The sequence below is a fragment of the Parapedobacter flavus genome (assembly GCF_035818675.1).
GTDB classification, from domain to species: domain Bacteria; phylum Bacteroidota; class Bacteroidia; order Sphingobacteriales; family Sphingobacteriaceae; genus Parapedobacter; species Parapedobacter flavus.
This window is the reverse complement of the sequence record NZ_JAYKZZ010000006.1, coordinates 57,672-173,014: the sequence shown is the minus strand read 5'-3', so window position 1 is coordinate 173,014 and position 115,343 is coordinate 57,672. Positions and strand designations below refer to the sequence as shown.

The window sequence follows — 115,343 nt, the reverse complement described above, 5'->3', positions numbered from 1 at the left end:
GATTCTCCCGCAGCGCCTCCTGGATGGAGGCCAGCTTGGCTGCATCCATCAGTTGGTTGGCCGCTACCCCTTTGCCAATGAAATCGGTGAGGTGGCCAATGATGGTACCTCTTGTTAAGGCACGTTCTTCGGCAATTTCGTCGATGGTTTTGCCCGACTGGAAGAGGTCGAAGCTGATTAACTTCGTTGCACCTTTGGTCGGTTTACGGACAGCGGGCAATTCTTCGGGGGCGACGGCAATAGTAGTCAGTGCAGCCGTTTTGACCATGACGTCTTGCAAGGCGTCTCCGTTTACCAATGCTTCCGTAATCACGGCACATTGCCGCAACTGTTCTCTTTTTCGCTTCAAGTCGACGAACAATTCTTTGAGTTCCGTGACGTATTTCTTTGTCCGCTTTTTGACGCCCCAATTGCTGATATGCTGCCCCAATGTGTCTATTAACTGCGTGTCCATCCGCGGTAAAAACCAAGCCGTCGCTTTCGTGATACGTTCATGAATCTGGGGGTAATCGGCTTGACCGTCTTTATTGAGTAGGCTATTCAACTGGTTACGGAATTTGTTGGCTACTTCCATCAATGTTTCGCAGGCGAGGCATATGACCTCGATAAACCGCATGGCTTCCTCTTGGTCAGCGATGTTGCGGGTGGGCAAATCCGTTCGCTGCATCTTCACCGCGTCTACGATGCGGTCCCACTTAAATGCTTCTAGCAACAGCTGACCGATGTAATTACGCTGGGAGGCTTCCAGTAGGGGGCCGAGTTCATCTTCGGTGGCTGTATTGCTTGAAAAATCGGCCACCTGGTGGTCTGTGCGGATGCTGTGCGGAGGGATCCGCGAATGCAGTACCAGCCCGTCTAATGTGCGCAAACGGCTCAACGCAACGTACACTTGCCCGGCGGCAAACGAAGCACCCGCATCGATGATGGCACGGTCGAATGTAAGCCCCTGGCTCTTATGGATCGTGATGGCCCAAGCCAGCCGCAACGGGAACTGTGCAAATGTACCCAACACTTCTTCGGCTACTTTATCTTGCGATTTATCGTAGTTATATCGGATGTTTTCCCACTCCTCCCGCTTCACCTCTACGGCTTCACTATCGTCTTTAAATTCCACCATCAGGCTATCACCGGCCGAATCGATGTGTTTCACATAGCCGATTTTGCCGTTATAATATCGGCGATCATCGCCGCTGTCATTGCGGATGAACATCACCTGTGCTCCTATTTTCAACGTTAGTTCGAGCTCTGCCGGATACATGCTTTCGGGAAATTCCTTGGCCACCTTAGCCTTCAGTATAACCGACTTCCCAGCGAGGGTAGACAGTTCCTGCCGATTGATGGTGTCTGCACGGTTGTTGTGGGTGGTCAGCGTGATGTACGGTGTTGTTGCGGGCGGCACGAAATCGGGTTCATAATAATTATTGAGCACATCCAGCTGCTGCGGTGTGCAGCAATTGTTGCGTATATCGTTGAGGATATCGATAAATGTCTGCTCGCTCTGCCGGTAGATTTTCTTCAGCTCGAGGAGAACAGGGGGCTGCTCGCGCAGCACGTTGGCGTCGAAGAAAAACGGACTGGGGTAATAGGACGCCATCACCTCCCTTTCGCGTTCTTTCACCACTGGGGGCAGTTGGTACATATCGCCAATAAAAAGCAGCTGCGTGCCGCCGAATGGGCGGGCATCGCGCCTTACGCTTTTCAAAATCGTGTCGATAGCGTCGAGCGTATCGGCCCGTAACATGGATACCTCATCGATAACCAGCAGTTCGATTTCCCGCAGCAACGCGCGCCGTTGCTTTGTCAGCTTCACTTTGCCGAATAGGCGGCGGCGGTTGTAAATATGGCTGTCGTCATCGTTCCACGCCAGCTCATAATCTTCGATATAGAGCCCAAAGGGCAGCCAAAACAGGGAATGGAGGGTGGTACCACCGGCATTCATTGCAGCAACACCTGTAGGTGCCGCCACGGCCATCTTTTTATAACTATGTTGCCGGATGTATTTCAAAAACGTGGTTTTCCCGGTACCGGCTTTGCCGGTGAGGAAAATATTGCGGTTGGTATGGTTTACAAAAGATACCGCCTGCGTAAAAGCTGTGTTCTGTATGTCTAATGTTATCATTTACGGACACCGGTTTTAGTGCGACTTCCAAAGGTAGCGAAAAAGGGTGTACAAATCGACTGCAAATTGTTTAGATTTATTGTAAATTACTACATTTGGGGATTATTTATTGCTATGCATACCATTGTTCACGATAAAACCATAAGCCACTTGCGGAAGGGAGAAAAAGCGACCATCATCGGCTACGTCGAAGGCGAAATCCCGCTCAAAATCTACGAAATGGGGCTATTGCCCGGTGTTACCTTTACCATGAAACAACGTTTGCCGTTAAGCGGTCCGGTTTGCCTGCACATCAACGGCAACCCCAACGGCATCGCATTACGGCGTACTGAAGCCGCCCTCATCCTCATCGAACCCTTATCATCATGACGGAAACGAAAATTGCGTTGGTAGGGAATCCCAACGTGGGTAAGTCTACTTTATTCAATAAGCTAACCGGGTTACGTCAAAAAACAGGCAACTACCCGGGCATCACGGTAGAGAAAAAAACAGGCAGTTTCACCGACGGCACCACCAAATACCACGTCATCGATTTACCGGGCGCTTATGGCATCCATCCCTCGTCGTTAGACGAGCAGGTGGTGTATGATGTACTGGCCGACAAGACCAACCCCAACCATCCGGATTTGGCTGTCGTGATTGGCGACCCGTTCAACCTGAAACGGGCGGTATTCCTCTACCAGCAAATACGCGACATGGGTGTTCCGGCCATCTTCGTGGTCAACATGGCCGACGAAGCCGAGCGTGCAGGGCTTTCCATCGATACGCACAAACTGGAAAAGTTATTGGCCACGACGGTTATCCTTACCGATGCACGCTCAGGCAAAGGGATTGATGCATTGAAGGCGGCGCTACCAGGTAAGCCCGACGGCATGGCGCCATCGTTCAGTATCCCTGATGAATACCACGGTGCCGTCCAACAGGTCAAGGCCCAAACGGATGAAGGAAACGACTACCTCGCGTGGTTAGCCCTTTCTCAAAAGCACCACACCGCTCGCGATATCACGCAAATCCAGGCGATTGAATCCATCCGCAATGAATATGGACTCAATCCGCATCGATTGCAAATCCAGGAAACAATGGCTCGGCATGCCAAACTGGACAAGGACCTATTGGGTATCATCAAAGACCCGGCAAAAAAACGGGCGCATTTCAGCCAACGGTTAGACCGATGGCTTATGCATGCCGTATGGGGATATGTTATTTTCTTCGGGCTCCTGCTGCTTATCTTCCAAGCGATTTACACGTGGTCTGGCCCTTTCATGGACGCCATCGACAGCGGGTTTGCCTGGCTGGCCAGCACCACGGCCAACGGGCTGCCTCCCGGCCCTATCAATGGGCTGCTAACCGATGGGATCATTGCGGGTATCGGCGGCATCGTTATCTTCATTCCACAGATTGCCATCTTGTTCATTTTTATCGCATTGATGGAAGAATCGGGCTACATGAGTCGGGTGGTTTGCCTGATGGATCGGTGGCTGAAACCGTTCGGGCTAAGCGGCAAAAGCGCGGTGCCCTTGATGTCGGGCGCTGCCTGTGCCATTCCCGCCGTGATGTCTGCCCGTACCATCGAAAACGACAAGGAGCGACTGATTACGATATTGGTAACCCCTTTCATGACCTGCTCTGCACGGCTCCCTATTTATATTGTCATCATCGGGCTGGTCATCCCCCAAACGCGCGTGTTGGGGCTAGACCTACAAGGGCTCGTATTGTTTGGCATGTACGTGTTGGGGCTGTTGGCGGCCCTAGGCAGTGCTTGGTTACTCAAATGGTGGCTCAAATCGAATTACAAGAGTTTCCTCGTCTTGGAAATGCCCACTTATCGATTTCCCGTTTTGCGGAATGTCGGTTTCCATGTATGGGAAAAAACCATGGGCTTTGTGTGGGGTGCGGGTAAAATCATTCTGGCCATCAGTATCGTTTTATGGGTGTTGGGTTCTTTTGGTGTAAGCGACCGGTTTACCAATGCCGAGCAGCTGGCGCAGGTCGAGCACCCGAACATGTCTGCGGAAGAACTGGAAAACGAAGTCCAATCGCAAAAGCTCGAGTATTCCTTCCTTGGTACGTTGGGACGGGCCATCGAGCCCGCCATTGAGCCCTTGGGCTACGACTGGAAAATGGGTATCGGACTGATTGCCTCGTTTGCAGCACGCGAAGTGTTTGTGAGCACCATGGCTACCGTATACAGCTTGGGCGGCACCGATGATGAGCTGACCATCCGGGAGCGTATGGCAAGCGAAATCAACCCTCGTACGGGCAAGCCTGCCTACAATTTCGCTTCGGGCATATCGCTGCTCCTGTTCTACGCCTTTGCTATGCAGTGTATGAGTACCATTGCCATTGTGCGTAAGGAGACCAACTCGTGGAAATGGACCATAATCCAGTTGGCATTTATGACTGGATTTGCGTACCTTGCCGCGCTAGTGGCGTACCAACTATTGAAATAATATGGATCCCATCACTATTCAGCATATTGTGATCAGCGTCCTCTTTGTGGCGGCTTTGATTTTTTTAATCCGGCGTACCCGGAAATCCCTCAAAGGAAAGCAATCCTGCTCGAAAGGGTGCGGCTGCGATTTTAGTGAACACCCCGAAAAAGCAACGTATTAACTTAACTACGTAATAGATAACCAATGACATACCAAGCAAAGGAAGCGCTTTTCAACGAAATAGAAGGTGTATTGAACCAACAAGGCTTTCAAGTGGTACAACAAGACCAAACCCGGCCCTGGGGTGGCTTCTTCGTGATCGAGGAGTCGCAAGCCCAGCAATTCGCCAACACGTATTTCAATGGGCTCGATGTGCAAGAACTGAAAATTTCAGGGAAACTGAGTCCGAAGATTCTCGTGGTTGCCCCAGGCAAACGCCTCTCGTGGCAATACCACCACCGCCGTGCGGAAATCTGGCAAGTGGTACGCGGTGTGGTCGGTGTGGTAACGAGCGATAGCGATGAGGAACATGAGTTAAAGCTCCTCAACCCGGGCGACGTGATACGGCTTAACCAAGGGGAACGCCATCGCCTCGTTGGCTTGGATGAGTGGGGGGTGTTGGCAGAAATATGGCAACATACGGACGCCGGAAATCCATCGGATGAGGATGATATCGTTCGGGTGCAAGACGACTTTGGAAGGTAACTAAAAGCCGGCTACCCGCGCATATAGTTCTACCATAGCCGCTTGGTCGAGCAGCCATTTACGCGATCCTTCATCCACGCTATTCCAATTTTTACCGAACAGCCCGTCGGAATCGCGCGCATGGCTCCATGCATAGTCCAGGTTTGCCCGAAAGGCATTTAAGTAGCGTTCGTTGCCGTCTGCACGGTACAGTTCGACATACCCACGCATCATCACGGCGATAAACCAGTTGTTGCTCCGTTTCAGCAAACGGAACGATTCGCCACCGGCGGGCGTAAACGCTTCGAAAAAATACTGATAACCGCTCGCGGCAATACGTTGCGCATCGTGCAGGTAGCTGCTATCTTGTGTAAACCGGTACAGCAACACGGCACTTTGCAGCATCTGACCACTGTTATAGGGATATTTCCGTTTGTCTACCCTGCCTTTAAGGTTAACGTTATCCCAATACAAGCCATCCGCAGGATCTTGCAAGTGTCGCTTGGTCCAGTCGTACCAACGCTTGCCGGCTTCGAAGTACGTGCTGTCTCCGGTAGCCTCGAACATCCGGAAGGCAAACACCGCCGCAGGCGCGTTTGAGCAGGTGTTTTTGGATGTCTTTTTCTGCTCGCACCAATAGATACCGCCGCCAAGCACATCATCCTCACCACTTTGAACGAACGCCCAAACTACCTTTGCTCTGTCGAGGTACCGCGTTTTACCGGACGACAGGTAAAGTTCGGCCAAATCGATGCCTAACCAGATGTTATCGTCATAAAATCGGTCGGAAAGCCCCTCGCTCCGCACATACGAGGCGAAGCCCGCCGGCAATCGGCTATCGTCATAGTAATGGTCCAGGCCCGGCAATATCCGGGTGTCCACGAGCTCGAGGTAATGGTGGTTTCCCGTGGCTTCAAACAGGGCAGTCGCCGCCGAGAGCATTCCCGAATATGGCCATAAGTAGGAATAGGCGTTGGACGACCCTTCGGTTCCCTCCGCCAGGTAGTCGGCACGATAGGTACGGTCGTCCGGATAGTTTTCGCGCAGCAACGGCGACCCCTCCACCCCAAACCGATCGTAGACGAGTTCCGTCAACTCGTTTGCACGAGCCGCCGATTCATTTTCTTGACATAGGCTGTTATAAGCCGTAGCGGTTAACACAGCAATAAACACCACGCACGGAAGTATTATCTTATAAAAGATCATGCCTTATAATCAGTAATCGTTATCTTGTGGTCGCAGAAGCTATATTCCCGCTCTTGATTAGAGCAAACCAACAATAGCCGCTCGGCGCGGGTTTGCGCCACCAATTGCAGGTACCACGCTACCCCGTCTTCATCCAAGTTGGACGTTGGTTCATCCAGCAACATAATCGGCACATCGGCACAGCACGCCAAGCCCAATTTTACGCGCTGCTTCATCCCCGACGAAAAATGCCGCAGCTGCCTGTCTTTCACCTGCCCAAGCCCGAGATATTCAATCAGCGACTGCTCATTGAAACCGTTTAGAAACGCCTTATGGGTAAAATGAAACCGGATTTGTTCGGCCAGGGTAAATTCCTCGATCAATTCAAGGTAAGGCGCTGCAATCGACACGTATTGGTAAACTTGATCGATATCGATGACTTTCCCATCCCGTTGGTACGCCAGCTGGCCAGCAGACGGCGTTAAGGCCGAAGAAACGACCTGCAGCAAGGTGGATTTACCCGACCCATTGGGCCCTAATACCGCATAACTTGCCCCGGCGGTAAACCGATAATTTACGTGCTGAAAGACCCAATCGCGGTTAAACCGCCTGCCGATGTCTTCCAGAATGATTTCCATGGCTTACAGTACGCCCTTACTTTGGCCGAATCCTTTCATTACCCCGCGGTTGGAGTTCCGGATGGAATCGAGTATTTCGTCGCGAATCTCTGTTGGCTTGTATTCCGCTTCGATGATGTCCAACGCCTTGGTCAAGTTGTTGTTCTTGACAAATAGGACGCGGTAAATATCCTGAATTTCGTTGATTTGGCTAGACGAGAACCCCCGTCGCCTTAGTCCTACCGAGTTGATACCCACATAAGCAAGCGGCTCGCGCGCTGCCTTTACGAAAGGCGGCACATCTTTGCGGACCAGCGAGCCTCCAGCGATGAAGGCGTGCGAGCCCACGTGGCAGAACTGGTGTACAGCCACCATGCCAGCCAGCACCACGAAATCACCCACGGTAATGTGCCCTGCTAAGGTACTGTTATTCGAAAAAATACAATTGTCGCCCACGATGCAGTCGTGCGCAATGTGGCTATATGCTTGGATCAGGCAGTTCTTGCCAATTACGGTTTTCCATTTATCCTTGGTGCCCCGGTTTACCGTTACGCACTCGCGGATCGTGGTATTATCGCCGATTTCTGCCGTGGTTTCTTCACCATCAAACTTGAGGTCTTGCGGGATACCCGAAATAACGGCCCCCGGAAAAATCCGGCAGTTCTTACCGATGCGGGCACCGTCCATGATGGTCACGTTGGAGCCAATCCACGTACCCTCTTCGATAACCACATCCTTATGGATGGTTACAAAAGGCTCGATGACCACATTGCCCGCAATCTTGGCTTGGGGATGTATATATGCTAACGGCTGTATCATGACGCTTGCCCCTCTTTAACTTTTACAATCTGGGCCATCAGCTCGGCCTCTACCACCACTTTCTCGCCAACCATGCCTACGCCCTTCATCTGGGCAATGCCTCGGCGTATCGGTTCCAGCAGATCACAGCGGAAAATAATCGTGTCCCCCGGGTTTACCTGTGCTTTAAACCGTGCATTTTCGATTTTCAAAAAGAGCGTCAGGTAATTTTCGGGGTCAGAAACCGTACTCAACACCAACACGCCACCGGTTTGCGCCATGGCTTCGATCTGCAATACGCCCGGAAAAACGGGTGCACCGGGAAAATGACCCAGAAATAAATCCTCGTTCATGGTGACGTTTTTCAGCCCCACCACATGCGTTTTGGTCAGTTCCAATATCTTGTCGATCATCAAGAACGGCTGCCGGTGCGGCAGAATGTCCATGATCTGGACCGTGTCGTAAAGCGGGGGCATATTCGGGTCATACACCTTGGCATACTTACGGCTCTTTTCTTTCTTGATCTGCGCTTTTATTTTCTTAGCGAAAGCCACATTAGCCGCATGCCCCGGCCGTGCGGCCATGATATGGCCTTTGATGGGCCGACCTACCAAGGCGAGGTCGCCAATCATGTCCAACAGCTTATGGCGGGCAGGTTCATTCTGGTGGCGGAGCTCGATATTGTCCAATATCCCTTCCTTGGCCACATCGATATCGTCGCGGTTGAAAAGCTTGGCCAAATGGCGCAGCTCATTCTTACTCACTTCCCTATCTACCACCACAATCGCATTGTTCAAATCGCCCCCTTTTATCAGGTTGTTCGTCAGCAAGGCCTCCAGTTCGTGGAGGAAGCAGAACGTTCGTGACGAGGCAATATCCTTCGGAAATTCGTCGATATTACTGATGGAGGCGTGTTGGCTACCCAATACCGGCGAATTGAAATCAATCATGCAGGTAAACCGGTATCCATCGAGCGGCATGGCTACCATCTCCACTTTCCGGTCTGGTTCGGTATGGTGTATGTTGTGTGGTATTTCGTAGTAGTCGCGATCAGCGCCCTGGTCTACATACCCTGTGTCCTCAATCGCTTTTACAAAAGGTGCCGAACTACCATCCATAATGGGCACCTCGGGTCCATCAATATCGATGAGTACATTATCGATCTGAAGGCCTACCAGTGCCGCCATAAGGTGCTCAATGGTGCTTACACGGGCTCCGTTTTGCGATATCGTCGTGCCCCGCGAGGTATCCGACACGTTTTCAGCGTCTACAAGTACCATCGGTTGGTTTTCGAGGTCGACCCGCCTAAATTTGTACCAATGATGCTCTGGTGCAGGTTTTAAGGTCATGGTTACAGGCTTTCCCGTATGGAGCCCCACCCCTGAAATGACGATTTCTGATTTGATTGTGCGTTGCTTTACGTTCATCTCTGTCAATTGGCTTATTCGCAAAAAGGCGTACTTAAGCCTGTTTTATTTCGATATTTCTTTTGTTAATAATAGTTGTTCCAACTCTTCCAGCCGGCGCTCCAGCTCTGGCAGGCGCGAATACACCACCTGCGAACGCATCTGCGCATTGTAACGTGTTGCCGGGGTACCCGACCACCTCTTCCCTTCTTCGGCGATGGTACGGTTCACGCCCGATTGCGCCTGGATCTGACTCCCGCTGGCAATGCTGATATGGCCTACCACCCCCACTTGCCCGCCAATCACGGCATTCCGGCCAATCTTGGTACTTCCTGAGATACCCGATTGGGCCGCGATAACGGTATGCTGGCCGATCTCTACATTGTGCGCAATCTGAATCAGATTATCCAACTTTACACCTTGCCGTATAATGGTTGAGCCCATCGTGGCGCGATCGATTACTGCATTGGCACCGATTTCCACATCGTCCTCGATGATCACGTTACCAATCTGGCTAATTTTGTTGTATGTACCATCCTCCTGGGGGGCAAATCCAAACCCATCACTACCCACCACCGTCCCGGAATGGATAATGACCCGTTCGCCAATTACGCAATCGATATAAACCGATACACCCGGAAAAAGGGTGGTATCATCACCGATTTTCACGTTATCACCGATGTAAACGTTTGGATAAATTTTACACCTATCGCCTATTACGGCGCCGCGATCAATATAAGCAAACGCGCCCACATACACATCTTCGCCAATTTTGACACTTTCATCAATAAACGCGCGCTCCTCAATGCCGGTTTTATTCAGGCGCATCTTGTTATATAACTCCAACAAAGTCGAAAAAGCCGAATACGCATTTTTCACGCGCACAATCGTACCCGACACCGGCCGTTCCAATTTCAGATCGTCATTGACGATAATCACCGACGCTTTGGTGGTGTAAAGATATTGCTCGTATTTCGGATTGGACAAAAAAGAGAGTGAGCCACTTGAGGCCTCCTCTATCTTTGCCAGTTGCTCCACCATCACGTCCGGATTCCCCTCAAGGGAACCATTTAAGAGCGTTGCTATTTGATGTGCGGAAAATTGCATCTGCAAATGTATAAGTTTAAACGGTAATAATTCAAATTTTTACTGATTATCAATGTATTGATAATGGGGTGTGGACCAACTCTTTCGGAAAGGATACGGCAAATTTCTGCACTTTGCGCGAGAGGGTCTCCAAATTAGACAAGTCGGACGCTTCCGCGATGTCTTGTATGCTGCCATCTTTCATTAAAATCTTGATCGTTCCATTGTTAGGCTCATACGCACTGTTTTCTATCGACTGCACCCATACATAATAATCCACATCGGCCCCGTCAATGTCAAAATGGTTAACCGCTTCCGCTCTCAACTGCGCCAGCTGTTCTTCACCGGGAAGTACGGCATGCAGCTCGGTATGGTATAACGACCGGGCAACAAGCCCAGCGCACAACCGCTGCAATATACCATCGCTGTGATGTGCCCACGTTTTTACGGCAGACCATATATCGGTATCATCAAGCCGCAAAAAATGCACTAAATGCAGGGCATCGCCGGTAAAATTCTGCCGAGTTACCTTGTTGCGCAAAAAATGTTCCAACGATGGTGATGCAAAGAGCGAATGGCCGACGCCGTACAGCTCTTTGGCCCGTTGCAAGATTTTAAGCAGCATCTGCTCGGCGCTAAGCACGGTTTTATGGAGGTATACCTGCCAATACATCAGCCGCCGTGCGATAAGGAATTTCTCGATCGAATAGATGCCTTTCTGCTCCACAACCAGTTCGTTGTCGACGACGTTCAGCATCTTTATGATGCGATCAAAGCTAATTACCCCCTCGGCCACACCGGTAAAAAAGCTGTCGCGACTTAAGTAATCCATCCGGTCGATATCGAGCTGACCGGACACCAACTGGTATAGAAATTTCTTCGGGTAGCGATTATTGAAAACCTCGATGGCCAGATCGAGGCGGCCCGCCGTTGTCTCGTTCAATTCATTCATCATGAGTGAGGAGAGCCATTCGTGCGATACGCCTTCTACCAACGTATGCTCGAGCGAGTGCGAAAACGGCCCATGGCCAACATCATGCAAAAGGATGGCCACCAATGCAGCTTCCTCTTCCTCCTCAGATATCGCTACGCCTTTGCCGCGTAGGGTTTCCAAGGCAAGCCCCATCAAATGCATCGCACCCAAGGCGTGCTGAAAACGGGTATGAAGGGCGCCCGGGTACACAAGGTGCGTCATACTCACCTGTTTGATGTACCGCAAACGTTGAAAATAAGGATGCTGGATCAGGTCAAAAATGAAACCAGAGGGAATGGATATAAACCCATATACCGGATCGTTTATTATCTTCTTTTTATTCAATCGTTACCTTCCTTGCGGCAGCGTCCGCTGCCAGCCGCATTTACACCCCGCAAAGATACGTTACCTCGCTGTTAATTTATGTTAAAAATCTCAATAGGGGCAAACTTTTCACTAAGTTCGCCCTTATTTATGTACTCGTACTACACGAGGCGATATACATTTGACGAGCCAACATGCAAGAAACAAATATACTTTGGGCAGACGACGAAATCGATTTGTTAAAACCCCACATCATGCTCTTGAACGATAAGGGGTATGGCGTAAAGACGGTTACCAACGGCAATGACGCTGTGGATGCTTTTAAAAAGGGATTTTATGACCTGGTGTTTTTAGATGAAAACATGCCCGGACTCACGGGGCTGGAAACGCTTTCCGAATTGAAAAACATCAATCCGGCAGTGCCCATGGTGCTGGTCACCAAAAACGAAGAAGAGCACCTGATGGAGGATGCCATTGGCTCCAAGATCGATGACTACCTCATCAAGCCCGTAAATCCAAAGCAGATCCTGCTGACCATTAAGAAGCTGACGGAAAACAAGCGGTTGATTAGCGAGAAGACGTCCATGGCCTATCAACAGGATTTCCGGAATCTGGGCATGATCCTCAACGATAATCTGGACTACGAGCAGTGGGCCGACGTTTATAAGAAACTGGTATACTGGGAGCTGTCGCTCGAAAAGCTAGAAGATGCCGGCATGCACGAGGTGCTTACCTTGCAAAAGGCGGAAGCCAACATGCAGTTTTTCAAGTTTATTGAAAAAAAATACCTCCAATGGGTAAAGGATCCCGAATCGGGCCCGGTGATGTCTCACCAACTCTTCCGCAAGAAAGTATTCCCTACGCTGCAGGAAAATCGGCCAACTTTTTTCTTCCTGATCGACAACCTGCGGTATGACCAATGGCGCATCGTCAATGAAGTTATCACCAACTACTTCCGGCTCGAAGAAGAAGACACTTACTACAGCATCCTTCCCACGGCCACGCAATATGCCCGTAATGCCATCTTCAGCGGACTGATGCCGTTGGACATGGAACGCCAGCACCCGGGGCTATGGCAAAACGACGAAGATGAAGGGGGCAAGAACCTGCATGAGGATAAGTTTCTCGCCGATCAAATCAAGCGCACTTACCGCAAGGAATGCAAGCATTCATACACGAAGGTGCTAACCCTTGAACAGGGTCGCGACGTAACGGAAAACCTCAGCAACCTGATGGGCAATGACCTCAATGTGCTGGTCTATAACTTCGTTGATATGCTATCGCACGCGCGTACCGATATGGCGATGATCCGTGAGCTGGCCAATGACGAGGCGGCTTACCGGTCGCTTACCCTATCCTGGTTCGAACACTCGCCCCTGCTCGACACGTTGAAATGGCTCGCCCAGAAACCTGTCCGTCTGGTCATCACCACCGACCACGGCACCATCCGTGTAAAGCATGCGAGTAAAGTGATCGGCGACCGTAACACGAACACCAATCTGCGGTATAAACAAGGCAAAAACCTCAATTTTATCGCCAAGGATGTGTTCCATGTAAAGAATCCGCACGATGCCATGCTACCGAAGCTGCACGTTAGCTCCAGTTTCATCTTTGCCCGTGACGACTCTTATTTTGTATACCCGAATAACTACAATCACTTTGTCAATTATTTCAACGACACATTCCAACATGGTGGTATATCGCTGGAAGAAATGATCATTCCGTTCGCCACATATACCTCGAAATAGCAAAAACCGTATTTTTGTCCCATGGTTATTGATGTTCCAACCTTGGAAGGATTGCCCGAAGCGGCTGGCCGGATGCTGGCTGTGGTGGGCGACCGGCGTGTATGGTTATTCTACGGCGCCATGGGTGCCGGTAAAACCACGCTCATTAGCGAACTGTGTAGGCAACTCGGCGTTGTCGATGCCACATCCAGCCCCACATTTGCTATCGTCAATGAATACGATAGTGCTGCGGGTACGCTCTACCATTTTGACTTTTACCGTATCAAGTCGGAACGGGAAGCTTACGACCTGGGTTATGAAGATTATTTTTACTCGGGTTCCTATTGTTTTGTGGAGTGGCCCGAGAAGATAGCGGATCTGCTGCCCGATGACGCCGTGCGTATCCATGTCACGGCAACTGCTGATGGTCGCCGGCGCATCACCGTTGATGGTGTGTAAACCATAACCGCTTTCTTGTCCTAGATTAATGTGTGGGAACAATGCCCCCCGTATCTTTGTAATCAAAGAAAGGAACACGATCATGGACAACAACATCTTAGGTATCCATCACATCACGGCCATTGCTAGCGATGCCAAACGTAACTACGACTTCTACACCCGCGTACTGGGGCAACGGATGGTCAAAAAGACGGTCAACTTCGACGATCCGCAGACCTACCATTTCTATTTCGGCGACGAAGTAGGCACACCGGGCACCATCCTGACGTTCTTCCCCTGGGGCAACCGGGTGAAACCAGGCCGCCGCGGCACGCGGCAGGTTACGGAAATCGGCTATACCGTGCCGGCAGGAAGTCTTGATTTTTGGAAGAACCGGTTGGAAGCGAACAACGTGATCTATAATAACCCTGCAGAAAAGTTCGGCGAGCAGTACCTCACTTTGCTCGATCCCGACGGGCTAAAGTTCGAGCTTACGGTACCCGGCAAAGCCGATACCCGTACGCCGTGGACAACCGATGAAGTCGATGCGGCTCATGCCATACGTGGCTTCCACCACGTGACCCTCACCACGGAGAAGATAGACGCGACGGCCCGAGTGCTCACCGACGTCTTCGGGTACCGCCTGCTGCAACACGAGGTAAACCGCTACCGGTTTATTACCGATGCGGTGGACCATGCGGCCCTGGTCGATCTGGTAGAAGCACCCGGTGAAGCCGAAGGGCTCGTGGCCGGTGGCTCGGTACACCATGTGGCTTTCCGTGTGAAGAATGAAGCTACCTTGATGCACTTCCGTGAAAAAGTGATTGCCCAAGGGTTGCACATCACGGAAAAAATAGACCGTAACTATTTCTACTCGCTCTACTTCCGCGAACCGGGTGGCGTATTGTTTGAAATCGCCACCGACAACCCCGGCTTTGCCACCGATGAGACCGTGGCCGAATTGGGCAGCGGATTAAAGCTGCCCGCCCAATACGAAGCGCACCGCGAACAGTTAGAAAAAGTGCTACCCCAATTGGATTAACAACTAACAACCATGTATACACACGAAAAACAACTCATACGAGCCGGCAAATCGGCTGCACACGCCAGCAAGGCAGTGGTGCTGCTCCACGGACGGGGCAGCTCCGCCCCTGGCATACTTTCACTTGCTCGCCATCTCCAGCTCGATGACGCACTCCTGCTGGCACCACAAGCTACCAACAACTCGTGGTATCCTTATAGCTTCCTCGCGCCCGTTGCAGACAATCAACCTGCTTTGGACTCGGCATTGGCGCTGGTGGGTGAGGCGGTAGCAGCGGCGAAACAGGAGGGTATCCCAACCCAGGACCTCTATTTTGTAGGTTTCTCGCAAGGCGCGTGCCTGGCACTCGAATACGTTGCGCGCCATGCGCAACCGTATGGCGGTATCGTTGCCTTCACAGGCGGTTTGATTGGCGAATCACTGGATTTGGAAAACTACGCGGGCGACTTTGCAGGCACGCCCGTATTGATTACATCGGGCGATGATGACCCGCATGTGCCCCTGCACCGAATTGAAGAAAGCGTGGCGGTTTTGCGTAACCTTGGCGCCACCGTAACCACAGAAATTTACCCGGGCAAGCCGCACAGCATCAGTCCTGACGAGACGTTGCTGGCCAACAAAATGATATTTGGCGGCAACGACCCGGATTAACCCGCCTTAATCGGCCAATACAAACCGGCGCTCCTGTACATCGCGCGAGTTCGTGCCGACAGCTAGCACGAACTCGCCGGGCTCGGCAACATAATCCAACTGGGCATTGTAAAATTTCAGGTCGTCGACCGTCAGGCTGAAAACCACGCGTTTCGACTGGCCAGGTTCCAATCGGACCTTCTGGAAACCCTTCAGTTCTTTCACTGGCCGTGTTACCGAGCCTACCACATCGTGGATATAGAGTTGCACCACCTCTTCACCGGCAACATTGCCCGTGTTGCGCACGTCCACGCTCAGTTCGAGCGTATCCGTTGGCTGTAGGGTATCCCTGCTTAGGGCCATATCTCCATAGGCAAACGTGGTATAGCTCAAGCCATAACCAAAAGGATATAGCGGCTCGTTACTCACATCGAGGTAGTTGGAGCGGAATTTCTCGAACCACTGCCCCTCGGCAAGCGGCCGGCCGGTATTCTTATGGCTGTAGTATAAGGGTACCTGTCCCACGTGCTGGGGAAATGTGGCGGGCAACTTGCCCGATGGGTTCACGTCGCCGAACAGCACGTCGGCCACGGCCTTGCCCGTTTCGGTACCGCCAAACCATACATTAAGGATGGCGGGTACGTTTTCATGCTCCCAAGTGAGTACAAGTGGTCTACCTGTAAACAGGACCAATACGACGGGCTTACCCGTTTTCAGCAGCTCCGCCAACAACCGCTGTTGCACGGCGGGGACCCGGATATCCGTGCGGCTCGACGATTCGCCACTCATCTCCGAGCTTTCGCCCAAGGCAGCGACGATGACGTCGGCCTGTTGTGCGGTGGCCACCGCCTCGGCCAGGATGTCGGCCTCCGGACGCTCATCGCGCGGAATGGTACGGCCGAACATCGTCGCCCGCTCTTGGTAGCTGGCGTCTTCCAGCAGGTTCGACCCCTGGTGGTGGATGATGTTGACCCTGTTACCCAACGCTTCCCGCATGCCTTCCAGGAGCGAAGGTGTGTTTTCCAAGTCGGCGCTTACGCTCCACGTACCAGGCATGTTGCTACCTGTATTGGCCAAAGGACCGATCAGCGCTACGGTACCTGTTTTTTTCAACGGCAGCAGGTGCTGGTCATTTTTGAGCAGCACGAATGATTTCCCGGCCGCCTCCCGTGCCTTGGCCAGATGGCCCGGGTGGAGAATAGCCGCTTCGGCGCGTTCAGGATTGCAATAGCGGAAAGGATCATCAAACAATCCTAATTTATACTTCGCCTCTAAAACGAGTCGGCAGGCCCGATCGATGTCCGCTTCGCGTACTTTGCCTTCATCCAATGATTTCTTCAGTGTGGTGAGAAACCCCTCGCCCACCATATCCATATCGACACCCGCTTTGAGCGAACGTGCGGAAACCTCCTGCAAATCGCCCAAGCCATGAGCCACCAGCTCATTGATGGCCGTATAATCCGTTACCACCAAGCCATCGAACCCCCATTGGTCGCGAAGAACATCCGTCATCAGCCATTTGTTGGCGGTGGCCGGCACCCCATTGATGTCGTTGAACGATGTCATCACACTCCCCGCCCCGGCATCGATCGCGGCCTTATATGGTGGCAGGTACTCGTTGTACATGCGGTGCAGGCTCATATCGGTCGTGTTGTAGTCGCGCCCGGCTTCGGCGGCCCCATACAATGCAAAATGCTTCACGCAGGCCATGAGTGTATTGTCTGCGGCGAGGTCATCGCCCTGATAACCGTGCACCATTGCCTCAGCGATGCGTGCGGTCAAATACGTGTCCTCACCCGATCCCTCGGATATGCGCCCCCATCGTGGATCGCGCGAAATGTCGACCATTGGCGAAAACGTCCAGTTGAGCCCATCGGCGGATGCTTCCACGGCCGAAATCCGGGCCGTCTCCTCGATCAGGCCGAGGTCCCATGTAGCGGCGAGCCCCAAGGGAATGGGAAAGATGGTCTTATAGCCGTGGATAACATCCAGGCCAAAAATCAATGGGATCTTGAGCCGCGATTGGTTGACAGCCAGCTCCTGCGCTGCACGGATACGTTGAGGCGTCGTTATGCTGAAGATGCCGCCGATCTTTCCTTCTTTTATTTTGGCTTCCACGCCGGTGCTCACCACCGACCCGGTGGTCACTTCACCTGCCGTGACCAGGTTCAGCTGACCAATCTTTTCCTCGATGGTCATCTGTTGCATCAGGCCACCTATAAAACGGTCCATCTCTGCACTTGATTGTGCCTCTACTTGCAGCGTCGGTAAACCGACCATCATGATTGTCCCCAACAAGGGGACCTGTGTTCGCACATTCATCTTTTCCCTATTAATTTTGAACCTCCCTTACCGCCTCATGTTCGGATCCTTCCTTTTTGCAGGCCATCCTCAATACGTTCCGCGATAGCGGTGGTCAATACGTTTCTGGTAAATTTTCTTAAGCGGAATCTGCAAACCATCGGTAGATTCCAGCCAGTCCCACAGTTCCCGTTTGAGCTGTCCGGCCATTTCCTGCGACTCCGGGTCACGGATGAGGTTGTTCATCTCATACGGATCTGTCTCCAGGTCGTACAGCTCATTGGTGTCCCATAGTCCGTGATTGAAGATATATTTATAGCGGTCGGTGCGGATAGCAAAAACCGTTGGGGTCTGCGGAAAGGCCCACTCCCAATAATATTCGTAAAAGACTTTGTTTCGCCACCCGGCGATTTGGTTTCCTTGCAGCAACGGTAGGAAGGAATAGCCTTGCATCTGCGTCGGTTTTTCAATACCGGCAATATCGAGGATGGTAGGACCAATATCCACGTTCATCACCATCTGGCCGATTTCCGTTTGTGGTTTTATCAATTTGGGCGACCATGCCAGCAGCGGCACGCGCATGGAGGCTTCATACGCATTGCGCTTATCAATCAGTCCGTGCTCACCAAATAAGAAGCCATTGTCGCCCATGTAAATAACGAGTGTATTTTCGGCTAATCCCTTTTGTTCGAGCCATTTGATTACACTGCCGATGCTTTCATCGACACTGCGCAGCGTCTCGCAGTACTGCCGGTAAAAATCTTCAAAGGCAATCGTTCCATCATACATGTGATCCACGCCGTGCCAGCTGTACCGTTGCTTACGCACCCAATCGGGAATACCATCTAAGTTAACGGGACCGTCATAGGGTGTCTCCACGCCTACATGCATGCTGCTATCGGTAGCGGTGAGGTACATCGACGGGGGAACGATAATGGGCATGTCTTTGTAGCTTCCGCGATGCCGCTCGGCGGGGTTAAACTCGGCGTGCACACCCTTGTGCGACAGGTAAACGAAAAACGGCTGGTCGCGGTCGAGTGTCTCGAGCCAATCGAGCGCATAATCGGTAAGCAGGTCGGTGGTATAACTGCCTTCCGGCTGCTTGATCTCCTCACCGTTGATGTTGAAGGTCGGCGAGTAATACACCCCTTGTCCGCGAAAACTTACCCATTGGTCAAAACCGGGCTGCTTGCCGCTACCTTCGTGGCCCATGTGCCATTTACCGAAAAACCCTGTTTTGTAACCCTGTTGCTGCATGTATTGCGGGAAAAAAGTGAGCCCCTGGGGCATGGGAGCGTTATTATCCACGATGGTATGCGTGTGTGCATATTGCCCGGTAAGGATGGATGCCCGACTGGGGGAGCACAGTGCGGTGCTGACAAATGCATTTCGAAGGTGCGCGCCCTCTTTTGCCATGCGGTCCATGTTGGGCGTTTCCAGCCCCGGCACCTTATCCATGAAACCCATGAAATCATACCGATGGTCATCGCTTAAGATGAACACGACATTATAAGGTTTGCTGGATGGTGTTTGCGCCCATAAGGCAGTACCACAAACACATAACACGAAAAAAAGATAGATTTGTTTCATGACTTGCTTATTTTAATCAATCCGTTTCACCTCGCTCCTCGCGGAGATCCCATTCTCATTGATGGCCTCAATTGCAAAATAATAGGGCTTTTGCCTATCCATCGCTTTGTAGTAATACTCATTGGCGCCGTGCACCATAATGCAATTATACAGTTTATCCGGAGCAAGCCCGGTATAGATGTTATAAGCATAGGCATCATCCACTGGGCTCCACTTGATCCAGGTACTGCGCTTATCTTTCTCCGTGCGCATAATGATGAAATCATCGACGGCCGCCGGTTCGCTCCCCTGTCCCCGACCAAAAATCCGAAGGCCGCTGATGGCGAACTTACCGGTTGGCATGTGTATGTTTTCCAATTTGATATAACGGGCTTTCACCGGCTGTGGGAGCTCCACATAATCGTGGGGTACATCCGTTTGGTTTCGGCTTTTATCAACAAGCACGCTCCAGTTGCGGCCATCTTCCGAATAAGACAACACGTACTGGTGGTAAATGCCATTCATTTTCCCAAGAAATGCGCTGTCCACATCCTGGTCAGCGTAATTGACCTGCACGGCATGCACCGTACTCACCTCACCAAGGTCACTTTGCACCCATTCGCCTTTGTTGCCTGTTGCAGCACTCCAATAGGTCTTCATACTTTCGTCGACCGCGTAATTCGCAGGGTAACCAGCGCCCAGCGTGGACGACACCTGAACGGGCTTTTGGTAATTGAGCAGCATCCACCCCGTGAAACGGCTTTCCCGGTGGTCGGCAGGTCCGTCGGGCAGGTAGTGCGGATAGTCGCCAAAGGCGGTATTTGCATACATTACGCCATCTGCGTCAAAGCCTGCCGGCCAAACCCCCAAGCGCCTCTCGAAATTATTCTTGACACCCAGTACCACGGTAGCGACGTGCCAGTAGTTGCCGCCATTGTCTTTGAAAGTGGACCCGTGGCCAGCACCACGTGCAAAACCACCGGGTTTATAGCTAAGTGGATCAGACTGCGTGATAAACGGACCTAAGGGGCTGTCGCCAACAGCCACCCCATCGGCATAGCCGCTGAATTCGGTACCGGGGGCGGCATATTGGAGGTAATATCTTCCGCCATGTTTGGTCATATGTGCTCCTTCGATAAACGGATCGAGGAACGTATTATCCATGTATTCGCCAAAGCGCTGCCAGCCGTAGCGCCAGCTTTCCAGAAAATAGACCTCTTTGCGTGTGCCAATCGGTTCGAAGGTCTGCCGATTGAGTTCAATCCCATACAGCGGATAACGGTTGCTGCTACCGTTATACATATAAAAGCGCCCATCATCGTCGGTGAAAAAGTCGGGATCCCACCCCCCGATGGAAAAGGAATCCACCAGCGGTTGCCATTCATTTGCTTTGGGATTGGTGCTCATCCACAAGGTAAATTTATCGGTGTATGTAGACCCGAACACGAGCATGGTATCGCCCACGATACCCACGGCAGGTGCACACAACTCATCGTAGACATCACCGTTCCACGGCCGGAGGAATTTTTTGGACACGAAATGCCAATCGGACAGGTCACTGCTCCACCAGTAGCCCCATTGGTTGGTACTAAACAAGTAGTAGTCGCCCTGATAGTTTACGATTACCGGATCGGCCGTGGCACGGTGGCAGCCCCACTCCGAAAAATTGGGGATAGGTGTGTAGCCGTAGTCGATATTTATCGGATTGCAGTATGTGCGGGGCGCCTGCGCCGTGGCTATTCCACCCCAAAGCATCCATCCGATTACCGCAAGCAACCGGACATATTTCCAAATACCATCCATATCCTTATCCTTCCATCCTTATATCTTCGGGCTTTCAAACCCCAGTTTCCGCAACCCAACCTGAATTTCGGGTGCCCCCATAAATAAGTCCCATAATAGTCCCGTTCGATGGTTCTCGATCATGACGGGGATGGGGCCCTGGTCAATGGCCAAGTAGCGTTGTGGGTACCAGTTTTCCGTTTCGCTGTACGCATCGTAAAAACCGTACTTGCCCCATACTTTATCGCCAAGCTCTTCGTAAAGGTAGCGGATCATTTCCATACTGTGTTCCGGCGTATAGGGGAGCGATGACAAGGCCGCTGTCGGTGAAATCACTCCACGGTCGTTATCGGGGTTATGTGCTGCATATCCCTTCACCGAGTAGCTCGCGGTAAACCCCCATCCACCGGCAGGTGAACCATACCCTTTGTAGCCCTTTGGATTATCGATGGCGTAGTCGTAATGGATAAGCGCGTGGTTACGGTTCAGTTCCCAATAGTCTGCATATTGATCTTTCAGGCCACGCGGGTCGAGGCCCAGGTACGAATAATGTGACCAGAACAGCGGTCCGACCCCATTGCTATCCGGCACGTTGTGTTTGAGGATGATGGGATGGCCATAGCGCTCGGCATCCGTGGTGATGGCGCCCCCGCGTGCCCAACCCTCGTGGTACACTTCAGCAGGCACCCCGTAAGTGGGTGACGAGGCCGCCAGCACGTAGGTAATAAGACATTCGTCGTAACCCCGGATGGGGTGGTTTGCCGCCCAGTCTGCTGTGGGACTCCAGTGCCAGTACAGCACATTCTGCCCATACTGCCGATACCAGTCCCATTCGATGGCTTTCCAGAGGGCATCGGCGCGTGCAGCCAATTGCTTTTCTTGTTCATTGCCCTGCTGGAAGTATTCCCTGACGCAGATCAACGCCTGCGCCATAAAAGCGGTTTCAACGATATCGCCGCCATTATCGTTCTTGCTGAACGGCTTAGCTTTACCTGTGGGGCCATCTAACCAGTGCGGCCATGCCCCATGGAAGCGGTCGGCTTTCGCTAGGTAGTCGAGTACATTCTCAAAGCGGTCTACGCCGGCCTGGCGCGTGATGAACCCCCGTTCCATACCCACGATGATGGCCATCAGTCCGAACCCGCTACCCCCGATGGTAACGACTTCTTGATCGTTCTGCGCGTATTCGCCATCGATGTGGATACGTTCACGCGCAAGGCCCGAGACCGGCTCGGCGCCATCCCAGAAGTACTGGAATGTCTGCTGCTGCACGAGCGTGAGGAGGGAGTCGTCGGACAACGCATCACCGTTATGGTTGCTACTTTGTTGGTTGGCGCCGTTGCAGGCGGTTAATGTTACCGTAGCTATTAATATCGTATAGATGTAATGATTCATGATTTGTTTTAACATTATAATTTGGGGCTGTTAAAGCCCAGTTTACGTAATCCTGATTTTACTTCCGGCGCACTCATAAAAAGGTGCCAGAGCAAGCCTGTGCGATAGTTTTCAATCATGGCGATAATCGGACCTTGATCGATGGCGAGGTAGGAATCGGCGAACCACTGTTCGGTGACGTTAAATGCATCGTAAAAGCCATATGCTCCCCACAGCCGGTCGCCTAGGGTGTAATAGAAGAATTTCAACGCCGCCATAGACTCTTCGGGTGTGTACGGAAATGCACTGAGTGCCGCAGAAGGCGTGATTACTCCCAGATCGTTGGTGGGCGAATGAGCGGAATACCCGCCGTGGCTGTCGCTTGCCGTGAGACCCCACGCACCAGATGAGCCGTAGCCCACGAAGCTGTGGGGGTTGCGCTCGCAGTAGCGATAATTAATCAACGTATGACTGACATTCTGGACCCAGTAGTCAGCATACGCATCATTCAAACCACGCGGATCGATGCCCAAAAAAGAGTACTGGCTGAAAAACAGGGGGCCACCGGATGGCGGACCAAGCGGTAACTCCACACCTTCATACGTGCTACCATTGCGCATCGCGCCGTCGCGCGCCCACCCTTTGGTATATACGCTTTCGGGAATACCTTGCGTAGGCGATGCCGCCGCCAATACGTACGTGATGAGGGATTCGTTCCAGCCTCTTATAGGCAGATTCATTGCCCATTCCTTATCCGGCGACCAATGCCAATAGAGTACATCCTGGCCACCGCGTCGGTACCAATCCCACTCTATGGACTCCCACAGGCCGTTGATGCGGTCGATGAGTTGCTTTTCGGCTGGCGTACCGGCTGAGAGATATTGCCGCATGGTGATCAGCCCCTGCATCAATAGCGATGTCTCTACCAGGTCACCACCATTGTCATTGGCGCTGAAAGGCATCGCTTGACCCGTATTTCCGTTGATCCAATGCGACCACGCCCCATGGAAACGATCAGCAGTTTCCAAAAAAGAAAGTATCGTTGCCAGCCGCCCCAACCCTCCCTCGCGCGTAATAAACCCCCGCTCCATACCCACGATAAGCGCCATTACGCCAAAACCCGAACCACCGCTGGTGACCAGGTTGCCCGACGTATTGCGCTCACGGGCCATGCCGCTGGCGGGATGGGCAAAATCCCAGAAATATTTGAACGTTTGCCGTTGCACCAAGGTAAGCAGCTCCTCATCGGAAATGACAGGGAACTTCGGTTCAGACGCTGCGGCGGTATATAATGTCCGTTCCAGCCCCCCGAACCTTTCGCCGGCAGCCCCGGCCAGCTCATCCGAAATCTGTAATGTGAATTTCGTGAAATCTTTCAGCGACGCGTTGCTTGTTAAGCTCATTGAGCGTCCATCCGCAGCGAGTTCTATCTGAAGATTCACCGTTCCCGAAGCTCCGACCAATGTCACGGCCTGTTGTGCCGCTTCGGCATCCAGCGGACCGGAAAACCGGATCGTCATGTCCAAATCAAGTGGCACATCGACCAGTACGGTTGATTGGCCGACAGACGCTCCACCTACTTCGACGGCCGTGACCTGCAAGTCTTCCATCACGGTTTTAAACCGGATGTTATAGGCTTGGCCATGGCTACTGCCGCTGCCTTGCAATTGATCAGAAATAACCAGCGTATATAGGGTATTGCTCAACAAGGGCCCTGTGGGATGCACTACAACTGTGCTTCCATCGGCAAGAAAGCCGAAGCTAATTTCCGCTTGGCCGCCATCGTGGCTTAACGTAATAGCCGAATTGGCCGATGCGGTATTGACTGGGCCGGAAAACGCCAGCGTGATACTGCGATCGGTGGGCAGCCCCTCAACAACGTCGTCCACCACCAACTCGACGTCACCTACCATTGCCCGCTGTAACGCAAGTGTGCCGATACGATCCGTTTTGCAACCGGCCAGGAATAAGGCCAGGCACAGCAACCAACTAATTCGTATCGGCACACGCAGGTTCGTCATGTTTTTACTAGTTATCTTCAACGATGGTCTGTACTTCCTCCTGGGTCAGCGCTTTATCAAAAATCCGCAGCTCGTCGATGAGGCTCAAGTCTGACAAGTGACCCCACTCGGTAAAATTCGGCGCGCCTGAGCCGATGGTGAGCACGTCGCAATCCGCCCAACTCACTCCGGGATAGGTACCCTGGCTTACCGCTGTTCCGTTAATGTATACCGCACATTGGTCGCCAGCAATCGTAAATGCCACATGCACCCAATCGCCGCCTGCCTCTACGTCGGCCGCGGCCCCGCCATCAAACCAGTTGTCTGCGGTGCCGTTGCCCACATTGAGTTTTATCCGTTGTTTACCACCTGCATTTTCGCGGAACAACCGGAAACCGCTTGTCCGGTTATTATTCGTCGGCCCTGGGGGGCTCACCGTCAAAATGCCGCCGCGATCCGGGGTAGCGTTAACCTTATACCAGAACGACGCGCTGAATTCGTCGTTTATCAAACCGGTGGTGGGCAGCGTCAGATAACTATCCGTTGCGCCGGCGTAGGCGCGGCCCGACTTGCCTGCGGCGAAGCCGGGGCTACCCACCTTGTTAGCGCTGATGTTTTCTAGCAAGTCGAGGTAGAGATCGCCTTCAAACGGCATGTAGAATATCTCACCAGAGTACTTAGCCTGATAGACATTGCTGATTTCGAAGGCGAAGCTCTTCGTCGTATTCTTGCCGGATGCATCCGTGGCCGTCACATCGAATGTGTAGTCGCCGAGAGGCAGTGTCTCGCTGAGGTGCGTGGTGGCTACCCGGCGATAGTCCTTGAAATCGGTGTACGTTTCCAATGTAGCCCCATTGAGTGCGATGGCAATCGAGGTAATCTCGATATCGTCTTCGACTTCAAACTCGAAGTTAATGCTCGTCGATTCGTCCGTAAAGGGGATCAACACCGTTTCATTCGTGGGGTAGCTGATGGTGACCTCGGGGGCCATTTCGTCCGCCCCCGGTTGAACGGGGCTGATGTCGTCTATGTAACCATCCTTGCAGGAGGCGGCGACAAACAGCAAGACAAGTAATTTATTGATCAGTTTCATGTTCAATCCTATTTAAATTCCTAATTGGTCTTTCTAATTTTCCTCATTCAGCTGGGGGATAATACCCACCTGTGCCAGCGGATACGGGAAGAACCTGTCGTTAGCCGCATCATACGAGCGGCCGCCATACGAGAGTTCCGCCGTACGGTCGTGGCGTAGCATATCGTAGAACCGTACGCCCCATTCGGCGCCAAATTCGGCAAACTTTTCATCGAGCACCTGATCGATCGTCACGCCACTCAGCGGACCAAGCCCCACCCGGCTCCGAACTTCGTTCACCGCGGCATCGGCAGTCATGACCGAGCTGGTCGCTCCGCTCACCAACGCTTCCGCATGCATCAACAACACTTCGGCATACCGTAGGCAGATGAAGTTCTTATTCTCGCCATAGGCCGTCCGGCCGGTGGTAAGCTGGGTTGACGGTAGGTAGTGCTTACCACTTAAAAACTTATACCGCGGGTGATTATTGAACACGTCACCTTCGGGTGTCGTGTTTGATACCCAATCGGGCAGATTGGCGTATGCGGGGTCGGCTTCCAAATCGGCAATCCCAGCCGGGGTAAACAACACGGTGGTCTGCAAGCGTTCCCGATCACCGCGGTCAAGCATAAACTTAATATACTTCACACTTGGCTCCCAGAAACCCCAACCGCCACCGGATCCACTACGGACGGGCGCCCAGTTACCGGGGCCGAAGAAATCCCAATTGTACTTGTTAGACGTACCGGTAGGCGTACCATAATCGGAATACTGCAATTCAAGCAGGTTTTCGTCGTTAAGCTTACCGGGAATCTTAAACAATTGATAGTAGTCTTCCTCCAAGGTAAACAGGCCGCTACCGATGATTGCTTCGGTAGCCTGCGCCACCGCCGGATAATTTTTCAATTCGAGGTTGGCTAGCGCCTTGACGGCCAGCGCAGTATAGCGTGTAACGCCACCCGGCACGTCGGTGCGCTGATTGGGCCGTACATCGGGCAACATCGGGATGGCTTCATCCATCAATGCGCTGACATGCTGCATGACTTCTTCGAAGCTCGACAGTTCCACATTGAACAAGTCGGATGGTTGCGACGTGCGTGGGATGAGGATGCGGCCCCACAAGCGGGCCAAGTGAAGCAGCTCATAGCCCTGCATCACTTTAACCTCTGCGATGTATTGCTGAGCGGTTCCTTGGTTAGCCCCAGCTTCTTGGTACTTTTGGATTTCTTCGATGGCCCCCTGCCAATGGATGAGGTCGGAATAGAGGTTCAGCCACGCCGAGTTGAGCATCCAGAAATTCCGATCGTAGCGAAAGCTATCCACCTGCGCCAAAAGCGGCTGATCGCCTTTGCCACCTACGTCGATATCATCACCGCGTACACTCACCAATGGGAAGGTTTCCCATTGCAGTTCGTACAATTCATTATAGGCACCGTAAAGCATCAGCGTCATGTTTTCGGTGCGTGAATAATCCGTTTCTTCGGCTACTTGCTGATTTTCGAGCGGTTCATCCAGCAACTGGCTGCACGACATACTGAGTATCAATCCCATCAGTGCAGCGGCCGCGTATTTAATATTTTGTATAGGTTTCATAGTTTCTTTCTTAATTGCATTACAATCTGATCGTTAATCCGAGGGTGTAGATAGCGGGTATTGGATACACCTCACGGTCCACGCCATTGGATACCTCTGGGTTGAAGCCGTTATACTTAAACATGGTAAGCGGCCTTTCCGCGGTAAAGGTAAGTCGTGTCTCTGGCCACATGACGCCATTGATTTCCTTACCCAAAAATCCGTAAGAAACACGTACGTTCTGCACCCGGAAGTATGACGCGTCTTCGACGAAGTAGCTGCTCATCCGCTGGTTCCACGCCCGGCGTAGCCCCGAAGCCGACGGATAGTTTTTGTCCGACGGCCGGCCTTCCGCCCATAGATTCGTAGCCAAATCAGCATCGATATTGGTGTCGTTGGTAAAAATCATTTCGCCGCGTTTCCTGTTCAGGATATCGTAACCCATCTGCCCTTGCAGGAGTGCAGAAAATTCGAGCCGCTTGTATTGGAAGCCCAGATTGAAACCCCAGGTAAAGTCGGGTAAATATGACCCCAGTACCACAAGGTCTTCGTCATTGATAAGCCCGTCGCCATTCTGGTCCCTGAAAATGAGGTCACCTGGTTGAAGGTCGTTTTCTTCGATGGTGGCGGCATCGTACGTTGCTTCGACTTGGTCATCCGTGTCGAACACGCCAGTAACTTCATAACCAAAAAATGCTTGATATGGCTGCCCAATGATGGAACGCTGCCGAAATTCCGCCGACCCGGCATCCAGGTAAATGGGTCCACCGAGGCCGAGCACTTTATTTTTAAGCGTGGCGAAATTACCACCGATGTTATAAGAGAAATTTTCGGAAAGCTGGTCGCGCCAGTTCAAGTTCACCTCAAGCCCTTGGTTACGGATTTCGCCAACGCTACGCCGCTCGGTTGCCCGGAATACCGGCGGAACAATGCCTACGGCAAGATTGCGCGTATCACGGATGAAGTAATCAGCTTCCAAGGACAAGCGTCTGTTGAGAAACTGGGCATCCAGACCGAAGTTATTTTCTACGGTGGTTTCCCACTGCTCGATGAGATCAAATGTCGGGTTCAGCCGCCGGCCAACCACGCGGGTATCGCCGATAGCGCCGTTATTCTCTTCCAAAGTAGGCCGCCCTACTGAGGGGCTGATGGCGTCGTTACCCAATTGCCCCCACGAAACCCGGAACTTTAAGTAGTCGATACCAGGAACATCAAAAAATTCTTCTTCAGAAAGCACCCATCCAGCGCCTACCGTGGCGAAGTTACCCCAGGTTTTCTGAAATTTGTTGTTTCCGTCGCGGCGGATTGTGGTGTAAAGCAGATACCGGTCGTCATAATTATAGGCCGCCCTACCGAAGAAAGATAGGAATTGCAGGTTGGCATTCAGTGTGCCACCATCCGAGTCGCCAATATCATTCACGTCGAAGTCGGTAGCATTGGAGAGGTACCAATATTGCTCCGCCGCCCGCGACGGTGCCGGGCTGATGGCTGTTCCGCGCGCGAAGAGCAACTCGCTGTATTCGCTGCGGTATGATTGACCCAGTACCACGTTGAGGTTGTGCTTACCGAAATTATCATCATAGGTGAGGAAGTTGTCCCACACCTGGTCGTAATCGGAGGTATGCTGCCGGCGGAGGGCCGACGCATGGTTTGTCAGGCCGTCATTATATTCAAAGTCTACCCGTCGTTGGTTTACGAGACCCAAACTGTAATTGTATTGGGTGCGGAACTTCAGCCTGTCTTCCCAAAAGTTAATTTCCGTATGGAAATTACCCAGTACTTTGGCAACATGGTGGCGGGTATCGACGTACTCCATCGGGAAGAATGGGTTTTGCACACCACGATAGCCGAGCTGCCGCGCATTGGCATAGTTAATCGGCGTAGCATCGGTATTGTTCTCGTCATACACAGGCAGAATCGGCACCGTGAAGTACGCCCGGAACCACGCTGTATTCTCGCCCACTTGTTTACGAGCCGTGCTTACGTTGAAATTACCCCCCACGGTCAACCAGTCTTTCACCTTACTGTCTACCTTAACGCGAAAATTCAATCGTCTGTAATTATTACCCCCCCGCATATCGAGCAGGCCTTCTTGATTGAAATAACTACCTCCGATTGAATAGCGCGTGTTTTCACCACCCCCATTGAATGAAAGATTGTGATTCTGCATCGGTGCGGGGCTCATAATTTCGCGATACCAATCGGTATTGACATCCGGGATGCTCGGGTCTATCCGACTCCGGCCGTAGCGCTGCATCGCCGCGTCGATAAAAGCGATATCCGCTACGCTGTTGGTTTCGTTGATGTAACGAACGAATTGCTGGGCGTTGGCCATTTTGAGCACGTTCTGTGGATTCTGAATACCATAATAACCGTCGTATACAATTTCGCCCGGCTTATTGTAGGCACCCGATTTCGTTTCAATGAGCACCACACCATTACCGGCACGCACACCGTAAATCGCCGCCGCCGAGGCGTCTTTCAACACCGATATCGTGGCGATATCGTTGGGATTGAGGAAGTCGATGTTATCGAAAAACATTCCGTCCACTACATACAGCGGAGCAGAATTCCCTTCGAATGAGCCGATACCCCGCAGCCTTACCGTGGGTCCATCCCCCGGAGCCCCGCTGCTCACAATCTGGACACCAGCTACGCGGCCCTGCAGTGACTGCATGGCCTGGGCATTCGGCGTTTTGGCAATGTCGTCCGCCCTCACCGTCGTCACGGCTGTCGTGAGATCACGCTGTCGTTGGGTACCATACCCAATCACCACCACCTCTTCCAGCTCCGTACCCTCACCTTCTAGCACCACGTTTATCGTGGCTTGGTTGGAAATCGCTACCTCTTGCAAGGCGTAACCCAACGACCGGAAAACCAGGGTGTCTGTTGCCCCGGCTTCGATGGTGTAGTTTCCCGAAGCATCGGTCTGTACGGCTGTCTGTGTCCCTTTAATAATCACCGTGACACCCGGCACACCGCTCGATGTCAACGCATCGGTTACCCGGCCGCTTACGCTATGTTGCGCCACGGCAAAGGCAGGAACCATGCACAGCAATAAGAAGCATGTAAATAAATTCCTCATGTTGTTTTCAATTATAGTTGGTTTATCAATCATTTAATTCACGCATCGTCCATCCCATCTTATGGGATTAATTGGCCTTCTCTTACTTTACAGCTTTTTGCGCCGTATTGTTTTACAAAGTTGTGATGTATGGGCGCAGGCAACAAATAAAACGCTTGCACATCCCTACATCATCGCCGTAAAAATTTCTCATTCCAACCAATGCCTATTAATTAAACAACTGTAAATAAAAGAGATAAATCAATATTCAACTTACTCAAAATCGATTGATGTGTGTATAGTATACACTATATATGATGAGAGGTAATGATGTAGTGCTGTACAGCAGAAGAGATAAAAAAAACCACCTGCATCAAACAGGTGGTTCACAAAATTTTGAGCTTACGCCGTTATTTTGAATTATTACTTGCTTTCCAAGGCTACATAGTCAGCCATCACCGCCAAGCTCTCCTCCTGGATGAAATCCAGGCCTTCATCCACGGCGGTGGTAGCTCCGCTGCGCGGCAGGTTTATCTGCAATTGCTGTAATGCTTCCGTACGGCCCTTCCGTTTCAAGCGGCTTTCCTCACGTTCCTTTTTGAGCTGTTCTTCCAGCAGCGTCACACTGGTTTCCGTTTCCTGCTTCTTCATTGTTTCGATGTCCTCAAGCAGGAAACCATAAGCCGGAGCGTCTTTCATACGCGTTTGATGCTTGGTAGCCAATTGGCCGACTATAGGCTCCAAATCCGCAACGGGCGCAAAATCCGTAGCCGAAATCCGGTCCCACGGCAAAGCCGAGGGCTCCGAACTCTCGCCGTACTTCTCGGCGGCATATACGGATGGGAACACAATATCTGGTTCTACACCCTTATGTTGGGTACTGCTCCCCGTAATGCGGTAGAATTTGGCGAGGGTAATGTTAATCTGGCCAAACTGGGGCGCCCCAGCCGGCAGCCCCTCATCATCATTAGTATGTGCCTTGAGCAGTAAACGGTCGGTCGGGCTGATTACCTTGCCCATATCTATGGCCGATTGTACCGTCCCTTTTCCATACGATTGCGACCCCAGCACAATACCCCGGCCATAATCCTGTATAGCGGCGGCAAAGATTTCGGAGGCAGAAGCACTGAACCGGTTGATGATAACGCCCAAAGGCCCATCCCATGCCACGCCATCTTCCCGATCGCTATTCACCTCGATACGGTCGCGCGTGTCACGCACCTGTACCACTGGGCCTTTATCGATAAACAGCCCGGTTAATTCAATGGATTCTTGCAACGACCCGCCACCGTTAAATCGCAGGTCCATTACCACGGCGTCTACACTGTCGTGTTTGAGCGAATCGAGCAGCAACCGTACATCACGGGTTGTACTTTTATAATTCGGATCATTATTGCGGTAGGCATTGAAGTCTATATAGAATTTCGGCAGGCTGATGATGCCTACCCGATAGGTTTTCCCGTCATCGCCCACCACTTCCTTAATCTCACGCTTGGCAGACTCATCTTCGATGACCACCCGGTCGCGTGTGAGGGATACGATTTTAGGCTCTGCCGTGAGCTCTTGCCCTGCAGGGATTATTTTCAAGCGCACCACCGTGCCTTTCGGGCCTTTGATTTTGGTGACGGCATGATCCAGCTTCCAGCCGATGATGTCTTCAAACTCACCGTCCTCACCCTGTGCTACACCGATGATGCGGTCGTCGATCTGCAGGGCCTTCTCGCGGTATACGGGCCCACCCACAATGACATCCGCTACTTTCACCACTTCGTTTTCGATGGTCAGCCGCGCGCCGATACCTTCAAACGTGTTGGCCATTTCCTCGTTAAATCGCTGTGCGAAATACGGATTGAAATAGCTGGTATGCGGATCGATGGCATCGGTCAGTGCCGTCATGATGACTTGGAAAGCCTCATTATTATCGGTTTTCTTGGCCATCGAAATCAGGTTCTTATAGCGGTTGGTCAGCGTTTCTTGCTGTTTGGCGGCTGTCGAGTCGCTACCATCGCCGCTGATGCGCAGGTTGAGTAAATCGTATTTCACCCGCTTACGCCATTGTTCATCCGCCTCGGCCTCCGAAGCAAACCAGTCTTTATCTTCTCGATTGTAGACATACACCTCGTTTACTGAAAAGTCATGAGCGGCATCCACCTGTTCGATAGCATAGTCTAGCCGCCCGAGGTAACGCTCCAAATACACATTAAACATATAGTATGCGGCGCTAAGGTCTCCGTCGCGGAAATCCTGGGCCAGCGTACCCCGATACTGTTCAAATTCGTCGATATCCGATTGCAACAGGTAATTCTTCCCCTGATCTACGGCATTAATCAGGTTTTCGAAGATAATCGACGAAATGGAATCGTTGAACGGAACTTTCTTGTAGCTCACCGACTCAAATAACCCCACTACATCCTTCGCAATCACCGCATGCTGGGCCGTAGGCTGCAAGGCCCCCACCTCCGCATCCAGATTAACCCGTGGTTTAGATCCACAGGCCGCGATGGCCACCACAAACAAGGCAAAAAAAACTTTCTTCAACATATTCTCCATACTGATAATCCTATCCCTAAATCCGGATTGCGCTTCGTCCACAACCCGGCGTCATTTACGTCGCTAAATATAATTAAAAATCCAATGAACTTTATCACCTAATTGCCATTCCTACCGACCTCAATTGTCTACGGGCGCTACCCCTTTAAACAACATATTCTTCAACGTGTCATACTGATTGAGGGCGAGGGCAGCACCGTCATAATCGCCCGCTTCATGGTATAGGTTGCCCAGCGCATCTTGGATGGCCAGTTGCATACCGATCCGATGATCTTTTTTGGCCAGGTTGCTGGCCACCTTGTACTCTTCAATCGCTACGCTGGGGTTACCGGCGTATTTCTTCGTTTCGGCTAGGTGAAACATGATTTCGGGCAACTGCTCCGCAATCCCTTCGCGGTCGACAATCGTCTTTGCCTGCACCAAAAACCACTGTGCTTCGGGATATTTATGCTGGAGCGTATAGATGGCCGCCAACGTACTGTAGGCCGAGGCCCGGCCTGCTTCATCGCGCGCCCGCCTGAAAAGCGGCACCACCTTTCTAATGATATCGCGTTCAGCCTCACTCCATCCGCCTCTTTTAGCTTTAATCAACGCCAGCTTCATGAGTGTATTTGCTTGGTCGCGGTTGTCGCGACTTTTCACGGCACGTTCATATAACTCCTCCCGGAGTGTGTACGCCTTATCCAGCTGGCCGAGGTATTCATAAGTGACGGCAAGGTTATTCGAAATGGTTTCCCAATCGGCCATGTTGTTCACGGCTTTTTTCGTCCAAATAGCCTTTTCGAAAAACTCAATCGCATACTCCAGCGTTCCGATAGCGACGTACTCCATGGCCAATCGGTTTTGAATATCGGCCAGCGCATTGAGGTTGTTGCTGGCCAAATTGTAATCTACCGCCATCAGTAATTTGCCTTCTACACTCGCCACCTGCGATTCACGGATGGGCACATACTTCGCGGCCACATCGCCGTTACCGGTCATTTCCAGCCGATGGTAATACTGCATGCGCTTTACGTATTCTTCCACCAATGCCGAATCTACCTCTTTCTCCTCATACCGATCGTCCAGCAGCTCTGCCTCCGTTTTGGGTGGGGGTAAAAAATAAACTTCCGGGCCGATGCCCGAAAAGGTACTGTCATATTTGGTAATAACACCAGAGAAATCTACGTTTCCTTGTCCCGAAGCACCCATCAAACCACCCCACAAAAAGAAGTAAAAGTATGCCGAAAAGCGCCATAGCACTTGTTTTACATTCATATATTGTTCCAATCAGCGCGCCAAGGTACAAAAATTGTTCCTTATTTCTTCGTTGCATAACATAAATCCGCTTACTTTTGCTAAGAATCATGGCAACAAAAATTCCATTGGCAGAACGGATGCGTCCCACCACCATTGCGGACTATGTGGGGCAGCAACACATCATCGGCAAAGACGCCGTACTTTATCAGGCTATCCACCGGCAAAACATTCCCTCGATGATTTTGTGGGGGCCGCCAGGTGTGGGCAAAACCACATTGGCATCCATCATTTCCGCACAGCTAAGTCGGCCGTTCTTTAGCCTAAGTGCTATTAACTCGGGTGTGAAAGATGTACGCGAGGTCATCGATAAAGCTACCCAGCTGCGTAATTTCCAGCAGGAGCAGCCCATCCTTTTCATCGATGAGATCCATCGGTTTTCAAAGTCGCAGCAAGACTCGCTTTTGGGGGCGGTAGAGCGCGGACTGGTAACGCTAATCGGTGCCACTACAGAGAATCCTTCATTCGAAGTCATCGCCGCCCTGCTTTCGCGCTGTCAGGTGTATGTGCTTGAGCACCTTACCGAGGCGGAGCTGATCAGCATCATTGACAAAGCACTGAAAGAAGATGAATACCTCCGCGACCTGCCCGTTACCATCAAAGAACACGGCGCCCTGCTCCGCCTATCGGGCGGCGATGCCCGCAAGTTGCTCAATATCCTCGAGTTAGTCATCGACTCGGCCGCCGGCAAGCCGCTCGAAATCACCAACGATTTCGTACTCAAGCAGGTGCAACAAAACATGGCGCGCTACGATAAAACAGGCGAGCAGCATTATGACATCATATCGGCGTTCATCAAATCGATTCGCGGTAGCGACCCCAATGCTGCGGTTTACTGGCTTGCCCGGATGATCGAAGGTGGAGAAGATCCTTTATTCATCGCCCGCCGGCTGCTTATCCTCGCTTCGGAAGACATCGGCAACGCCAACCCCAATGCGCTACTGCTCGCAAACAATTGTTTCCAGGCCGTAAACGTTATCGGGTGGCCCGAATCGCGCATCATCCTCTCGCAAACCGTTACCTACTTAGCCTCATCGGCCAAAAGCAATGCATCTTACGAAGCCATCAATAAGGCGCAGGCGTTGGTACGCAGAACCGGCGATTTGCCCGTGCCGTTACCCATAAGGAATGCACCTACCAAGCTGATGAAGCAATTGGACTACGGCAAAGATTATCAGTATGCACATGCTTATGAAGGAAACTTTATCCATCAGGAATTTATGCCCGAGGGGTTGAGCGGCACGAAGCTATATGACCCGGGCAATAACTCCGCCGAAGAAAAGCTACGGGAGAAGCTACGGTTCAATTGGAAGGGCAAATACGGGTATTAGGGGTTCCAAATCCGCCCAGGTGGAAATCGGCTGCGGCAACCCCGCCATTTCGCCGACCATATGGTAGATATCCGTGCTTGAGTACCCATTGCCTCGTAAGTAATATACGGAGGTGGCCCCGGCCGATTTAGACAGTTTTTCGCCCGCACTGGTTTTCAACAATGCATGATGCACAAATGAGGCGCCATCAAACTGCGCATACCCCATCACATTGGCAAGAAATCGCTGTGCCATCGTCGAGTCCCTCAAATCGTTTCCCCGCACAATCAAGTCGACACCAAAGTGCCTATCGTCTACCACGGAGGCCAATTGGTAGGCCGGCATACCATCTTTTTTCCGCGCGATAAAGTAGTGCATGTGCTGAGGAAGGTCGATATTATCGGTATCGATTCGCCAACAATACCCTTTGCCATCCAACGGCAGGCCTCGGTACTTGCATCTCCCGGTATATACGCCAGCGGGATGGTTGCCCTGCAGCACCGATCGCGAACAATCGCACGCGAAAACCGCACCTTGTGCACGCAGTTGCGCTAATGCACGGTGATATAACTCCAAACGGTGCACCTGCGAGTAGGTCGACGCGTACGCAGCGTAGTCCGTCGGCCCCTCATCCCACGGTATACTGAGGTAGGTCAAGGTATCAAAGATATCTTTCACATACGCGGTACGCACCCGCTGCCGATCGAGGTCATCGATCCGCAGCATGATCCGGGCGCCGGATTGCCGGGCCAATGCGGCCGTAAGGGCAAACGACAGCACATTACCCAAATGCAGGTAACCACTGGGTGTGGGAGCTATACGGGTACGCACGAATTGTTGCATGGCGCTAAACGAGCACATCAATGGTCGGCTAGCCAACCGAGGAAGTGGTCGAACCACTTATCCGCCGTGGTTTTATTATTAAGGCCGAACCCGTGTCCACCTTCGGGGTAAGTAATGAGCTTCGTGGTAACGCCATGCTTCCTAAGCGCTGCGACATACGCCTCACTGTTGGCGATAGGTACAGCGGTATCATCTTCAGCATGCACCAGAAAGGCAGGGGGGGTGTCGGCGGTTACCTGCAGCTCATTTGAAAACAACGTTACATCCTTCTCGGAGGGTTCGTTACCCAACAGGTTTTTTCTCGACCCGCCATGGGTAAGCTGCGCCTGCATACTGATAACCGGGTAGACCAGCAAGGAGAAGTCGGGGCGTAGGGAGGTACGTTGCGGATTAGCGATTACCGCATCCTGATAATGGGTAGAGAGTGTGGCTGCTAAGTGCCCCCCGGCCGAAAACCCGGCAATACCGATTTGGTTTTCGGTTATCCCCCATTCGGGCGCCCTTTCGCGCACCAGTTGGATAGCGCGCTGCGCATCCTGCAGCGGACCGATGCGTTTGTCTATCATGATCTCCTCCTTCGGCAGCCGGTACTTCAACACAAATGCACTGATGCCATTCGCCGCAAGTAATTTGGCAACATCGTGCCCTTCGTGGGAAATGGCCAATATGGCGTACCCCCCACCGGGGCAAATGATGACAGCCTTACCGGTATTGGTTACCCCTTCGGGCGGGAAATAGGCTGTCAGCGTCGGGTTGGTGACCCCCGTTACGCGCGTAATGCCGTTATCATCGGTAGTTTGCACATAGTCCATTGAAAAGGCTTTGCTATTGGGCACTTCCTCATTATACAATGCCATCTCCTCTTGGCTACTGGCCGTCAACACGCCCAGGGCCAATAGCATGGCACCAATGATTCCTTTGATGTTTTGCATTCCTATTCATTTAATGGTTAGACACTACTAGTAAATCCAAATCTTTGGGTGTCAGGTTAAATTTGGTTGCCATATCCTTATTGGTGAGGTGCCCTTGGTACAGGTAGATGGCATTTCGTACACCGGGCTTCGCCCAGATGAGGTTCATGATCCCACCCATCTCGCCGATATCCAATAATATCGGCGTGAAAATATTGGTGAGCGCATAGGTCGCTGTTCGCGCTACCCGCGATGCAATGTTGGGCACGCAGTAATGGATTACATCGAACTTGCGGAACACCGGCGATTCGTGGTTGGTGATTTCTGATGTTTCGAAACACCCCCCCTGATCAATGCTGATATCGATCAGTACCGAATTGGGTTTCATCCGCGACACGGTCTCCTCGCTGATGATACATGGACTGCGGCCATGGGTAGCACGGATGGCCCCGATCACCACATCACAGCCGATGACGGCCTTTCGGAGCACAATTGGCTGGATTACGGAAGTAAAGACGCGGCTTCCCACGTTATTCTGCAACCGGCGCAATCGGTACACCGAACTATCGAACACTTTCACCTGTGCCCCCAATGCAATAGCCGTTCGGGCAGCAAACTCACCTACCGTTCCAGCACCAAGGATGACCATCTCTGTGGGGGGCACCCCGGTAACTCCACCCAGCATCAGTCCCTTGCCGTCGAATACATTACTCAGGTATTCCGCAGCGATGAGTACGGATGTGGCACCCACAATTTCGCTCATGGCGCGCACAACGGTCAGGGTATTGCCCTCATCGCGCAAATATTCGTACGAAAGTGCCGTCACCTTCTTTTTCATCAAGGCATGTAGCAGGTCAATGCTCATCAACGACGGTTGCTGCGATGAAAGCAGCACCTGCCCGTTCCGCATCAGGGCCACCTCTTCGAGGGTTGGTGGTGCTATTTTAATGATGATGTCTGCTCGATACACTTCCGCTTTGTCATGCACAATACGTGCACCCTGCTCGCTGTAGTGGTGGTCGAGAAAGTTAGCGGCATCACCAGCTCCGCTTTCCAGCACCACTTCATGGCCATATTCCACCAGCAACGCAACAGAAAGCGGCGTTAGCGGAACGCGGTTTTCCTGAAAACTGATTTCTTTGGGTATGCCGATATAAAGGCTGTTTTTTTTCTTCCCTGTTTCAAGCATTGCCTCCTGAGGCTGCAGCAATGCCTGACGCGCCAACTTCGATAGCTCACTCATGATGCGCTCGCTTTATCATTAAATTAGGGTTCATCATGCGAAAATAGTCAAACTTTTAATAAATTGGGCGCTAATTGTATAGGAATAGACGAAGTTAAACGCCCAACTCGCTTGGCAAGAACGACTTAAAATATATTCGTTCTTGTTTGGTAATGGAAAATACCTATATTTGAGGCACATTTATAGTATGGCGACATAAGTAACACTGCACGTTAATCACACTGGATGTTTGACAAATTCAATATTGTCCCCCGCTGGATTATCTTCACGCTAGACTTGGGCTGCAGCGCAATAGCACTATTCTTTGCCTATCTGCTATTAAACCGATTTGCATACAATGCCATCAATTCCACCGATTTCAGCCGCACGCTGCTCGTCGTACTCGCGGTAAGTGCTTTGGTGTTCTATCGGCTAAAGATGTACGCCGGCATTGTACGTTATACCAGTGCGTTGGATTCGGTACGCATTCTGTCGTCCGTATCGTTGACTGTCGCCGGCTTGTTTCTCATCAACACCATCCTTATTGCACTCAACCGCCCGCCGTTGATGTCCAACAGCTTGTTGATTGCCTATGGCTTGATGGGTTTCCTTCTGCTCATTACTTACCGTTCTACGGTAAAACTGTTTTTCCTTTATATCAAGAACCTTAAATCGGCGCGCAAACAAACGGTTATATACGGTGCGGGCGACCTGGGAATTGCCGCTAAGCGTACGCTTGACCACGACCATCACGCCGAGAATGTAGTCATCGGATTCATTGACGACAACCTGCATAAAGTGGGCAAAATCATTGATGGCGTACAGATTTACCATACCGACTATTTCGAGCAGCTCATCGTACAGGGCAAAGTAGACGAACTCATTATCTCTACCCATAATATACCGGTAGAGAAAAAGGCAAACATTGTCGATCTGTGTTTAGAGCGCAATATCAACGTGCTCACGATGCCGCCGGTGCACCGGCTAATCAACGGCGAGCTGACACCCAATCAAATCCAGAAATTACGCATTGAAGATTTGCTGGAACGGGAACCCATTAAGATCAATAATCTGTCTATCCAGCAACAACTTGTCGGCAAGCGGATACTGGTTACGGGCGCTGCAGGGTCCATTGGCAGCGAAATTGCCCGGCAGCTGGGCAAGTATGGGCCGCAAATGATTATCCTCAATGACCAAGCCGAGACGCCATTGCACGAATTGCAGTTAGCGCTAGAAGATATACAGAAAAACCAGGTTTACCATGCTTTCATCGGCGACATACGCGATGAGGACCGCATGGAGGCTCTATTCAAGACCTTCAAGCCACACTACGTTTACCACGCCGCCGCCTACAAACATGTGCCCATGATGGAAAACCATCCCGTGGAGGCGGTTCGTACGAATATTATGGGCACCCGGTTAATCGCGCGCTTGGCGGTAGCCCATGGGGTAGAAAATTTCGTCATGATATCTACGGACAAAGCGGTAAACCCGACAAACGTAATGGGAGCCTCCAAACGCATCGCCGAAATTTACGTGCAGACCTATTTCAATTACCTCTCGCACAAACGCGCCTTACTCAATGGCAACGCCCAAAGCACCGGTACGCGGTTCATCACCACCCGTTTCGGCAATGTGCTTGGCTCCAACGGTTCGGTAATTCCACGGTTTAAGGCCCAAATTGAAAAAGGCGGGCCGGTTACCGTCACCCATCCCGAAATCACCAGGTATTTCATGACCATCCCAGAAGCGTGCCAGCTCGTACTCGAAGCCGGCTCCATGGGCAACGGTGGCGAGATTTACGTGTTTGATATGGGTAAATCGGTGAAAATTGTGGAGTTGGCCACCAAAATGATTAAACTGTCGGGGCTCGTACCCAATAAAGATATTTCCATCGAATATTCCGGACTCCGTCCGGGTGAGAAATTGTACGAAGAACTGCTCAACGACTTGGAGAATACCCTACCAACCCATCACCATAAAATCATGGTAGCTAAAGTAAGGGAATATGATTTTGAACAGGTAGAAGCGCAAATCAACGCGCTAATTAGCATGACCAAGCACCAAAACGAACGGGAGATCGTTCTGAAAATGAAAGAGCTGGTCCCCGAATTCAAAAGTAACAACTCCGTTTACGAGGAGCTCGACCAAAAACACAAGAATGGTATCGACGTTTGACCCCCTTACAAAAAGCACTTGGATATAAGTTGTAAAAGTGTATTTTTGCAGTCCGAATTTAGAAACAGAAATGTCAAACAATCAAAAACATAAGGCACCATCAGCCAGTGCCCAGCATACAACAGGCGGCAATTTCATTCAGGAAAACCAAAAGAGTCTGGTTTTCATCATCGGCGGTATTGTTATTTTGGTATTGCTTTACATTGGTTACCAGCGTTTTTACCTCGCTCCGCGTGCAGAAACAGCCTCCAACCAACTTTTTAAGGCAGAAACGTATGCCACGATAGACTCCCTACAGCAACGCGCCATCGATGGCGACGGGTCATACCCTGGTTTCAAGGAAATCGCTGCGGAGTACGAAAACACCAAATCCGCCAATATTGCCAACGCCTATTTGGGTGGGCTATACTTACGCCAAGGCAACTATCAGGAAGCCATCAATGCGTTGGAAAAATACACCAACACCGGCAGCACCATCCTCGACCCCCTCGTTATCGGCCTGCTTGGCGACGCCTATTCTGAGCTGAAGGATTATAAAAAAGCGGCATCTTTCTACCAGAAGGCGGCAGATAAAAACGCGAACAAGTTCACATCGCCGTTGATGCTGAAGAAACTCGGCTTGGTATACGAGGCGCAGAATGATTTTAAAAACGCGGTTGCAACTTATCAACGCATCCAGTCTGATTACCCGGAAAGCCACGAGGCTACCGCAATAGAAGGTTACATTGCACGTGCAGAAGCGCAGATGTAACCATTGCTTTAATTGCTTATGGCAAGTCACCATAAAAATCTCTCCGATTTCTCACACATCGAGGTAGCGTCAGCAGCCCCTTACCGGTTTGGTATTGTCGTTTCGCAATGGAATGCCGAAGTGACAGGCCCATTGCTGGAGGGTGCATATGAGGCATTGATGAAGCATGGCGCTGCTGCCGAAAACATCCAAGTGGTACACGTACCGGGCAGCTACGAGCTCACCAGCGGCGCGGACATTCTCCTCCGTGACAAACAACTGGATGCGGTGATATGCTTGGGCTGTGTTATCCAAGGGGAAACCAGGCACTTTGATTTTATCTGCAGTGCTGTTGCCCACGGCATCACCCACCTGACACTGAAACACAATAAACCAGCTATCTTCGGCGTTTTAACAACTGATACGTTGCAGCAAGCGCTGGACAGGGCGGGTGGAAAACACGGAAATAAAGGTGAAGAAGCTGCAATCACCGCCATTCAGATGGCGCTATTAAATGCCCGCGAGACCAGCGGTAACAGTTAATCGTATGAAAAAGACACTCATCATCGGCATCTCGGCATTTGTACTTATTTCATTGTCATTGCAATCCTGTTCACCTAAGACCTGCCCCGCTTACAATACGTATCCGAAAACAAAACGGCTGCGATAATTGTTACCATCCGTCAAACAAGTAACTCCATTTTGCGGTCATTAATACCTTCCGCATTTTCAGTATATAGCGCATAAGTCGCACTGAAAAACAAGAATGATAAAGATGATGCAACATTCAGTCAAACCCATCCTGACCTTACTCGTTGCCTTATGGTGTTGCGTAACGGGCGTACGCGGACAGGCTATCCCGTCAGCAACGGAAAACGACTTGGCAGATAAACTCTGGGAAGCCGTAGGAGGGCGTGAGAATTGGCAAAATGCCCGCTATTTTATGTTCAGCTGTACCGGAGGGCACCAATCCTTCGCCCAGGGCGAGCGCAAATACCTTTGGGACAAAAAAACGGGGAACTGCCGTTTCGATGGCGTTACAACCGACGACGAACGTATTATTGTGCTGTTCAATGCAGAAACCAGCGAAGGGTCGGTATACCTCAACAATACGAAGCTTGACAATCCACGTATCACGGATGATATCATTGCCGAAATCACCGAAGAGTTCAATAAGGACGCCCAGCTTTTATTCCTACCTACCATCTTGGAAGGGAACCAGGTCTCCTATCGAATCACGGGCGAAAAATTGGTCGGCTCCCAGCGTTTTACGGTCGTGAACATTGAGAATAAACGCACTAGTTTTGAAGATACGGTAGCGGGTCAATTATATGTCGATTCACAGACCGGCCGGATACACCAGTGGTGGCCCCGCGATGGAGCCGATGGCTACTCCATCGGCAACTATAAGGCTATCGGAAGTGGTTTGGTACTCCCCACCCGTTTCACGAGCAACGATACAACCACGAGCATTACCTATCCGATCGCCGCGGCGCTGGTCCATATCGAAGGTCAGAAGTTCAGCAAACCTTAATCTTCTTCCCACCAATCATTTTGTAGGCTATCGATTTCCCGGCGGTCCCTTTTTGTGGGCCTACCCGTTCCGCGATCTCGTGTAGGTACCGATGCACGGTGCATCGCTTTATAGGCATAGGTCTCCTCCACCGGGGTACAGTCTTCGTAAAAAGCGACCGCCGTCTTAGCGTCCACCCGTTTATCCAACAAGCCGGTAACCCGTAGTACTCTCTTTTCCGGCCCCTTTTGGATATGGTAGCTATCGCCCACCCTCACTAATGCCGACGGCTTTACACTGCGCCCATCGAGCTTCACCCGGCCTGCTTTGCATGCATCTGTTGCCAAGCTCCTTGTTTTAAACACGCGGATTGCCCACAGGTATTTGTCCACTCGTAACTTTTCTACTTCAGTCATCACAGCAAACTTAGGCAAAATGTGGCTTAAGTCGGAAGAATTTACTTTCTTTGCCCCAACAACTTTCGATACACAGCTCGATATGATTAAAGAATTAAAAGGACTGGTTGAAGACGCTTGGGAAAACCGGCAATTTTTGGAATATAAAGAATACCGGGAGGCTATTGAAGCGGTCATCCAGCGACTGGACAAAGGTGAGTTGCGGGTAGCCGAGCCGATCGGTTCCCGTTGGCATGTAAACGACTGGATTAAAAAGGCAGTCATTCTCTATTTTCCCATCCGGCAAATGGAGGAGGTGGCCACGGGTCCCTTTGTATTCCACGATAAGATGAAGCTGAAAACCAACTATAAAGAGTTGGGGGTACGCGTGGTGCCGCACGGCATTGCCCGTTACGGCGCCTATTTGGCCAAGGGCGTTATCATGATGCCATCATATGTCAATATCGGAGCCTATGTAGATGAAGGCACCATGGTAGATACCTGGGCAACGGTGGGATCATGCGCACAAATCGGCAAACACGTACACCTCAGCGGTGGCGTGGGTATTGGCGGCGTGCTGGAGCCCGTACAGGCAGCTCCTGTTATTATCGAAGACAATGTTTTCGTGGGGTCGAGGGCCATCGTGGTCGAGGGTGTCCACGTAGAATCTGAAGCCGTACTCGGTGCCAATGTGGTGCTTACAGGGTCGACCAAGATCATCGACGTAAGCGGTGCCGAACCGATCGAGTACAAAGGCGTGGTGCCTGCGAGGTCTGTGGTTATCCCCGGCTCCTACACCAAAACATTCACCGCGGGAGCGTATCAGGTGCCCTGCGCATTAATTATCGGGAAGCGCAAGGAGTCAACAGACAAAAAAACATCCCTTAATGATGCGCTACGCGAACATAGCGTAGCGGTATAACGACTGCCGGCTGCGGCAATACCCATGGATAACGACGTTAACCAAACGGATATCAGTCAAGCCCTCGAAACCTTACGGAATGGAGGCCTTATCTTATATCCCACCGATACGATATGGGGCATCGGCTGCGATGCGACCAACCCTGAAGCGGTAGACCGTATATTCCGGCTCAAAGGGCGCGACCAGGCGAAAAGCCTGATTATATTGCTCGATAGTGACCATAGGCTGGAGAGCTATGTCAAGGAAGTACCCGAGACCGCCTACCAGCTTATTGAATATACAGAACGGCCGCTTACCATCGTCTATTCTGGCGCCAAGAACTTAGCGCCAAACCTCCTTGCCTCGGATGGCAGTATCGGTATCCGCATCGTACGGCACCCTTTCTGTTTAGCGCTGCTCCAGCGATTCCGCAAGCCCATCGTTTCTACGTCGGCCAATATAAGCGGCGAGCCAGCCCCCGCCAACTTCAGTGAAATTGATCAAGCCGTTATCGATGGTGTCGACTACGTGACCCCCTACGGCCAGGACGATACCCAGCGCGGAGCAGCATCCATCGTGATGAAACTCGAGCCGGGCGGCCAATTTTCGTTTATTCGCCGCTAATAAAAAATAGCTAAATTTGCATATTGACAAAACAAATGGTTATGAAGAAAATAGCATTCACCTTTGTTGCCCTATGCTGTTTCATAGCAACATCGATGGCCCAAAATGAAATCCCTGCTGCTCAACCCGGCGTGCAATACGGCAAGGCCATCACCAAAAACGGTGCAATCAACGTACAGCAGCTGGAGGCCAAGCTGACCAACGATTCTACGTACACCGGCAAGGTGGAAGGCAAGGTGGTGGAAGTATGCAAAAAGAAAGGGTGTTTTATCCGCGTACTGCGTGAGGGCGAAGGCGACCCTATTTTGGTACGGTTCAAGGACTATGGATTCTTCATGCCCCAGGATATCGTGGGCAAAACGATCGTACTTGAAGGCCAAGCCAAAGTACGGGAGGTCTCGGTAGCCCAACAACGGCACTTTGCTGAAGATGCGGGTAAAGATAGCGGAGAAATCGCCAAAATCACCGAACCGAAGATCGATATCAACATCATTGCTGACGGTGTAATGGTAGTGCGTTAAGATGAACGCAGGCGGCCAGCTGATTGATCTTTCCACGCCAAAGGTGATGGGCATATTGAACATCACGCCCGATTCCTTTTACGATGGCGGGTGCCACAACACGGTGTCGGGAGCATTGGCGCAAGCCGAACGGCTGCTTACCGAAGGCGCCGATATACTGGACATCGGGGCTTATTCCTCGCGGCCGGGAGCGGCTGAGGTAAGCGCCAACGAAGAGTCCGGTCGACTTTTACCGGTCATCGAAGCCATTGCTGCCCGGTTCCCCCAAGCCATCCTATCCATCGATACGTTCCGTGCGGACGTGGCACGTGCCAGTATCGCGGCAGGGGCTCATATCATCAATGACATTTCCGGTGGCACCCTCGACGATGCCATGTTTGCCACCGTTGCCAACTTGCAGGTGCCCTACATCCTCATGCACATGCGAGGCAGCCCCAACACCATGCAACAGCTAACCGATTACGGCGGAGATGTAACCGGTGAGGTCAGCCTGTTCTTTGGCAGACAAGTGGCCACACTACGCCAATTGGGCGTCCGGGATATCATATTAGATCCCGGTTTGGGGTTTGCGAAAACGCTGGCGCAGAATTACGAGCTTCTCCATAGGTTAGACCAACTGCACGTACACGGGCTACCCTTGTTGGGTGCTGTTTCCCGCAAATCCATGATCTACAAAAAATTGGGGGTTAAGCCTGATGACGCTCTGAACGGCACGACCGTGCTCAACACCGTGCTGCTAATGAAAGGCGTACGCCTTCTGCGGGTGCACGATTTGAAAGCCGCAAAGGAAGCCATTGCGCTGCTGAGGTGATAGCGCAGGCAGCAAACTACCGGATCACACTACCAGACCGCATAGCCGTGTGCGGCGCCACAAAGTCCAGGCGACCACTGGCATCTTCGGCCATCAGAATCATGCCCTGCGATACAATCCCTTTAATGGCACGCGGCTCCAGGTTCACAAGGATGGCCACCTGCCTGCCGACAATCTCCTCCGGGGCGAAAAACTCAGCAATGCCAGATACAACAGTACGTTGATCGATACCGGTATCTATCGTCAGCTTTAGCAATTTCTTAGTTTTAGCGACCTTTTCCGCGGCGAGGATCTCACCCGTACGGATATCCATTTTTACAAAGTCGGCGAATTCGATGGCCTCTTTTGCTTCCGCCACGGTCTCGGCCACCTTCCCGTTATCGGCCTTTGCCTGGGAAAGCTTGGCAAGCTGTGCATTGACCTGCTCGTCGGTGATTTTCTCGAAAAGCAACTGCGCCTGCCCCAACTGGTGGCCCGCTGGCAACAGGGTGCTGCTTCCCGCATCCGTCCATGCGAGGTCGTTGAGGCGCAGCATTTCGGTCATCTTCCGTGCGGTGTGGGGCAGGAATGGCCTAGCCAGTACAGCCAGGTTCGCCGCAATCTGAAGGCCAACGTTCAACACCGTCTTCACACGCTCCTCATCAGTCTTTATCACCTTCCACGGCTCGGCATCGGCTAAATATTTATTACCCAAACGGGCTACGTTCATGAACTGGGCCAACGCTTCGCGAAAGCGGAAATGCGTGATGGATGCGGCGATGTTTTTTGGATACCTTTCCAGCTCCGAAAAAATGAAACGATCCGTATCGGTCAAACGGGTGGCAGCCATCACCTTGCCATCAAAGTATTTGTCCGAAAGCACGAGCACGCGGTTGATGAAATTACCAAAGATGGCCACCAATTCATTGTTCACCCGCGCCTGAAAATCGCGCCAAGTAAACTCACTATCCGATGTCTCTGGCAAGATGGACGTAAGCACGTAGCGCAATTCATCCTGCTTATCGGGAAATTCTTCGAGGTACTCATGCAACCACACGGCATGATTGCGCGAGGTCGACAGCTTATCGCCCTCCAGGTTGAGAAACTCATTGGCCGGTATGTTCTCCGGCAGTATATACTCGCCGTGCGCATGCAAGATACTCGGGAACGTGATGCAGTGGAATACGATATTATCTTTGCCGATGAAGTGGATCAGGCAGGCATCATCGGCCGGGTCGGCCTGCTTTTTCCAATATTTCTCCCAGTCGTTACCGGTATCCAACGCCCATTGCTTCGTTGCCGAAATATAACCGATGGGGGCATCGAGCCACACATACAACTTCTTCCCTGCTGCGTCGTCAAGCGGTACATCCACACCCCAGTCGAGGTCGCGCGTCATCGACCGCGGTTGCAGGCCCGATTTGAGCCACGAGCGGCATTGCCCGTAAACATTGGGCTTCAGTACATCTTTTTTACCTTCCAGCAGCCACTTTTCCAGCCAAGGCTGGTACTTGTCTAGCGGCAGATACCAATGCTTGGTTTCGCGGAGCACGGGCGGCTTGCCACTCAGCGTAGACCGGGGGTTAATCAGGTCGGTTGGATTGAGCGAGGTGCCGCACTTTTCACACTGGTCGCCATAGGCTCCTTCATTTTTACAGTTGGGGCAGGTTCCGGTAATATACCTATCGGCCAAGAACTGGTGGTACTCCTCATCGTAATATTGTTCGGTGACCTGCTCGGTGAACTCACCCTTTTCGTACAAGTTAAGGAAAAACTCCTGCGAAAGCTCGTGGTGTATCCGCTCGGATGTACGGTGATAAATATCAAAGGAAATCCCAAACTGCGCAAAGCTCGCTTTAATCTGGGCGTGGTATTGGTCGATAATCGCCTGGGGAGTCGTTCCCTCCTTCTTTGCTTTGATGGTAATGGCCGCGCCATGTTCATCAGAACCGCACACATAGACCACATCGCATCCATTCAGGCGCAGGAACCGCACATAAATATCCGCGGGGATGTAGGCGCCAGCCAAGTGTCCGATATGCAGCGGGCCATTGGCGTAAGGCAAGGCGGAGGTAATGGTATAACGTTTAAAGGGAAAATCTGTATTAGTCAATGTATATCAGTTATTTAGTGGGGAAACAATGCAATTTTACACAAAAATGAAACTCCATTGCTTGCAAACACGGCAAAGATAAATCAATTTGCGCGGAATTAACAGTAGGTTGCATAAAATCATCCATCAAAAAATGGCTGCACTATCATCATTGAGCAAATTTAAAAATACGGGGTTGTTACTCATCCGCGTTGGTCTAGGGATCATGTTTATCATGCACGGCTACCCGAAGCTATTGGGCGGACCCGAACTGTGGGAAGGCGTGGGCAGTTCCATGGGGAACATCGGCATCACCTTCCTGCCCATGATGTGGGGGCTTCTGGCTGCATTAGCCGAAACCGTCGGTGGCATATGCTTCCTGCTCGGCTTGTTTTTCCGGCCGGTGGCTATCGCACTTGCTTTTACCATGCTGATCGCTGCGCTCTCCCATTTAGATCGGGGCGATGGGCTTAAGGGTGCATCGCACGCCATCGAAATCGGCGTCGTCTTCATTGGTCTCGCTTTTGTGGGCCCAGGTAAATATAGTGTAGACAAACGGTAAGCGTTGTGGAACGCTGCCTGTATTAAATTTCTATTATTTTCTTTGGAACGAATAGAAATACTTCTATCTTTGCAGACCGAAAAACAGGAACTCGTTTTTCGAAATTGATAAAAAGGCCCGTTCGTCTAGGGGTTAGGACGCCAGATTTTCATTCTGGAAACAGGGGTTCGATTCCCCTACGGGCTACTGGATAAATAACTCGTTGTTTTTCAACGAGTTATTTTCATTTTAAGGGAATCGAACCCCATTTTACCTTCTAATAATCAACGATTTAGCGTAAAACCGAACTATTTCTCAATATCGGGCTATTCAAAAATTTCAAAAACACACAAAATTTACTTGCGTCATTCGTGGCGTCTTTTGCGCTGTAAAAAAGACGCAAGCAAGCCTAATAGTGAGAAAAAATCTCATTATTATTAAGAAAGAAAAATAATTCGTATTTTTGAGAAAATATCTCATAAGTAAGCAGATTATGTTGTTGGAATTCTCAGTTGGCAATTACCTATCCTTTAAGTCAAAGATTACATTGAGCCTTATGGCAACGGCCATCAAGGAACAGGTCGATACCAATATCTTTTCTTCGGAGCGCTACGACTTGCTGAAAGGTGCTGTGATCTATGGTGCAAACGCGAGTGGAAAAAGCAACTTCATCCGGGCTATGTCTACCATGAGAAGGCTCGTGCTCCAATCTTTTGAGCAATCATCTGCCGATGAACTGGACATCACTCCTTTCCTGTTAAGTACGGAAACGGAACACGAACCCGCTTTCTTTGAAGTGGTTTTCCTCATTGACGACATCCGCTACCGTTATGGTTTTGAAGTGGATGACCACAATATCCATTCTGAGTGGTTGTTTGCAGCCCAGAAACAAGCGGAAAAACCCCTGTTCATCCGTGAAAGGAATGGGATTGACGTAATGACAAGGGCTTTCCCCGAAGGCAAGGATTTGGAAGAGCGTACCCGCGATAATGCGTTGTTCCTTGCCGTGGTGGACCAATTCAATGGGAAGACCGCCAAAAAGATTATGAAATGGTTTGATAACTTCATTACCATTTCAGGCTTGAGCCATGAGGGATACAAAGGGGTCACCTTCGGCATGCTGGAAGACAAGCATACCCAGCATGTCTTGCTGGACTTCTATAAAAACCTCGATCTGGGCTTCGATGATATCACGATTGCCAAGAAACCTTTCGACCCCAAGGAATTGCCCAGCGACATGCCCGAAGGGCTGATCAGGCAGTTGGTTACGGACCTTGAAGGTGCTTTCCGGATTGATGTGAAGACCATCCACCAAAAATACGATGCCCAAAACAAGGCCGCCGGTGCTGTGGAGTTCGACATGCGCAGCCAGGAATCTGCTGGTACGAACAAGCTATTCAACATTTCGGGACCGGTATTCGATGTGTTGAATAATGGTGGAGCATTGGTGGTGGATGAACTGGATTCGAGCCTCCACCCCCTACTCACATTGGCCATTACAAAGTTGTTCCACTCAAAGGAATTTAATCGAAACAATGCACAGTTGATTTTTACTACCCATGATACGAACCTGCTGTATTATGGCAAGTATCGCAGGGACCAAATCTATTTCGTGGAAAAAAACCAATACGGAGCCTCGGAAATGTATTCGCTGGTCGAGTATAAGGAAGATGGCAAGACCATCCGCAAGGATCGTTCTTTTGAAAAGGACTACATCGAAGGCCGTTACGGGGCCATTCCATTCATTGGTAACTTATCAACTCTAGCGCTGGAATGGCAAGAAAGATAAAAATCCCCAACGAAAAACTGAAGCGTTTTGCCCGATCGGAGCAGAAACGCAAGGTAGGTATCCGCAGCCTGCGTCGGTATTACCTCATCGTATGCGAGGGCGAAAAAACGGAGCCAAATTATTTTGAAGGGCTGAAAGGTGATCTGCCCAAGGGTGTACTCACCCATTATCGTATCGATATAGCCGGGACCGGCCGGAATACCTTATCTTTAATCGACGAGCTACCCGATTAAAGGAACATTATGAGGCGGATAATAATAGACCCATTGACAGGCTCTGGGTGGTTTTTGATCGGGATAGCTTTTCGGCCAACGACTTCAACAATGCTGTATTACGTTGTCGGGATACGAAACCTAAGATAGGCTGCGCCGGGAGCAATGAAGCTTTCGAGCTGTGGTATTTGCTCCATTTTCAGTATTACGAAAATGGCATGTCGAGAAGAAATTACAAAGGATTAATCGAGGGCTGCCTGAAACCTTTTGTTGGCAAAGGATATCGCTACCAAAAGAATAGCGTGGAGATGTATGCTTTGCTTAAAGAATATGGTAGTCTAGACGATGCCATCCGCAACGCCAAGCGCTTAGCTGGACGATTTGACGGAAGACATGATTATGCAAATCATAATCCTTGTACGATGGTGTGGAAGTTGGTGGATGAATTGATAGAATTGAAGTGAATTTGTACATTTTCACTCCTCTTTATTTTTCCTATATTTTAACATGCCCGTTTTGATCGCCAACCCACGGGAATCGACAACGCTCGCGGTAAACTGATTGATAACCGTATAGGTTTTCTCCTTCACCCTAAGGAGTACAAATTGCTTGTTTGCTGTTTCCGCGGCCTCCTGTTCGGCTAACGTGGGATAGGCGTCATTCCATTCAGCCAGGTACAGGTTGGGCACATCAGCAAAAGGTTCGATATTTGAAAACACTCCCTCGGGGATGATGGCCTCGCCCGATGCGTTGTATAGCCCAAAATGTGCTTCTTTTCCCCGTTCACTTTCCTTTTCCCGTTTCACCAAAAGGTAGTTCTCCGCCGCTATTTTGATACGTGTATAAGCGGCCGGTAAGATCTCCCGCCCTTTCCAATTGACAAAGCCGAATTTATAAGTGGTGCGTTGCCGGGCTGTATCGCGCTCTATGGTCCTATAGGTAAACCCTATGGATGAGGCCTCCTCTGGCACTGTATTGCTTTCAAGGTCAAACACCTTCACACCTTTCATGGTATATAAAGCGCCCTCTTCCTTGCTGCCCGCGGCAATGCCATACACGGCAAAAACACGCTCTTCTTTGTTTATGTACCTGCCGGCATAATGTTCTTCCAAATAAGGAATATCTTCTTTCGATGGCGAGGGAAATACCATACCCCACCATTCCAGCACGTCAAATCGGGCCGAAAGAAGGATTTTTCCGTCTTTTTTTACCCCCATCTTTCCGTCATTTCCGGAAAATTTTTCGTACCCCATGAGTGCCATATACTCGTTTTGCCCTTCTTCCGATGTTGGGACTATTTCCGGCGCAGGGTGGGGTTTTGGCGTATACGCTTGTTTCGAATCCAGCAACCTACGGATCGCTGCCCTTTTCCGTTCGGCGTCCACTTCTTTATGTTCTTCGAGGTAACCATCAATAGCGATTAATTCATCATGGGTAAATTGATCACTATAAGAGGTCGTTTGCTTCGAGGCCAGTCTGTTAAACTGCGCGTCGTAGATATCCTGACGGCTGCTATCAGCAGCCAGCCCATAATAAGCTTCACTAAATTGCTTATAAAAACTACCCTTAGCCGTATCAATTTCCCAGTAGGTCGTATAAAAGGGAATGTTACTGTAAAATCTCCGTTTGGCCAGGTTTGGCTCAAATGGGATGACAAAGGCGTATCGGTGCGGAAGGACTTCTTTGCCTGCGGCATCAACGATGCCCTGGAAAAAAGTGCTGTCGCGGGAAATATAGTACCGGGTGCCTTCCAGTTCGTAAGGTATAAGGTCATAATAATGAATCGGTATGACCAGTGCTCCCTTTTTGTTGATTACCCCATAAAATTCACCTTGTTGTACAATGGCGTGGCCTTCATTGAAGTTACGGGCATAATCATAATGAAAACCGATAACCGCGTTGTTATCCGCATCGATAAAGCCCCATTTCCCATCTTTCTTTACGGCCGCCAATCCTTCAGCAAAAGCATTGGCCGCGCAATACTCCGCAGCAATGCTTAAGTCTTTGTCTTCTATATTGATAAAGCCGTAGACGTATTCCGTACAATTCTCATACGAATCATACCAGCCATCATTGTCTTGCGCACCTGCGGAAGTCATTATGGTTATTAGTAAAAGTGCCAGTGTGTATTTCATTGTTTCCTTAAATAGGCGCAGTACGAATTCCAATCCGGGCTGTAATCCGCTTCCAAAAAGTAGCGCAGCCGCGTTTTGGTAATGGTTTGGTTGTTAAACTTAAACGAAAAGTAGTTGTCTTTCACAGCGGCGATCAGCGACATACGTTGATCGCTTTGATCGGCCAGCCAAGCGATAAATTCGTCCTTACCGTCAAAAGTGAGCATGATGGGATGCGGTCCCATACCGTCATTCACTTCGCCAAGTGTAAATTTCCCTTCGAAAAAATATAAGCCAATACCGCAGTAATCTCTGTGGGAATGAAAGAGCCCAGAGGGATGCTCCATCAATTTCCCAGCAACTTTTCGGGCAAGGGGTTCGCCGTAACTTTCATCGTTTAAATCGCGGTATTTGGCCAGTTCTTTTTCCTGTAGTGCTTCAAGCGGTATTTTAGGGATATGGACTTTCATCAAGGTTTCATCTATTCTTTTTTTTCACCGAAGGAAATCTCGGTCAACCCGTCATCCGAGACAAAAGTTTTATGGTATGCCCCCAGCTCTTTAGCTTTTACCACAATGGCTTCCTCTGCAAAATCAGTACTGTTCATCTGGGCGATCGGCTTGGCCGTTTTGCTCATTTCAGTGCTTTTGGTAATATGATGGGTGTCGCCTTCTACGTTCACGACCTTAAAACAGCCGAACTCACCATCCATCCCCAGCGGATTCCCTTTTTCTTTATAGACCTCTATACGGCCCAGGTAAATATCGCCTTCGCTCACCGTGGCCTTTTCGGCTTGCCGCTGATCGAATTGCTCTGTTCGCTGGGGTGCAGCGACTGTACCGTCGTAAACGAGGTACCCCAGCAACGCAAATGCGCCCAGGAAGAAAATCCAACCGAAAACGGTGAGCCTAAAACCTCCTTTTTGTAACGGAAGCTTTTCCTGTTCCTCTTTAGCAAAAGCGCTCATTTGATCCGTCCACCTGCGCTTGGAAATTACCTTTCCGGAAGGTACATCCAAATACTGAGGGTAGACTTTTTTGGTTGTATTGACAAAAAGTGCGGTTCGGCTTTCCCGCTGAAAGAGGTTGAGCACCATTGTGCTGCCCGGGCTCCCGGGGTCGTTCAGATGCGCGGCATCTACTTGTCTTACGCTGATATCTGTTATCCTGATCCACATAGCTGTTGTTTTTGATCTAAAAAGAATCCCCTTCAAAAATTGAAACCGTCACGTACAAATGTATAACACCTTCCCGCATACCACAAATGCAGGCTATCCATATAGCGACTACAACTTTTCGAAAAGCATCTACAAAGCGTCTACAAGCGTTGACCTAGGCGTAAATATCCCAACAATACCTTTACCCATTAGTTATTTTAACCTATACAGCTAAAGCACTACCAATTACGCGCCCCTCTAAATTTTTCATACCTTTACAACAACATCGTTAGCGGGTGTATTTTCATCAGACCGCCTTCCTATATTTTTTAGATCTGCAGTGCGCAGTATAAAACGGATAAAGACTATTAAACTAAAAGCACAACAATAACTAAGACAAATTGCATATGAATATTTACGAATTAATTTCCATCGGTCTATACGTCGTCATCATGATCATGATTGGCATATACGGATATCGGAAATCAACAAGCAATTCGGAAGAGTTTTTGATTGGGGGCCGTAAAATGGGCCCATTTGTAACCGCCCTTTCCGCAGGCGCCTCAGACATGAGTGGCTGGTTACTGATGGGTTTACCCGGCGCTATGTATATGATGGGCTTATCGGGATCATGGCTTGCTATTGGGCTCACAACTGGTGCCTTTCTTAACTACGTTTTCGTAGCCCCCCGCCTACGGGTGTATACCGAAGTGGCAAAAAATGCCATCACGCTGCCCGTCTTTTTCGAAAATCGGTTCCACGACAAATCACAGCTCTTGAAGCTGGTGTCGTCGGTTTTTATACTGGTTTTTTTTACATTATATACATCAGCCGGCATGGTTTCAGGTGGACGACTATTTGAATCTGCCTTTAGTATGGACTACAACACCGGCCTTTGGGTCACATCCCTTGTTGTGGTCTTCTATACGTTTATTGGAGGCTTTATGGCCGTTAGTATAACGGATGCCGTGCAGGGTAGCATCATGGTCATTGCGTTGCTGTTGATTCCCACCGTTGTTATTTTCCAGGTAGGCGGTGTAGGTGAAGCTATCGAGACCATTCGTATAAAGGACACCAATTACATGGACCTATTGCGGGGAACGACGACCATCTCCATTATTTCGTTATTAGCTTGGGGGTTGGGGTATTTCGGACAGCCTCATATTTTGGTCCGGTTTATGGCAATCGACAGCGTTCGTGATATCAAAAAAGCACGACATATCGGGATGACCTGGATGATCGGTACGGTATTGGGGGCGTTGTGTCTCGGCTTCTTCGGGATCGCCTACCTCCAGCGATTCGATATGGACACCATGTTGCGTTTCGATGGTTCCAAGGAATTATCCGAAACCATATTCGTCTATTTATCCAAAGCCCTTTTTCATCCGATGATCGGCGGGTTCCTTCTTTCCGCCATTTTGGCCGCGGTGATGAGTACCATATCTTCCCAATTGCTTGTTACCTCAAGTTCGATGACAGAAGACATCTACAAGACGTTTTTCAACACGCATGCGACTGCCAAAAACACACTCATTATGAGCCGCGTATCTGTATTGGTAGTGGCGGTGGTCGCCTTTCTACTCGCATTGAATCCGAAAGAAAGTATTCTCGGCCTGGTCGGGAACGCTTGGGCGGGCTTTGGCGCAGCATTTGGACCGTTGGTTCTTTTGTCATTACTATGGGAACGTATTACGGCAGCAGGCGCTTTGTCGGGCATGGTAGTTGGTGGCGCCACGGTATTACTATGGGTATATGTACCACACGACTACAAGGACGTATATGAAATTATTCCCGGCTTCCTGCTCAGCTTCCTCACCATCGTCGTGGTGTCGCTGCTAAGCAAGCCGGTCTCCGACGTCATTAAACATGAATTTGAAGAGGTGCGGAAAGAGACGGCACGTGCAGGCAAAAGATAATTTATCCACCGTGGCGTTCATCGCTAGTGGAAAGGTACAGGGGCAACGAGCACGCAGAACATCTTATCTGTCAGACTGCTTTTCCTGCTGTAAATTCGCCTGATATTTCAATAATGGCCGAGCTGATTGAAGAATCATCATGTCCGTGCGCGGTAAACATGAAACTTCCGCTTACTTTCCGGTCGTTGGCAGTCTCGATTATCAGCTTTCCACTGCCTCTATGTAACGTGTCGTATTCATCAATATGCAATATGTCGTCATTCACGATATGTGAATAGGAAGCCGAGAAGACCGGAGTACCACGGTGTGAGCCCAGCCCAATGGGGTAGCTACCCGGTACGGGCTGGGTTATATTGCCATGCCCTAGCGTCGACAATGAAAGCTGAAAGCTGAAAGTTTTTATCCATTCATCGCGCATGTTAATCACCCAGACTTTTGCGCTGCTTAGCTCGAGTACGTCGCCATTTAACTCTAGTACGTCAAAATCAGCATGCCCGTTATGTGTTTTGTTTAGCGCTCCGCTCACCCGTAAAGTTACTTTTCCAATGGCGGCTGTATCGTACTTTTCGTTTCGCACGTAAATTGCTAACCATAATATAGTCCCAACGATGAGTGGTCCTATTATGTATATGCAAATCATGATTATTGGTAAAGCCGTATATCCGTCCCCTCGCAGCGGGCAAGTATTTTCCCGGATGGGCTAAAAGCGAAATAATCCGCTTGTTTCAAAGCTTGGGTTTCCAAGGTTTCACCCTTCCTGGCATCCAAACGAATAAATTTCTTACTTTCTAACAGCCATATCTCCCCATCTGAAGTAGTCGTGAAACCTTTCACATTCTTAGCAGGTGCACTCGCAATGACTGTCCCGTCGAGGTTCATGACCCCTACGCCTTTCGTGCCGAAAAGCAGCACGCCCCCGCTATACAAATGGCTGTATTTAACGGTACCCACGCCCATATTCTTAGTCGTGGTGTATGAGATTTCCTCGCCTGTTTTGGCGTCCAGTACATAAACGCCCTGGGAAACGACATCGACAATCCGGTCGTTGGCGACGATAAAGGGGTTAAACGCCTTGGCAACGTCGGCACTATTCTTGGCTTTGTTCGTTTCAAAAAGCTCCGCCCCACTCGTTGCATCTATCGCCTTAATAATGGTACGGTTCAGGTTGCCGCGGGCTTTCACATAAAACACACCATCCACCATCATATCTTGCATCACCGTCCATTGATTGCCTAGTACATCATATTTTTCCGTTTCTATCTTATCTTGATGAATGTCTATGGTAAGGAGTCCTTTTTTTCCACCGGTCCCCCATTGCCCTTTATCGTTAAACATCGTGAAATAATATAATTTTCCGTCACGATCGAAATGGAGCTGGCGAGGAATTAGGCGGTTGTATTTGCTATTACTGTTGTCGGTCGATCCGAAGCTTCCTCCCATAGCTTGGTCTAAGGCCATCAGCCCTCCCAAGCCTTTGGTTACGTTGCGTGCCGCAGCGAGGCGGCCTTTCACGTCGCCGTCGCGTTCGGCGCCTGTTTTGGTGTCTATCAACATAAGTTCCAAATAAGGAAGAATCAGTGTGGTGCCAATCAGCGATGCATAACCAGGTATAAACTTGCCCGTGTATTCCACATTCCACAGCAACTCGCCAGTATTGGCGTCCAAAGCGATTACTGCAGGGGTTGTCGTCAACTGATCGAGTGCGCCATCCGTTGCAGGAACAGTGATGGCATACAATCTGTCGGTTGCTCCATCAAACAACAACTCTCCTATTCCGCCTTTGAAGTCCTCTTGCGTCCAGCGGATTTCTCCATTGCGGATATCCACCAATTGCAAGCCGTTTTTTCCGTTTAGGGCTATCGCATTTTTTTCGGGGATATAGTTAATAAGCCGATCGAGAAAGCGGTCTTTAGTAAAAAAATTGTTGGCGATCTTGGCTTCATCAAATCGGTGGGCGTTCATTTCCATATCGATGACCCCTCCGGCGTGCGCACTTATGATGGTTTCTGCTAGGGTTACACCCATATCGAGCTGGTCAGACTCCCAAAGTGGGGTGCCGTCGGTTAGGCCGAAAGCTTTCATAGTGGTCTTATTCCGTTCGTAATCCACGGTGATAAACACTTCCTCGTTGCCAAACAGAAAATAGCCGCTACCCGTAGGGATATTGATCGTATTTATAAAACGCCCTATCTTAAAGGTGTACTTACCTTCCAATACTTTGGTTTCGGATGCTACGTTCCATACCAAATATTGGTTTTCGTTTTCCGCTACCATATACTTGTCATCTGGCGAAAAGTCAATAAAGTCGGGTGCAAAACCGAGATCAATGGTCTTGGGGTCAGTGGCGCTTTGTGCAGTTGCCAGCCATGTTACTAAAAGGAATGATAATTTTATTTTTGTGAAGTTCATTTAGTTACGTATTTAACCATCAATTGAAATCGCGTCTGTTTTTACTCATAGCTTTTACCCACTGCCACCGAATAAGCCTTCGCGTTGTACCACCCATCGGTGAGGTCTTGCGCTTCACCGTTTTTCCACAGCTTGGCTATATATTTTGAACCGTTGTGTTCATAACCTGCCACATATACATCGTTGCCTGACACAGCAATGGAAGTGGCATAGGCATTCTCCATTCCATCGCTGAGGTCTTGCGCTTCACCGTTTTTCCATAGCTTGGCTATATATTTACCATCGATTTGTTCATAACCCGCCACATATACATTACTACCTGATGCAACAACCGCATTCGCATAAGCATTATATGTTCTTCCATCAGTCAGGTCTTGCGCTTCGCCGTTTTTCCATAGCTTTGCTGTATATTTAGCGCCGGATTGATTTTTGTAGTCATAGCCAGCTACATATACATCGCTCCCCGAAACAGCGATCGAGCGAGCAGTTACCCGATACCCCATCAGGTCCCCCTCGTTGAGGTCGTGTACCACTCCGTTTTCCCACATTTTAGCTTTATAGAAATTACCTTCTTGACCTGCGGCATATACGTCATCACCCGACACAGCAGTCGCATACACCCAGGTATTTTCCGTTCCATCGCTGAGGTCCTGTGCCACGCCGTTTTTCCATAGTTTAGCGACAACCTTGGTGTGGTCTTCGTACCCTGCAACATATACATCGCTACCCGAAACAGCAATGGCGGTAGCATCGGCATTTCCCGTTCCATCGCTTAAGTCATCTGCTTCACCGTTCTTCCATAGCTTAGCAACAGTACGTTGGCTACCGTTATTTTGGTATCCAGCTACATAAACATCACCATCTGAAATAGTAATCGCGTTGGCAGCGGCATGATACCCTTCATCAGCGAGGTTTTGTGCCGCCCAATCTCCTTCCTCGTCATTGTGTTGGCCTTTCCATATCTTAGCCACATCTATCGCCCCGTTGCTTTCGTAACCGGCTACATATACATTCCACCGATATACATCAATAGCAACTAAATCACTTTCTTTATAGCCTGCTTTCTTTGCTTGTATACTTTTCGCTCCAGGCTCGTCGAAAGCATGTTGATAACCGGTTACTTTCTGATTGTCGATATAAATGTCGGCATCGGTAATGGACTGCCCGCCAGCCATTACGGTCAATGTAATTTCTTTACCTGCTTCTACATCAGTTTCATCGGCGGTGAGCTGCAATTGAAGCTCCTCTTCCTCTCCGGGTGGATTGGGATCTTGCTTTTTGGAGCAGGAAATCAGACAGGCAATCGCAGCGACTAAAATGACCCCAATTTTAATAGGCATATTTTTCATTTCCGTGTTTTATAATCCAATGCTAAGGTGCGGCAATCACTACTTCACCGCTGACATCGACTTCCTCGCCGTCAGCTCCTAATTTAAACTTCCCGCTAAAGCTTAGGGTGAATGATGCTACAGTCCCGTCTTCACCGGCAAAAGAAATGGTATGTTCCTTATAGCTTTTCAATGTCATACTGATGGGGCCCGCCGGGCCATATTTATCTTCGGTTCCCCATTCGCCAAAAGCGAATCCCTGACTCTCGGCACGGGTAGGTTGGTTGTTGTCGTCCAACAGAAATCCGATTCCGATTTGAAAGGCGCCGCGATCCAGAAGCATTGTGCTTACTCCTCTGCCGATTTCTTCATCATCGATGACATAGGCAATCGGATTATATACCTCTACTACCCCTGGGGCATATCTCGGCACGCTACCCTTATAAGTCTTACCACCGGCAATGGAGATCTCATAAGTATGTTGATCGGCCGATGTATCCTTATCCTCATTTTTGTCACCTGCCTTCGAACAGGCTCCTAATACGCATAAAACCATCATGCCTATCAGGGTTGGTACGATTGTCTTTCTCATTATTATATTCATCGTCTTATTATTTTCTGAAATACGTTGCTTATTTCCTTGGCTGTACGACAACATGGTCGACTACCAACAAAATCTCCGGATAACCAGATAGGTTGGAGAATTCAATTTGTCCCCTGTAATTCCCCGGTTCCTGATGAACAGGTACATGCGGGAACCTAAAAAATCCATCTTCCGTCGCCTGTGCGTCTGATACCTTATGCTTATAGGTCACAGCTACGCCTGTTGAACAGATTTTCTGGAGGGAAACTGCAGCTTTAAACGTTTCTGATGCCATTAATTCTTCGGTCACGTTTTTTCCTGATTGGGCATCCAGTAGCTTAAATTGGAAATCCACCTGTGCATCTTCGGGCATCGCCACGGTGGGCGTATATAATTTCCGCTTGTTTTTGTCTCCTCGGTGGAGATGGACTTCAATCGCTTTACTATCTCCTACTCCCTCGTTGGAAATATGCACCGAATCCGGCAAACAGCTATAGTTCCAACCTTGACCAGCTAAATCCGCTGTGCTTTGCATCCCTTCAAAATCAAACGCGTGCTTCTCCTTGGCCTCCAATGATTCGGGATCAAGGACTCGGTTGACATACACCGCCTTGTTATCCGACAAGTCTGTATCCAGAGCCTTTGGTTTCACTGATTTGTCTTTCAGGTAAGCCGGTAAGTCGACCATATACGATTCGACGGTCACTTCATACAATCCTGGTTGAGACAGGTCTATCGGGTCGAACCGAAACCGCACCCATCCCGGTGTAAAGGCTCTGAACTCCAGCACGGCTTCTTCGTTGAGCAAAACCGCTCCATCCGAAAGTCTTTTGATTTGCACGGCACCGAAGATGGCTTTACCTTTTTTATCGAAATCAGCCCCTCTGTTTTCCACACGAAACTCAAACTTGCTGACCTTGTCTTGCGGGCAATTGGAGAAAGGGACATAATCACCCCTTGGGTGTTCGGGGATCGTGATTGACTTAATGCCAATATTGATACCCTGTGCAAGCATTTCCGTTTCGTTATCCGGTATTTCCGAATGTTCTACATCTTCGGTTCCCGAAAAATCATCCCTCTTTTCCCCGCTCGTTTCCTCCTTGTCGAATCCATCAGCTTTGTTCCCATTGCCATTGTTGCCACAAGCAAGTAACCATAGTGGAACAATGATTAACAGCATTAAAAGGTAGATTTGTTTACAATGTTTCATGATTAATTTGTGTTTACTGCTGAATAATATCAATCAGTTAATACCGTGATAATCCCAACAATGGATCCGGCAGACTCATCAATCCTGGAATCCTGGAGTACAACACCTAACGTGACATTTTTTCCCTCAGCTTTCCATTCTCCGTGGAGCGAACTGCTGGTGTCCTCGTCTCTGGTATCATAGGTCTGACTGGTCAATGTCCACTCGTCTTTGTTGAGATTTGAGGAGAAAAATTGAACAACTTCATCCCAGGGCCCGGCATACCGGAAGTTGGCACTATTTCCGAAATCGTATTGTCCACAAGCGATAAAGACGGCCGAAGCAGGAGCAGGTACAGATATACCGAGGCAATCGTTTATTTTGTCGTTGGTTGCATGACTGTCTTCCTTTATTTTACTATCATTTTTCGTACAGGATACTGACATGAGTCCCATTGCCATCGTTAAAACCACCGACCGTACATGACATATTTTCATGACTATCCTTCTTTCGTTAACTTGTTAATCAACTCGTCTTTTGTTTGCTGTAAATTCTCCCGATACGTTGATTGTACCCACCACATTCATTTCGTCGTCGTGCCTATCGGCGGTAAACTGAAGAGTTCCTTTTACCGTGTTCTCATCGGATGAGGTGATGGTCAAGGAGCCGGCATCCCCATCCTTGTTGACGGTTCCGTACTCTATGTTACTCATGGGATTTCCGTCATAAGGTGTGAAAATACCGACATAATCTGCCTGTACAGCACCACCAATGCTATACGTTCCGATTCCCGGCCGCGTTACATTTTCATCTACCCGGAATTGCAAAATAGTCACCGAGAATATTGCCGGCGATGAGTCGTGCAAGAAGATTTCCCAGCTTGCTCCGTGTCCATGATCTATATAGTGAAAATCTGCCATACCCGAATAGGTACCTTCCACCTCTCCGGTGACGGTTATCGTCGCTTCGCCCTGTTTTTGATCGGTGGGGCTATTGTTTTTTTTGCAAGCCGCTACGGACGCGAGGAGTGTAAGGGCTAGTAATCGCGTGATAATCTGTTTCATCGTGTGTTGTCTTATAAGATTCATAATATCCGTTTCAAATGGATGTCTACTTGTTTTTGAGTACTGCAGAAAATTTGCCGTTGGACAGCGTGATTACGCCATCACCCAGCAACCCCATACCCGCGCTGAATGTGAAGGTTCCTTCAACGAGCGTGCTCATGCTTTTGGTGACCGTCAACGAACCCGAAACATTGTCGCCGCCATATACTTTGCCCCTCGTGCGGTCGCTATACATGATTCGAAAACCATCAGTTTCTGCCAAAGAGGTTTCCGTACCGATGGGGTATGTACCTGGAGAAGGGTTCGACAGCGAATTGTCACTGAAGCTTTTATGGATTATCAGGCTGAATGTTTGTTGTGTGCTTGCAGAGCCGTCGACGGCGACAAACTGATAAATATTAGTACTTCCTTCTACGGTAGAAATAACGCATTTCCCTGTTTTGGAACCGGTGTTATCTCCGGAAGTGTCAAATGAGATTTGCCCCGATTGCTGTTCTTCGGGCTTATTTTCGTTCTTCGAGCAGGACATCGACCCCATTGTGAGGGCAATAAGTACCAGTAGTAGGGGCCGTATTTTGTCTATGCGTATCATTTGCTTTCTATTGTTCGATGACTTTGAAGATCAAACGAACGGGATAAGAAGCATGTTCATTAATAAATACATCATCTATTTTACTCATGCTGGAAATGTCGTCCCCCTTGAGGTTGACCATTTCTTCTTCATCAAATTCGCTTTTCCTGTACACGCCCTCGTAATGCGGTCCGTTGTCAAACCATGTTCTATATTTCACGGAAACGGTCGTGTACTTGGCGTGGTCCAACCAGTAAGCGTCGTTTTCCAGGAGCGGTTTTGTTTCCGTGGAAAGCGTGACTTTATATGCATACCAAAACTCCGATTCCTCGTCCGTCAGTTTGAGGCTCAAGGTGCCTATTTTCTGCCCGGCATGAAAACCGTTATATTCGTCGCGCGGCCCGTCCCAGGCGTTACAGGTAATCGATGCTACCTGTAGTTCGAATGTTTTGTCTTTTAGTGTTTTATCCTCTTGCAAGGGGTTCTCGTCCTTGGAGCAGGCGCCTAAGCCCACCGTGAGGATGGAAGCTGCAATTAAAATGGTCTGTATCTTCTTCATGATTTTTTTCGTGATATTGTGCTAGGGTACATCCTTTTAGTTATTATATTCTTGCGTGTCAAGCGTATACTTTATGGGTATCAGTCACTTAATCCCAAAATTGTAGCCGATACGCAGGCCAATGAAACTCAAATTTTCACCCGACTGCGTTAACCCTTGATAGCGGGCAGACAAATCGATGTTTCCCAACATGTATCCGATACCCGCCGCATACCCAAAAGAAGTATTCGAAGCCGACCCGCCGAAATCCATCCCACCGGCATTTGCTTTGAGGTTGACGCTATTAATTGAAAGGCCCGCTTGCGGTTCTATATACAGGCCGCCGAAGTTGTGTCGGTACACGGCGAAAACCGGTGATATACCCATCGAGCCGCTCATGTTTTCGTCATAGCTGTCTTTTAGCCCAAAACGTTGATAACCTAGGGTAAGACCAATTTGCCCCGCTTCACTGATACCGTACAGGCCTTTCACGGTGGCCCCGTAGCCAAAGCCATACACATCACCAAAACTGCCGATCGGCAAACCGAAGTCTACTCCTGCATTGATGTCGATACGCCCTTGCTGGCCGTAGCCAGCTAAAGCTGTAAAAATTGTGAATAACAATCCGGATACTACTTTTTTCATACTTTAAAATTGATACTGATTAATAATAGGCCTGCCGCTCCCTGCGTAGACGCTTCTACATTTTAGTGTATCATATCGGCTGAGGTAAACATCGTTTTTGATATTTTTTTCTATTTTCGGTGCTGATGTTTACTTTTTAACTTCAAACCCACTAAATGAATAAAGAGCGACAGTGGATTCAATCCCTGCAAAATGGTGATACAACAACGTTGGATGTGATCTATCTTCAATATAAAAGTGGGTTTTTAGCATTTGCCCAGCGGTATCCCATAACAACCGAGGTTGCGCTGGATATCTATCACGACAGCATGATCGTTTTATATGAAAACATGGTGAAAGGAAAGCTGAATGGATTGAAAAGTAGCATCAAGACCTATCTGTATGCGATCGGAAAATACAAGATTTTCGCCTATCTCAAATCAAACCCACAACAAGAAGAGCCGCTAGGCGATGAGCTCACGGAAGAAATGACACTATTTGAAATCGACACAACGGAAGAACGGCTTAAATTACTTCAACGGGCTTATCTTCAATTAGGGCCGAAATGCCAACAGGTACTCCATCTGTTTTACTACAAAGGGTTGAAATTAGATGATATACAACGACAAATGTCTTATGAATCCAAAGACACGGTAAAAAGTCAGAAATCAAGATGTTTGAAGCAGTTAAAGCAAATAATCCAGGCGAATGGAAAAGGATAAAGAGCAACTGATAGAAGCCTATTTTACCGGGACACTTACAGCCGTTCAACAAGAACAGTTGAAACGGCTTTTGCAATATGACGTTGCGTTTGCAGCGCAGTTTGGCTTTGAGAAGGAAGCACGCGATGCTGTTATATACAACGAACGGCAACAGCTAAAAGAGCGGTTCCGCACGTTAGATAAGCAAGGTGCTAAACCTTCCCGGAAATTGGCAGCATGGTGGTATGCCGCCGCAAGTATATTGGTGCTTATCGGTGTCGCTTGGTTCTTTTGGGATAGAAAGCCTGAGGCTACTCCAGAAAAACTATATGCACAATACATGGAACCTTACCCCAATATGGTAACACCCCAGGTACGTGGCGATGCACCTGCCAGCAGCATGCAGTCGGAGGCATTGACGCTATACGACCAACAGGCATACGCGCAAGCTGCTTTGCTACTGAAACAGGCGTATGATGAACAACCAACAAACCAGAATGCTTTTTACCTGGCTATTTGTAAGTTGATGCTACAAAAACCTGAAGAGACGATAAGACTGTTGGAAACAAGGTCTTGGGACAAAGCAGCATATTTTTCTCCAGCGGTCGTAAACTGGTATTTAGGGCTAGCATATCTTCAACTGGGTGACAGCGCTCAAGCATTGCCTCGCTTCAAATTTGTTGCCGGGTCCGACGACAGCCTGTCTAATAAAGCAAGTGAAATAATGAAAGCGTTGGGAAACAGGTGATGGTTAGCATCGAGACCACTACACCGTGGCAACGGCGTCAGCCGCCCGTTTCCGTCTTCGCATGAACAACAATAAGGCCACTACAATCAGCCCGCCCACGATGAGCCACAGATAGGTGTTCGGAAACGTCGTGTCACTTAGCGAATCGGTATTGCCATTGATGACAAAGCCTGCCCAAAAGAACGGATGGTTTTTCAGCGGATTATTGGCCAAAAAATCGCGCTTTGCCAGTGCGAGTGCTTCCACTTTCGAATACCCTGATTTGAGGTGCTCGTAAAATGACAGCATGATATCCGCTGTTTCTTCGTCAGGCACTTCCCATAGACTATACACCGACGACCGAACACCTGCATAGGTCAGGGCCCGTGATAAACTCATCAGTCCCTCGCCGTTTTCGAGCTCGCCCATCCCGGTATTGCAGGCACTTAACACCACCAGTTCCGCCGGAAAATGGAGGCCATAGAGTTCGTGATAACGTAAATGTTCACCATTTTGAAAAACGAGGCTCGAGTTTCGGTGGTCGCTTTCATCCAATAGGGCATGCATGGCGAAATGGTAAATCTTATAGTCAGCAGCGCGCTGTAGAAAATCCTGTTTGGTCGCTTGGTCGCCCCGGTATAGATTTCCGTCAAAATAGGCTGCAAGCTGTATGGCTTCATGTGTCGCCGCTGCGATATCCTGCAGGCGACCTCTGTTTGTCGGATTATTGTCAGCGAAATGCGACATATAATCCGTTGAGTATTGCGGAGCAAAGGCAGCAAAATTCTGCTGCCCCCGCACTGAAGGTGCCGCTTTCCTTTGCAAGAGCCACAATTGCAGCCCATGTGAATAGCTAATCGAAAAAAATGAAACAAGCGGCCGGTTCCATTCGGGGTGAACCAAGGTTTCAAAGGGGATAAAATTCAGCTTATTATCAGGAATCACAACCAGTTTCTGCAACGCATCCAACGGCAACCGCAACGGGTCTATGAGTGCGTTATATAATTCCTTCGCCTGTTCAGCGTAATCGTGTCGTTTGCTTTTGATGGTTTCGTGGTATTGCGCTGCGTGCCGAAGCAATGTATCCTTGTTTCCCAATTTCACAATCGCAATATCATCTTTCTGGATGGTATACGCATATAGGTTCTCTTCCGCTACCACATACCGTACAATGTATTCCCGATCCTGTAATTCCGATTGTACTTCTTTAATGTCGAACGTATCGCCAAAAAAAGAAAAGTACTGCGCATCCGCTTCTTGTATTTTCGCCTCCACATCCATGAATTCCGCTTGCAAGGCTTCGTATTCTTTATCCGGGTGCTCGGCTGCCTGCTCATATCCAGCCATTTCAACTTGAAGCAGGTTGTGTTGTGTAAACAAGCTGTCCGGCACCTGGAGAAAACGAAGGTATTTGGCTTCAAACTCCTTAGCAAGGTGTTGCGAATGGTTGTTTTCCATCCTGTTGACCAATGCCATTTCCTCGGCTGAACCCGTCCTTAAATGCAGCGAAAGCAACCCTTCATTGATCGCTGCGTTCGTCATGCTCAACCACGGATTGTAAGCGCCCTTCTGGTAATAAATATGGAAAAGACGGGCAGCCAAATCATAAAAATGTTGAGCTACACGACCGTGATCAGGCTTGTTTGCACGGTCATATTCATTTTTATATAGGCTGGCGACTTGCTTTAACGCATTTACGTAATAAATGTCATTGCGTTGGGTAAAATCATCGATTGTAATGACATCGGGTTGGGTAATCGGTTGGTTTAACAAGATCGATATGCCCTTGAGCACCAATTTTTCTGCTTCGGCAAATCGATCCAACTGCTGTAAAACATCGGCTTTCTTGAAATACAGGTTAAGCAAATTGAACTCACGGATATCCATTTCGCCGCCGATCCGAATCGCTTTGTCGAGATGCGACAGCGCCGTTTCCTTATCTTGTTCCGCATTCAGGCAATAGCTGACCAGCTGGGAATGGAAAATCATCTGGTTATACCGGTCGCTAAGCCGGATGCTTTCCCGCATACCCAGGTCGAGGTACTGCTTTTTTTGTTTCCGTTCAGCAAGATTGTCATAATCTACCAACGGAGCAGCTGCGTGGCTGATTGCGGTGAGCAGATAAGCAGAAAACCGCTTTTGGTCATCCCCGTTCATACCCCTGAAATGTGTACGCAGGCTGTCCAAATGTGCCAATCCTCCCGCTTTGTCACTGATTAAATCCGTGTACAATATGTTTAAGCGATGCTTTTCAACCTGGTAAAAGGATGTGGGTTTCGCCGTTTCCATCCCCTTGTTCCCGCTTGCGAAGCCGTCTTCAGCAATCCATTGGTCAACGTTTAAATTAATGGTCGTAATCAATTCTTCCGCAGCTTGCTTATCTCCATATTGCCGATATAACCGCAACAAGTTGCCGTATAACGAAATCAGGTTACTTTTGTCCACATCGTCGATAGACTCCCAAAGGGCTTTTGCTTTTAGGTAACTCTCTTTTCGCTGAGTAAAATAACCCGTATTCGCATGTGCAACGCCGATATTATTGTAAGCCAATGCGATGTCATTGCGCACATCCTGTTCTTCGGCATCGTTTATCGCTTCATAGCGTGCTATGGACCGATGGAAATAATCGATCCCTTGTAAATAGCGGTCACATTTATCATAGATGTACCCGATATTATAAATGAGATCGGCTTCTCTTTTCGGCGGTAACTCACCAATAAAAGTTGATTCGCAAGCTAAGGCGAGCGGTAACGCTTCCGTCCATTTACCTTCGTTACCCAGGTTGAGATACTGCGCTTCGTACTCGTCATAGAGTTCTGACAGCAAACTGTCATGCGGATGGCGCGCTTTCGGCGCGGTAGTCAACAAGCTGCTGATGCGTTGCGCTATTGCAATCTTATAATCGCCTTTGGTTTTTAAGCTATCCGTTTTATTTACCTGCCCTTGGCTATACGAACATGAAAAAAAAACAACAAGAAAAAGCAAACGAAGCTGAAAGGTTTTGAATATAACGTTAGTGGGTCTCTTCATGACGGATTACGCGAAAATAAGATAATTAATCGGCTTTACCAGTTGAAGAGCCTTTTTCAGTGGACTAGTGATAACGACTTTAGACATCAATCTTCGCATATTTCGCGTTTCGTTCGATAAATTCCCTACGTGGGGGCACCTCATCCCCCATTAACATGGAGAAAATACGGTCACATTCGGCGGCATTCTCAATGGTGACCTGGCGTAAGATACGATATTCGGGGTCCATCGTGGTTTGCCACAACTGCTCGGCGTTCATTTCACCCAAACCTTTATAACGCTGCACGCTCACTGAGTCATCTCCTCCCGTACCTTTCAGTCGCTGTATGGCCGTTACCCGCTGATCTTCGTTCCATGCATACTCAGACGCTTTACCTTTCTTCAACTGATAAAGCGGCGGAGTCGCGATATACACATACCCATTTTCTATCAGCTCCTTCATATAACGGAAACAAAGCGTTAAGATTAATGTAGCGATATGTGAGCCGTCGACATCAGCATCCGTCATGATAATAATTTTCTGATAACGGAGCTTTTCCAGATTCAGTGCTTTAGCATCTTCGGCTGTACCAACGCTTACACCAAGTGCCGTAAACATATTTTTGATTTCTTCGTTCTCGTAGATTTTATGCTCCATTGCTTTTTCGACATTGAGGATTTTTCCTCTTAATGGCATAATCGCCTGGAATCGGCGATCACGCCCCTGTTTGGCTGTCCCACCTGCTGAATCTCCCTCAACGAAATAAATCTCACATTTTTCCGGGTCATTATCCGAACAGTCGGCCAATTTCCCCGGAAGACCTGACCCTCCCATTACCGTTTTCCGTTGTACCATCTCACGCGCCTTATGTGCAGCGGCACGGGCTTGCGCTGCCATGATAACCTTCTGTACAATTGTTTTGGCCGCTTTAGGATTTTCTTCAAGATAATCGCCCAAAATCTCTCCGACCGACGCATCTACAGCGCCCATGACTTCGTTGTTGCCCAATTTGGTTTTGGTCTGTCCCTCAAACTGAGGTTCGGCTACCTTTACAGAAACCACAGCCGTCAACCCTTCCCGGAAATCATCTCCGGTAACGCTGACTTTCAAGTTTTTCAACAAACCAGATTTGTCTGCATAAGCTTTCAATGTGCGTGTCAGTCCCCGGCGGAAGCCCGATACATGCGTCCCCCCTTCAATCGTATTGATGTTATTGACATAAGAATGTACGTTCTCCGCGTAAGTATCGTTGTATTGCAGGGCCAACTCCACAGGAATACCCTGTTTTAACCCTTCCGCGCAAACCGGTTCAGGAATCAATGGCTGGCGTGTGCCGTCCAGAAATTCCACAAACTCCGGTAATCCGCTTGTTGAATGGAACACGTCAGATTTTTTCGTGCCATCTTCATTGATTTCACGCTCGTCGGCCAGCGTTAGCTGAACGCCTTTATTTAAGAAAGCAAGTTCGCGCAACCGATTAGCTAACGTATCATAGTTGTACACGGTCGTCATCGTGAAGATATCCGGATCTGGACGGAAAGTAACCGTTGTCCCGGTTACATCACTCTTCCCTACCTCCCTTACATCGTACTGTGGCGTTCCCTTTTCATATTCTTGCTGGAAAATCTTACCCTCGCGGTGTACCTCGGCAGATAGGTGACTGGATAATGCGTTTACGCACGAAACCCCAACACCATGCAGACCTCCGGACACTTTATAGGTGTCTTTATCGAACTTACCTCCAGCATGCAGCACGGTCATTACCAGTTCCAAAGCGGATCTGTTCTCTTTCTTATTGACCCCTGTGGGGATACCGCGCCCGTTATCTTTTACAGAGATGCCATTATCGGGATGGATAGTGACCGCAATCTCCGAACAATACCCAGCGACGGCCTCGTCGACAGCGTTATCAACCACCTCATAAACCAAATGGTGCAATCCCCTGGCGCCCGTGTCACCAATGTACATGGAAGGTCTTTTGCGTACAGCTTCCAAGCCTTCAAGAACCCGAATATTATCGGCTGAATAGGTCGATGTGCTCTTATTTTCTTCGTTCATAAAACCAGATTAATATGAGTACTCGTTGACATCAAAAATACAAATTTTCTGACTAAAAATCAATGGCTCAATGCCCTTTTCATGGAGCAATTTTCAGTAAGAAAACGTTGCTAAATTGCTATTGAAACCGGTAACCCACGCCGCTTTCGGTAATGATATGCTTGGGTCTGTTGGGGTCATCTTCGAGCTTTTTACGAAGCTGCGCAATAAACACCCGTAAGTACTGCGTTTCTGCCTGGAAGCTGACGCCCCAAACTTCCCTAAGCAGGAACTGGTGGGTTAGCACCCGACCCTTATTGCTTGCCAATAGAGCAAGTAAGTTGTACTCGGTCGCCGTCAGCTTCAAAACGTCACCGCAACGCTTAACAAGCCGTGCCCCAAGGTCAATCTCCACCCCCCCTGCTTCTACAAGCTGTATATTAGAATTGGTATCGTTGTAGCGGATAGCCGAGCGTAAGCGCGCCAGCAGTTCACCTACGCGGAAGGGCTTGGTCAAATAGTCATTCGCGCCATTATCCAGGGCTCGGACAATATCGATTTCACTATTTTGTACCGAGAGAATGACTATCGCCCGGTTATACCATTCACGGAGCGTCCTCAGCACCTCGTGTCCATTCAAGTCGGGCAACCCTAGGTCCAGTAGTATGGCATCAGGCAGGTGACTGGCCGCCATTTGCAATCCCTCCTTGCCCGATGCCGCTTGTTTGACGAGGTACCCGTTGCCGACGAGATTAATCTCCAGCAACTTCCTGATCTGCGGCTCATCGTCTATGATCAATACTGTCGGTTTATTCGTCATCCCCTACGTTTTTAAGATACGATGTTTCTGCCGGGATCATTATCGTAAAAGCAGCCCCCCCGTCTGTTTGGTTTATCACTTGCACTGTGCCTCCGTGCGCCTCCACAAACCCCTTTGCGATCGACAACCCCAAGCCCGAACCGCCTGTTCCGGAATTTGGAAGGCGGTAGAACTTTTCAAATATCCGATTAATTTGCGGCTCGGGTATACCATTGCCGTTGTCGCAGATATGTACCCATAAATGGGTGTCATCATAAGCTGTGGTAACGTGAATAGTGGAATTCTTAGGCGTATAACGTGTGGCGTTGTGGATGATATTACTCAAAACCGTTTCCATGAGCCCACTATCCAATTTGAACAAGGGCAAGGTCTCATCGGGCTCAAAAACTAGCTCGTGCGTATCATTGAGGGAAAGTTCGTTGATAACCAGAAAAACGAGTTCATTCACATCACACCAATCCTTTTTCAGTTTCAGTGTTCCCGTCTCAAGTCGGCTCATATTCAGCAAATTTTCCACTTGGCTATTGAGGCGGGTACTGGCTATCTCCATTTCGGACAGTAACTCCATCCGTTGTATAGGCTGAATGGTGTTATCTGTTTCTTTTAAGGTATCGATACTGCCAATAATCGTCGCTATGGGTGTCTTCAATTCATGGGAGAGTGAGTTGAGCAACGTATTATATAGCTTGATCGTGTTCTCCTTCTCTTCACGATCGCGTATTTTCTTTTCTTGATTTCTCAGCCGGTTCGTGAGAACAGCATTGACCGATGCAATAAACAGGTACACCAAAAACAACAGCACGCTTTCGGCATCCGTGATTTCGTAATGCGGCACAGGTTCAATGAAAAAGATATTGAGCAATATGGCGCTTAACAAGGCGGAAACGAGTACAGGGAGGATATCAAATAGTACGGCCAGGACGGAAACGGCAACCAACAGAAGGAGTGCTACCACACGATAGTCTATCAGGTCGCCCAGCGCATAGCAGGCAATCGACAACAGCGTGACCGATGCCATGCCAATTAGAAATTGACGCACTTTATTTGTACGCTTAGCTGATATGCCTTGGGGGTTCATCCTTTACAAAGTTAGACACCGATACATAAAGATTTCATAAAGATATCAGGAACTCCCTCACTTTCCTGACCGTGTTTGGTATTTTTAGCCGTATGAATACACTGATAAATCTAAGGCCTTTTCGGGAGTTTCTCAAGTCTGGCTCAGCGGGCGGTATTATCCTGCTGTTTTGTGTCGTTATCTCGCTCCTCATCGCCAATTCTCCCGCGGGTGTTTATTTTGAACAGCTCCTTGCAACGGAGCTAGGCATGCATACCGAACAAATACATCTACGCTATTCCGTGTTGCTGTGGATCAACGACGGACTGATGGCCATCTTTTTCCTGATGGTGGGCTTGGAAATCAAACGGGAGTTGGTGGAAGGTGAATTATCCTCGCCGAAAAAGGCGGCCCTGCCCATATTCGCTGCTGTTGGTGGGGTGCTTGTGCCAGCCTCGATATATGCTATTTTCAATGCGGGTACAACAACGGCAGCAGGGTGGGGCATCCCGATGGCTACCGATATCGCCTTTGCTATCGCTGTTATCACCATGCTGGGCAAAAAAGTACCCGTCTCACTCAAAATCTTCCTGGCAGCATTGGCTATTGTCGATGATTTGGTAGCCATATTGGTCATCGCCATTTTCTATACTTCCGAGCTCCATTTCACTTACTTACTTTACGCCGGTGGGATATTTGCATTGTTATTGGTATTCAACCGCCTTGGTGTGAAGAAGCTCTATATGTACCTGATACCCGGTGTTTTCATCTGGTATTTCATCCATCACTCTGGTATACATGCCACCATTGCGGGGGTATTGGTCGCCATGACCCTGCCGACCACACCCGACGCGAAGGAGTCTCCGCTTGAAAAACTGGAGCACCTGATAGTAAGACCAGTCAATTTCCTCATTATGCCCCTATTTGCCTTGGCCAATACCAATATTCGGTTCCAGGAAGAGATGTTCCATGGCCTATTCACCCCGCTCGGACTAGGCATTATACTCGGGCTGCTCATTGGCAAACCTGTGGGCATTATGCTGATCTCTTGGATAGCCGTCAAGCTACGTATCTGTACACTTCCAAACAAAGCATCCTGGATGCACGTCGTAGGCGTGGGATTATTGGCGGGTATCGGCTTTACCATGTCTATCTTCATCGCGCTGCTTTCATTTACAGGTCAGGAACTTTTAATGGCGGAAGCCAAATTTTCAGTACTGGTAGCATCGTTGTTGTCGGGACTAGCCGGTGCGCTTACGCTGGCGATGATTGCCAAAAAAAAGGCGAGAACTCACTAAGCCCCAATTTATTTTAGTTTAAAAACACCCTCAAATGAAATGTTTCCGTAAGGATTAAAGGTTCTTAAATTTGCTTAAGCAATTATCGGCAGATATGAAAATATCTTTACCAAGACTAGCTGTTTATCCTGCGGATCTTCAACAGGTTACTGGCCTGAGCGAACGCACCTGCCAGCGACTCATTAATAAGATTCGGGATATGTTTGGATTGCGTAAGCACCAGCATGTGACGGTTTATCAGGCCTCAGATTATCTGGGCATTCCGGTAGCGGAACTTTCCGTCTTCATGCGTCGCTCCTAAACCAAGCAGTTGGCAAAGGGTTTGCCTCGGCAGCGAAAAGATTTTATGGAATAACCGTCTCGCGTTAGGTGAGGCGGTTTTTTTATGCCCGACAAACCCGACAATTCCGTCAAAACCGACAATTCCGCCAATTCCGACAGCGCCTCTTGCCATTCTTCTCAACTTTGTATTGCCAAGGGAAAGGTACCGCCTGCGGCATGGAGTATTATTTTTTATTTTTTAACTTTTAAAAAGAAGTAACATGGCAATTAAATTCAACGTTTTGGAAATCGGCAAGCCGGGCGATCCGGCCGCACCGAAGAAGTTCTATCCCTGTCCGGTGCACACCGGCGAAATCACGCTCGAAAACCTGGCGGCAGACATCTCGTATTCATCATCACTCACAGAATCCGATGTGTACGCTGTTTTGCAGAGCCTAGTACGCGAAATCCCGCGCAACATCAGTCACCGGTATATCGTACGCTTAGGCAACCTCGGCGCATTCCGCCTGGGGAGCAACAGTACCGGAAGTGACACCGAGGAGGAAGTAACCGGGGCGAATATTTTCCGTACGCGCCTGCTGTTCCACCCAGGCAAGCATGTCAAGGCTGTTGTTGACGGTTTAACTTTCGAGAAAATGCGATAATCTACGCTGTCATTACCCCGGCCGATCAGCCGCCCCGAATACATCGGGGCGGCTTTTTTTATAAAACCAGCTAAAAATGACGCTTGGTCACTTCAAAAACCGACTTCGGAGAGCTTCTGGAGTGACGGCGGTCATTTTAAAATTGACTTCGAAGACTTTGAAAAACGACTTCGGAGCGTTTCCTGACCGATTCGGCGGCTGCAATAATAACCTAAAACGAAAATAATTGTCTTAGTTTATGTAGGAACATGGGGCGCACGCACCCTGATTTACTACCTGTGCCGTAGCAGTTGAGCGTGTCAACCCAGCCTTATAATACCTAAATACGCATCCCTCAATTCTCAAACCGGCCGTACAACTTGCATATCCGAAAAAGTACCGCCTGTATATCACGGCTTTGAAGGAAAATACTGGTTTGGAGCAGCGCCTGCTTGCTACCAATATCCTTGCGGCGGATGATATCCAGCTCATTGCCGAAATTTGTATTGATGAATTCGCGAATTTCGTTGCGGCTCAAGCGTAGCAGTGGCACGTCTGGCCCATCTTCTTCATTGAGCTCATGGGTAGCCAACCGGAAAAACTTATCCATCTTTCCGGCCAACACCTCCAACGTGTCAATGAAACCACTGGCCAGCGGCTCATGCAGGTTCTCGATGTATTGCAGGCTCTCTGCGCTCAGAAACTTGGCCGATTGGAGCATATCCTGAATCAGGTCGGAGCCGTGAACAATCACTTCGGCCGAGCGGCGGTCGGCGACCTCCAGCTTCCGGATGGCCCGGAGGCTGTTCCGCTTCAGTTTATACGAATACTTGATGAGGTCCATCAGCTCCTTATCTGTCCGCTTAATAGCCGATGCATCGCCGCTACGAATACCATTCAACACGGTACCATAGTGGCCTGATATTTCGATGATCATCGTTACCAGCATATTCTTGCTGCGGATGTATACATCAAGATCGCCCTCTTCTAGCAAACTGAGCCTGCTCTTCTCAACTTTCGATTTCTGTTCCTTCTTAGAAAAAGTAATGTTAGAAATAATAATATAAACGAGCACAACACTCATAAGCACCGCTGTGGCCACCACGCCCTGGTAAATCACAAACACAAATAGGCCTGCAACCGAAAACGCAATAAGTGCCGTAATGAACCACCCACCGATCACACTAAGTACGCCCGTAACCCGGTAAACCGCCGATTCGCGACCCCAGGCCTTATCGGCCAAAGAGGTACCCATAGCCACCATAAAGGTTACATAGGTAGTGGACAGCGGCAACTTCTGCGAGGTAGCCCATGCAATCAATATGCTCGCCAATATCAAATTGGTCCCTGCCCTTACCAAGTCGAACGCTGGTGCACTTTCGCCAACCAACGTGGCTTTCTGTAATTTATCGCGCTCAAAGCTCAGGTTGTAACGCCGTTTCACGTTGCGCGGTATCACCGCATCAAACACATTGCCCAGCATCATCGCGGTCTTCACCACCCGCCGTGAAATAGTGTTGGGCTTAAACCGATCGTCGCTTCCATCGTCCCCCTGCTTGCCGAGATTGATCTCGGTCTCGGTCACTTTCTTGGCCTTTGCACTCAGCCAGAGGGTCAAGGCCATCACCAACCCGGCTATCCCCAGCATGTAGCCGGGCACGATGATATCGCTGTTGGCCAGGTAATCTTGGTATAGCGCGTCAGCCGGCACACCGCTACCCAGCCAATTCTGGTAGGCCAACAGGCCGGTAATCGGCACACCAATAAAGTTCACTAAGTCGTTTCCAGCAAACGCCATCGCCAGTGAAAACGTGCCTGCTAACACCACGATTTTCAGTGGATTCACCCCAAATTGACGCTGAAGCCAGTAGCAAACCCCGATGGATACTACAATGACAACAAGCATCACCACCACAACGTTGTCATAAATTGAACTTACCCAGTCTCCCTGTGCCAATGTAGTGCCTTTCAGCCCCTTAATCAACAGAAAATAGATAATGACGGCAATACCGACACCCGAAAAAAGCACGCCCAAGCTCTTTATACGCTTCTCGTATTGAAAGGTAAATGCAGAGCGGACGAAAAACTGTACAATCATCCCTCCTGTGAAGGCAATCAAAATGGAAAGAAATATCCCCGAGATAATCGAAAAGGTGCTGTCTATGTTGATGTATTTCATCACTTCACCAATCGATTCCCCTTTCTCAGCCGCGAAAAGGAACCCCATAATCATGGAAGCGCCCAATAGCTCAAAGACAATGGAAACGGTCGTCGAAGTAGGAAGTCCAAGCGTATTGAAAATATCAAGGAGCACAATATCAGCCAGCATCACCGCTAGGAATATCCACATGACTTTGTCGAACGTGAAGTGCTGCGGCGTAAAAATACCCTTCCGCGCAATCTCCATCATCCCGCTAGAGAAAAAGCACCCCACCAGTATACCCACTGCGGCAATGAGGATAATGTTCCGGTAGCTCGTTACCCTGCTCCCGATGGCTGAATTTAAAAAGTTGACGGCATCGTTACTCACGCCTACAATCAAATCCGCAATGGCCAATACCAGCAATACGGCGACAATAAATAACATGTACTCCATAGTAATCCCAATTACCAATTAAAGCCACAAAAATGTAAAGTTAATGTGTATTAATCATTGTCGTAACATTAAGTTAATGTTAACAACAGAAGAGTTACGACAGGTAATCCGCCTGCCGCATCAGCAAGGCCCGGTACTTGTTGAAAACGGCGGACTTGGACACAAAGCCCATGTACTCCCCCTCCTCACCCAACACCGGCAATATCCAGATGTCCTCTCGGTTCATCTTGTTCATCACCACTTCCATATTAGCACCCATCTGCACCGTATCTACCGGCTTCTGTACCAAATCGGCTATCGTTTTGTCGCCCTCGTTCGTTTCACCCAGCAGAATCTCAAACAAACGCTCGCTATAGATAATCCCCAGCAGCTTACCGGTATCATCATCTACCACCGGAAAGATATTCCGCTTGGTATGGATAATGTCGTGGCGCCTATCCGTCGGCTTCTCCCAGGGGTGGAGGATGGTGAAGTTGGTTTCGAGCACATAGCGGAGCTTCATCATGCTCAGCACCGTGCGGTCTTTATCCTCGTGGGTAAGCAAATCGCCTTTCTCGGCTAGTGCTTTGGTGTAAATGGAATGCCTCATCACGCTGCGGTTAATCAAGTACGCGATGGAGGTGACAATCATCAACGGTACCATCAGCGCGTAGCCGCCGGTGATCTCGGCACTTAAGAAAATGCCCGTAAGGGGTGCATGCATGATGCCGCTCAGGGCAGCGGCCATGCCTGCGACGGAAAAATTCGCGATATCGAGGGTCACCCACCCCGTCAGGTTCAATCCATAGGCAAAGGCAAACCCCAATAAACCACCCATCACCACGGTGGGCCCGAAAATACCACCATTGCCACCGCTGTTGAGCGTTACGAGCGAGGCGAACGATTTGGCAAATACCGTAATGATCGCATAGCAAACAATCAGATACCCATAGGAACTGTATTCCGAAAAGATGCTGTTCTCAAGCAACGCATGGTGGTTGCCATCCAGGATCTGTTGTATGGCCAGGTACCCTTCCCCGTACAGCGCCGGAAAAAGGAAAATAAGCAGCCCTAGCAGCAGCCCACTCAGCCACACTTTGCGGTAGGGGTTGGTAATTCGGCCGAACCATCCATTCACGGCCGTACTCAGCTTTGCGAAATAAATGGAAAATAAGCCGATCACGATGGCCAACACCACATAAAAAAACAGGGCACTCATATCCCAATCGTCGGTGAGCAGGTGGAACAGCGGCTCGCTATAAAGCAGCCGCGATATCACGGAGGCCGTCGCTGCCGACATCAGCAGGGGAATGAATGCCGGTATCGAAAACTCCGGCAGAAGGATTTCTATCGCGAAGATCATCCCCGCCACGGGGCTGTTGAACGCCCCCGCGATTCCTGCCGCGGCACCACATGCCAGCAAGAGCGTAACTTCGCGGTAGTTGAGTCCGAAGACCCGGCCGATGTTCGAACCAATCGCCGATCCGCTGTTCGCTATCGGTGCCTCCAAGCCCGCCGACCCGCCAAACCCGATGGTTAGCGCACTCGTGATGATCTGCGAATACATGTTGTGGGGTTCGAGCTTGCTCGATTTACGCGATATGGCATACATAATCGGGGTCATACCGTGCGCCATGTGCTTACTCTTAATAAACCGCCTTACATAAACCACGCTGAGCAGGATGCCTATCAACGGAAAAAAGAGGTACAGGTAATACTTGTATTCCCACTGTACCTCATCCTGTAAGAACGAAGCAATGGAGTGGGTAAGCCCCTTCAATGCGGCAGCAGCAAGTCCACCCATCACCCCTACCAATACGGATAGGATGATGAGGAAATTCCGGTTCGACACCCGCTGGATGCGCCATTGGTTTAACCGCCATATGTATTTCCCCAGTCGCGTCATTCTTCCGATCACGTCTTATTACAGACCCGCCAGCGCCTGTTCGAAATCGCCAATCAGGTCGTCGATATGCTCTATACCTACAGAGATGCGCAACATGCCGTCGTTGATGCCCGCCTTCAGCTTCTGCTCGGGCGAGTGGTGCAGTCCCCACATGCTGGCCGGATGTACCGCCAACGATTCCACACCACCAAGACTTGCTGCGTTCGCAAAGATTTTCAATCGGTTCAACACCGTCTGTGCGTGGGCAAACTGTTGGCGCTCATCGGCACCTGCCACCTCCACACAGAGCATCCCCGTAAAGCCTTTCATCTGGCGCTTCGCCAGTTCATGCTGGGGGTGCGACGGTAGTCCGCAATAGCTTACCTGTGCAATATGTGGGTGCCGCTCCAACCATTGGGCCAATGCCATGGCGTTGGCATTGATCTGATTCACCCGGAGCGACAGCGTACGCAGGCCGCGCAGCAACAACCACGCATCAAACGGCGCCAGTGCCCCCCCAAGCGACAGCAATTTCTTCCAAGCCTTGTTCACCGTCTCTTCCGTACCACAAATTACGCCTGCGGTGAGGTCGCTGTGGCCACCGAGATACTTGGTGGCACTATGCACCACAATGTCGATACCGAAGTCGGCCGGCCGCTGGTTAATGGGGCTGGCGAAGGTATTGTCGCAGATGGTGGTCATTCCGCGCTGCCGCGCCAAGGCACCCACATATGCCAGATCGGTCACCGCAAGGTTCGGATTAGAAGGCGTTTCGAGGTAAATCAACGTCGTGTTATCGCGCAGGGCTTCGGCGAGCGACGCGTTATCACCCTGGTCAAAGAAAGAGACCGCCACGCCGAATTGTGGCAGCAGCTCTTTCAGCAGAATGCTAGCCGCCGAGTAATGCGACTGCTGGGCGACCACATGGTCGCCCGCCTTCACTACCGTGAGGATGGCCGTGCTGATGGCTGCCATGCCCGTAGCCGTTGGCAGCGCCGCTTCGGTGCCTTCCAGCCGAGCGACCACCTCAGCCGCTTGGCTGCTCACGGGGTTGCCATGACGATGGTAAAAATACGGGTACCGCGCATCGGTGGCCGCCGCCATATAGGCATCCGCATCGGCCGATGCATAGTATGTTGACGTTTGGTAAATGGGCGGCACCACGGCTTGTGTGTCATTAAACGACTTACCCGCGTGTATTAGATCGGTTTCTATATGACTCATGATATCTGAAAATTTGAAAGGGGCTACTTTGCAATCATACAAACTTAGGGAAATTTACCCCATCGGCAAAGCCGTATCACGGCAGGCATTACCTTTTTTGATGTAAAATGCGCGGAATCCTCAGTTCTCCGCGAGGCAACGTACACTATCGGGATATTGCCCGCCGCCGCTGCACGATATACAGGCCCACCATCACCAGCAGCACGCCCACCCCGGTATGCCAAGAGAGCGGTTCGTCCATCAACACCGCCGCAATAGCAAAGCCCGCAATGGGACAGAGAAACAGCCAAGCGGATGCTTTGATGGGGTTATCACGCAAGAGATACAGCCAAAGGAGCATCGCAACGACCGAAACGGCAATGGCCAGCCATAGCACCGCACCCCAAAATCGGCCATCGAATGTGTTGGCTGTCCCCTCATGGAAAAAAACCGCAAACGGCACCACGCACAGTCCGCCGATCAGCGTTTGCCAACCATTGATGGCGAGGATATGCAGCTCGCCCCAGTCCTGTCGGGCAAAATAAATCGACCCGGCCGAGTAAGACAACATGCTGAGGAAAAGCACGGTGAGACCAGCTGGCGTGGCATAGCTCTCACCCAACAGGGGATATGAGGCCAGCAACATACCCACGATGCAAAGCATAAAACTCACGACCGTACTCCACCCCACCGGCTGCTTGTACCATACTGCTCCCATCACCGTGATAAGCACGGGGTTGGTGGCCACAAACAAGGTGCCCAACCCAGCCGATACGTTTTGCATGGCCACCACATACAAGCCGAGGTAGAGGCCCACGTTCAGAAACCCATAAATGGAAAGCCGCTTCCAGAGCTGCCAGCCCGCGGGCAGTCGCTGCCCCATCACGAGGTGGGCAATGACCAGCATTACCGTGGCGGCCACGGCGAAACGTGCGATGGCAATCATAAAAGGCTGTGCCGCGAGCAGGCCGATCTTCGTGGCTGCCGATGCCGATGCCCACAAGATGGCAAACACCGTACCTGCAATCACATACCCTGCTCGTTGAATCGAACTTTTCACCTAATTATAAGCCAGAATTTCACCACGAAACTAAACAAAAGAATGGTTTTCGGTTTAATTTTATTTCCTTTGCAGGGTGCCGAGCACCAATTCGGCCATGACACCATGCACTAAATGAATATTTCAATCATGAAAACTGTACGTTCCAAAATCACTATGCTCGTTGTTAGCTCCGTAGCGCTGGCTACGCTATCCCAATCGTGCCAGTCGCCCGAAAGGGACACGGCTATCGATAGACAAGCATCACCCGTTACGGTCGATGCATTTGCCGACCTCGAAATCCTGCGTTACGATGTACCGGGATTCGATGCGCTTACCCTCCAGCAGAAAAAGCTGGCATACTACCTCTACAAGGCCGCACTGTCGGGCCGCGACATCATCTACGACCAACGCGGTAAAGACAACCTCACCATCCGTAAAACCCTCGAAGCAATCTTCAATAATCCCGAAACGGATAAAAGTGGCGACGAATGGTCAAAGCTCAAAACGTATGCAGGTCACTTCTGGTTCAGTAACGGCGCTCACCACCATTACTCCAACGACAAATTTGTGCCCGAGTGCAGCGCCGCATACTTCGGTGGGCTGGTACAAGCCTGTGATACGGCAACCCTCCCATTGCGCGAAGGTGAAAGCGTTACCGCGTTCATCGACCGCATCCAGCCAGTCATCTTCGATTCCACGGTAAACCCGAAGATGGTCAACCTCACCGAGGGCATCGATCACGTGGCCCAATCGTCCAACAACTTCTATGAGGGCGTTACCCAGCAGGAGGTCGAAGCCTTTTACAGCACATTCCCCGATACCGGACACGATCCCGAATGGGGCCTCAACAGCAAGGTGGTGAAAGTAGACGGCAAGGTGGCCGAACGGGTGTGGAAATCAGGCGGCATGTACGGCAGCGCCATCGATCAGATTATCTTCTGGCTCGAAAAAGCCATCCCCCTGGCCGAAAACCCTACCCAACAACAAGCACTTACCCTGCTAGCCGAGTACTACCGCACGGGCGATCTCCACACGTGGGATGAATACAACAAAGCGTGGGTGCAGGATACTACGGGCACCATCGATTTCGCCAATGGCTTCATCGAAGTATATAACGATGCTATGGGCATCAAGGGCAGCTACGAAGCCGTGCTCTCGTTGAAAGACCTCGAAAGCACGAAGCGTATCAAGGCCATCGCCGATGAAGCGCAATGGTTTGAAGACAACTCGCCGCTCATGCCTGCGCATAAGAAGAAAGAAGTGAAAGGCATCAGCGCCAAGGCCATTACGGTCATTGCCGAGGCGGGTGATGCGGCCCCCAGCACGCCCATTGGCATCAACTTACCCAACTCCGATTGGCTGCGCAAGGAATACGGATCCAAATCGGTATCGCTCAGCAACATCGTGCATGCCTACAATGAAAGCAGTGCCAACAGCGGCTTCCTCGAAGAGTTCGTGGCCGACACGGCCAAGCTGAACCGCATGAAAAAATACGGTAACCTGGCGAGCGATCTCCATACCGATATGCACGAATGCATCGGCCACGCTTCCGGCCAGATCAACCCTGGCGTGGGCACCACCGACAAGACGCTCAAGAGCTATGCGTCCTGCTTAGAAGAAGCCCGGGCCGACCTCGTGGCCCTGTACTATATCATCGACCCTAAGCTGATTGAAATCGGCGTGATGCCATCGCTGGAAGCGGGGAAAGCCGAATACGACAGCTACATGATGAACGGGTTGATGACGCAGCTCACGCGTATCAAGCCGGGCGACCAGATTGAGGAAGCCCACATGCGCAACCGCGCACTCAACGCCTACTGGGTGTATGAAAAAGGCAAGGCAGACAACGTGGTCTCCATCGAGAAAATCGACGGAAAAACCTACGTGCAGGTAAACGATTACGAAAAACTACGCACCCTCTTCGGTGAGCTGCTCCGTGAAATCCAACGGATTAAATCGGAAGGCGATTACGAGGCCGGCAAAAACCTCGTCGAAACCTACGGCGTGAAAGTTAACCGCGAACTCCATGACGAAGTACTGGCCCGCTACGCCAAACTGAAACTCAAACCTTACAAAGGTTTCGTGCAGCCTAGGCTTATTGCCATCGAGGAAAATGGCGAAATAACCGACGTGAAGCTGGAATATGTCACCGATTTCTACGGCCAGATGCTGGAGTACGCCGAGGACTATTCCCTATTGCCGGCAGTGAATTAATTCTGGGTGGTCGCTGCCTCGTCTTCCGTTGCTACTATGCTATTCAGAATACCGATGGCATACCCAATATCGGGCACCCGCTCAAAGGCGATGCGCAGCGAGCCTTTTACCTCCTTGAGGTTGCAGATAGTGGGGTTCTGCTGCACGAACTGCAATATTTTACCAAAGCGATCGCTTTCGAAATAGGCCGGGTTGGTGGCAAAGTAGCCACGGAGTACATTTTTCTTGAAAGATACTTTTTCAAAGCCGATTTCCTTACCCAACCACTGCAGACGCAATGTATTCAGCAGCTCCTCTACCTGAGGCGGTATCGGCCCGAACCGGTCGCGCAGCGACTGCCGGAAGGCGTCGAGCTGCTCCTCGCCTTCCAACTTGGAAATATCATTATAGAGATTATACCGCTCGGCCACGTTGGTCACGTACTCATCAGGAATGAGCACCTCCAAATCGGTATCGATTTGGGTGAACGATACAAAGTCACGCGGCTTCACATCGGTAAAGAGCGCCGAGAACTCGTCGTCTTTCAGTTCCTGGATGGCCTCATCGAGTATCTTGTGGTACATCTCAAATCCAATTTCGGCAATGAAACCACTCTGCTCGGCTCCCAGCAGGTTGCCGCTGCCGCGGATGTCGAGGTCGCGCATGGCCACGTTAAAGCCACTGCCCAGCTCCGAAAACTCCTCAATGGCATTAAGACGCTTGTATGCTTCGGCAGTGAGCGTAGAGAGCGGTGGGCTCAGTAGGTAGCAGAAAGCCTTTTTGTTGGAGCGCCCAACGCGCCCACGCATCTGGTGGAGGTCACTCAGCCCAAACATGTGCGCATGGTTGATGATAATGGTATTTGCGTTGGGGATATCCAGGCCCGCCTCGATGATGGTGGTGGCCACCAGCACGTCATACTCATGCTCCACAAATTTGAGCATCACATCCTCAAGGGCATCGCCCTCCAACTGGCCGTGGGCCACGCCCACCCGTGCGTGGGGCACCAGCTTCTTAATCAAATTACCCAGCTGTGGCAGGTCGGCCACGCGGTTGTGGATGAAGAATACCTGCCCACCGCGGTCTACCTCGTAGCTCACCGCCTCCTGGATGAGGGTTTCGTTAAATACATGCAACTCGGTCTGCACGGGTTGCCGGTTTGGCGGCGGCGTATTAATAATACTGAGGTCGCGCGCCCCCATTAGTGAGAAATGTAGCGTTCGCGGTATCGGCGTTGCCGTCAGGGTAAGCACATCTACGTTGGCGCGCAGCTGCTTGAGCTTCTCTTTTACCCCCACACCAAATTTCTGCTCCTCATCCACGATCATCAGGCCGAGGTCTTTGAACTTCACGTCTTTGCTCACCAACCGGTGCGTACCGATGATGATATCCAGCTTCCCTTCGGCCAGCCGGGCCAGTGTCTCCTTGATCTGTTTGTTGGTTTTAAACCGGTTGATGTAATCGATGGTGCACGGAAACCCTTTCAGGCGCTCGGTAAAGGTACGGTGATGCTGCATAGCCAGGATGGTGGTGGGTACTAACACAGCCACCTGTTTGCTATCCGCTACCGCCTTGAATGCCGCACGGATGGCGACCTCCGTTTTGCCAAAGCCCACGTCGCCGCACACGAGGCGATCCATCGGGTTAGGCGATTCCATATCGCCCTTCACATCGCGCGTCGCCTTCTCCTGGTCGGGCGTGTCCTCGTAGATGAACGATGCCTCCAGCTCGGTCTGCAGGTAGGTATCCGGACTAAATGCGTTACCTGTTTGTGCTTTACGTTGCGCGTATAGCTTAATCAGGTCGCGCGCAATGTCCTTAACTTTTTTTTTAGTGGTTTTCTTCAGCTTGTCCCACGCGTCGGTCCCCAGCTTGTTCATCTTGGGGGCCACCCCATCCTTGCCCGTATATTTCGAGATACGGTTCAGCGAATTGATATTTACATACAGCAGGTCGTTGTCGGCATATACCAGGCGTATAGACTCTTGTATCTTACCATTCACCTCCACCTTTTCCAGTCCGGCATACTTACCGATCCCGTGGTCTATGTGGGTAATGTAATCGCCCGGCTTCAGGTCGCGCAACTCCTTCAAGGTAATCGCCTGCGAGCGCTCATAGCCCTTCTTCCGTTTATATTTATAATAGCGATCAAACACCTGGTGGTCGGTATAGCACGCCGCGCCCAGCACCACATCGGCAAAGCCTTCGCGCAGGGCGGTATGTATGGGCGTAAAGGTGACCGACTTATCCATGTCTTCGAGGATGGTGATCAGCCGTTCAATTTGCCGGGGTGAATCGCTGAAAATGCAATTCTCAATCTCGGCCTTCTCGTTTTCCTTGAAATTATGTATCAACAGGCTGAAGTCCTTGTTGAACGACGGCTGCGGGCGCTGGTCAAACACGATGGTATCATCGGCTTTATACAGGAACTGCTTGCCGAATTCTACCACGGCGAAATCATGCAGGATGGCCGATAGGTTCTTATCGTCGATAAAATTGTACTTCGGATCCACCCACTCGGGATTCTGCTGCTTATCTTCGGGCGACAGGGCGCGCCACAACTCGGTGGCCTTCTTGTAACCGCGCGCAATGATATCCATTGTAAACTGCACATCTTCGAACCAAATCACCGCATCGGCCGGGATGTATTCCAGCAGTGCGATGTTGCCTTCCGTAAGGAACTTCGCCTGTACGTTGGGCACGATGGTTACCGTATGGATGTTGCTTACCGACAGCTGGCTTTCGATATCGAACGTGCGGATGCTTTCGATATCGTTACCGAAAAATTCGATTCGGTAGGGCAGGTCGTTAGAAAACGAAAAAATATCTACAATGCCCCCACGAATGGCGTACTGCCCCGGCTCATACACAAAGTCTACCCGTTCAAACTCATACTCCTGCAAGAATTCATTGATAAAGTCGATATCAAGGTTAGCCCGTTGGGTAATCTCAAGCGTATTCTTTTCGAGGTCGCTGCGGTTGATTACCTTTTCGGCCAAGGCCTCGGGGTAGGTCACCACCATTTTGGGCAACTCACTCGTATGGTTGAGTGTGCTCAACGTTTCGGCCCGCTGCAATACGTGGGCGCTATCGGTCTGCGTAAAGTCAAAGGCTTTGCGGTACGATGCGGGGAAGAAGAGCACCTGCTTATCGAGCAACCCTTCCAAATCGCTTAGGAAATAAGCGGCATCCTCATGGGTGGGCAGCACGAATACAAGGGGCCGCTCCTGCAATTTGTAGCATGCCACGGCCACCATCGCATCGGCCGATCCGATCAACCCTTTGAGGTGGATGTTCGGTTTTTTGCCCTGCAAGGCCTTTGCCAGCGTTGCTACCTGATTGCTCTGGCCAAATTTCGCTAAAATATCACTTATGCCCACTATCGTAAAACGCGGACAAAGGTACATAAAAAATAAGCTAATCAGGAGACTTCACGCCTCATTTCCGTTACCTGCGTATCCCCAATAAGAATAGCAACCTGAGCGCGGGTGCCCGCTACCGTCCCATCGGGGCCCATGTGGTTCTCGATGTTCCATTGGATATGGTCGCGGTAGCTCTTGTTGAACAGGTCTATCCGTTTATCGGTAATCTCATGGCCCATACTTTTATGGTCTTTGCATTCCATTGCCGGTTTGCGCAGCCCCACCCCATTGTCCTCAACGGTAAGTTGAATCGCCGAGCCGCGCGATTTCGCCACAATCTGCAAGCGCTTGTCCTTCCGGTCGGAGGGTGCCAAGCCATGGCAGATCGCGTTCTCCACAAAGGGCTGCAGCAGCAGCGCCGGGATGACATCGCGATTTTCCCATTCTGCCATTTCGTTAACAATTTGGTAGGTAAACTCACCATCAAAGCGGTTCTTCTCCAGTTTCAGGTATTGATCTAGCAGCTGCAGCTCATCACATACACGATGCACAGGACGATGCGAAATCTCCAATACCCGGCGAATGAAGCGGCTGAAATGGACCAAGTAATTGAGCGCACGGTCATACTCCTTCCGTTCCACCAGGAAGCGGATCGATCCCAGGCAGTTGAACATGAAATGCGGATTGATCTGCATCCGTGTAGCGATGATTTCGGCTTCCATCAGATTTCTTTCGTAAAGCGCCTTCAAGCGGGCATCTTTCTGCTGTTTAATTAGCTCTTCCGACCGTCTTTTGAGGCGCCGTACACGGTATTTGACAAATCCAAAGCCGGCAACCACCGCCAACAGCCCCACCATCACAAAGATAATTAGGTTTCGGCTGTGTAGCTTGGCTTCGGCCAGTTGCTTATCTTTAGTAAGCAGTTCAATCTCTGCTTCCTTGCTTTCAAGATCGTATTGCTGTTTGATAGCGGAAATCGCCACTTGTTGTTCATGGAAGGCAAGGCTGTCTTTATACTGCTGTGCGATGCGGTAATAGGCCAGTGCCCGCTTGGTGTCGCCCTGCTGCTCATAGGTGTTTGACATCGCCGCCGCACTATGTTGTATCATGGCATATTGCCGCAATTCGTTGCCCACATCATAGGCCCGGGAATAGGCCGTCAGTGCCTGGTCCAGCTGTCCCTGCCGCCGAAAAACGTCGCCTATGCTGCTCGCCACCGTAGCCTGTCCGAGCGGATTGTCCAATGCCTCATACAGGGATAGCGACCGCCCGAAATAGGCTTTGGCCGTTTGCAAGTCTTCCCCCTCCATCAGGTAACTATTGCCAATGGCTTCCAAGGTGATGGCCATCCCGTTCTTATCGTCCATCTTCTCGTTCAGTCGCTGCAATTCGGCAAGGTATTCGCGCGCCGTCCGGTGATTGCCGATCTCGTCGTAGTAGCTTCCGATAGAAAGATAATTCATGGCCTGCCCCAGCGTGTTGCCGGATGCTTTTGCGATATCGAGGGCCTGCCGGAGGTGCTCTAGGGCCTCCTGTTCGCGGCCCGGTATACTCATTAGCGCAATACCCAGTCCGTTGTTGGCAATCTCTCTATTCTTGTTGTCTTGCTCCGTTTCGGCAATGGCCAGCGCCTTCAGATAATACGCTACGGATACGTCGAAATTGCCATTGTGCCGGGCCGCCACGCCGGTGTTGTTAGCAAAGATCATTTTACTCAGCGGGGGGATGGGCAGGTGCTCCGTCAGATCGAAAGCCTTCTGGTGCAGTGGCACCGCCTGCGCGTAATACTGGTGGTAGCGGTAAAGCAGCCCGAGGTTGTCTAATGCTTTTGCGTAGAGGTAGGTGTCGCCGAGGTCGACCGCATGCTGCACCGCTTCGGCAGCAAGGTCCATGCAGCGGTCGCCGTGTTGGGCCTGGCGATGGTATAACTGCGATACCTTCAGTTGCGTCTCGATGTATGATGAATCAACGGGGCCATGTTTCAATAGCCGCTCCAGGCTGTCCAGGGGATTGCCCCACGCGGTTGTCAACGAAAAGAAAACAACGATAACCAAAGTGATAGTTTGCTTCGACAGACGACCCGATGTCATAATTGGTACATATAACAACGAAGGTACTATTTATTTTTTCTTTATCAGCGTTTTATTGCCTCAAACAATCCCACGATTACCCGCTTGCGCGAAGCGCTCACGGGAATCTCCTTGCCGTTCACTAGCACAATATAACCACCGTCGTTTCGTACATATTTCCGCATATACTGCGGATTGATCAAATACGACTGATGCGTGCGGATAAATAGGAATTTTTCCATTACCTTTTCAAATTCCTTGAGCGTTTTGCTGATCAACAGGGTTTTGCCCGATTCGAAATGGATATTGGTGTAATTATTTTCACTTTGACAGTACAGGATGGTCTTTACGTCAATAAACTCAAAACCATCCAGGATCGGCACAGCCACCTTATTGCCCAGCAAACCATCCTTCTTGAGGTTGTCGAGCAGCAAACTGACCTGGCTGTTATCTTGTTCCAGTTCACGCCGCTCGCGCCAGCCCTTCACCGCCTCCACCAACTCCTGTTCATCAATCGGTTTCAGTAGGTAGTCTACCGCCCGTACTTTAAATGCTTGGATGGCGTACTGGCTGTAAGCCGTGGTAAAGATCACGTCAAAAGACGGTTGTTCAAACTGGTCCAGCAGCTCAAACCCGTTGATCCCCGGCATTTCTACGTCAAGGAATAAAAGATCGACAGGCGTTTCCCGCAGGGTCTTAATCGCTTCACGGGGCTTAATGCTGTGAAACACCACCTCAAAATCTGCAAAAAGGTGGTTTATATGTAGGAGCAAGCTTTTCACACAGTGCAGCTCGTCATCTATTATGGCAATTTTAAACATGGATGCTACGTCAAGTGGTTTCAGTAATTATTTCAGTAATCAGGGGTTCGTTAGGTTCGTTGCGGTCGCTGTCGTGGTGGGCGTCAATACGGATGATGAGCTGCACACGTGTACCCGATGGCTGTCCCTCCGCATCCGCTATCGATTCGATATGCCATTCGATGTGATCCGGAAAATTACTGTTATACAGCTCAATCCGCTTATCGGTTATGCGATGTCCCATGCTGGTATGGCCATCGCGCGATGGCGCACTTTTCACAAAGCCTACCCCGTTATCTTCAATCGTAATTACAATCCCGTTGGCATCCGACCGGGAGCAGATGGCAATACGTTTGTCGGACCGTTCGCTGGCCAGCAAGCCATGCCAAATGGCATTTTCTACAAATGGCTGCAAGAGAAGTGCAGGCAAGGTTTTACGGTCGGCCCATTGCTCTACCTCATCACTAACGCGGTAACTGAAGTCACCGTCAAACCGATTTTCCTCGAGCCTTAGGAAACCCTCCAGTAAACGCAGCTCGGTCGCCACCGTGTGCACGGGCTGTTCGGAGGTTTCCAACACACTGCGGATAAACCTGCTGAAGGTAACCAGGTATCCCATTGCCTTGGCGTTTTCGTTACTTTGAATCATAAACTTAATCGCATTGAGGCTATTGAACATAAAATGTGGATTCACCTGCATACGTGTCGCGATCATTTCGGCTTCCATGACGCTCTTTTCATACTGCGCCTTCAACTTATCGCGCTTTTGTGCTTCAATAAGCATAATCGCCTTTCTTCGTATTCGCCGTATTCGAACTAGGAAAAAAATCAGCCCCAGTAACAAAATCAGCACGCCGGCCATGAGGTAGATAATGAGCGCGCTGCTTTTCAGTTGTGCTTCTCGGAGCGTCTTATCTTTGGTAAGCAGTTCGATTTCTGTTTCCTTGCTTTCGAAATCGTACCGCGTTTTGATGGCCATGATGGCCGTTTCCTGCTCCATGAGCGCTAGGCTGTCTTTATATAGCTGTGCTATTTTAAAATAGTTAAATGCTTCGGAGGTATTATGCTGTTCTTCATAGATACGCGACATCATTTCAGCGCTATTCTTGATCAGCCGTTTATTATTTAACCGAACCCCCACCTCCATCGACTGCCTGAAAAACGACAACGCTTGGGTTAGCTGCTGGTTTCTAAAAAAGATTTCGCCAAGGCTATTGAGCGTCTGTGCTTCGCCTACATCATTGCCAACTTCCTTAAAGCGCTGTTGGGCCTGCCGAAAATAAGATTGTGCCGCAGGCAGGTCGTTTCCCTCCGTCAGGAAACTGTTGCCGATTGCTTGCAAGCTGATGGCCATCCCGTTTTCGTCATCCATTTCTTCGTTCAAGAGCTGAAGTTCACGGAAGTATCCCCTAGCCTTGTCGTGCTGACCTACCTTGTCATAGTACCCGCCGATGGAGAAGTAATTCATCGCTTGCCCGCGTTTGTTGCCAGCACCTTTTGCAATCTCAAGCGCTTGGTGCAAGTAATCCAAGGCTTCTTCACCCCTGCCAGGGAGGCTCATAAGGGCTATACCTAAGCCATTGGAGGCAATTTCCATATTCTTCTCGTCGTCGGCACGCGTGGCAATGGCCAATGACTTCAGGTAATAATTTACCGCGATATCGTTATCGCCATTATGGCGTGCCGCCACCCCGGTATTGTTGGCGTAGATCATTTTGCTCAGCGGGGGCGCCGCTTCGTGTTCAATCAGGTCAAATGCCTTCATGTGGAGCCGCAATGCTTGCGCATAGCGGTGGTGGTAGCGATACAACAGGCCCAGGTTGTCTAGCCCCTTGGCATACAGCGTGGTGTTGGCAAGTGTGGCGGCCTTCTCCATGGCCAATGCGGCTATACCGATGCAATCATCTTCGTGGTGTGTCTTCCTGTGTTCCAGGCGCGACAAGTCAATCTGGAGTTCCACCCGGGTCGAATCGTTCTGCTCGCGCTGCAGCCGCCGGCGCAAACTGTCTATCCGGCTGTCCCGAGAATCACCTCCCACCGCTTCCGGTGTTATCGTGGTGGCCAAGACAAAGACCAGGATGATGCATTTCGTTATGTTCATGGTAGACTTACGTGATAGAGGACCGTTTTTTAGTCAAGGTAATGGTAAATTCGGCTTTCGTTCCTGTCTGTACGCCGCCGTTGAGTTCGGTCAGCTGAAAATCAATTTTGTCGTCGAAGCTGTAATTATATAATTTGATACGTTCTTTGGTCAGCGAAATACCCAGTCGGTTGTCGCTCCCCCGCTCTGCCGACTGCCGGCTGCTTTTCCAGCCCACACCGTTATCTGTGATGGTAATCGTGAGGGTGTGGTCGTTTAGCACAATATCAACGGTGATTTCCTTATTTTTCGTCGGGCTGTTCATCAGGCCATGCCATACGGCGTTCTCCACAATTGGATGGAACAACATGGGAGGCACCATGATGCCTTTCATCTGCGGGTTATCGCCGCCACTGATCCGGTACGAAAAATCATCATCAAACCTGTTTTTTTCGAGCTTTAGGTATTTTTCCACAATGGTCAGCTCTTCAAGGATCGGGATGACTTGCTTCTGTGAGTTTTCTAGCACCATGCGGATAAAGCGGCTGAATACCACAAGGTACTCGATGGCTATCTTATTCTGGTCGCTTTGGATCAGGTAGGTAATGGAGTTCAGGCAGTTGAATAAGAAGTGTGGATTAATTTGTAGCGTCCGGGCCAGCATTTCGGATTTTGCCATTTCAATCCCAAACTCCGCTTGCAGTCGCTTCTTTTCTTCCCTGTTGAGTTCCTCCTGTGCCCAGATGATTTCCGCTTCCCGTACCTTCACTTTTTTTTCGAGCTGCTTATTCATCTCACTGGCCAATTGCCTATTCTTGCTGAGCTGTTCGATGTGCCGTTCTTGGGCTACCTGCTTTTCTTCGACCAGATGGACGAAACGTTGCCCCAAGGCCACCGCAAAAAAGAGCGTTTCCACGAAAATACCGGCTTCAAAATACGTAGGTGCCGTAGCGTTATATAACCACGCTGTGGGTAAGTCACTGAATGAAAACCGTACGGATGCCACAATCGAACCTACGAAATAGGCTAGGCTGCCCAACACAAACGGACCTTTTACGGGCGACTGGACGTGCATAATCACCCATGTAAGAAAATAGGTACTTAATGAGAAGATAATCACCCGTACCGACAAGAAGATGTACGATGTATAGTCGAAGATGGCGGGGTAGCAAACAAAATAAGCAATTGCGTATACAAGGCAAGCAATACCCCAGATTTGGAACGCGCGGGCTATGCGCCTGCTCTGGCTTCGGAGATCAATCAGTTCCACCGCAAAAAAGATATAGGCGCTGAAAGCCAATAAGGCAACCGGCTCGATGATTCGCCTATTACCATAGAAATACCCATCAAACAGTTGCCCAAACCAGGTAACGGTTTTGATATTGATAAAACCGTACACCCACGAGCAGACCAAAAACAACGTATAGAACAGGTAAATCCGTTCCCTATTTTTGAAATAGAGTATAGAAACGAAAAAAATCAATACCGCCACCGCACCACAGAACAATAGTCCGATAATGTCCGATTGTTGATTGATCTCAGCGAGGTGCGTATATTCCATTCAGTCTATAAAATCCATAAATATAGCGCTTTCTTGTCATTGGTGAAGCGTCAGTTATCAAACTACCCGAAGCGGTGAGAATTTGGCCGTAATCAGCAAGAATCCGCGATTTTCGGTCCCCCTTCTTTTTGGAACTCCCCATTTCTCACCGGAAACTTTACAATGCTCTTCCAAACCCAGCAGTTACTCACTCGCTATTGTAGCCGCCCCCCTTATATTATCTCTTTGCAGCGTTAATAATTGACGAAATAAATTTCAAAGACCATGAAAAAAATTGTATTCATTATTGCACTCACCACGTGCACCTACATGATGGCTTCCGCACAAAAGGGCGACATCCAAATCGGTGCAGGCGTAGACGTCGCACTGCCTCTCGGTACCTTCGGCGAAGGTTTTGGCGTCGGTTTAGGTGCTTCGGCCAAAGGACTGTATGGCATCAGCGATGCTGGGCAAGTCACGTTAACGATCGGGTTTTTACGCTTCGGCATGAAAGACGGTAACGACCAGGTTTCGGGCTCCAACACACTCATTCCCGTGTTGGCCGGCTACCGCCACCGGTTTGGCAACCTTTACGCCGAAGGGCAGCTAGGGCTCACCGCAGTGCGCACCGCCGTCAAATTCAAAGACAGCAGCATAGGCAATTTCGGTGGTAGCACATCCGCAACCCACCTCGGCTATGGCATCGGTGGCGGCTACCTGATGGGTGCGTGGGACCTTGGCCTCCGCTTCCAGGGTGTATCCGGCTCCGGCGGCAGCCTCGATTTTGTGGCCCTCAAACTCGCGTACAATTTCCAGCTTAATTAACTACCCATGAGACCAATCTATCTACTTGCGTCACTCGTCCTGTTGATTTTCGTGGCGTCATCGTGCAAGAAAGACAAAACACCCGATCCATTCGGATTGACCGCTGGCAAACTGAGCATGAAAGCCGACGGTACGCCACGGGAGGCCGAAACGGCATTTGTGTTTACCGCGCACGAGGAGGAAACGGACCACTACATCATTGCACTTACCGGCATGTTCACCCCGCAGGGCGCGGGCTCAACCGACGATGTCGTCGATGCGTTCTACATCTACATGAGCTTCACGGCGGCGCAATTCAACAACCCGAAAGGCACGTACGACATCATTGCGCTCGATAGTGATCCCGAAGGCCGGCCACTGGTCTATGCCACGTACCAAGTGGGGCTGGGCTCGGATGCGGCGCGTATTTACGGCATTGCCGAAGCAAACAAGTCGATTGGAAAGCTGACCATCACCGGCTTTGAAATCGGTAACCAAACCGGTATTCCGGGACTTTCCGGCAGGGGGTATACGAAACTTCAAGGCACCTTCCAGATGACCCTCTCCGAGTTGAAAATGGATGGAAGCGGTTTCAGCGGCGAGTTCGCGATCACCGAAGGGAAATTCGATGTGAAAGATCAATTTGCATTCGGATTCTAATTAGCGGCCAAGGTAAGCACCCATCTTTTATTAAGTAAGTTATCTCATCATGAAAAAATTACTGTCTATACTCTTTATCGCCAGCCTGGCGGCCGCCTGCTCAAAAGACGACAACCCGCCGGCTTGGGACGACAAGACCGGCGCATGCCTGAAAAATTATGACTTCCAGTATGAAAAATTGCTGACCAAGGCGGATGTTGGCAAACATGTAACCATAGACGAAGCCTCCTATAAACTGGATGTCAGCACCATGAAAGGCCAGTATGGTCATGCCACCTATACGTGGAACAGCGATCGTCCTGATTTGGAGATAGAAATACTGGGACAAATCATCCGTGGCCCCGACCGCAACCGACTGGAATTCACACAGCTTTACTTTTACACGGCTAGTGAGGTGCAACTGTACAGTCAGGAATCCGTTATCGAACTGTTCGACATCGGCTACCGGAAGCTGTCCGATGCCGAGGTGCGGGAAATGCGCGAAAACCTCGATCGGCAGTACGCCGATGACCCCGCTGGGTTGGAGCAGGCCAAAAAATTCCTTGAAGCCCGGTTGAGCTTCAACTATCAGCGGGTAGAAGTGGGCGACCGCGCCTATTGGAGCTGGAACGACACGCATGGGTTGGAACTAAACGTACTGGCCGGCGCGACATCCTTTTCGCTCCGCACCAAGTTCAGCGCCGAAGCTGCAACCACCCTGCCCATTACCGTTGCCCTTGCCAAAGAGATTCTGGCAAAGTGTAATTAAAGGCTGTTAAGAAGCGGGCAATACATACCCCCGTATCGATAACCACGGCGGGTTACGATTGCTGCATGTCGGCAATCGCTTCGCGCGTTACGTTGGTACCGAAAAGGTACACCCGCGTTAGTGCGGGCAAGCCTCTCAACTGATTGACGCCGTCATTCCCAATCGCGGTCGATGACAAGTTGAGGTACTGCAGTTGCGCACAGGCGGGGAGTGTCGACCGGCGGTAAATCTCACTTTCCTCAGGTTGGCTGGGCACCATCACCACACCCCCGCGCTCAACACAGCCACCGCGATACCAAACCACTGGTGGAATTACTTATTTAAATGGGATCAGGCCTGTACACTGGCCGAGCAGATCATGGAAGTCGTGCATCGCTGAACAAATCGCGACACCGATTGTTGCCCCTACATGAACAAACGATATATATTGGCCGTAGGCGGTCTCGCTATCGGTGCCACCGCCCTGGCACTATGCGGATATGGCCAGTCGAAACCCAAAGGGGTCAGCGTGGTGACCGATTTCGACCTCAAGCGTTACCTGGGCGATTGGTATGAATTGGCGCGGTTTGATTTCCGGTTCGAAAAGAACCTCAAAAACACGCGTGCACATTATGCATTAAACGATGATGGCACCGTTAGTGTAACCAATGCCGGTTACGACTATGTAAAGAAACGGCCAAAGGTCGCCAACGGAAAAGCCAAGTTGGTGGGCGAGCCCCACGAAGGCAAGCTGAAGGTGTCTTTCTTCGGCCCCTTCTATTCACCCTACAATGTGGTGGCTATAAAAGGCGACTATGAATATGCGCTGGTGATGGGCAAAAACACCGATTACCTCTGGATACTCGGGCGTAAGACCACCATCCCCGAGGGGGTGAAACAGGAATTTCTGGAAATTGCCCGTAAAGCCGGTTATGACCTCAATCGGTTGGTGTGGGTGAAGCACGATTGAGTACCGTGTACACCGCGAGGCGGCACCTTACTCCACCGTTACCGACTTGGCCAGGTTCCGCGGCTTATCCACATCCAGCCCACGGGCCACACCGATGTAGTACGATAGCAGCTGCAACGGGATCACGGAAAGCAATGGCGCAATCACCTCATGCGCCTCCGGCACTACCATCACCGCCTGGGCCAGGCCTGCCACCGAGTTATCGCCCTCGGATACCACCGCCAGCACATTACCCTTGCGGGCGTGGATTTCCTGGATGTTGCTCACGATCTTTTCGTGGTAAGCATCGCGCGTAGCCACAAACACCACCGGAAGTTGGTCGTCTACCAGCGCAATGGGGCCATGTTTCATCTCCGCGGCAGGGTACCCCTCCGCATGTATGTACGAGATTTCCTTCAGCTTCAGCGCCCCTTCCAAGGCGATGGGAAAGTTGTAACCCCGCCCCAGGAACAGGAAACTTTGGGCATCCTGGTAACGCCGGGCAATGTCTTTGATATTCGCCAGTTGGTGCTCAATAATCCACTCCACCTTGTCTGGCACCGCATCGAGCTCGTTTAGCAACGTGCGGAACAGCCCGCTGGAGAGGGTACCACGGATTTCTGCCAACTTCAGCGCCAACAACTGCAATACCGCTAGCTGGGCAGTGAACGCCTTCGTGCTAGCCACGCCGATTTCGGGCCCTGCATGGGTATACGCCCCCGCATCGGTAATCCGGGCAATGGATGAGCCCACCACGTTGACAATGCCAAAGATGGTAGCGCCTTGCTCCTTCGCGTTTTCCAATGCCACCAGCGTATCGGCCGTCTCACCACTTTGCGAAATGGCGATGATGACGTCTTTCGACGATACGATGGGGTTGCGATAACGGTATTCCGAGGCATACTCCACCTCCACATTGAGGCGGCAAAGTTCCTCGATGAGGTATTCGCCCAGCAGCCCCGCGTGCCAGCTTGTGCCACAGGCCACGATGACAATGCGGTTAGCTTCGCGCAGCTTATCGGCAATCTTATCCAGCCCACTCAATGTAATGTATCCCTCCGCAGCGTTGAGCCTGCCGCGCAGCGAGTCGCGGATGGTAGTGGGCTGCTCATGGATTTCCTTCAGCATGAAATGCTCAAAGTTACCCTTCTCAATCGCAGCCAGCTCAAGGTCGAGCTTCTGCACAAAAGGTGTGATGTGCTCGTTGCCCAGGTTTTTCAATATCAATTCATCGGGCCTTACAATGGCCAGCTCATAATCGTTGATGTAGACCACCTCCTTGGTATAAGCCAACATGGGCGAGGCATCGGAACCCAGGAAATGTTCGTCTTTACCCACGCCGATGACCAGCGGGCTCCCCTTTCGGGCGGCAACGATGGTCTCCGGCTGTTCGGTTTCGATCAGTAAGATCACATACGCGCCCGATACCCTTTTGAGTGCAATCCGCACTGCTTCTTCCAGCGAGCAGGCATTATTCAGCTTGATATCTTCGATAAAGTTAAGCAGTACTTCCGAGTCAGTATCGCTGCTGAAAGAATAGCCTTTTTTGAGCAGCTCATCTTTGAGCTGCGCATAGTTTTCGATGATACCATTGTGGATCATCGCAATCTTGCCCGATTTGGAAAGGTGCGGATGGGCATTGCGGTCGGACGGCTCGCCATGGGTAGCCCAACGGGTATGGCCTATGCCGACCGTGGAGCGGGTAGGCGCTTCACCGGCAAACGCTTCCAGTGCTGCCACCATACCCTGCTTCTTGTACACGGCCAAGTGGTTTCCGGTGTGCAGCGCCACACCGGCACTGTCGTAACCACGGTATTCCAACTTTTTCAGTCCCTCTATGAGGATGGGATAGGCTTGCTTGCGGCCCGTATAGCCAACGATTCCACACATAGTGTCGTATTTTAATTAACGTTATTCACAAATCAACGGCCGCAAAAATAGTGTTTTTATCTTTAATCAATCGATTGCGTAAATATATTTATTGAAAAGTATCTAGGTAATGGTCGGGTCAGGACGGTACGGGTTGCCTTTTTTTGACGATTGCCTACTTTTGGCTACAGGATTCGTTTGAATCCCATCAATTCCAATTAAAAACCTGCGCATAAACATGGTTACAAACAAGGGTATATCGATTTTTAGAACGGCGTTATGGCGGATTGGCTTGTACAGCGCCTGCCTGTTGCCATTCGGCTGTGGCAACCATAACAAGGAAGCATCTGGCGACAAGTTTGCCGACCACGTAAGGACTACTGCATTTCAGGAACCGGCGGCAGAAATGGCTGGATTCAACCTTCCACCGGGTTTTGAAATCACCCTGTTTGCTTCGGAGCCGGACATTTCCAAACCCATTAATATGGAATTTGATGACCAGGGCAGGTTGTGGGTCACGCAATCCTCGGAGTACCCCGTTGCGGCTGGCCCGGGAGCCGGGAAAGACCGGATCACCATCTTGGAAGACAGCGACGGTGACGGCAAGGCCGATGTTTTTACACACTTCGATGACCAGTTGAATATACCGATTGGCATCATGCCCGTGGCCGATGGGGCCGTGGGCTTCAGCATTCCCCATATCTACCGTTTTCGGGACGCAGATAACGACGGCAAAGCGGAAAAAAAGGACGTACTTGTCGGGCCTTTCGGGTACAACGATACCCACGGTATGGTCAATAATTTCATCCGGGGGTATGACGGGTGGATCCATGCCTGCCACGGGTTCACCAATGTTTCTACCGTGGCCGGTACGGATGGCGATTCCATCACGATGGTCTCAGGCAATACATTCCGCTTCCGGCTGGACGGCAGCCGCGTGGAGCAGACCACCAACGGGCGCATCAATCCGTTCGGTTCGGCGTTAGACGAACGCGGGTATCTGTATTCGGTAGACTGCCATAGCAAACCGATATTTCAGCTTATACCGGGGGGCGACTACCCCCAATGGGGACGTAAGGACCCCGCTATTGGCTACGCACCCGAAATGATGAGTTACGAACTGGGCTCCACCGCGCTTTCGGGATTGGTCCATTACACGGACCAACAGTTCCCCGAGGCGTACCGGAATAGCTTCTACACGGGCGATGTGGTGACCTGTCGCATCGACCGCAATACGGTTACCTATCAAGGGACCACGCCCATCGCTAAAAAAGAAGAACCCTTTTTAACGAGCGACGATCCTTGGTTCCGCCCGGTCGACATCAAAACCGGGCCGGACGGATCATTGTACATCGCCGATTTCTATAACCGCATCATCGGCCACTACGAAGTAGCGCTGGACCACCCCGGGCGCGACCGATTAAGCGGACGTATATGGAAAATAACGTACACAGGCAAAGACCGGGGCACGGTGCCGGTACGGAATTGGGCCACAGCAAGCCTCGCCGAGCTGGTGGCCGGGCTCGACCACCCGCATTTATCCATACGCCTGAAGATAGCCGACCGGCTGGTCGATGTCTTTGGCGAACAGGCCGTGGCGGCCATGCTCGAACGGGTATCGTCCACAGATTCGGCCCCTACTGGCTATATCCACGCCCTATGGGCACTGCATCGCCTGCATCGACTGCCCGAGGAAATGCTCGCAGCGGCCTTAGGCCATCGCGATGGCATCGTGCGCCAGCACGCCTTGCGTATCCTGGCGGAATCTGATGCACTTACCGATCGGCAACATCATTCCGTGGTCACCGCGCTGTCCGCAGCCGACCCTTTTATCCAACGCACCGCGGCCGAAGTGCTCAACCGCTTTCCAGATGCCACGCATGTCGCGCCGCTGCTCACTTTATACACCAACTGCCCCGCCGAAGACACCCACCTGAAATACACGGCATTGCTGGCTATCCGCAACAACCTACGGGGAAAAGGGGTGGCCGAGCAAGTATCACGCATGGAATGGGGTGAAGCCAAACGGGCTACCCTTGCCCTGGCCATGCGCGATGTGGAAGCACCGGCAGCAGCTACGTTTGTGCTCGATTACCTGCTCCACCACGACCTGCCGCTCGATGTGTTGCAGAAAAACCTGGCTTTTGTGGGAAGGTATGCACGTGCCACGCAGCTCGCACAAGTGGTACCCCTCATCACCGAAAAGTTTGCCAACGATAAGCCGGCCCAGCTTTCGCTCTTCCTGAATATCCAGGAAGGGGTAGCCCAGCGGGGTGTGGCGGCACCCTCCGAGCTCCAGGCATGGGGCGCGCAACTTGCCCGCCATTTCCTGGATGCCGTACCGATAGACCGTGATATATGGAAGAGCACCCCCCAAGATCATCGGACGGAAGACTTCAGTCCCTGGGCGTTCTCCGATGCGTTCCTGACGAACGTAGCGCCTGCTTTTCGGATTTACCTGAGCGAGCGAAACGGCTACAAGCCCCGCGCTACCCTCTATACGAAACCGTTTAAGCTGCCTGCCGAGCTGCGCATGAACGTGTTCGACAACGATGTGCACAACTCGGAAGAAAAAGTGGGCACTTCCAAAAACGTGGTGCGCATACGGCTGGCCGACGACCATCGGCCGGTGGCCGAGTATCGCATGGAGCAGCCACCGCATACCAAGATGGAATTCGCCGACCTCATCAAGTCAACCACGTTGCACCTGCATGGGCATGAGGGTAAAATGGGATACCTCGAGGTGGTGGATAGCTCGGAAACCGGCTCCATCGGCATCGGAAAGCTGGAGCCCGAGGTGGTGGTGATGCCCGCCTATACCCCCTCGGACATCGACGAGCAACGGCAGCGGGCGGCCGAGATTGCCGGCACCCTACACCTGGTGGAGTTGCATGGTCGCCTCGTACAGCTCTTGCAAGCAACGTGGATAAATCCCAATACGCGGCTGGCGGCTGCAGGAGCATTGGCCACGATGCCCCAAAAAGGGGACACGAAACTACTAGGCACCCTTTTTGCCAACAAGGCCGAACCGGCATGGCTACGGGAGCAACTGGCACCCCTCTTGGCACAGTTGCAGGGAACTGAAGCCCTGCAATACCTCGCGCAGGGCATGGAAGGCAGTGCACGGCCTGTCCAGTTGGCGGCAACCGTTGCCCTGGCTGCCTCGCCGGCAGGGATAAACCATTTGCTAGAAGCCGTAGACAACAAGCATATCCCTACCGATCTGCTCGCCGAGTTCAAGGTGAAGGAACTGTTGGAAGCGAATGCGCAAGCCAACCAGCACACACGCATCCAGCACCTATTGGCGCAGGGCGAAGACGAACGGGTGGCGCGTAAACAGCTGATCGAGGATCGGATCGCGCGCTTCGAAGAAACCGGGCAACGCGTAGGGAAAGGACAGGCGCTATTTGAATCCAACTGCGCCATCTGCCACCAAATTGGTGGCAAGGGCAGCCTAATCGGCCCCCAGCTCGATGGCATCGGCAATTGGGGTGTACGGGCACTGACCGAAAAGGTGCTCGACCCGAACAGGAACATCTCGGAGTCGTTCCGTACCTATAACATTACCCTCAATAATGGCAAGAAACAATCGGGGCTCTACCGGCGGACCGAAGGGGAGGTCATGGTTTTCGCAGACATCAGCGGTAAGGAATTCAACGTCGCCAAAAAAGACATGGCTTCCTATACGCCCTCTCCCTATACGTTGATGCCCGACCAGTTCCGGCATACCCTATCGGAAGACGATTTCGGTGCACTGATGGAATACCTGCTAAGCGTCAAATAGATCGCATGGGGATACCCAATCAGCGGTTCTCGATGGCGAATTGCGTCACCCGGACCTGCCCACCGTTGCCCTTTGCAGCCAGTCCCACGCGGAACCCCATGCCCCACGGCACCAGCGGCCCCGCGTCGTATGCCTCCAGCGCGGTCTTCCATTCGCCTGCTTCCTGCCACGAAAAATCGACTACGTGGCCATCGGAAACAGCCATCTTCAGCGTCACCGTATCTTGGCTGGCGGCGAGGTCGTGCTCTTGCAGCACCTGCTCATCGTCCTTGGCCATGCGCCAAACCTTTACGGTGGTGCCGAAAACACCAATACCGATGCCGGCAATAGGCGCCCCAAACCGGTTATTAGCCCCGCCCACCATGGTGAGGGAGGCACCCGTTTGCCCGTCGGTGGTCTGCACAGCCACCCGCGCCGTCACCTCATAGTTGATGGAGGTAATGGGTTGCACCAACAATGAACCAATCCCGTCGTTGCCCTGCGAGGCGGTAAGCAACAAACCTTCACTGCCCACCGAGGCATCTACCGGCTGGTTCACGCGCCACCGCCACACGGGTGCCATGGTATTGAACCGGTCGGTATAATCCGTTGACGATGCCTCGCGGTCGTACCCGGCGTCATTGGCGAATACGGGCCAGCCATCATCCGTCCAGTTGATCTTTTCCAGCACACCTTCCCGACCCACATATACGCTCCCCGCCTGGTTGTAGGCGTGGTAGAGGTAATAGAAGTCGCTCCCATGTTTCACCACGGTGCCGTGGCCGGCGCACTTCCAGTGGTCGTTGTCTACCAACACGGGGTTCTGGTCGTACTTCTCCCAAGGCCCCAATAGCTGTTTAGCCCGAGCCACCCCGGTTTTGTAGTTGCAGGTCACTTCGCAGCACGCGCCCGCCGAATAGGTGGCATAGTAGTAGTCATTATGGCGGAATACACTGATACCCTCCACCAACTGTCCCTCCCACTCCTGGTCATTGGTAAACAGCTCATGCATCTCGCCCACCAAGGCGGTGCGCTCCGCGTTTATTTCCTGTGCCCACATCGGGGTGGGTTGCCCCTTGCTGTTGCCGTCCTCTTTCCAAAGCAGGTAAATCTTACCGTCATCATCTTTCACCTCATACGCATCAATGGAGCCTAGCTCCTGGCTCACCAGCGGACCATGGTCGGTATACGGCCCTTCCGGCGCGGGTGCACTGGCTACCGCCACTGCCAAGCGTCCGGTCGACTTGTCGCGTGCGGTGTAGTAGAGATAAACCTTATCCTGCGCTTCATCATACGCCAATTCCGGTGCCCAGAAGTTATTGCGGGCCCATTCGGGTAAGTCGGCAAAAGCATAGGATACCTGCTCCCAGTTGACCAAGTCGGTCGACTTGTAGATGGGGAACAATGGACCCCATTCATTGGATGTGGCCGATGCCCAGTAGGTATCGCCGATTTTGATGACCGTCGGGTCGGGGTGATCACCCGGCAATACCGGATTAACGATGGTAATGGTGCCGACTTCGTCAGCGGGCCGATTGTTCGTGCAACCGGAGACAATGGCGAGGAGCACGGCGAGGGATAAATATATGGTCTTCATAATTTTTATAATCGTTGTTAATAACAAACGCACATGATGTGCTCTTGCAAAGAAACGGTTTTCCGCTTAGAAAACGGGCGGCTTGTTGCTCAAAATCTCGCTGATTTGTCTCACCGCCATTTAATCACCCTTAGTCCCGTTCAGCATATCTTGATAATGTTTCACCCTTGCCCTGCGATCCGCCGGTATGACAAAGTAATCGAGCGTCTCCCCTTCTATTCCAAAAGCTTCGATGGTGATTTGTTTTGCACCGTATTCTACCATGTGGACATTATGAACCGATTTGGCGATACCTGGCGGCTTTAAGTACCAGCGAGAAGGGTCCACTTCACGCGGGCGGACGCCTAATCCACCGTCTCCGATGTAGACGATCCCTTCTGGATTGGCTTTCACCGCTAAAATGGGTACGGTGCGTTTCATCGAATGGTCATGCCCCGACGATATCAAATCAAGCTTATATCTTTCAAACAGGGGTACCCAAGCCCTGCGCCGCGATTCGCCGTCTTCGTAGGCCCGTACGCTCGGATAGGCAGGGCGATGGTACATGGCGCCAAGCCACCGCTTCTTGGGTCTCAGCGCCTGTAGTTCCTTCTCCAGCCAGTCACGTTGATTTCCATTGAGGCTGATTTCAGTGTTCAGGATGACAAGCGCCGTATGCCGGTTCAAGTTGGCTGTATAATAGAAATCATTCTGGCGGTCCGGCCACCAAAACATCTCTTCAAAACCAATATCCATATCGTGGTTTCCCCTTGACGGAAAGATCGGGAGGAGGCGCTTATCGGCCGTGGTTGTTTTTTCAAAATGGTCTTTCAGCCAATAATACAATTGAGACCAGTAAGCCCGGTTCGTATAGTCGGCCGTGTGGGCCAGCGCAATTATTCCCGGATTCTTTTCAAATAATTGCCGCATCACCGTATTCATACGTCGCCGCGCATTGTTATCTTCTACCCGATCAGCCCCCAACCGAGAATCACCCCCAATAAATAGCGTTACCGGCCGGTCGTCGGCCGGTGCCGTAATAAAGGAATACTCGCCGAGGCGTTCACCATCGCTTTCAACCGTAATATAATAGCGAGTGGAAGGCTTCAAGTCGCCCAAATAGGCATGATGGTAATAGGATGCCATCGGCTTTTCGTCGCTTTGAAGCGTGTAAGCGCCCGAGTGGATTTTTCTGGACCGGTTAGCATACAACGTCGTATTTCCGTTTCGAGCTGTTGTATCGTAATACAACACATGGTTCTTTCCCGGCAAAGTTGTGGCCCAAGAGATGACAGCTTCCCGGTCCGGGTGGCTTCCAAATTGCACATAAAGGTGCAACGGCCTGGTCGATTTCTCGAGCAAAATGATGTGTGGATCTTGAGCCCAAGCGACGGAAGCAAAAGAGGCTCCTACAAAGAAGCAAATCAGCAGTCGGAGCCATGGTTTTCTTTTATGCATGTTGTTTATCGGTATGTTGGTTATCGTATTTTACAAACTTGCCATCTTGAGAGCGACTGAGCATATAAACGGCCAGGGGAGCTAGGATATGAGAAGCCCGTTGCAGCACCTCGGTATAGGCGCCGGTTCCCAAGGCAGTCATTCTCGAAAAGGCTGTAATTGTCGCCCAAAACATGAGCCACGCCAACAGGAATTTATTAGGCTTAAGAAGCACGGCCAACGCTACAATGATATCTACCCAGCCGATGAATTGCATGATCTGCAAGGCGAAGGCTTCAGTCCACCTCACGCCCAGCATGTGGTTTGCGGAGCCGATGATGAAATCGATAAATTGGGGGTTTCCCATCAAGCATTCCAGTCCGTGCGTGGTAAATACGACTGCTAAACCGATTCGTAACAGCCAGCACGCTAAGCTCGCTTGCCCCCCTGGGGAAAGCATCCGAGAAAAAGGCCAGGGAAGCATAACAATAACAGAAAACGGCACCATGTAGCGGAGCGCCTGCGCACCTAACGTCCACTCACTGAAAAGATACCCCCCTTGGTAATATCCCGCCCAAGCTTCAAACAAAACATACAAGAAAATCGGAACCAATAACCATGTCCGAGGCCAAAAAAAATTGACCACGGTCAGCAGGCCAAAAAACGTAATCGTTATCCTTTCAATGGCAAAACCCCGGGCATGATCGATTTCCAGTACCATAAACAGATAATTCCCAAAATTGGTATGGTGCGCCCGGAAAAAGACAATAATCAGCCCTAGCGCATGCAAAACAATAGCCAAATTAAGAATCCGCCGTACCGCCGTTAGGTTTACCGTGTCCATCAAGTAAAATTGTTCGACGGCTAAGGTAAAGAGATAATACGACGTGGACAAACCCGACCGTAAACCCGGAATTGGTTATGCGATAACGGACGTATTCACAGTTGGCATAAAGCCGATAGGTGGGGTTAGTAAGTAGCTAACGCCCGTTCATTTCCGATCTCTTTGAGTATTTTTTTAAGTCCGTCAATTTCATCGGACAGCCCCTTTTCGGCGTCTTCATTCGTATCGTGGTTTATAATGCCGATTGGCCCGCGGTAGTTACTTTTCCACACCTGCCGGATCATCTCCTTTTCCACATCGCCCTGGCCTGTCCGGAAAAAGCGGTCGGTAACGCCAGCTTTCAGCCCTGCGATATTCAACGCAAAAAGGTGGGGCACTATTTTAGGGAAGAATGTCGAAAACCGTTCGTGGTGCAGGCGGGCGTGATGGAAGTTATAAACCATGCCTACGTTCATGCGGTCCACCGCTTCGATGATTTCAAGCTGGTTCTCCGGTTCGCCGAACCAACCGCCGTGGTTGTATAGCGCCACCTGGCACCCGAGTTCCTTTGCCCGATCGGCGATGTAAGCGATGGGTTTGCTCATCGCCACCACCTTATCCCGTTGGCTAAGATCGCCGAAACCTGCCCACTCGCCCATCAGCAGCCAAATCTGCGTTGAAATTTTATTGCGTTCGAGAAAGTCGAATATTTCCCGGATGTACCGATCATCTTGCGGGTTATTGCCCGAGGTCATCCAAAAGGCTGTTAAGTCGATACCGTGTTTATTCAGTGCACGCCACTCGTCGTCAAAGGTTGGGATGTGTTGTTCCCGCCAGTCGTAAGCCAGCTTGGTAATGCCTAGGTCGGACAGCATTTGTGCCCGCTCCTCGGGCCCCCGCTGTTTCGCATCAAAGGGAACAACGCACCAGGCAACAAGGTTCTGCTTGGCAAATACGTCTTTAACGGGCTTATTCTTCCGCACGTTGCAACTTGCAAGCAATACTGTGGCAACAACAACCACGGCAATCGTTAATCGGCTCATTTCTTTTCGTTTCATAAAGTTTTGCATAAAGTTCGTCTATTTGCGGCGGTCATGAGGACCGCCCGCATGCCGGCACCGAATTTCCGGATCACATGTCGCTTCATGATATCATTTTTGCAGTGAACGATCGGGCAGGGCAAACGCCACGTAAGCATCTCCGGTAGTAGTGCCTAATTTTCCGCCACCGGTAGCGGGGATGACCACATATTGCTTCCCATCCACGCTGTATGTACTGGGTACCGCAAACCCGCCGAATGGCAGTTTCGTTTCCCACAGTATCTCACCGGTATTTTTATCGAACGCCCGGAAGCGCTCATCGCGCGTGGCCCCCACAAACACCAATCCGCCCGCGGTGGCGATGCTACCCCCGAAATTCTCCGTCCCGGTTAACGGTATCCCTTTCGCAGTCAGCTCCGGATATTCACCCAGGGGCACCTTCCATTTGATCTTGCCCGATTTGAGGTCGACCGCATTCAGCGTCCCCCATGGCGGTTTCGTGGCCGGATAACCTTGCTCATCGAGAAACTTGACGTATCCCATCGAATTGTAGTATGGTTTTACACCTTCTTCTTCCCCGTCTCCACCTGCCGCTTCCATATCCAGCAGGTACGATGCAATCCGTTGCACATCATCTTCCGGCAGGTGGGCAAAGGGCGGCATTGCGCCCTTTCCCTTCTTGATGATATCCGCAACATCTTTTTGCGTGTATTTCTCCGAGAGGTTCCGTAACACGGGTGTTCCCCCCAACCCTTGGCGGTCGGCGCCGTGGCAGCTTGCGCACCCACTGGCCAGGAACAGCCGGTGGCCGCCGTGTTCGGCGTTGCCTTTCCCGGAGCCGGCCTCCGGCGCTTTGTTGTTGACATCCTGCATCGTGATGTGCCAAGCCAGCTCATTGGAATTGACATACATCACCTGGTCAATCGGATCGTAAGACCCGCCACCCCATTCAGCACCGCCATGTATGCCGTAATAGATGATTCCCTTGGTAGACGGGGGGATATACCATCCCGTCTCGGCATTATTGAACCGTTCAAGCGCATAGGCGTGGGCTTCTTCACTGATATCGGTCAAGTCGTCGGCCGTGACCACCTGTTTGGAAAAAGGTTCCGGCCATTTCACGAACGGCTGCGTGGGGAAGGCATATTGGCCGGCCAGCGTACTAGCGGGCACCGGCCGCTCTTCCACCTCAGACAACAGCTCACCGGTAAGCCGGTTGAATAGGATCACGTTGCCGGTCTTTGTCAGTTGCACCACGCCGGGCACCTGTTTCCCCGCTTTATAAAGGGTGGTCAGGATGGGCGCACAGGGCAGGTCCAAATCCCATAGATCGTGGTGTATAGCTTGGTAGTGCCACATCCGTTCGCCCGTTTTCGCGTCCAGTGCCACGATCGAATTGCCAAACAGTTGCTCGCCTTCATTATCCGGTCGATAAAAATCGGCCTTGGGCTGGCCGGTTGCAAAATACACCGCACCATGCTCCGGGTCAACGCTGAGCCCGCCCCATACGTTTACGCCACCGCCGGTTTTCCAAAAATCTTCTTTGCCCCATGTGTCGTATCCATATTCGTCCGGCTGGGGAATGGTATGGAAAATCCACTCGCGTTCACCCGTATGCACCTTGAAGGCACTTACATTCGCCGGCGAAGACCACGTCATAGCGCCCACGATCACCAGGTCGCCATACACCACCGGGGCACCGGGAGATGTGATGCCCATTTGTTCTGCCGGCTTCACTAATCCGTCGTTCAACGAAATGCGGCCCTGGTTCCCAAATTCGGGTACCGGTGATCCGTCCGCTGCATAAATCGCGTTCAGGAAACCGCCACTCGTGAAAAATATCCGATCCCGTTCACCTTTCTTCCGCCAGAAGGAAATGCCTCTATTGATCCCACCGAACTGCTCACCTTCCCGCGCGGGGTTGAAACGCCAAGTCTGTTCGCCCGTCACGCCATCCAATGCAACCACCTCCTGCAAGGGCGTGGTGATATAGACCGTACCGTCTACGATGAGGGGATTCATCTGCACGTTGCCTGATTTCACGCCCGAATGAAACACCCACGCCACTTCGAGATCGGCCACGTTGGATGTGTTGATCTGATCCAGCGACGAATACTTGGTCTGGCCGGCGGTTCCACCGGGATATGCCCAGTCGGCTTCCGAAAACGGTTGGGGTGCCTGGCACCCTGCAAATGCCAGCATTGAGAAAAATAAGGTAATGTAGAGCCGCATATCGTAGAAAACTAATTGTCTGTGAAACTTTTTCCGACAAGCTAAGTATTCCTTCATCATCGCATCGTACAAAACATCAAGCAACTACCATTCGGCCAAACTACCGTCTTTTAAACGCCAAATCGGATTCTTCCATTGGTGCCCCACCGCTTGGGCCCGGCGAACTGCCTGCTCATCAATTTCCACCCCGAGCCCGGGGCGCTGGAACAACTGAATATACCCGTCTTTGACCGAAAAATCTTCCGGATTAGCCACATAATCCAACAGGTCGAAGCCCTGGTTGTAATGGATGCCGATGCTGCTTTCCTGGATGAAGGCGTTGATGCAAGCGAAATCGACGTTGAGCGCCGCAGCAAGAGATATCGGGCCGAGCGGGCAATGCGGCGCAACGGCCACATCATACGCCTCTGCCATCGCCGCTATCCGCATCACCTCAGAAATGCCACCCGCATGGCTGAGGTCGGGTTGGACGATATCCACGTGGCCATCATGCAAAACGTGCTTGAAATCCCACCGCGAAAACATTCGCTCGCCCGTAGCAATGGGAATACTGCTGTAAGCGGCAATCTGTGCCAGCGCTTCGGAATTTTCACTCAATACCGGCTCTTCGATAAACATGGGTTTATAGGGGGCCAGCTCGTCGATCAGCCGGCGTACCATTCCCTTGTGCACCCGGCCGTGGAAATCCAATCCGATGTCGAGCTGGTCGCCGAACTCCTCGCGCAGCAGCCGGATGTTCTCCACCACGTTGGTGATATCCCGCTGGGCGGCTATCCAGTCCATCGCCCCGGTGGCATTCATCTTCACGGCGGTATACCCTTCGTTTATCCGATCGCGCGCCTGGCTGATCACGACCTCGGGGTGGTCGCCGCCGATCCAGCAATACATTTTCATCTGTTGGCGCACAGCGCCACCCAGCAACTGGTATACCGGCAGGCCTACCGACTTGCCCTTGATATCCCAGAGGGCCTGGTCGATGCCCGAGATGGCACTCATCAATATGGGGCCGCCCCGGTAAAAGCCGCCGCGGTACAATACCTGCCACATATCTTGAATATCGTGGGCGGACCGACCCACCACGTATGATTCCAGTTCCCGCACACAGGCAGCCACCGTATCTGCACGGCCTTCCACCACAGGCTCCCCCCATCCAATGACCCCGTCCTTCGTGGTTACCTTGAGGAAAAGCCACCGCGGTGGCACGGTGAACAACTCCAGTTTTTCAATGATCAATTTATCTTGCATGGTTATACGGTTTATGATCTGAAAGTGTGCAATTTGGCAATGGACTGGCCAATGGTTGATGGATCGTCCGATAGGAGGCTCCCGCCCATGCCCACACCCACAGCGCCGGCCCGGAACCAGTCATCGGCATTGGAAAAATCAACGCCACCCACGGCGATCATCCGGATGCCGTTATAAGGGCCCAACAGTGCTTTCAGGTAGGCCGGTCCCATTGCCGATGCCGGAAATAGCTTAATGAAATCCGCGCCATGGTTTATCCCTTCGGCAACCTCCGTTGGCGTAAGCGCCCCCATCACCACGGGCGTCCCGGCGCGATGTGCTGTTGCTATCACCGCCACATTCGTGTTGGGGGTGACCAGAAACTGGGCACCGTACGATAGCGCCTCGCTCGCCAGCGTATCATTCAGTATCGTTCCGGCACCGATTAACACCTCTGGGAACCGCTCGCGAGCCTGCTGAATGGCCTCTCCGTATCCGGGGGTATTGCTCGTTATTTCCAATACGCGCACGCCGGAAGCTACCAGCCTCGCTACCGTAGGTAACACTTCGGCCTCCTCGGCCAACCGCACAATGGCAATGAGCCGCTCCGCTTCTATCTTTGCTATAATTTCTTTTTTTGTCATATCGTTCATTAGCCGGTCAGTTCTTGTTGCAGTTGTTCCAACGATTTATTCTTGATTTCGGGAAGCACAAACAGCCCCCTGTCCGATTATTGATTTTGCTCATAGCAGGTAAAATTGGTGTTAAATGTATGGTTATTTTTCGATTTAAACGCTCGCCAGTACCAACTCCCCCGTAGCCGCAAAACCAAAAAATCAAATCCGGCAAAATAAAGCGTTAGCTTCTTCGTTTAAGACATAGGTTTAGGTTGATAGCCCCTAACCCCATTGGGGCGGAGACCCGTTGCTTACACAGTGACGGGTTTCTCTTTTTTTAGTGCCTTTCGCTACCGTACCATCTATTTAACATCTCTTAACAAAATCGCTGCAACAAAACAGAGCCGACCCCTCCCCCCGACTCTCCCCGTTTCGGGGCTTTCGCATTGCAGACCGTCCTTATCCGTAATGGATAATCACATTTACCACGCCCAAGTTGAAAAACGAGGGTTCAAACGATTCGATGCGCCCCCTTTGCTGGTAAACCCGCAGTTCGTGGTATACCCGCTCGCGCAATGTGCCGGTTCCATGCCCATGGATGAAGCGGATTTCCCGTTGGCGCTGCTCAATGGCCTTGTCGAGTGCAACCCGCATGCGCTCTATGCTTAGCTGTACCATTTGCTCGTTACTTAGCCCCGAGGTGTTGCGCATGAACGCCTTGATATGCAAGTCTACTTCCTGTACCGATGCCATACAACAAAAGTATGGAATTTCTAGGTCACCCCATTGGGGCGGAGACCCGTTGCTTACAAAGTGACGGGTTTCTCTTTTTTTAATATTACAAAAGATATTTATATCTTACACACAATCAATAAAATAGCTGAAAAAATCTCAAGTCCGTTTAAGCCAGCTGTATTCACATAAGATTACGGTTATAAGCATACTTGCTTTTAGGTAAGATTACCGTTTTAATCAGTTTCTTTCATTAACAGTGTCCGTATATTTATATTGAAGTCGAGTTTGTTCTTTATTTTATACGCTACCGTCAGCCCAATTATCAGAAATACGGTGATTAGCCTAAAAATATTTGCATATGTTCCGCCAAGCGCATTATCTGCTACCGAAAACAATCCCCACGATAAATTCATAAACAAATGAAGAAATATTGGAACCCACAAGTTGTAATTCCACTCGACATAAACCCAAGCATATAAAACACCTCCCAAAAACGTAATTAGAAAAATTCCTGCTAATTCACTTAAGTCAGTTCCTTGATATAAATGTATTAGTCCGAACAAAATTGCCCCAATCAAAACCGATGGGATGAATCCCCAACTCGTGTATCTATAAATCTGTCCAAATAAGAATCCCCTAAAATAGGTTTCCTCAAAAAGTGCAGCCGCAATTATTGAGATTAGCAAGATGTTTTGGGAAAAATCGGTGTTAACGTCAAAAAGTAGTGCAAAACCTATGAACATTGGTAGCGTGCACAACAGCGAAAAGACCATTCCTTTGAGAAGCAAGCATTTGTCAAGTCCTAAGCTGTGAAAGAATTTGTTCTTTTTGTGAAGAATCAGTGTTCCTATAAAAATTGGAATTCCGACAATTAAGTATGCCATTATGTGGCTGATTCCCCATTGATCAATAAATTCATAAAACCATTGCCTTATTTCTTTAAAGTACGTTTCGTCTATTAGAAAATAGATTCCAAATGATAGTAAGGTGGTCAGTACAACTTTAGACGTTCTGTTCATTCAATTCCGTTTTAAAATTGGCTGTTAACTTATCCAGGGTTCTTTCTCATTAAGATGTCACTTGACATTTCGAATTTAACTATTTATTCGTTCATTGTTCAAGGCCTTCCACCCTTTCGCTTTGACCTGCTCCGCCCCACCGTCACCGCGCTGCTGCCTCGGCAGCGCGGGGCCCGGGTGGTATAGTTCAGCACCTATCGCCGTGCCATGCGTCCCTTGCGATGGCTCCGGTAACATCGTTACCAGCACCGCCGGTTTGTGCAGGGAAGAGGTGTTATTTCTTAGGGGCACCCCATCCGAGCCGCCATCGCTTAACTGCGGGGGAACCGCAGTATGAATTCCGGTGCTCCCCTTTCCATATCTTGTGCTTATATGTGTTTCTTTTTCCATACAAGCAAAAAACGGGCTTTCACACTGCCCCTACAATCTCATATGAGAAAACCTGAAACTTTAAGTAGAGAAAATATGCTAGCAATTGACTAAGTGCCATTTTTCCCTTATCTTTGAGTAATCGGGACAGTATAGATTAGCATATGGCACAAAATCAACTTCTGGAAAAAATAAAGAAAATACCTCCTGCTTATCAGCAAGAGGTGGAGGATTTCATTGATTTTATCCTAAGAAAGAAACGTCCATCCATTGAAAAAAGAGGATCGCAACGAAAAATTGGGCTCCTTAAAGGAAAGTTGCAGATGGCGGATGATTTTGATGCGCCGTTAGAAGACTTTAAAGACTATATGTAAGCATGGGGCAATACCTATTGGACACGCATACGCTTTTATGGCTCCATGATGATAGCCCCCGCCTTTCCAAACAAGCACAATCCATTATTCTTGATCCTTCCAATGACCTCCAAGTCAGCATGGCTTCTTTTTGGGAGATTACAATTAAAAAAGCGCTGGGCAAATTAGTGCTGGCCTATTCACTAAGTGACTTGTACGAGGCATGTATTACAGGTAATATAACGGTTGTACCTATTCAGCTTTCCAATCTGATTCAACTTGAAAACCTCGACTTTCACCATAAAGATCCTTTCGATAGACTTATAACGGCCACCGCAATTGATATGGCGATACCGATTATTTCACTTGACCCGAATATCGCAAAGTATCCCGTAAAGGTCATTTGGTGATTCGTTAACTCTTCTTTTCCCGCCGCTCCTCCCGATACCGCTTCAGCACCCGGTAATACGTAGGCCGCGCAATATTGATAAAATCCATCTCCTGTTCCGGAGCCATCCGTTTGGCCAGTTCCGGAAAAGTATCCAGAAACGTGGTGTAACGTTTATAGGCCGATGGCTGTTGCGACACTTCCACCAGTTTATCCTGCCTATCCTTATCGTGCTGGTGCATCACATGCAGCAGCTCGCTCACCTCGGGAAACAGCTCCTTCCCCTCGCGCATCTTCGACGCCGGAATACGCAAAATGCGCGATACTTCCGCAAATTGGATGTAATGCAAGCTCGGCTTGGGGGTGTACAGGTGCCGCACCCCGGCAAAGCCCTGCATCTCCCGCGCAAACCAACGGATGTAGCGCTGGCCGTCTCGGTCTAGCGTATAGCCATAGGCCATCCCCTCCAATACCACGCACCAATAGGGTGCCCGGGTTTCGGGGGTTAAAAAATGGTTCAGGCGGTCGTAGGCCAGCACGCGCCCATGCTGCAGCAGAAAGGCCTCCGCCTCCGCGGAGAACGGAACGCGCTGGCGGATATAGTTGATAAATCGGTTCATAATGTATGTGTTTGTTGGTGATAAGCATCGGTTATGTCAGACGGAGGCCGGCAACATCTGCACCAGCGAGGGTTGCCTTGCGGCGGCGGCGGCCGGATAGGTCCGCCAGCGTTGGTAGATAACAGGATCATACATGGGCAGGCTAGGACAGGAGGCTATCCAGCAATTCCGGGAGAAGCTGGCGGAAAATAAGGGCGAGATTGTGAATTGATGTCATATCCGATGTTTTGCAAACTATTATCACGCAATAACTATGAATTATGTGAAAAAAATCACATTTTTGGCACTTATAAGGTGAAAGGGTCGATATCATGCAGATACAACGCAACATCCAGCAAAAGCTGGCCAAATGGAAAAACGATCCAAATCGTAAGCCCCTGGTATTGCAAGGCGCCCGGCAGGTGGGTAAAACGTGGTTGCTAAAGCAACTGGGCAAAACGGATTTTGAGGACGTTGCCTATTTCAACTTTGAGGAACAACCTGAGCTCAAACAATTTTTCGATAATACAAAAGACGTTCAGCGTATTATACAAAACCTCTCCCTGGTGCATGGAAGAACCATCGTCCCACAAAAAACGTTGTTGATTTTTGATGAAATACAGGAATGCAACGATGCATTAAATACACTTAAATACTTTTGCGAAAACGCCCCTGAATACGCTGTTGCAAGTGCAGGCTCGCTATTGGGCGTAGCGATGTCAAGGGGGCAGTCATTCCCTGTTGGGAAGG

General features: G+C 50.6%; 97 protein-coding genes and 1 tRNA gene (2 of these 98 cut by a window edge). 37 read left to right on the top strand and 61 right to left on the bottom strand.

The window, feature by feature from the left end; translation table 11 throughout:
• Window positions 1-2,119: the 5' portion of a helix-turn-helix domain-containing protein gene (locus tag U9S71_RS06460; protein ID WP_326326125.1), read on the bottom strand. The gene continues 92 nt to the left of window position 1, outside the view; 2,119 of the gene's 2,211 nt are visible here — the first part of the coding sequence; the start codon lies at window positions 2,117-2,119; the stop codon falls past the left edge of the window.
• Between the two features lie 114 nt (window positions 2,120-2,233).
• Between U9S71_RS06460 and U9S71_RS06455 the strand changes: the two genes are divergently transcribed.
• Genes U9S71_RS06455 through U9S71_RS06445 form a run of 4 tightly spaced genes read left to right on the top strand, consistent with a single transcriptional unit; the run spans window position 2,234 to window position 5,256 of the window.
• A complete protein-coding gene (locus U9S71_RS06455) occupies window positions 2,234-2,488 on the top strand; it encodes a FeoA family protein (protein WP_326326124.1) in 255 nt (84 codons plus the stop codon).
• A complete protein-coding gene (gene feoB / locus U9S71_RS06450; protein WP_326326123.1) occupies window positions 2,485-4,569 on the top strand; it encodes a ferrous iron transport protein B in 2,085 nt (694 codons plus the stop codon). Before U9S71_RS06455 ends, feoB begins: the two co-directional genes overlap by 4 nt.
• 1 nt (window position 4,570) lies before the next feature.
• The gene (locus U9S71_RS20990) at window positions 4,571-4,732 is read left to right on the top strand and encodes a FeoB-associated Cys-rich membrane protein (RefSeq protein WP_436410304.1); all 162 of its coding nucleotides are present in this window, start codon (window positions 4,571-4,573) and stop codon (window positions 4,730-4,732) included.
• 23 nt (window positions 4,733-4,755) lie between these two features.
• A complete protein-coding gene (locus U9S71_RS06445) occupies window positions 4,756-5,256 on the top strand; it encodes a cupin domain-containing protein (RefSeq protein WP_326326121.1) in 501 nt (166 codons plus the stop codon).
• Here the strand turns inward: U9S71_RS06445 and U9S71_RS06440 are convergent, their stop codons facing one another.
• The 6 genes from U9S71_RS06440 to U9S71_RS06415 form a co-directional block, all read right to left on the bottom strand.
• Window positions 5,257-6,330: a glycoside hydrolase family 76 protein gene (locus U9S71_RS06440; RefSeq protein WP_326326120.1), complete on the bottom strand. Its 1,074-nt coding sequence runs from the start codon at window positions 6,328-6,330 to the stop codon at window positions 5,257-5,259.
• Between the two features lie 107 nt (window positions 6,331-6,437).
• Window positions 6,438-7,058 carry an ABC transporter ATP-binding protein gene (locus U9S71_RS06435; protein WP_326326119.1) on the bottom strand — a complete coding sequence of 207 codons (621 nt, stop codon included), beginning with the start codon at window positions 7,056-7,058 and terminating at the stop codon, window positions 6,438-6,440.
• 3 nt (window positions 7,059-7,061) lie between these two features.
• On the bottom strand, window positions 7,062-7,856 hold the full coding sequence (gene lpxA / locus U9S71_RS06430; RefSeq protein ID WP_326326117.1) for an acyl-ACP--UDP-N-acetylglucosamine O-acyltransferase: 795 nt from the start codon (window positions 7,854-7,856) through the stop codon (window positions 7,062-7,064).
• Window positions 7,853-9,262: a bifunctional UDP-3-O-[3-hydroxymyristoyl] N-acetylglucosamine deacetylase/3-hydroxyacyl-ACP dehydratase gene (locus U9S71_RS06425; protein ID WP_326326115.1), complete on the bottom strand. Its 1,410-nt coding sequence runs from the start codon at window positions 9,260-9,262 to the stop codon at window positions 7,853-7,855. Before U9S71_RS06425 ends, lpxA begins: the two co-directional genes overlap by 4 nt.
• 45 nt (window positions 9,263-9,307) lie before the next feature.
• A complete protein-coding gene (gene lpxD, locus U9S71_RS06420; RefSeq protein ID WP_326326114.1) occupies window positions 9,308-10,348 on the bottom strand; it encodes a UDP-3-O-(3-hydroxymyristoyl)glucosamine N-acyltransferase in 1,041 nt (346 codons plus the stop codon).
• Window positions 10,349-10,397: 49 nt separating this feature from the next.
• Entirely contained in the window at window positions 10,398-11,645 is a 1,248-nt protein-coding gene (locus U9S71_RS06415; RefSeq protein WP_326326113.1) for an HD domain-containing protein, read from the bottom strand.
• 173 nt (window positions 11,646-11,818) lie between these two features.
• Here U9S71_RS06415 and porX point away from each other — a divergent pair, with 173 nt between their 5' ends.
• From porX to U9S71_RS06395, 4 genes are all read left to right on the top strand, one after another.
• Window positions 11,819-13,372 (top strand): T9SS response regulator signal transducer PorX, encoded by a 1,554-nt coding sequence (porX, locus tag U9S71_RS06410; protein ID WP_326326112.1) that lies wholly within the window; start codon window positions 11,819-11,821, stop codon window positions 13,370-13,372.
• A 21-nt stretch (window positions 13,373-13,393) separates the two neighbouring features.
• On the top strand, window positions 13,394-13,810 hold the full coding sequence (gene tsaE / locus U9S71_RS06405) for a tRNA (adenosine(37)-N6)-threonylcarbamoyltransferase complex ATPase subunit type 1 TsaE (RefSeq protein WP_326326111.1): 417 nt from the start codon (window positions 13,394-13,396) through the stop codon (window positions 13,808-13,810).
• A gap of 82 nt (window positions 13,811-13,892) precedes the next feature.
• Window positions 13,893-14,831 (top strand): ring-cleaving dioxygenase, encoded by a 939-nt coding sequence (locus tag U9S71_RS06400; protein ID WP_326326109.1) that lies wholly within the window; start codon window positions 13,893-13,895, stop codon window positions 14,829-14,831.
• A gap of 12 nt (window positions 14,832-14,843) precedes the next feature.
• Window positions 14,844-15,482, top strand: a complete 639-nt coding sequence (locus U9S71_RS06395; protein ID WP_326326107.1) for an alpha/beta hydrolase — start codon at window positions 14,844-14,846, stop codon at window positions 15,480-15,482.
• A gap of 6 nt (window positions 15,483-15,488) precedes the next feature.
• On the opposite strand, the gene bglX is transcribed toward U9S71_RS06395, so the two are convergent.
• The 10 genes from bglX to U9S71_RS06345 all read right to left on the bottom strand — a co-directional run bounded on the left by bglX (window position 15,489) and on the right by U9S71_RS06345 (window position 34,002).
• Entirely contained in the window at window positions 15,489-17,744 is a 2,256-nt protein-coding gene (gene bglX / locus U9S71_RS06390; RefSeq protein WP_326326224.1) for a beta-glucosidase BglX, read from the bottom strand.
• A 108-nt stretch (window positions 17,745-17,852) separates the two neighbouring features.
• Window positions 17,853-19,352, bottom strand: a complete 1,500-nt coding sequence (locus U9S71_RS06385) for a sulfatase family protein (RefSeq protein ID WP_326326105.1) — start codon at window positions 19,350-19,352, stop codon at window positions 17,853-17,855.
• A 12-nt stretch (window positions 19,353-19,364) separates the two neighbouring features.
• On the bottom strand, window positions 19,365-21,134 hold the full coding sequence (locus U9S71_RS06380) for a family 43 glycosylhydrolase (RefSeq protein WP_326326104.1): 1,770 nt from the start codon (window positions 21,132-21,134) through the stop codon (window positions 19,365-19,367).
• An 18-nt stretch (window positions 21,135-21,152) separates the two neighbouring features.
• Complete coding sequence (locus U9S71_RS06375; RefSeq protein ID WP_326326103.1) at window positions 21,153-22,508, bottom strand: glucoamylase family protein; 1,356 nt, start codon at window positions 22,506-22,508, stop codon at window positions 21,153-21,155.
• A 14-nt stretch (window positions 22,509-22,522) separates the two neighbouring features.
• Complete coding sequence (locus U9S71_RS06370; protein ID WP_326326101.1) at window positions 22,523-24,508, bottom strand: glucoamylase family protein; 1,986 nt, start codon at window positions 24,506-24,508, stop codon at window positions 22,523-22,525.
• A 7-nt stretch (window positions 24,509-24,515) separates the two neighbouring features.
• Complete coding sequence (locus tag U9S71_RS06365; protein ID WP_326326099.1) at window positions 24,516-25,580, bottom strand: LamG domain-containing protein; 1,065 nt, start codon at window positions 25,578-25,580, stop codon at window positions 24,516-24,518.
• A gap of 33 nt (window positions 25,581-25,613) precedes the next feature.
• The gene (locus U9S71_RS06360) at window positions 25,614-27,152 is read right to left on the bottom strand and encodes a RagB/SusD family nutrient uptake outer membrane protein (protein ID WP_326326098.1); all 1,539 of its coding nucleotides are present in this window, start codon (window positions 27,150-27,152) and stop codon (window positions 25,614-25,616) included.
• 19 nt (window positions 27,153-27,171) lie between these two features.
• Window positions 27,172-30,216, bottom strand: a complete 3,045-nt coding sequence (locus U9S71_RS06355) for a SusC/RagA family TonB-linked outer membrane protein (protein ID WP_326326097.1) — start codon at window positions 30,214-30,216, stop codon at window positions 27,172-27,174.
• A 402-nt stretch (window positions 30,217-30,618) separates the two neighbouring features.
• Window positions 30,619-32,736 (bottom strand): carboxy terminal-processing peptidase, encoded by a 2,118-nt coding sequence (locus U9S71_RS06350; protein ID WP_326326095.1) that lies wholly within the window; start codon window positions 32,734-32,736, stop codon window positions 30,619-30,621.
• 129 nt (window positions 32,737-32,865) lie between these two features.
• A complete protein-coding gene (locus tag U9S71_RS06345; protein WP_326326094.1) occupies window positions 32,866-34,002 on the bottom strand; it encodes a tetratricopeptide repeat protein in 1,137 nt (378 codons plus the stop codon).
• A gap of 89 nt (window positions 34,003-34,091) precedes the next feature.
• Here U9S71_RS06345 and U9S71_RS06340 point away from each other — a divergent pair, with 89 nt between their 5' ends.
• On the top strand, window positions 34,092-35,372 hold the full coding sequence (locus U9S71_RS06340; protein ID WP_326326092.1) for a replication-associated recombination protein A: 1,281 nt from the start codon (window positions 34,092-34,094) through the stop codon (window positions 35,370-35,372).
• On the opposite strand, the gene U9S71_RS06335 is transcribed toward U9S71_RS06340, so the two are convergent.
• Genes U9S71_RS06335 through U9S71_RS06325 form a run of 3 tightly spaced genes read right to left on the bottom strand, consistent with a single transcriptional unit; the run spans window position 35,337 to window position 38,348 of the window.
• Window positions 35,337-36,194: a glutamate--tRNA ligase family protein gene (locus U9S71_RS06335; protein ID WP_326326091.1), complete on the bottom strand. Its 858-nt coding sequence runs from the start codon at window positions 36,192-36,194 to the stop codon at window positions 35,337-35,339. The genes U9S71_RS06340 and U9S71_RS06335 overlap by 36 nt on opposite strands.
• Window positions 36,195-36,211: 17 nt before the next feature.
• A complete protein-coding gene (locus tag U9S71_RS06330; protein WP_326326090.1) occupies window positions 36,212-37,126 on the bottom strand; it encodes an alpha/beta hydrolase in 915 nt (304 codons plus the stop codon).
• Window positions 37,127-37,136: 10 nt separating this feature from the next.
• A complete protein-coding gene (locus U9S71_RS06325) occupies window positions 37,137-38,348 on the bottom strand; it encodes an alanine dehydrogenase (protein WP_326326089.1) in 1,212 nt (403 codons plus the stop codon).
• Window positions 38,349-38,573: 225 nt separating this feature from the next.
• Between U9S71_RS06325 and U9S71_RS06320 the strand changes: the two genes are divergently transcribed.
• From U9S71_RS06320 to U9S71_RS06305, 4 genes are all read left to right on the top strand, one after another.
• Window positions 38,574-40,505, top strand: coding sequence for a polysaccharide biosynthesis protein (locus U9S71_RS06320; protein WP_326326087.1), 1,932 nt, complete (start codon window positions 38,574-38,576; stop codon window positions 40,503-40,505).
• A gap of 70 nt (window positions 40,506-40,575) precedes the next feature.
• Entirely contained in the window at window positions 40,576-41,256 is a 681-nt protein-coding gene (locus tag U9S71_RS06315) for a tetratricopeptide repeat protein (protein WP_326326086.1), read from the top strand.
• 18 nt (window positions 41,257-41,274) lie between these two features.
• Window positions 41,275-41,778 carry a 6,7-dimethyl-8-ribityllumazine synthase gene (ribH, locus tag U9S71_RS06310; RefSeq protein WP_326326085.1) on the top strand — a complete coding sequence of 168 codons (504 nt, stop codon included), beginning with the start codon at window positions 41,275-41,277 and terminating at the stop codon, window positions 41,776-41,778.
• Window positions 41,779-42,010: 232 nt separating this feature from the next.
• The gene (locus U9S71_RS06305; protein WP_326326084.1) at window positions 42,011-42,769 is read left to right on the top strand and encodes a hypothetical protein; all 759 of its coding nucleotides are present in this window, start codon (window positions 42,011-42,013) and stop codon (window positions 42,767-42,769) included.
• Here the strand turns inward: U9S71_RS06305 and U9S71_RS06300 are convergent.
• Complete coding sequence (locus U9S71_RS06300) at window positions 42,766-43,164, bottom strand: RNA-binding S4 domain-containing protein (protein ID WP_326326082.1); 399 nt, start codon at window positions 43,162-43,164, stop codon at window positions 42,766-42,768. The genes U9S71_RS06305 and U9S71_RS06300 overlap by 4 nt on opposite strands.
• 82 nt (window positions 43,165-43,246) lie before the next feature.
• Here U9S71_RS06300 and U9S71_RS06295 point away from each other — a divergent pair, with 82 nt between their 5' ends.
• Genes U9S71_RS06295 through folP form a run of 4 tightly spaced genes read left to right on the top strand, consistent with a single transcriptional unit; the run spans window position 43,247 to window position 46,000 of the window.
• Entirely contained in the window at window positions 43,247-44,065 is an 819-nt protein-coding gene (locus tag U9S71_RS06295) for a 2,3,4,5-tetrahydropyridine-2,6-dicarboxylate N-succinyltransferase (RefSeq protein ID WP_326326080.1), read from the top strand.
• A 24-nt stretch (window positions 44,066-44,089) separates the two neighbouring features.
• The gene (locus tag U9S71_RS06290; RefSeq protein WP_326326079.1) at window positions 44,090-44,668 is read left to right on the top strand and encodes an L-threonylcarbamoyladenylate synthase; all 579 of its coding nucleotides are present in this window, start codon (window positions 44,090-44,092) and stop codon (window positions 44,666-44,668) included.
• Window positions 44,669-44,709: 41 nt separating this feature from the next.
• Window positions 44,710-45,189: a DUF4920 domain-containing protein gene (locus U9S71_RS06285; RefSeq protein WP_326326077.1), complete on the top strand. Its 480-nt coding sequence runs from the start codon at window positions 44,710-44,712 to the stop codon at window positions 45,187-45,189.
• 1 nt (window position 45,190) lies between these two features.
• Window positions 45,191-46,000, top strand: coding sequence for a dihydropteroate synthase (gene folP / locus U9S71_RS06280; RefSeq protein ID WP_326326075.1), 810 nt, complete (start codon window positions 45,191-45,193; stop codon window positions 45,998-46,000).
• Between the two features lie 16 nt (window positions 46,001-46,016).
• Here the strand turns inward: folP and metG are convergent, their stop codons facing one another.
• Window positions 46,017-48,092: a methionine--tRNA ligase gene (metG, locus tag U9S71_RS06275; protein WP_326326073.1), complete on the bottom strand. Its 2,076-nt coding sequence runs from the start codon at window positions 48,090-48,092 to the stop codon at window positions 46,017-46,019.
• 133 nt (window positions 48,093-48,225) lie between these two features.
• Here metG and U9S71_RS06270 point away from each other — a divergent pair, with 133 nt between their 5' ends.
• From U9S71_RS06270 to U9S71_RS06250, 5 genes are all read left to right on the top strand, one after another.
• Entirely contained in the window at window positions 48,226-48,633 is a 408-nt protein-coding gene (locus tag U9S71_RS06270; RefSeq protein ID WP_326326072.1) for a DoxX family protein, read from the top strand.
• A 114-nt stretch (window positions 48,634-48,747) separates the two neighbouring features.
• A tRNA-Glu gene (locus U9S71_RS06265) sits at window positions 48,748-48,819 on the top strand.
• A gap of 349 nt (window positions 48,820-49,168) precedes the next feature.
• Entirely contained in the window at window positions 49,169-50,401 is a 1,233-nt protein-coding gene (locus tag U9S71_RS06260) for an AAA family ATPase (RefSeq protein WP_326326071.1), read from the top strand.
• Window positions 50,386-50,634 (top strand): RloB domain-containing protein, encoded by a 249-nt coding sequence (locus U9S71_RS06255; RefSeq protein ID WP_326326069.1) that lies wholly within the window; start codon window positions 50,386-50,388, stop codon window positions 50,632-50,634. The genes U9S71_RS06260 and U9S71_RS06255 overlap by 16 nt, the downstream gene beginning before the upstream one ends.
• Window positions 50,607-51,077: an RloB family protein gene (locus U9S71_RS06250; RefSeq protein WP_495532338.1), complete on the top strand. Its 471-nt coding sequence runs from the start codon at window positions 50,607-50,609 to the stop codon at window positions 51,075-51,077. The genes U9S71_RS06255 and U9S71_RS06250 overlap by 28 nt, the downstream gene beginning before the upstream one ends.
• A gap of 12 nt (window positions 51,078-51,089) precedes the next feature.
• On the opposite strand, the gene U9S71_RS06245 is transcribed toward U9S71_RS06250, so the two are convergent.
• The 3 genes from U9S71_RS06245 to U9S71_RS06235 are packed head-to-tail and all read right to left on the bottom strand — an operon-like array spanning window position 51,090 to window position 53,904.
• Window positions 51,090-52,712, bottom strand: a complete 1,623-nt coding sequence (locus tag U9S71_RS06245; protein ID WP_326326066.1) for a WG repeat-containing protein — start codon at window positions 52,710-52,712, stop codon at window positions 51,090-51,092.
• A gap of 32 nt (window positions 52,713-52,744) precedes the next feature.
• Entirely contained in the window at window positions 52,745-53,197 is a 453-nt protein-coding gene (locus U9S71_RS06240) for a hypothetical protein (protein WP_326326065.1), read from the bottom strand.
• 11 nt (window positions 53,198-53,208) lie between these two features.
• The gene (locus U9S71_RS06235) at window positions 53,209-53,904 is read right to left on the bottom strand and encodes a hypothetical protein (RefSeq protein WP_326326064.1); all 696 of its coding nucleotides are present in this window, start codon (window positions 53,902-53,904) and stop codon (window positions 53,209-53,211) included.
• 386 nt (window positions 53,905-54,290) lie between these two features.
• On the opposite strand from U9S71_RS06235, the gene putP reads away from it, so the two are divergent.
• On the top strand, window positions 54,291-55,799 hold the full coding sequence (putP, locus tag U9S71_RS06230; protein WP_326326063.1) for a sodium/proline symporter PutP: 1,509 nt from the start codon (window positions 54,291-54,293) through the stop codon (window positions 55,797-55,799).
• A gap of 70 nt (window positions 55,800-55,869) precedes the next feature.
• Here putP and U9S71_RS06225 read toward each other — a convergent pair whose 3' ends face one another.
• The 10 genes from U9S71_RS06225 to U9S71_RS06180 form a co-directional block, all read right to left on the bottom strand.
• The gene (locus tag U9S71_RS06225; protein ID WP_326326062.1) at window positions 55,870-56,376 is read right to left on the bottom strand and encodes a hypothetical protein; all 507 of its coding nucleotides are present in this window, start codon (window positions 56,374-56,376) and stop codon (window positions 55,870-55,872) included.
• Between the two features lie 65 nt (window positions 56,377-56,441).
• Window positions 56,442-58,208, bottom strand: coding sequence for an outer membrane protein assembly factor BamB family protein (locus U9S71_RS06220; protein WP_326326060.1), 1,767 nt, complete (start codon window positions 58,206-58,208; stop codon window positions 56,442-56,444).
• 41 nt (window positions 58,209-58,249) lie between these two features.
• Window positions 58,250-59,548, bottom strand: coding sequence for a hypothetical protein (locus tag U9S71_RS06215; RefSeq protein ID WP_326326059.1), 1,299 nt, complete (start codon window positions 59,546-59,548; stop codon window positions 58,250-58,252).
• A 31-nt stretch (window positions 59,549-59,579) separates the two neighbouring features.
• A complete protein-coding gene (locus U9S71_RS06210; RefSeq protein WP_326326058.1) occupies window positions 59,580-60,128 on the bottom strand; it encodes a hypothetical protein in 549 nt (182 codons plus the stop codon).
• Between the two features lie 40 nt (window positions 60,129-60,168).
• Entirely contained in the window at window positions 60,169-61,299 is a 1,131-nt protein-coding gene (locus U9S71_RS06205; protein WP_326326057.1) for a hypothetical protein, read from the bottom strand.
• Between the two features lie 59 nt (window positions 61,300-61,358).
• Window positions 61,359-61,763, bottom strand: coding sequence for a hypothetical protein (locus U9S71_RS06200; protein ID WP_326326056.1), 405 nt, complete (start codon window positions 61,761-61,763; stop codon window positions 61,359-61,361).
• Between the two features lie 66 nt (window positions 61,764-61,829).
• Window positions 61,830-62,372, bottom strand: coding sequence for a hypothetical protein (locus tag U9S71_RS06195; RefSeq protein ID WP_326326054.1), 543 nt, complete (start codon window positions 62,370-62,372; stop codon window positions 61,830-61,832).
• A gap of 46 nt (window positions 62,373-62,418) precedes the next feature.
• Window positions 62,419-62,964, bottom strand: coding sequence for a hypothetical protein (locus tag U9S71_RS06190; RefSeq protein ID WP_326326052.1), 546 nt, complete (start codon window positions 62,962-62,964; stop codon window positions 62,419-62,421).
• Window positions 62,965-62,971: 7 nt separating this feature from the next.
• Window positions 62,972-63,502, bottom strand: coding sequence for a hypothetical protein (locus U9S71_RS06185; RefSeq protein ID WP_326326050.1), 531 nt, complete (start codon window positions 63,500-63,502; stop codon window positions 62,972-62,974).
• Between the two features lie 84 nt (window positions 63,503-63,586).
• Window positions 63,587-64,126 (bottom strand): hypothetical protein, encoded by a 540-nt coding sequence (locus U9S71_RS06180; protein ID WP_326326049.1) that lies wholly within the window; start codon window positions 64,124-64,126, stop codon window positions 63,587-63,589.
• 155 nt (window positions 64,127-64,281) lie between these two features.
• Here U9S71_RS06180 and U9S71_RS06175 point away from each other — a divergent pair, with 155 nt between their 5' ends.
• Window positions 64,282-64,827, top strand: coding sequence for an RNA polymerase sigma factor (locus tag U9S71_RS06175; protein WP_326326047.1), 546 nt, complete (start codon window positions 64,282-64,284; stop codon window positions 64,825-64,827).
• Entirely contained in the window at window positions 64,814-65,554 is a 741-nt protein-coding gene (locus tag U9S71_RS06170; protein ID WP_326326045.1) for a hypothetical protein, read from the top strand. The genes U9S71_RS06175 and U9S71_RS06170 overlap by 14 nt, the downstream gene beginning before the upstream one ends.
• A gap of 18 nt (window positions 65,555-65,572) precedes the next feature.
• Here U9S71_RS06170 and U9S71_RS06165 read toward each other — a convergent pair whose 3' ends face one another.
• The 4 genes from U9S71_RS06165 to U9S71_RS06150 form a co-directional block, all read right to left on the bottom strand.
• Window positions 65,573-68,563 carry a CHAT domain-containing protein gene (locus tag U9S71_RS06165; RefSeq protein WP_326326043.1) on the bottom strand — a complete coding sequence of 997 codons (2,991 nt, stop codon included), beginning with the start codon at window positions 68,561-68,563 and terminating at the stop codon, window positions 65,573-65,575.
• Between the two features lie 79 nt (window positions 68,564-68,642).
• Window positions 68,643-70,601: a DNA topoisomerase (ATP-hydrolyzing) subunit B gene (gyrB, locus tag U9S71_RS06160; RefSeq protein WP_326326042.1), complete on the bottom strand. Its 1,959-nt coding sequence runs from the start codon at window positions 70,599-70,601 to the stop codon at window positions 68,643-68,645.
• A 118-nt stretch (window positions 70,602-70,719) separates the two neighbouring features.
• Complete coding sequence (locus U9S71_RS06155) at window positions 70,720-71,400, bottom strand: response regulator (protein WP_326326041.1); 681 nt, start codon at window positions 71,398-71,400, stop codon at window positions 70,720-70,722.
• Window positions 71,390-72,418 (bottom strand): sensor histidine kinase, encoded by a 1,029-nt coding sequence (locus U9S71_RS06150; protein ID WP_326326039.1) that lies wholly within the window; start codon window positions 72,416-72,418, stop codon window positions 71,390-71,392. The genes U9S71_RS06155 and U9S71_RS06150 overlap by 11 nt, the downstream gene beginning before the upstream one ends.
• A 152-nt stretch (window positions 72,419-72,570) precedes the next feature.
• On the opposite strand from U9S71_RS06150, the gene nhaA reads away from it, so the two are divergent.
• The 3 genes from nhaA to U9S71_RS06135 all read left to right on the top strand — a co-directional run bounded on the left by nhaA (window position 72,571) and on the right by U9S71_RS06135 (window position 74,681).
• Window positions 72,571-73,755, top strand: a complete 1,185-nt coding sequence (gene nhaA / locus U9S71_RS06145) for a Na+/H+ antiporter NhaA (RefSeq protein WP_326326037.1) — start codon at window positions 72,571-72,573, stop codon at window positions 73,753-73,755.
• Between the two features lie 94 nt (window positions 73,756-73,849).
• Window positions 73,850-74,056, top strand: a complete 207-nt coding sequence (locus U9S71_RS06140) for a hypothetical protein (RefSeq protein ID WP_326326035.1) — start codon at window positions 73,850-73,852, stop codon at window positions 74,054-74,056.
• Between the two features lie 241 nt (window positions 74,057-74,297).
• The gene (locus U9S71_RS06135) at window positions 74,298-74,681 is read left to right on the top strand and encodes an HU family DNA-binding protein (protein ID WP_326326034.1); all 384 of its coding nucleotides are present in this window, start codon (window positions 74,298-74,300) and stop codon (window positions 74,679-74,681) included.
• A gap of 334 nt (window positions 74,682-75,015) precedes the next feature.
• Here U9S71_RS06135 and U9S71_RS06130 read toward each other — a convergent pair whose 3' ends face one another.
• The 4 genes from U9S71_RS06130 to U9S71_RS06115 form a co-directional block, all read right to left on the bottom strand.
• Window positions 75,016-77,256, bottom strand: coding sequence for an inorganic phosphate transporter (locus U9S71_RS06130; RefSeq protein ID WP_326326032.1), 2,241 nt, complete (start codon window positions 77,254-77,256; stop codon window positions 75,016-75,018).
• 94 nt (window positions 77,257-77,350) lie between these two features.
• Window positions 77,351-79,141: a chloride channel protein gene (locus U9S71_RS06125; protein ID WP_326326030.1), complete on the bottom strand. Its 1,791-nt coding sequence runs from the start codon at window positions 79,139-79,141 to the stop codon at window positions 77,351-77,353.
• Between the two features lie 18 nt (window positions 79,142-79,159).
• Window positions 79,160-80,344 (bottom strand): trans-sulfuration enzyme family protein, encoded by a 1,185-nt coding sequence (locus U9S71_RS06120; RefSeq protein ID WP_326326029.1) that lies wholly within the window; start codon window positions 80,342-80,344, stop codon window positions 79,160-79,162.
• A gap of 145 nt (window positions 80,345-80,489) precedes the next feature.
• The gene (locus tag U9S71_RS06115) at window positions 80,490-81,383 is read right to left on the bottom strand and encodes a DMT family transporter (RefSeq protein ID WP_326326027.1); all 894 of its coding nucleotides are present in this window, start codon (window positions 81,381-81,383) and stop codon (window positions 80,490-80,492) included.
• Window positions 81,384-81,512: 129 nt separating this feature from the next.
• On the opposite strand from U9S71_RS06115, the gene U9S71_RS06110 reads away from it, so the two are divergent.
• Entirely contained in the window at window positions 81,513-83,579 is a 2,067-nt protein-coding gene (locus U9S71_RS06110; RefSeq protein WP_326326025.1) for a dipeptidyl-peptidase 3 family protein, read from the top strand.
• Here the strand turns inward: U9S71_RS06110 and mfd are convergent.
• The 5 genes from mfd to U9S71_RS06085 are packed head-to-tail and all read right to left on the bottom strand — an operon-like array spanning window position 83,576 to window position 93,430.
• Complete coding sequence (gene mfd, locus U9S71_RS06105; protein WP_326326222.1) at window positions 83,576-86,938, bottom strand: transcription-repair coupling factor; 3,363 nt, start codon at window positions 86,936-86,938, stop codon at window positions 83,576-83,578. The genes U9S71_RS06110 and mfd overlap by 4 nt on opposite strands.
• 41 nt (window positions 86,939-86,979) lie before the next feature.
• Complete coding sequence (locus tag U9S71_RS06100) at window positions 86,980-89,010, bottom strand: tetratricopeptide repeat protein (protein ID WP_326326023.1); 2,031 nt, start codon at window positions 89,008-89,010, stop codon at window positions 86,980-86,982.
• A gap of 44 nt (window positions 89,011-89,054) precedes the next feature.
• Window positions 89,055-89,810, bottom strand: a complete 756-nt coding sequence (locus U9S71_RS06095) for a LytR/AlgR family response regulator transcription factor (protein ID WP_326326022.1) — start codon at window positions 89,808-89,810, stop codon at window positions 89,055-89,057.
• A gap of 10 nt (window positions 89,811-89,820) precedes the next feature.
• A complete protein-coding gene (locus U9S71_RS06090; RefSeq protein ID WP_326326021.1) occupies window positions 89,821-91,890 on the bottom strand; it encodes a tetratricopeptide repeat protein in 2,070 nt (689 codons plus the stop codon).
• A gap of 7 nt (window positions 91,891-91,897) precedes the next feature.
• Window positions 91,898-93,430, bottom strand: coding sequence for a sensor histidine kinase (locus U9S71_RS06085; protein WP_326326020.1), 1,533 nt, complete (start codon window positions 93,428-93,430; stop codon window positions 91,898-91,900).
• Window positions 93,431-93,694: 264 nt separating this feature from the next.
• Between U9S71_RS06085 and U9S71_RS06080 the strand changes: the two genes are divergently transcribed.
• From U9S71_RS06080 to U9S71_RS06070, 3 genes are read left to right on the top strand one after another with little or no spacing between them, the layout of a single operon-like run.
• Window positions 93,695-94,234, top strand: coding sequence for a hypothetical protein (locus U9S71_RS06080; RefSeq protein ID WP_326326018.1), 540 nt, complete (start codon window positions 93,695-93,697; stop codon window positions 94,232-94,234).
• Between the two features lie 6 nt (window positions 94,235-94,240).
• Entirely contained in the window at window positions 94,241-94,873 is a 633-nt protein-coding gene (locus tag U9S71_RS06075) for a hypothetical protein (RefSeq protein ID WP_326326016.1), read from the top strand.
• Between the two features lie 49 nt (window positions 94,874-94,922).
• Window positions 94,923-95,621, top strand: a complete 699-nt coding sequence (locus tag U9S71_RS06070; RefSeq protein ID WP_326326015.1) for a hypothetical protein — start codon at window positions 94,923-94,925, stop codon at window positions 95,619-95,621.
• A 52-nt stretch (window positions 95,622-95,673) separates the two neighbouring features.
• Here U9S71_RS06070 and U9S71_RS06065 read toward each other — a convergent pair whose 3' ends face one another.
• Window positions 95,674-95,925: a hypothetical protein gene (locus U9S71_RS06065; protein ID WP_326326014.1), complete on the bottom strand. Its 252-nt coding sequence runs from the start codon at window positions 95,923-95,925 to the stop codon at window positions 95,674-95,676.
• 105 nt (window positions 95,926-96,030) lie between these two features.
• On the opposite strand from U9S71_RS06065, the gene U9S71_RS06060 reads away from it, so the two are divergent.
• The gene (locus U9S71_RS06060; RefSeq protein ID WP_326326013.1) at window positions 96,031-96,570 is read left to right on the top strand and encodes a lipocalin family protein; all 540 of its coding nucleotides are present in this window, start codon (window positions 96,031-96,033) and stop codon (window positions 96,568-96,570) included.
• 27 nt (window positions 96,571-96,597) lie between these two features.
• On the opposite strand, the gene glmS is transcribed toward U9S71_RS06060, so the two are convergent.
• Window positions 96,598-98,439 carry a glutamine--fructose-6-phosphate transaminase (isomerizing) gene (gene glmS / locus U9S71_RS06055; RefSeq protein ID WP_326326011.1) on the bottom strand — a complete coding sequence of 614 codons (1,842 nt, stop codon included), beginning with the start codon at window positions 98,437-98,439 and terminating at the stop codon, window positions 96,598-96,600.
• Between the two features lie 217 nt (window positions 98,440-98,656).
• Between glmS and U9S71_RS06050 the strand changes: the two genes are divergently transcribed.
• Window positions 98,657-102,202, top strand: a complete 3,546-nt coding sequence (locus tag U9S71_RS06050; protein WP_326326009.1) for a PVC-type heme-binding CxxCH protein — start codon at window positions 98,657-98,659, stop codon at window positions 102,200-102,202.
• 19 nt (window positions 102,203-102,221) lie between these two features.
• On the opposite strand, the gene U9S71_RS06045 is transcribed toward U9S71_RS06050, so the two are convergent.
• The 10 genes from U9S71_RS06045 to U9S71_RS06000 form a co-directional block, all read right to left on the bottom strand.
• Window positions 102,222-103,778, bottom strand: coding sequence for a glycoside hydrolase family 43 protein (locus U9S71_RS06045; RefSeq protein WP_326326007.1), 1,557 nt, complete (start codon window positions 103,776-103,778; stop codon window positions 102,222-102,224).
• 120 nt (window positions 103,779-103,898) lie between these two features.
• The gene (locus U9S71_RS06040; RefSeq protein WP_326326006.1) at window positions 103,899-105,215 is read right to left on the bottom strand and encodes a purple acid phosphatase family protein; all 1,317 of its coding nucleotides are present in this window, start codon (window positions 105,213-105,215) and stop codon (window positions 103,899-103,901) included.
• On the bottom strand, window positions 105,208-106,038 hold the full coding sequence (locus U9S71_RS06035) for a hypothetical protein (RefSeq protein WP_326326004.1): 831 nt from the start codon (window positions 106,036-106,038) through the stop codon (window positions 105,208-105,210). Before U9S71_RS06035 ends, U9S71_RS06040 begins: the two co-directional genes overlap by 8 nt.
• A 125-nt stretch (window positions 106,039-106,163) precedes the next feature.
• Window positions 106,164-107,075, bottom strand: a complete 912-nt coding sequence (locus U9S71_RS06030) for a sugar phosphate isomerase/epimerase family protein (RefSeq protein WP_326326003.1) — start codon at window positions 107,073-107,075, stop codon at window positions 106,164-106,166.
• 93 nt (window positions 107,076-107,168) lie between these two features.
• On the bottom strand, window positions 107,169-109,289 hold the full coding sequence (locus U9S71_RS06025; protein WP_326326001.1) for an outer membrane protein assembly factor BamB family protein: 2,121 nt from the start codon (window positions 109,287-109,289) through the stop codon (window positions 107,169-107,171).
• A gap of 84 nt (window positions 109,290-109,373) precedes the next feature.
• The gene (gene dgoD, locus U9S71_RS06020; protein ID WP_326325999.1) at window positions 109,374-110,534 is read right to left on the bottom strand and encodes a galactonate dehydratase; all 1,161 of its coding nucleotides are present in this window, start codon (window positions 110,532-110,534) and stop codon (window positions 109,374-109,376) included.
• A gap of 11 nt (window positions 110,535-110,545) precedes the next feature.
• Window positions 110,546-111,157: a bifunctional 4-hydroxy-2-oxoglutarate aldolase/2-dehydro-3-deoxy-phosphogluconate aldolase gene (locus U9S71_RS06015; protein ID WP_326325998.1), complete on the bottom strand. Its 612-nt coding sequence runs from the start codon at window positions 111,155-111,157 to the stop codon at window positions 110,546-110,548.
• A gap of 432 nt (window positions 111,158-111,589) precedes the next feature.
• Window positions 111,590-111,883 carry a Smr/MutS family protein gene (locus U9S71_RS06010; RefSeq protein WP_326325997.1) on the bottom strand — a complete coding sequence of 98 codons (294 nt, stop codon included), beginning with the start codon at window positions 111,881-111,883 and terminating at the stop codon, window positions 111,590-111,592.
• 215 nt (window positions 111,884-112,098) lie between these two features.
• Entirely contained in the window at window positions 112,099-112,884 is a 786-nt protein-coding gene (locus U9S71_RS06005; RefSeq protein ID WP_326325996.1) for a CPBP family intramembrane glutamic endopeptidase, read from the bottom strand.
• 75 nt (window positions 112,885-112,959) lie between these two features.
• Window positions 112,960-113,274 carry a hypothetical protein gene (locus tag U9S71_RS06000; RefSeq protein ID WP_326325995.1) on the bottom strand — a complete coding sequence of 105 codons (315 nt, stop codon included), beginning with the start codon at window positions 113,272-113,274 and terminating at the stop codon, window positions 112,960-112,962.
• A 143-nt stretch (window positions 113,275-113,417) separates the two neighbouring features.
• Between U9S71_RS06000 and vapB the strand changes: the two genes are divergently transcribed.
• Both vapB and U9S71_RS05990 read left to right on the top strand, forming a co-directional pair.
• Complete coding sequence (gene vapB, locus U9S71_RS05995; protein ID WP_326325993.1) at window positions 113,418-113,627, top strand: type II toxin-antitoxin system VapB family antitoxin; 210 nt, start codon at window positions 113,418-113,420, stop codon at window positions 113,625-113,627.
• 2 nt (window positions 113,628-113,629) lie between these two features.
• Entirely contained in the window at window positions 113,630-114,016 is a 387-nt protein-coding gene (locus U9S71_RS05990) for a type II toxin-antitoxin system VapC family toxin (protein ID WP_326325991.1), read from the top strand.
• Between the two features lie 4 nt (window positions 114,017-114,020).
• Here the strand turns inward: U9S71_RS05990 and U9S71_RS05985 are convergent, their stop codons facing one another.
• Entirely contained in the window at window positions 114,021-114,614 is a 594-nt protein-coding gene (locus U9S71_RS05985) for a Crp/Fnr family transcriptional regulator (protein ID WP_326325990.1), read from the bottom strand.
• 311 nt (window positions 114,615-114,925) lie between these two features.
• On the opposite strand from U9S71_RS05985, the gene U9S71_RS05980 reads away from it, so the two are divergent.
• A protein-coding gene (locus U9S71_RS05980) for an ATP-binding protein (RefSeq protein ID WP_326325989.1) crosses the window boundary here: on the top strand, window positions 114,926-115,343 show its 5' end (the start). 920 nt of this gene lie beyond the right edge of the window; only the first 418 of its 1,338 coding nucleotides appear in the window; the start codon lies at window positions 114,926-114,928; the stop codon falls past the right edge of the window.

Bases quoted from the DNA above. Each gene is read 5' to 3' on its own strand.
- U9S71_RS06125 (WP_326326030.1), bottom strand. From the start codon at position 79,141: ATGACGCGACTGGGGAAATACATATGGCGGTTAAACCAATGGCGCATC.
- U9S71_RS06060 (WP_326326013.1), top strand. From the start codon at position 96,031: ATGAACAAACGATATATATTGGCCGTAGGCGGTCTCGCTATCGGTGCC.
- U9S71_RS06320 (WP_326326087.1), top strand. From the start codon at position 38,574: ATGTTTGACAAATTCAATATTGTCCCCCGCTGGATTATCTTCACGCTA.
- U9S71_RS06085 (WP_326326020.1), bottom strand. From the start codon at position 93,430: ATGGAATATACGCACCTCGCTGAGATCAATCAACAATCGGACATTATC.
- U9S71_RS06385 (WP_326326105.1), bottom strand. From the start codon at position 19,352: ATGAAACAAATCTATCTTTTTTTCGTGTTATGTGTTTGTGGTACTGCC.
- U9S71_RS06370 (WP_326326101.1), bottom strand. From the start codon at position 24,508: ATGACGAACCTGCGTGTGCCGATACGAATTAGTTGGTTGCTGTGCCTG.
- U9S71_RS06180 (WP_326326049.1), bottom strand. From the start codon at position 64,126: ATGAAAAAAGTAGTATCCGGATTGTTATTCACAATTTTTACAGCTTTA.
- U9S71_RS06270 (WP_326326072.1), top strand. From the start codon at position 48,226: ATGGCTGCACTATCATCATTGAGCAAATTTAAAAATACGGGGTTGTTA.
- U9S71_RS06185 (WP_326326050.1), bottom strand. From the start codon at position 63,502: ATGAAGAAGATACAGACCATTTTAATTGCAGCTTCCATCCTCACGGTG.
- U9S71_RS06400 (WP_326326109.1), top strand. From the start codon at position 13,893: ATGGACAACAACATCTTAGGTATCCATCACATCACGGCCATTGCTAGC.
- ribH (WP_326326085.1), top strand. From the start codon at position 41,275: ATGGCAAGTCACCATAAAAATCTCTCCGATTTCTCACACATCGAGGTA.
- U9S71_RS06130 (WP_326326032.1), bottom strand. From the start codon at position 77,256: ATGGAGTACATGTTATTTATTGTCGCCGTATTGCTGGTATTGGCCATT.
- U9S71_RS06175 (WP_326326047.1), top strand. From the start codon at position 64,282: ATGAATAAAGAGCGACAGTGGATTCAATCCCTGCAAAATGGTGATACA.
- U9S71_RS06315 (WP_326326086.1), top strand. From the start codon at position 40,576: ATGTCAAACAATCAAAAACATAAGGCACCATCAGCCAGTGCCCAGCAT.
- U9S71_RS06260 (WP_326326071.1), top strand. From the start codon at position 49,169: ATGGCAACGGCCATCAAGGAACAGGTCGATACCAATATCTTTTCTTCG.
- U9S71_RS06220 (WP_326326060.1), bottom strand. From the start codon at position 58,208: ATGAACTTCACAAAAATAAAATTATCATTCCTTTTAGTAACATGGCTG.
- U9S71_RS06080 (WP_326326018.1), top strand. From the start codon at position 93,695: ATGAAAAAAATTGTATTCATTATTGCACTCACCACGTGCACCTACATG.
- U9S71_RS06190 (WP_326326052.1), bottom strand. From the start codon at position 62,964: ATGATACGCATAGACAAAATACGGCCCCTACTACTGGTACTTATTGCC.
- U9S71_RS06365 (WP_326326099.1), bottom strand. From the start codon at position 25,580: ATGAAACTGATCAATAAATTACTTGTCTTGCTGTTTGTCGCCGCCTCC.
- nhaA (WP_326326037.1), top strand. From the start codon at position 72,571: ATGAATACACTGATAAATCTAAGGCCTTTTCGGGAGTTTCTCAAGTCT.
- vapB (WP_326325993.1), top strand. From the start codon at position 113,418: ATGGCACAAAATCAACTTCTGGAAAAAATAAAGAAAATACCTCCTGCT.
- U9S71_RS06005 (WP_326325996.1), bottom strand. From the start codon at position 112,884: ATGAACAGAACGTCTAAAGTTGTACTGACCACCTTACTATCATTTGGA.
- U9S71_RS06295 (WP_326326080.1), top strand. From the start codon at position 43,247: ATGATTAAAGAATTAAAAGGACTGGTTGAAGACGCTTGGGAAAACCGG.
- U9S71_RS06195 (WP_326326054.1), bottom strand. From the start codon at position 62,372: ATGAAACAGATTATCACGCGATTACTAGCCCTTACACTCCTCGCGTCC.
- lpxA (WP_326326117.1), bottom strand. From the start codon at position 7,856: ATGATACAGCCGTTAGCATATATACATCCCCAAGCCAAGATTGCGGGC.
- U9S71_RS06215 (WP_326326059.1), bottom strand. From the start codon at position 59,548: ATGCCTATTAAAATTGGGGTCATTTTAGTCGCTGCGATTGCCTGTCTG.
- U9S71_RS06340 (WP_326326092.1), top strand. From the start codon at position 34,092: ATGGCAACAAAAATTCCATTGGCAGAACGGATGCGTCCCACCACCATT.
- folP (WP_326326075.1), top strand. From the start codon at position 45,191: ATGAACGCAGGCGGCCAGCTGATTGATCTTTCCACGCCAAAGGTGATG.
- U9S71_RS06030 (WP_326326003.1), bottom strand. From the start codon at position 107,075: ATGAAACGAAAAGAAATGAGCCGATTAACGATTGCCGTGGTTGTTGTT.
- U9S71_RS06050 (WP_326326009.1), top strand. From the start codon at position 98,657: ATGGTTACAAACAAGGGTATATCGATTTTTAGAACGGCGTTATGGCGG.
- lpxD (WP_326326114.1), bottom strand. From the start codon at position 10,348: ATGCAATTTTCCGCACATCAAATAGCAACGCTCTTAAATGGTTCCCTT.
- feoB (WP_326326123.1), top strand. From the start codon at position 2,485: ATGACGGAAACGAAAATTGCGTTGGTAGGGAATCCCAACGTGGGTAAG.
- glmS (WP_326326011.1), bottom strand. From the start codon at position 98,439: ATGTGTGGAATCGTTGGCTATACGGGCCGCAAGCAAGCCTATCCCATC.
- U9S71_RS06075 (WP_326326016.1), top strand. From the start codon at position 94,241: ATGAGACCAATCTATCTACTTGCGTCACTCGTCCTGTTGATTTTCGTG.
- U9S71_RS06290 (WP_326326079.1), top strand. From the start codon at position 44,090: ATGGATAACGACGTTAACCAAACGGATATCAGTCAAGCCCTCGAAACC.
- U9S71_RS06090 (WP_326326021.1), bottom strand. From the start codon at position 91,890: ATGAACATAACGAAATGCATCATCCTGGTCTTTGTCTTGGCCACCACG.
- U9S71_RS06110 (WP_326326025.1), top strand. From the start codon at position 81,513: ATGAAAACTGTACGTTCCAAAATCACTATGCTCGTTGTTAGCTCCGTA.
- U9S71_RS06255 (WP_326326069.1), top strand. From the start codon at position 50,386: ATGGCAAGAAAGATAAAAATCCCCAACGAAAAACTGAAGCGTTTTGCC.
- tsaE (WP_326326111.1), top strand. From the start codon at position 13,394: ATGGTTATTGATGTTCCAACCTTGGAAGGATTGCCCGAAGCGGCTGGC.
- putP (WP_326326063.1), top strand. From the start codon at position 54,291: ATGAATATTTACGAATTAATTTCCATCGGTCTATACGTCGTCATCATG.
- U9S71_RS06285 (WP_326326077.1), top strand. From the start codon at position 44,710: ATGAAGAAAATAGCATTCACCTTTGTTGCCCTATGCTGTTTCATAGCA.
- U9S71_RS06015 (WP_326325998.1), bottom strand. From the start codon at position 111,157: ATGACAAAAAAAGAAATTATAGCAAAGATAGAAGCGGAGCGGCTCATT.
- U9S71_RS06095 (WP_326326022.1), bottom strand. From the start codon at position 89,810: ATGTTTAAAATTGCCATAATAGATGACGAGCTGCACTGTGTGAAAAGC.
- gyrB (WP_326326042.1), bottom strand. From the start codon at position 70,601: ATGAACGAAGAAAATAAGAGCACATCGACCTATTCAGCCGATAATATT.
- U9S71_RS06245 (WP_326326066.1), bottom strand. From the start codon at position 52,712: ATGACTTCCGCAGGTGCGCAAGACAATGATGGCTGGTATGATTCGTAT.
- porX (WP_326326112.1), top strand. From the start codon at position 11,819: ATGCAAGAAACAAATATACTTTGGGCAGACGACGAAATCGATTTGTTA.
- U9S71_RS06425 (WP_326326115.1), bottom strand. From the start codon at position 9,262: ATGAACGTAAAGCAACGCACAATCAAATCAGAAATCGTCATTTCAGGG.
- U9S71_RS06100 (WP_326326023.1), bottom strand. From the start codon at position 89,010: ATGACATCGGGTCGTCTGTCGAAGCAAACTATCACTTTGGTTATCGTT.
- U9S71_RS06010 (WP_326325997.1), bottom strand. From the start codon at position 111,883: ATGGCATCGGTACAGGAAGTAGACTTGCATATCAAGGCGTTCATGCGC.
- U9S71_RS06140 (WP_326326035.1), top strand. From the start codon at position 73,850: ATGAAAATATCTTTACCAAGACTAGCTGTTTATCCTGCGGATCTTCAA.
- U9S71_RS06355 (WP_326326097.1), bottom strand. From the start codon at position 30,216: ATGAGGAATTTATTTACATGCTTCTTATTGCTGTGCATGGTTCCTGCC.
- U9S71_RS06200 (WP_326326056.1), bottom strand. From the start codon at position 61,763: ATGGGACTCATGTCAGTATCCTGTACGAAAAATGATAGTAAAATAAAG.
- U9S71_RS06000 (WP_326325995.1), bottom strand. From the start codon at position 113,274: ATGGAAAAAGAAACACATATAAGCACAAGATATGGAAAGGGGAGCACC.
- bglX (WP_326326224.1), bottom strand. From the start codon at position 17,744: ATGATGGTCGGTTTACCGACGCTGCAAGTAGAGGCACAATCAAGTGCA.
- U9S71_RS06305 (WP_326326084.1), top strand. From the start codon at position 42,011: ATGATGCAACATTCAGTCAAACCCATCCTGACCTTACTCGTTGCCTTA.
- U9S71_RS05990 (WP_326325991.1), top strand. From the start codon at position 113,630: ATGGGGCAATACCTATTGGACACGCATACGCTTTTATGGCTCCATGAT.
- U9S71_RS06155 (WP_326326041.1), bottom strand. From the start codon at position 71,400: ATGACGAATAAACCGACAGTATTGATCATAGACGATGAGCCGCAGATC.
- U9S71_RS06165 (WP_326326043.1), bottom strand. From the start codon at position 68,563: ATGAAGAGACCCACTAACGTTATATTCAAAACCTTTCAGCTTCGTTTG.
- U9S71_RS06035 (WP_326326004.1), bottom strand. From the start codon at position 106,038: ATGGACACGGTAAACCTAACGGCGGTACGGCGGATTCTTAATTTGGCT.
- U9S71_RS06070 (WP_326326015.1), top strand. From the start codon at position 94,923: ATGAAAAAATTACTGTCTATACTCTTTATCGCCAGCCTGGCGGCCGCC.
- U9S71_RS06025 (WP_326326001.1), bottom strand. From the start codon at position 109,289: ATGCGGCTCTACATTACCTTATTTTTCTCAATGCTGGCATTTGCAGGG.
- U9S71_RS06325 (WP_326326089.1), bottom strand. From the start codon at position 38,348: ATGAGTGAGCTATCGAAGTTGGCGCGTCAGGCATTGCTGCAGCCTCAG.
- U9S71_RS06435 (WP_326326119.1), bottom strand. From the start codon at position 7,058: ATGGAAATCATTCTGGAAGACATCGGCAGGCGGTTTAACCGCGATTGG.
- U9S71_RS06360 (WP_326326098.1), bottom strand. From the start codon at position 27,152: ATGAAACCTATACAAAATATTAAATACGCGGCCGCTGCACTGATGGGA.
- U9S71_RS05985 (WP_326325990.1), bottom strand. From the start codon at position 114,614: ATGAACCGATTTATCAACTATATCCGCCAGCGCGTTCCGTTCTCCGCG.
- U9S71_RS06235 (WP_326326064.1), bottom strand. From the start codon at position 53,904: ATGTGGATCAGGATAACAGATATCAGCGTAAGACAAGTAGATGCCGCG.
- U9S71_RS06210 (WP_326326058.1), bottom strand. From the start codon at position 60,128: ATGAGAAAGACAATCGTACCAACCCTGATAGGCATGATGGTTTTATGC.
- U9S71_RS06040 (WP_326326006.1), bottom strand. From the start codon at position 105,215: ATGCATAAAAGAAAACCATGGCTCCGACTGCTGATTTGCTTCTTTGTA.
- U9S71_RS06350 (WP_326326095.1), bottom strand. From the start codon at position 32,736: ATGTTGAAGAAAGTTTTTTTTGCCTTGTTTGTGGTGGCCATCGCGGCC.
- U9S71_RS06150 (WP_326326039.1), bottom strand. From the start codon at position 72,418: ATGGCATCGGTCACGCTGTTGTCGATTGCCTGCTATGCGCTGGGCGAC.
- U9S71_RS06240 (WP_326326065.1), bottom strand. From the start codon at position 53,197: ATGAAAGTCCATATCCCTAAAATACCGCTTGAAGCACTACAGGAAAAA.
- U9S71_RS06455 (WP_326326124.1), top strand. From the start codon at position 2,234: ATGCATACCATTGTTCACGATAAAACCATAAGCCACTTGCGGAAGGGA.
- U9S71_RS06170 (WP_326326045.1), top strand. From the start codon at position 64,814: ATGGAAAAGGATAAAGAGCAACTGATAGAAGCCTATTTTACCGGGACA.
- U9S71_RS06345 (WP_326326094.1), bottom strand. From the start codon at position 34,002: ATGAATGTAAAACAAGTGCTATGGCGCTTTTCGGCATACTTTTACTTC.
- U9S71_RS06135 (WP_326326034.1), top strand. From the start codon at position 74,298: ATGGCAATTAAATTCAACGTTTTGGAAATCGGCAAGCCGGGCGATCCG.
- U9S71_RS06335 (WP_326326091.1), bottom strand. From the start codon at position 36,194: ATGCAACAATTCGTGCGTACCCGTATAGCTCCCACACCCAGTGGTTAC.
- U9S71_RS06445 (WP_326326121.1), top strand. From the start codon at position 4,756: ATGACATACCAAGCAAAGGAAGCGCTTTTCAACGAAATAGAAGGTGTA.
- U9S71_RS20990 (WP_436410304.1), top strand. From the start codon at position 4,571: ATGGATCCCATCACTATTCAGCATATTGTGATCAGCGTCCTCTTTGTG.
- U9S71_RS06120 (WP_326326029.1), bottom strand. From the start codon at position 80,344: ATGAGTCATATAGAAACCGATCTAATACACGCGGGTAAGTCGTTTAAT.
- U9S71_RS06205 (WP_326326057.1), bottom strand. From the start codon at position 61,299: ATGCTGTTAATCATTGTTCCACTATGGTTACTTGCTTGTGGCAACAAT.
- dgoD (WP_326325999.1), bottom strand. From the start codon at position 110,534: ATGCAAGATAAATTGATCATTGAAAAACTGGAGTTGTTCACCGTGCCA.
- U9S71_RS06380 (WP_326326104.1), bottom strand. From the start codon at position 21,134: ATGGATGGTATTTGGAAATATGTCCGGTTGCTTGCGGTAATCGGATGG.
- U9S71_RS06395 (WP_326326107.1), top strand. From the start codon at position 14,844: ATGTATACACACGAAAAACAACTCATACGAGCCGGCAAATCGGCTGCA.
- U9S71_RS06300 (WP_326326082.1), bottom strand. From the start codon at position 43,164: ATGACTGAAGTAGAAAAGTTACGAGTGGACAAATACCTGTGGGCAATC.
- U9S71_RS06045 (WP_326326007.1), bottom strand. From the start codon at position 103,778: ATGAAGACCATATATTTATCCCTCGCCGTGCTCCTCGCCATTGTCTCC.
- U9S71_RS06375 (WP_326326103.1), bottom strand. From the start codon at position 22,508: ATGAATCATTACATCTATACGATATTAATAGCTACGGTAACATTAACC.
- U9S71_RS06330 (WP_326326090.1), bottom strand. From the start codon at position 37,126: ATGCAAAACATCAAAGGAATCATTGGTGCCATGCTATTGGCCCTGGGC.